General features: G+C 72.8%; 92 protein-coding genes and 7 pseudogenes (1 of these 99 only partly in view). 46 read left to right on the forward strand and 53 right to left on the reverse strand.

Annotated elements, in window-relative coordinates; all coding sequences use genetic code 11:
• Positions 1-277: 277 nt before the first annotated feature.
• Positions 278-1,030, forward strand: a complete 753-nt coding sequence (locus ACFY0P_RS07965; RefSeq protein ID WP_388908517.1) for a DUF1275 family protein — start codon at positions 278-280, stop codon at positions 1,028-1,030.
• A 36-nt stretch (positions 1,031-1,066) separates the two neighbouring features.
• Here ACFY0P_RS07965 and ACFY0P_RS07970 read toward each other — a convergent pair whose 3' ends face one another.
• The 10 genes from ACFY0P_RS07970 to ACFY0P_RS08015 all read right to left on the reverse strand — a co-directional run bounded on the left by ACFY0P_RS07970 (position 1,067) and on the right by ACFY0P_RS08015 (position 15,126).
• Positions 1,067-2,029 (reverse strand): protein-ADP-ribose hydrolase, encoded by a 963-nt coding sequence (locus tag ACFY0P_RS07970; protein WP_388908519.1) that lies wholly within the window; start codon positions 2,027-2,029, stop codon positions 1,067-1,069.
• A 13-nt stretch (positions 2,030-2,042) separates the two neighbouring features.
• Positions 2,043-3,080, reverse strand: coding sequence for an NAD-dependent protein deacetylase of SIR2 family (locus ACFY0P_RS07975; protein WP_388908521.1), 1,038 nt, complete (start codon positions 3,078-3,080; stop codon positions 2,043-2,045).
• A 133-nt stretch (positions 3,081-3,213) separates the two neighbouring features.
• Positions 3,214-4,674 carry an aldehyde dehydrogenase family protein gene (locus ACFY0P_RS07980; protein ID WP_388908523.1) on the reverse strand — a complete coding sequence of 487 codons (1,461 nt, stop codon included), beginning with the start codon at positions 4,672-4,674 and terminating at the stop codon, positions 3,214-3,216.
• A 47-nt stretch (positions 4,675-4,721) separates the two neighbouring features.
• Positions 4,722-6,248, reverse strand: a complete 1,527-nt coding sequence (locus tag ACFY0P_RS07985; RefSeq protein WP_388908525.1) for an APC family permease — start codon at positions 6,246-6,248, stop codon at positions 4,722-4,724.
• 215 nt (positions 6,249-6,463) lie between these two features.
• A complete protein-coding gene (locus ACFY0P_RS07990) occupies positions 6,464-7,477 on the reverse strand; it encodes an SDR family oxidoreductase (RefSeq protein ID WP_388908527.1) in 1,014 nt (337 codons plus the stop codon).
• Between the two features lie 57 nt (positions 7,478-7,534).
• Complete coding sequence (locus ACFY0P_RS07995; protein ID WP_388908529.1) at positions 7,535-8,644, reverse strand: enolase C-terminal domain-like protein; 1,110 nt, start codon at positions 8,642-8,644, stop codon at positions 7,535-7,537.
• Positions 8,641-10,437: a thiamine pyrophosphate-requiring protein gene (locus tag ACFY0P_RS08000; protein ID WP_388908531.1), complete on the reverse strand. Its 1,797-nt coding sequence runs from the start codon at positions 10,435-10,437 to the stop codon at positions 8,641-8,643. Before ACFY0P_RS08000 ends, ACFY0P_RS07995 begins: the two co-directional genes overlap by 4 nt.
• 40 nt (positions 10,438-10,477) lie before the next feature.
• Positions 10,478-13,540, reverse strand: coding sequence for an FAD-binding and (Fe-S)-binding domain-containing protein (locus ACFY0P_RS08005; RefSeq protein WP_388908533.1), 3,063 nt, complete (start codon positions 13,538-13,540; stop codon positions 10,478-10,480).
• Positions 13,537-14,100 (reverse strand): cysteine hydrolase family protein, encoded by a 564-nt coding sequence (locus ACFY0P_RS08010; protein WP_388908856.1) that lies wholly within the window; start codon positions 14,098-14,100, stop codon positions 13,537-13,539. Before ACFY0P_RS08010 ends, ACFY0P_RS08005 begins: the two co-directional genes overlap by 4 nt.
• A gap of 69 nt (positions 14,101-14,169) precedes the next feature.
• Entirely contained in the window at positions 14,170-15,126 is a 957-nt protein-coding gene (locus ACFY0P_RS08015; protein ID WP_388908535.1) for a TIGR03557 family F420-dependent LLM class oxidoreductase, read from the reverse strand.
• A 138-nt stretch (positions 15,127-15,264) separates the two neighbouring features.
• On the opposite strand from ACFY0P_RS08015, the gene ACFY0P_RS08020 reads away from it, so the two are divergent.
• The 6 genes and pseudogenes from ACFY0P_RS08020 (at position 15,265) to ACFY0P_RS08045 (ending at position 19,391) form a co-directional block, all read left to right on the forward strand.
• Complete coding sequence (locus ACFY0P_RS08020) at positions 15,265-15,906, forward strand: diguanylate cyclase (RefSeq protein WP_388908537.1); 642 nt, start codon at positions 15,265-15,267, stop codon at positions 15,904-15,906.
• An 80-nt stretch (positions 15,907-15,986) separates the two neighbouring features.
• Positions 15,987-16,643 (forward strand): hypothetical protein, encoded by a 657-nt coding sequence (locus ACFY0P_RS08025; RefSeq protein ID WP_388908538.1) that lies wholly within the window; start codon positions 15,987-15,989, stop codon positions 16,641-16,643.
• Positions 16,640-16,882, forward strand: a complete 243-nt coding sequence (locus ACFY0P_RS08030) for a BON domain-containing protein (protein WP_388908540.1) — start codon at positions 16,640-16,642, stop codon at positions 16,880-16,882. The genes ACFY0P_RS08025 and ACFY0P_RS08030 overlap by 4 nt, the downstream gene beginning before the upstream one ends.
• Positions 16,879-17,604, forward strand: a complete 726-nt coding sequence (locus ACFY0P_RS08035) for a metallophosphoesterase (protein ID WP_388908541.1) — start codon at positions 16,879-16,881, stop codon at positions 17,602-17,604. Before ACFY0P_RS08030 ends, ACFY0P_RS08035 begins: the two co-directional genes overlap by 4 nt.
• A gap of 36 nt (positions 17,605-17,640) precedes the next feature.
• Positions 17,641-17,748, forward strand: a pseudogene (locus ACFY0P_RS08040) (CBS domain-containing protein); the annotation flags it as partial.
• Between the two features lie 128 nt (positions 17,749-17,876).
• A complete protein-coding gene (locus tag ACFY0P_RS08045; protein ID WP_388908543.1) occupies positions 17,877-19,391 on the forward strand; it encodes a cytochrome bc complex cytochrome b subunit in 1,515 nt (504 codons plus the stop codon).
• Here the strand turns inward: ACFY0P_RS08045 and ACFY0P_RS08050 are convergent.
• On the reverse strand, positions 19,312-19,713 hold the full coding sequence (locus ACFY0P_RS08050) for a cytochrome c oxidase subunit 4 (RefSeq protein WP_388908545.1): 402 nt from the start codon (positions 19,711-19,713) through the stop codon (positions 19,312-19,314). The two genes, ACFY0P_RS08045 and ACFY0P_RS08050, sit on opposite strands and share 80 nt — an antisense overlap.
• Positions 19,710-21,383 (reverse strand): cytochrome c oxidase subunit I, encoded by a 1,674-nt coding sequence (ctaD, locus tag ACFY0P_RS08055; RefSeq protein ID WP_388908547.1) that lies wholly within the window; start codon positions 21,381-21,383, stop codon positions 19,710-19,712. The genes ACFY0P_RS08050 and ctaD overlap by 4 nt, the downstream gene beginning before the upstream one ends.
• A gap of 235 nt (positions 21,384-21,618) precedes the next feature.
• On the opposite strand from ctaD, the gene ACFY0P_RS08060 reads away from it, so the two are divergent.
• Complete coding sequence (locus tag ACFY0P_RS08060; RefSeq protein WP_388908549.1) at positions 21,619-21,984, forward strand: DUF6479 family protein; 366 nt, start codon at positions 21,619-21,621, stop codon at positions 21,982-21,984.
• 72 nt (positions 21,985-22,056) lie between these two features.
• On the opposite strand, the gene ACFY0P_RS08065 is transcribed toward ACFY0P_RS08060, so the two are convergent.
• Positions 22,057-22,533: an SRPBCC family protein gene (locus tag ACFY0P_RS08065; RefSeq protein ID WP_388908551.1), complete on the reverse strand. Its 477-nt coding sequence runs from the start codon at positions 22,531-22,533 to the stop codon at positions 22,057-22,059.
• A 172-nt stretch (positions 22,534-22,705) separates the two neighbouring features.
• On the opposite strand from ACFY0P_RS08065, the gene ACFY0P_RS08070 reads away from it, so the two are divergent.
• Complete coding sequence (locus ACFY0P_RS08070) at positions 22,706-23,347, forward strand: dienelactone hydrolase family protein (RefSeq protein ID WP_388908858.1); 642 nt, start codon at positions 22,706-22,708, stop codon at positions 23,345-23,347.
• A gap of 20 nt (positions 23,348-23,367) precedes the next feature.
• Here the strand turns inward: ACFY0P_RS08070 and ACFY0P_RS08075 are convergent, their stop codons facing one another.
• Positions 23,368-24,615, reverse strand: a complete 1,248-nt coding sequence (locus ACFY0P_RS08075) for an MFS transporter (protein WP_388908553.1) — start codon at positions 24,613-24,615, stop codon at positions 23,368-23,370.
• A gap of 269 nt (positions 24,616-24,884) precedes the next feature.
• On the opposite strand from ACFY0P_RS08075, the gene ACFY0P_RS08080 reads away from it, so the two are divergent.
• From ACFY0P_RS08080 to ACFY0P_RS08090, 3 genes are all read left to right on the forward strand, one after another.
• Positions 24,885-25,655, forward strand: a complete 771-nt coding sequence (locus tag ACFY0P_RS08080) for a dienelactone hydrolase family protein (protein ID WP_388908555.1) — start codon at positions 24,885-24,887, stop codon at positions 25,653-25,655.
• Between the two features lie 128 nt (positions 25,656-25,783).
• The gene (locus ACFY0P_RS08085; protein WP_388908556.1) at positions 25,784-27,346 is read left to right on the forward strand and encodes a glycoside hydrolase family 30 beta sandwich domain-containing protein; all 1,563 of its coding nucleotides are present in this window, start codon (positions 25,784-25,786) and stop codon (positions 27,344-27,346) included.
• A gap of 113 nt (positions 27,347-27,459) precedes the next feature.
• Positions 27,460-28,689 carry an alpha/beta hydrolase family protein gene (locus tag ACFY0P_RS08090; RefSeq protein WP_388908558.1) on the forward strand — a complete coding sequence of 410 codons (1,230 nt, stop codon included), beginning with the start codon at positions 27,460-27,462 and terminating at the stop codon, positions 28,687-28,689.
• A 51-nt stretch (positions 28,690-28,740) separates the two neighbouring features.
• Here the strand turns inward: ACFY0P_RS08090 and ACFY0P_RS08095 are convergent, their stop codons facing one another.
• Together ACFY0P_RS08095 and ACFY0P_RS08100 are read right to left on the reverse strand one after the other, a co-directional pair.
• Positions 28,741-30,237, reverse strand: a complete 1,497-nt coding sequence (locus tag ACFY0P_RS08095) for a tryptophan 7-halogenase (protein WP_388908560.1) — start codon at positions 30,235-30,237, stop codon at positions 28,741-28,743.
• 42 nt (positions 30,238-30,279) lie between these two features.
• On the reverse strand, positions 30,280-37,254 hold the full coding sequence (locus tag ACFY0P_RS08100; protein ID WP_388908562.1) for an SDR family NAD(P)-dependent oxidoreductase: 6,975 nt from the start codon (positions 37,252-37,254) through the stop codon (positions 30,280-30,282).
• A gap of 295 nt (positions 37,255-37,549) precedes the next feature.
• On the opposite strand from ACFY0P_RS08100, the gene ACFY0P_RS08105 reads away from it, so the two are divergent.
• Positions 37,550-38,701: a glutathione-independent formaldehyde dehydrogenase gene (locus ACFY0P_RS08105; RefSeq protein WP_388908564.1), complete on the forward strand. Its 1,152-nt coding sequence runs from the start codon at positions 37,550-37,552 to the stop codon at positions 38,699-38,701.
• A 30-nt stretch (positions 38,702-38,731) separates the two neighbouring features.
• On the opposite strand, the gene ACFY0P_RS08110 is transcribed toward ACFY0P_RS08105, so the two are convergent.
• From ACFY0P_RS08110 to ACFY0P_RS08120, 3 genes are all read right to left on the reverse strand, one after another.
• Positions 38,732-39,232, reverse strand: a complete 501-nt coding sequence (locus ACFY0P_RS08110; RefSeq protein ID WP_388908565.1) for an acyl-CoA thioesterase — start codon at positions 39,230-39,232, stop codon at positions 38,732-38,734.
• A 57-nt stretch (positions 39,233-39,289) separates the two neighbouring features.
• The gene (locus ACFY0P_RS08115; RefSeq protein ID WP_388908567.1) at positions 39,290-39,646 is read right to left on the reverse strand and encodes an ANTAR domain-containing protein; all 357 of its coding nucleotides are present in this window, start codon (positions 39,644-39,646) and stop codon (positions 39,290-39,292) included.
• An 83-nt stretch (positions 39,647-39,729) separates the two neighbouring features.
• On the reverse strand, positions 39,730-41,907 hold the full coding sequence (locus ACFY0P_RS08120) for an MMPL family transporter (protein WP_388908569.1): 2,178 nt from the start codon (positions 41,905-41,907) through the stop codon (positions 39,730-39,732).
• 299 nt (positions 41,908-42,206) lie between these two features.
• On the opposite strand from ACFY0P_RS08120, the gene ACFY0P_RS08125 reads away from it, so the two are divergent.
• Positions 42,207-43,604, forward strand: coding sequence for a 2-oxoadipate dioxygenase/decarboxylase family protein (locus tag ACFY0P_RS08125; protein ID WP_388908571.1), 1,398 nt, complete (start codon positions 42,207-42,209; stop codon positions 43,602-43,604).
• A gap of 42 nt (positions 43,605-43,646) precedes the next feature.
• On the opposite strand, the gene ACFY0P_RS08130 is transcribed toward ACFY0P_RS08125, so the two are convergent.
• On the reverse strand, positions 43,647-44,783 hold the full coding sequence (locus tag ACFY0P_RS08130) for a PP2C family protein-serine/threonine phosphatase (RefSeq protein WP_388908860.1): 1,137 nt from the start codon (positions 44,781-44,783) through the stop codon (positions 43,647-43,649).
• Positions 44,784-45,179: 396 nt separating this feature from the next.
• Between ACFY0P_RS08130 and ACFY0P_RS08135 the strand changes: the two genes are divergently transcribed.
• From ACFY0P_RS08135 to ACFY0P_RS08145, 3 genes and pseudogenes are all read left to right on the forward strand, one after another.
• Positions 45,180-45,848 carry a glycoside hydrolase family 11 protein gene (locus tag ACFY0P_RS08135; protein ID WP_388908573.1) on the forward strand — a complete coding sequence of 223 codons (669 nt, stop codon included), beginning with the start codon at positions 45,180-45,182 and terminating at the stop codon, positions 45,846-45,848.
• Positions 45,848-46,534: pseudogene (locus ACFY0P_RS08140) on the forward strand (polysaccharide deacetylase family protein); the annotation flags it as partial. The gene ACFY0P_RS08135 and the pseudogene ACFY0P_RS08140, both read left to right, overlap by 1 nt.
• A gap of 111 nt (positions 46,535-46,645) precedes the next feature.
• Positions 46,646-48,307 carry a hypothetical protein gene (locus tag ACFY0P_RS08145; RefSeq protein WP_388908575.1) on the forward strand — a complete coding sequence of 554 codons (1,662 nt, stop codon included), beginning with the start codon at positions 46,646-46,648 and terminating at the stop codon, positions 48,305-48,307.
• A gap of 105 nt (positions 48,308-48,412) precedes the next feature.
• Here ACFY0P_RS08145 and ACFY0P_RS08150 read toward each other — a convergent pair whose 3' ends face one another.
• Positions 48,413-50,497: a SpoIIE family protein phosphatase gene (locus ACFY0P_RS08150; protein ID WP_388908577.1), complete on the reverse strand. Its 2,085-nt coding sequence runs from the start codon at positions 50,495-50,497 to the stop codon at positions 48,413-48,415.
• Positions 50,498-50,714: 217 nt separating this feature from the next.
• Between ACFY0P_RS08150 and ACFY0P_RS08155 the strand changes: the two genes are divergently transcribed.
• The 3 genes from ACFY0P_RS08155 (at position 50,715) to ACFY0P_RS08165 (ending at position 56,619) form a co-directional block, all read left to right on the forward strand.
• Positions 50,715-53,183, forward strand: a complete 2,469-nt coding sequence (locus ACFY0P_RS08155; protein WP_388908579.1) for a SpoIIE family protein phosphatase — start codon at positions 50,715-50,717, stop codon at positions 53,181-53,183.
• A 252-nt stretch (positions 53,184-53,435) separates the two neighbouring features.
• Positions 53,436-54,953, forward strand: coding sequence for a hypothetical protein (locus ACFY0P_RS08160; RefSeq protein ID WP_388908862.1), 1,518 nt, complete (start codon positions 53,436-53,438; stop codon positions 54,951-54,953).
• Between the two features lie 43 nt (positions 54,954-54,996).
• Positions 54,997-56,619, forward strand: a complete 1,623-nt coding sequence (locus tag ACFY0P_RS08165; RefSeq protein WP_388908581.1) for a serine/threonine-protein kinase — start codon at positions 54,997-54,999, stop codon at positions 56,617-56,619.
• Positions 56,620-56,816: 197 nt separating this feature from the next.
• Here ACFY0P_RS08165 and ACFY0P_RS08170 read toward each other — a convergent pair whose 3' ends face one another.
• Entirely contained in the window at positions 56,817-57,761 is a 945-nt protein-coding gene (locus ACFY0P_RS08170) for a D-2-hydroxyacid dehydrogenase family protein (protein WP_388908583.1), read from the reverse strand.
• Positions 57,762-57,998: 237 nt separating this feature from the next.
• Positions 57,999-58,721: a hypothetical protein gene (locus ACFY0P_RS08175; RefSeq protein WP_388908585.1), complete on the reverse strand. Its 723-nt coding sequence runs from the start codon at positions 58,719-58,721 to the stop codon at positions 57,999-58,001.
• A gap of 1,117 nt (positions 58,722-59,838) precedes the next feature.
• Between ACFY0P_RS08175 and ACFY0P_RS08180 the strand changes: the two genes are divergently transcribed.
• Positions 59,839-61,083: a ThuA domain-containing protein gene (locus ACFY0P_RS08180; RefSeq protein WP_388908587.1), complete on the forward strand. Its 1,245-nt coding sequence runs from the start codon at positions 59,839-59,841 to the stop codon at positions 61,081-61,083.
• Positions 61,084-61,723: 640 nt separating this feature from the next.
• Here the strand turns inward: ACFY0P_RS08180 and ACFY0P_RS08185 are convergent.
• Complete coding sequence (locus ACFY0P_RS08185; protein ID WP_388908881.1) at positions 61,724-61,990, reverse strand: hypothetical protein; 267 nt, start codon at positions 61,988-61,990, stop codon at positions 61,724-61,726.
• Here ACFY0P_RS08185 and ACFY0P_RS08190 point away from each other — a divergent pair.
• Positions 61,896-62,297, forward strand: a complete 402-nt coding sequence (locus tag ACFY0P_RS08190) for an MFS transporter (protein ID WP_388908864.1) — start codon at positions 61,896-61,898, stop codon at positions 62,295-62,297. The genes ACFY0P_RS08185 and ACFY0P_RS08190 overlap by 95 nt on opposite strands.
• Here the strand turns inward: ACFY0P_RS08190 and gap are convergent.
• The 3 genes from gap to ACFY0P_RS08205 all read right to left on the reverse strand — a co-directional run bounded on the left by gap (position 62,218) and on the right by ACFY0P_RS08205 (position 64,710).
• Positions 62,218-63,213, reverse strand: coding sequence for a type I glyceraldehyde-3-phosphate dehydrogenase (gene gap, locus ACFY0P_RS08195; protein WP_388908589.1), 996 nt, complete (start codon positions 63,211-63,213; stop codon positions 62,218-62,220). The two genes, ACFY0P_RS08190 and gap, sit on opposite strands and share 80 nt — an antisense overlap.
• A 108-nt stretch (positions 63,214-63,321) precedes the next feature.
• Complete coding sequence (locus ACFY0P_RS08200; RefSeq protein ID WP_388908591.1) at positions 63,322-64,278, reverse strand: GlxA family transcriptional regulator; 957 nt, start codon at positions 64,276-64,278, stop codon at positions 63,322-63,324.
• Positions 64,279-64,344: 66 nt separating this feature from the next.
• Positions 64,345-64,710: a low affinity iron permease family protein gene (locus ACFY0P_RS08205; protein ID WP_388908593.1), complete on the reverse strand. Its 366-nt coding sequence runs from the start codon at positions 64,708-64,710 to the stop codon at positions 64,345-64,347.
• A 188-nt stretch (positions 64,711-64,898) separates the two neighbouring features.
• On the opposite strand from ACFY0P_RS08205, the gene ACFY0P_RS08210 reads away from it, so the two are divergent.
• Complete coding sequence (locus tag ACFY0P_RS08210) at positions 64,899-66,470, forward strand: FAD-dependent monooxygenase (protein ID WP_388908595.1); 1,572 nt, start codon at positions 64,899-64,901, stop codon at positions 66,468-66,470.
• Here the strand turns inward: ACFY0P_RS08210 and ACFY0P_RS08215 are convergent.
• Entirely contained in the window at positions 66,436-67,530 is a 1,095-nt protein-coding gene (locus ACFY0P_RS08215) for a LacI family DNA-binding transcriptional regulator (RefSeq protein WP_388908597.1), read from the reverse strand. The genes ACFY0P_RS08210 and ACFY0P_RS08215 overlap by 35 nt on opposite strands.
• Positions 67,531-67,787: 257 nt before the next feature.
• On the opposite strand from ACFY0P_RS08215, the gene ACFY0P_RS08220 reads away from it, so the two are divergent.
• Positions 67,788-68,846 carry a glycoside hydrolase family 5 protein gene (locus ACFY0P_RS08220; RefSeq protein WP_388908599.1) on the forward strand — a complete coding sequence of 353 codons (1,059 nt, stop codon included), beginning with the start codon at positions 67,788-67,790 and terminating at the stop codon, positions 68,844-68,846.
• Between the two features lie 178 nt (positions 68,847-69,024).
• Here the strand turns inward: ACFY0P_RS08220 and ACFY0P_RS08225 are convergent, their stop codons facing one another.
• From ACFY0P_RS08225 to paaI, 3 genes are read right to left on the reverse strand one after another with little or no spacing between them, the layout of a single operon-like run.
• Complete coding sequence (locus ACFY0P_RS08225; RefSeq protein ID WP_388908601.1) at positions 69,025-69,510, reverse strand: GNAT family N-acetyltransferase; 486 nt, start codon at positions 69,508-69,510, stop codon at positions 69,025-69,027.
• 42 nt (positions 69,511-69,552) lie between these two features.
• Entirely contained in the window at positions 69,553-70,899 is a 1,347-nt protein-coding gene (paaK, locus tag ACFY0P_RS08230; RefSeq protein WP_388908603.1) for a phenylacetate--CoA ligase PaaK, read from the reverse strand.
• Positions 70,896-71,327: a hydroxyphenylacetyl-CoA thioesterase PaaI gene (gene paaI / locus ACFY0P_RS08235; RefSeq protein ID WP_388908605.1), complete on the reverse strand. Its 432-nt coding sequence runs from the start codon at positions 71,325-71,327 to the stop codon at positions 70,896-70,898. Before paaI ends, paaK begins: the two co-directional genes overlap by 4 nt.
• Before the next feature lie 204 nt (positions 71,328-71,531).
• Here paaI and ACFY0P_RS08240 point away from each other — a divergent pair, with 204 nt between their 5' ends.
• The 7 genes and pseudogenes from ACFY0P_RS08240 (at position 71,532) to ACFY0P_RS08270 (ending at position 77,508) form a co-directional block, all read left to right on the forward strand.
• Positions 71,532-72,752, forward strand: coding sequence for a thiolase family protein (locus ACFY0P_RS08240; RefSeq protein ID WP_388908607.1), 1,221 nt, complete (start codon positions 71,532-71,534; stop codon positions 72,750-72,752).
• 226 nt (positions 72,753-72,978) lie between these two features.
• The gene (paaA, locus tag ACFY0P_RS08245) at positions 72,979-73,950 is read left to right on the forward strand and encodes a 1,2-phenylacetyl-CoA epoxidase subunit PaaA (RefSeq protein ID WP_388908609.1); all 972 of its coding nucleotides are present in this window, start codon (positions 72,979-72,981) and stop codon (positions 73,948-73,950) included.
• On the forward strand, positions 73,947-74,237 hold the full coding sequence (gene paaB / locus ACFY0P_RS08250) for a 1,2-phenylacetyl-CoA epoxidase subunit PaaB (RefSeq protein ID WP_388908611.1): 291 nt from the start codon (positions 73,947-73,949) through the stop codon (positions 74,235-74,237). Before paaA ends, paaB begins: the two co-directional genes overlap by 4 nt.
• A 9-nt stretch (positions 74,238-74,246) precedes the next feature.
• Positions 74,247-75,077 (forward strand): 1,2-phenylacetyl-CoA epoxidase subunit PaaC, encoded by an 831-nt coding sequence (gene paaC / locus ACFY0P_RS08255; protein ID WP_388908613.1) that lies wholly within the window; start codon positions 74,247-74,249, stop codon positions 75,075-75,077.
• On the forward strand, positions 75,071-75,586 hold the full coding sequence (gene paaD / locus ACFY0P_RS08260; RefSeq protein ID WP_388908615.1) for a 1,2-phenylacetyl-CoA epoxidase subunit PaaD: 516 nt from the start codon (positions 75,071-75,073) through the stop codon (positions 75,584-75,586). The genes paaC and paaD overlap by 7 nt, the downstream gene beginning before the upstream one ends.
• Complete coding sequence (gene paaE / locus ACFY0P_RS08265; RefSeq protein WP_388908617.1) at positions 75,586-76,698, forward strand: 1,2-phenylacetyl-CoA epoxidase subunit PaaE; 1,113 nt, start codon at positions 75,586-75,588, stop codon at positions 76,696-76,698. Before paaD ends, paaE begins: the two co-directional genes overlap by 1 nt.
• A gap of 115 nt (positions 76,699-76,813) precedes the next feature.
• Positions 76,814-77,508: pseudogene (locus ACFY0P_RS08270) on the forward strand (DinB family protein).
• Positions 77,509-77,752: 244 nt separating this feature from the next.
• Here the strand turns inward: ACFY0P_RS08270 and ACFY0P_RS08275 are convergent.
• The 3 genes from ACFY0P_RS08275 to ACFY0P_RS08285 form a co-directional block, all read right to left on the reverse strand.
• Positions 77,753-78,577 (reverse strand): DUF1684 domain-containing protein, encoded by an 825-nt coding sequence (locus ACFY0P_RS08275; RefSeq protein WP_388908619.1) that lies wholly within the window; start codon positions 78,575-78,577, stop codon positions 77,753-77,755.
• Between the two features lie 275 nt (positions 78,578-78,852).
• On the reverse strand, positions 78,853-79,305 hold the full coding sequence (locus tag ACFY0P_RS08280; protein ID WP_388908621.1) for a hypothetical protein: 453 nt from the start codon (positions 79,303-79,305) through the stop codon (positions 78,853-78,855).
• Between the two features lie 106 nt (positions 79,306-79,411).
• Entirely contained in the window at positions 79,412-80,854 is a 1,443-nt protein-coding gene (locus ACFY0P_RS08285; RefSeq protein WP_388908623.1) for a M1 family metallopeptidase, read from the reverse strand.
• A 169-nt stretch (positions 80,855-81,023) separates the two neighbouring features.
• Between ACFY0P_RS08285 and ACFY0P_RS08290 the strand changes: the two are divergent.
• Positions 81,024-81,152, forward strand: a pseudogene (locus ACFY0P_RS08290) (hypothetical protein); the annotation flags it as partial.
• A gap of 676 nt (positions 81,153-81,828) precedes the next feature.
• A complete protein-coding gene (locus ACFY0P_RS08295) occupies positions 81,829-82,455 on the forward strand; it encodes a hypothetical protein (RefSeq protein ID WP_388908625.1) in 627 nt (208 codons plus the stop codon).
• 386 nt (positions 82,456-82,841) lie between these two features.
• Here ACFY0P_RS08295 and ACFY0P_RS08300 read toward each other — a convergent pair whose 3' ends face one another.
• From ACFY0P_RS08300 to ACFY0P_RS08340, 9 genes and pseudogenes are all read right to left on the reverse strand, one after another.
• Positions 82,842-84,242: an NAD(P)-binding protein gene (locus ACFY0P_RS08300; protein ID WP_388908627.1), complete on the reverse strand. Its 1,401-nt coding sequence runs from the start codon at positions 84,240-84,242 to the stop codon at positions 82,842-82,844.
• A gap of 77 nt (positions 84,243-84,319) precedes the next feature.
• Positions 84,320-84,607, reverse strand: a pseudogene (gene porA, locus ACFY0P_RS08305) (pyruvate ferredoxin oxidoreductase); the annotation flags it as partial.
• A gap of 118 nt (positions 84,608-84,725) precedes the next feature.
• Positions 84,726-85,058, reverse strand: coding sequence for a hypothetical protein (locus tag ACFY0P_RS08310; protein ID WP_388908629.1), 333 nt, complete (start codon positions 85,056-85,058; stop codon positions 84,726-84,728).
• A gap of 217 nt (positions 85,059-85,275) precedes the next feature.
• Complete coding sequence (locus ACFY0P_RS08315; protein ID WP_388908631.1) at positions 85,276-86,166, reverse strand: universal stress protein; 891 nt, start codon at positions 86,164-86,166, stop codon at positions 85,276-85,278.
• 225 nt (positions 86,167-86,391) lie between these two features.
• Positions 86,392-86,949: a universal stress protein gene (locus ACFY0P_RS08320; RefSeq protein ID WP_388908633.1), complete on the reverse strand. Its 558-nt coding sequence runs from the start codon at positions 86,947-86,949 to the stop codon at positions 86,392-86,394.
• Positions 86,950-87,041: 92 nt separating this feature from the next.
• Positions 87,042-87,212: a hypothetical protein gene (locus ACFY0P_RS08325; protein ID WP_388908635.1), complete on the reverse strand. Its 171-nt coding sequence runs from the start codon at positions 87,210-87,212 to the stop codon at positions 87,042-87,044.
• Positions 87,209-87,370 carry a hypothetical protein gene (locus ACFY0P_RS08330; protein WP_388908637.1) on the reverse strand — a complete coding sequence of 54 codons (162 nt, stop codon included), beginning with the start codon at positions 87,368-87,370 and terminating at the stop codon, positions 87,209-87,211. Before ACFY0P_RS08330 ends, ACFY0P_RS08325 begins: the two co-directional genes overlap by 4 nt.
• Before the next feature lie 223 nt (positions 87,371-87,593).
• Positions 87,594-89,915: a heavy metal translocating P-type ATPase gene (locus ACFY0P_RS08335; RefSeq protein WP_388908639.1), complete on the reverse strand. Its 2,322-nt coding sequence runs from the start codon at positions 89,913-89,915 to the stop codon at positions 87,594-87,596.
• Positions 89,916-90,663: 748 nt separating this feature from the next.
• Positions 90,664-91,653, reverse strand: coding sequence for an Acg family FMN-binding oxidoreductase (locus ACFY0P_RS08340; protein ID WP_388908641.1), 990 nt, complete (start codon positions 91,651-91,653; stop codon positions 90,664-90,666).
• Between the two features lie 332 nt (positions 91,654-91,985).
• Here ACFY0P_RS08340 and ACFY0P_RS08345 point away from each other — a divergent pair, with 332 nt between their 5' ends.
• Together ACFY0P_RS08345 and ACFY0P_RS08350 are read left to right on the forward strand one after the other, a co-directional pair.
• Positions 91,986-92,717, forward strand: a complete 732-nt coding sequence (locus ACFY0P_RS08345) for a CBS domain-containing protein (RefSeq protein ID WP_388908643.1) — start codon at positions 91,986-91,988, stop codon at positions 92,715-92,717.
• Between the two features lie 440 nt (positions 92,718-93,157).
• Positions 93,158-94,183: a 6-phosphofructokinase gene (locus ACFY0P_RS08350; RefSeq protein ID WP_388908645.1), complete on the forward strand. Its 1,026-nt coding sequence runs from the start codon at positions 93,158-93,160 to the stop codon at positions 94,181-94,183.
• Between the two features lie 147 nt (positions 94,184-94,330).
• Here ACFY0P_RS08350 and ACFY0P_RS08355 read toward each other — a convergent pair whose 3' ends face one another.
• A complete protein-coding gene (locus ACFY0P_RS08355) occupies positions 94,331-95,221 on the reverse strand; it encodes a universal stress protein (protein ID WP_388908647.1) in 891 nt (296 codons plus the stop codon).
• Positions 95,222-95,491: 270 nt separating this feature from the next.
• Here ACFY0P_RS08355 and ACFY0P_RS08360 point away from each other — a divergent pair, with 270 nt between their 5' ends.
• The 4 genes from ACFY0P_RS08360 (at position 95,492) to ACFY0P_RS08375 (ending at position 99,089) form a co-directional block, all read left to right on the forward strand.
• Positions 95,492-96,544, forward strand: coding sequence for a class I fructose-bisphosphate aldolase (locus tag ACFY0P_RS08360; RefSeq protein WP_388908649.1), 1,053 nt, complete (start codon positions 95,492-95,494; stop codon positions 96,542-96,544).
• 662 nt (positions 96,545-97,206) lie between these two features.
• Positions 97,207-97,935 carry a CBS domain-containing protein gene (locus ACFY0P_RS08365; RefSeq protein WP_388908651.1) on the forward strand — a complete coding sequence of 243 codons (729 nt, stop codon included), beginning with the start codon at positions 97,207-97,209 and terminating at the stop codon, positions 97,933-97,935.
• Positions 97,932-98,561, forward strand: coding sequence for a hypothetical protein (locus ACFY0P_RS08370; RefSeq protein WP_388908653.1), 630 nt, complete (start codon positions 97,932-97,934; stop codon positions 98,559-98,561). Before ACFY0P_RS08365 ends, ACFY0P_RS08370 begins: the two co-directional genes overlap by 4 nt.
• Positions 98,562-98,666: 105 nt before the next feature.
• Positions 98,667-99,089 (forward strand): Hsp20/alpha crystallin family protein, encoded by a 423-nt coding sequence (locus ACFY0P_RS08375; protein ID WP_388908655.1) that lies wholly within the window; start codon positions 98,667-98,669, stop codon positions 99,087-99,089.
• A gap of 170 nt (positions 99,090-99,259) precedes the next feature.
• Here the strand turns inward: ACFY0P_RS08375 and ACFY0P_RS08380 are convergent, their stop codons facing one another.
• Positions 99,260-99,925: a CBS domain-containing protein gene (locus ACFY0P_RS08380; RefSeq protein WP_388908657.1), complete on the reverse strand. Its 666-nt coding sequence runs from the start codon at positions 99,923-99,925 to the stop codon at positions 99,260-99,262.
• Between the two features lie 505 nt (positions 99,926-100,430).
• On the opposite strand from ACFY0P_RS08380, the gene ACFY0P_RS08385 reads away from it, so the two are divergent.
• The 4 genes and pseudogenes from ACFY0P_RS08385 to ACFY0P_RS08400 all read left to right on the forward strand — a co-directional run.
• Positions 100,431-100,640, forward strand: a complete 210-nt coding sequence (locus tag ACFY0P_RS08385) for a hypothetical protein (protein WP_388908659.1) — start codon at positions 100,431-100,433, stop codon at positions 100,638-100,640.
• Positions 100,641-100,876: 236 nt separating this feature from the next.
• Positions 100,877-101,300: pseudogene (locus ACFY0P_RS08390) on the forward strand (universal stress protein); the annotation flags it as partial.
• Positions 101,301-101,353: 53 nt separating this feature from the next.
• Entirely contained in the window at positions 101,354-101,515 is a 162-nt protein-coding gene (locus ACFY0P_RS08395) for a hypothetical protein (RefSeq protein ID WP_388908661.1), read from the forward strand.
• A gap of 115 nt (positions 101,516-101,630) precedes the next feature.
• A pseudogene (locus ACFY0P_RS08400) lies at positions 101,631-101,705 on the forward strand (universal stress protein); the annotation flags it as partial.
• A gap of 39 nt (positions 101,706-101,744) precedes the next feature.
• On the opposite strand, the gene ACFY0P_RS08405 reads toward ACFY0P_RS08400, so the two are convergent.
• The 7 genes from ACFY0P_RS08405 to ACFY0P_RS08435 form a co-directional block, all read right to left on the reverse strand.
• Positions 101,745-102,401 carry a potassium channel family protein gene (locus ACFY0P_RS08405; protein WP_388908663.1) on the reverse strand — a complete coding sequence of 219 codons (657 nt, stop codon included), beginning with the start codon at positions 102,399-102,401 and terminating at the stop codon, positions 101,745-101,747.
• A complete protein-coding gene (locus tag ACFY0P_RS08410) occupies positions 102,398-103,057 on the reverse strand; it encodes a potassium channel family protein (RefSeq protein WP_388908665.1) in 660 nt (219 codons plus the stop codon). Before ACFY0P_RS08410 ends, ACFY0P_RS08405 begins: the two co-directional genes overlap by 4 nt.
• Positions 103,054-105,903, reverse strand: coding sequence for a cation-translocating P-type ATPase (locus ACFY0P_RS08415; protein WP_388908666.1), 2,850 nt, complete (start codon positions 105,901-105,903; stop codon positions 103,054-103,056). Before ACFY0P_RS08415 ends, ACFY0P_RS08410 begins: the two co-directional genes overlap by 4 nt.
• Positions 105,893-106,354, reverse strand: coding sequence for a CBS domain-containing protein (locus ACFY0P_RS08420; protein ID WP_388908668.1), 462 nt, complete (start codon positions 106,352-106,354; stop codon positions 105,893-105,895). Before ACFY0P_RS08420 ends, ACFY0P_RS08415 begins: the two co-directional genes overlap by 11 nt.
• A 58-nt stretch (positions 106,355-106,412) precedes the next feature.
• Positions 106,413-107,402: an Acg family FMN-binding oxidoreductase gene (locus tag ACFY0P_RS08425; RefSeq protein ID WP_388908670.1), complete on the reverse strand. Its 990-nt coding sequence runs from the start codon at positions 107,400-107,402 to the stop codon at positions 106,413-106,415.
• A 110-nt stretch (positions 107,403-107,512) separates the two neighbouring features.
• Complete coding sequence (locus tag ACFY0P_RS08430; RefSeq protein WP_388908672.1) at positions 107,513-108,394, reverse strand: universal stress protein; 882 nt, start codon at positions 108,392-108,394, stop codon at positions 107,513-107,515.
• Positions 108,378-109,028, reverse strand: a complete 651-nt coding sequence (locus ACFY0P_RS08435) for a DUF1918 domain-containing protein (protein WP_388908674.1) — start codon at positions 109,026-109,028, stop codon at positions 108,378-108,380. The genes ACFY0P_RS08430 and ACFY0P_RS08435 overlap by 17 nt, the downstream gene beginning before the upstream one ends.
• A gap of 373 nt (positions 109,029-109,401) precedes the next feature.
• On the opposite strand from ACFY0P_RS08435, the gene ACFY0P_RS08440 reads away from it, so the two are divergent.
• Both ACFY0P_RS08440 and ACFY0P_RS08445 read left to right on the forward strand, forming a co-directional pair.
• Positions 109,402-110,259: a CBS domain-containing protein gene (locus ACFY0P_RS08440; protein ID WP_388908676.1), complete on the forward strand. Its 858-nt coding sequence runs from the start codon at positions 109,402-109,404 to the stop codon at positions 110,257-110,259.
• Between the two features lie 112 nt (positions 110,260-110,371).
• On the forward strand, positions 110,372-112,159 hold the full coding sequence (locus tag ACFY0P_RS08445; RefSeq protein ID WP_388908678.1) for a GAF domain-containing sensor histidine kinase: 1,788 nt from the start codon (positions 110,372-110,374) through the stop codon (positions 112,157-112,159).
• 334 nt (positions 112,160-112,493) lie between these two features.
• On the opposite strand, the gene ACFY0P_RS08450 is transcribed toward ACFY0P_RS08445, so the two are convergent.
• Positions 112,494-113,390, reverse strand: a complete 897-nt coding sequence (locus tag ACFY0P_RS08450) for a pyridoxamine 5'-phosphate oxidase family protein (RefSeq protein ID WP_388908680.1) — start codon at positions 113,388-113,390, stop codon at positions 112,494-112,496.
• Positions 113,391-113,966: 576 nt separating this feature from the next.
• On the opposite strand from ACFY0P_RS08450, the gene ACFY0P_RS08455 reads away from it, so the two are divergent.
• A protein-coding gene (locus tag ACFY0P_RS08455) for a transcriptional regulator (RefSeq protein WP_388908682.1) crosses the window boundary here: on the forward strand, positions 113,967-114,557 show its 5' end (the start). It continues 714 nt past the right edge of the window; the window shows 591 of its 1,305 coding nt (coding positions 1-591); the start codon lies at positions 113,967-113,969; the stop codon falls past the right edge of the window.

Raw genomic sequence — 114,557 nt, forward strand, 5'->3', positions numbered from 1 at the left:
ATCGGGCCGAGGTGGCCGACCGGCATGGGGCCGAGGTGGCCGACCGGCACGGGGCCGAGCTGGCCGCCCGGCCCGGGACCGACGCAGCCGACCGGCACCGGACCGAGGTGGCCGACCGGCACGGGACCGACGTACCCGACCGGCCCGGAGTCGATCGATCTTCCTGAGCGATCGCTGCATCCGGATCCATATGTTGGACTGCACGACCGGACGGCCGGACGCTGGAGCTGACGCACCGCACCAGGCGCGCCCCCGTTCCCGACCCGAATGGACCACCATGTCGATCAAGGATGCGGTCCGGCCCGTAGTGCGTGACGCCCGGGCGACCGTGCTGCCCGACCCGGCCGACCGCCACGGCCCCCTGCCCCCGGTGATGCTCGCCCTCACCGTGGTCACCGGCCTCGTGGACTCCTTCAGCTACCTGGTGCTCGGCCATGTCTTCGTCGCCAACATGACCGGCAACGTCGTCTTCTCCGGCTTCGCGATCGCGGGCGCCGCCGGCTTCTCCCTGGTCGCCTCGCTCGCCGCGCTGGCCGCCTTCGCGGCGGGCGCCCTGCTGGGCGGCCGGATCGCCCACCGGTGCCGGGCGCACCGCGGCCGCGTCCTGCACCTGGCGCTCGTCCTGGAGACGGTCCTGGTCCTGGCGGCCTGCGCGGTCGCCCGGTACAACGCCCCGTTGGCCGCGGCGGGGGCCCGGTACCCGCTGATCGCACTGCTCGGCCTCGCCCTGGGCATCCAGAACGCGGTGGCCCGCGCCCTCGCCGTACCGGACCTGACCACCACCGTCCTGACCATGACCATCACCGGCATCGCCTCCGACAGCAGGGCCGCCGGCGGGCCCGGAGGCAGGACGGGCCGCCGTGCCCTGTCGATCCTGGCGATGTTCGCGGGAGCCCTCGCCGGAGCCTTCGCCGTCCGCTTCGGCGACCCGTTCCTGCCGCTGCTGCTCGCCACCCTGCTCCTCGCCGGCTGCACACTGACCGCGTTCACCCTGGCCCGCTCGGACGCGAGCTGGACCGACCCGCTGTGACCCCGGCCCGCCGGGTATCACCGGCCAGGCCCTTCCTCATCCCCCGAGGGCGCGCCGATAGGCCTGCTCGTCCCCGTCCCCGTACACCGTGAAGACCACCCGGTCGAAGCGGCCGGGATGGGCGGCGAGCCAGTCCGCGACCGTGCGCAGCGCGACGGGCGCGGCGTCCTCCTTGGGGTAGCCGAAGACGCCGGTGCTCACGGCGCAGAAGGCGACGGTCCGGATCTGCGCCACGGCCGCGGCCAGGTCCAGACAGGCCCGGTAGCAGGACGCCAGCGCGTCGGCGTCACCCGCTCGCGGACGGTCCTGCACGACCGGGCCGACCGTGTGCAGCACATAGCGGGCCGGCAGATGGTAGCCACGGGTGATCTTGGCCGTGCCGGTCGGTTCCGCCGCGCCCTGCAGGTTCATGACGGTGTGGCAGTCGTCGCGCAGCCGGGGCCCGGCCGCGTGGTGCAGGGCGTTGTCGATGCAGGGGTGCAGCGGCTGGAAGCAGCCGAGGAGCGCGCTGTTGGCGGCGTTGACGACGGCGTCGGCGGCCAGCGTGGTGAGGTCCCCGCGCCACAGCACCGTCTGCCGGGCCGCCGGGAAGCCGGAGCGCGGGAACTCCTCCTCGACGGTGGGAAGGCCGGCCACCGACGCGGTGTGCCGCAGCCGGCGTTCCGCGCCGAGCAGCGCGTCCAGCAGCTCCTGTGCCCCGTCGGGCAGCGGGCCCGGAGCCCGCACGGTCAGCACCGCGCGCAGCAGCCGCCGGGCCGTCACCGCGTCGGTGCGGGCGAGGTCGTCCGGGGAAACGGCTCGCAGTCCGAGGCGGGACAGGGCCGGATCGGCGGCGAGGAGCCGCAGGACCGACCGCACGTGGTCGTCCAGCCGGTCGGCCGGGGCGGGTACGGCCGCCGGGCGGAACGGCTCGTCGAGGGCGATCGCCGTCCGGTAGTCGGTCAGGGGCAGCGCCGCCGCCTCGACGAGCCCGTGGGAGCGGGCGCGGTACGGGGTCATGGAGGGCTCCGGCTCAGTCGGTGACGTGCGGGACCGGCTCGGGGACTCGAAGGCCGGCCAGCAGCCGGTCCGCCCCGAACGGCACGGACAGCGCCCGTTCGCCGAGGTCCGCGGGGACGTCCGGGTGATCCGGGTTGACCCGCACCAGGCGGGCGCCCGGGGTCCGGCGCACCAGGTTCTCCATCGGCCACCGGATCACCCCGGGGGTGTTGAAACCGGCGCCGATCTCCAGGACCAGCAGGGTGCTGTCCGGGGACGCGGCGTCCAGCCAGCGGACCAGCCGGTCGCCCGCCGGCAGGTAGGGGTCGTCCACGAACTCCGGACCGACCCGGACATTGGGGAAGACGGCGGCGCCGCAGCGCGGGCACCGCGGCAGGGCCGCACGGTCGGTCACCCGGCCGCTGTCCCGGTCGTAGGCGGCGCGGATCCGGTCCAGGAACGGCTTGCTGGGCCAGGTCTCGCGGGAGCAGGGGACCGTGCACTGCAGGCGGCCGTAGTCGCCCTGCGGGGTGAACACCCGCTCCGGGGTGAAGCCGTTGCGGGCGAAGAGCGCGTCGACGTTGGACGTCGTCACCCAGTGGTCGCGGTCGCCGACCAGCGCCCGCAGCTCCTGGTAGAGCGGGTTGGGGCCGGGGCCGAACCGGATGTCGTCGATGTGGACGGCCCAGTAGCCCCACATCATGTCCTCCGGCAGGGGGACGCCGAGCAGGTAGCGCGACCGCAGACCCAGCCGGTGCAACGCCGGCAGCAGCTCCTTGAGGCGTTCGCTGTCGCCGTAGTCGTAGCCGGCGGCCGCGCTCAGTCCGGCGCCGGCCGCCACCAGCACCCGGTCGGCCTCCGCGAGCCAGGTGCGGAAGGTTTCCCGGGCCTCCGTCACGGCGGCCTCCCGGGCCTGCGTCACGGCGGCCTCCCGGGCCTCCGTCACGGCGGCCTCCCGGGCCTGCGTCACGGCGGCCTCCCGGGCCTCCGTCACGGCGGCCTCCCGGGCCTCCGTCACGGCGGCCTCTCGGGCCTGCGTCACGGTGGCCCGGGCGCTGTCGATGGTGCTCACGATGCGGGTGTCCCTCCCGAGATCATGCCGCCGGGTACGGCGGCACGATCAACGTACGGGGGAGGGCCGGGCCCTGGCCCGGTACGCATCGGACTGCCGATGGTCAGAACACGACACCTCGCGGGCGCGGCACTCAGAAGGGGTAGTGCGCCTGCTGGGTCGCGAGGGTCACCCAGCGGGTGTTGGAGAACGACTCGATGCCCCACCGGCCGCCGAACCTGCCGTACCCGGAGGCCTTGACCCCGCCGAAGGGCGCATGCGGCTCGTCGGCCACGGACTGGTCGTTGATGTGGACGATGCCGGTACGGATCCGGCGTGCGACCGCCAGCCCGTGCGTCGCGTTCTCGGTGATGATGCCGCAGGTCAGACCGTTGTCCGTGTCGTTGGCGAGGGCGATCGCGGAAGCGTCGTCGGCGAACGTCTCGACGACGCCGAGCGGTCCGAAGGCCTCCGCGTAGTACAGCTCGGCATCCTTGGGGACGTCGGCGAGGACGGTCGCCGGATGCACCGCGCCCTCCGGCCGGCCGCCTCCGGTGAGCACGGTGGCGCCCTTGCCGACGGCGTCCGCCACCAGCCCGGCCACGCGCGCCGCGGCGGACGCGGTGACCAGCGGGCCCACCACCGTGTGCGGGTCGCCCGGATCACCGGACGGAAGCGCGGCGACCTTGACGCTGAGTTTCCGGGTGAACTCCTCGGCGAGGGACTCGTGGACGAGGATGCGGTCGCCGGACATGCAGATCTGCCCGGAGTTCATGAACATGCTGAAGGTGACGGCGTCCACCGCGTAGTCCACGTCGGCGTCCGCGAGGACGAGCACCGCGTTCTTGCCGCCCAGTTCCAGCACCGCCGGCTTGAGGTGCCGTGCCGCGTGGGTGCCGATGATCCGGCCGACGCCGGTGGAGCCGGTGAAGTTCACCGCCCGCACCCGCGGGTCGGCGATCAGCGCCTCCGCGATCTCGGCCGCGTCCTCGGGGGCGTTGGTGACCACGTTCAGCACACCGTCCGGCAGCCCGGCCTCGCGGAGCACGTCCGCGACGAGCAGCCCGCAGGCGATCGGTGCGTCCTCGCTGGGCTTGACGACGACCGTGTTGCCGGCGGCGAGCGGTGCCGCGACCGCCCGGACGCCGAGGATGACCGGGGCGTTCCACGGCGCGAACGCCGCCACCACCCCGAGCGGCTCCCGTACCGCGAGCCCCAGGGCGCCCTCCTCCTGGGCGCTCAGCACCTCGCCCCGCGGCGCGGTGATCGCGGCTGCGGCCTCCCGCAGGATGTTCGCGGCGAGACCCACGTTGAAGCCGGCCCACGGCCGGGTGCCGCCGACCTCCTGGGCCATGAGGTCGGCGACCTGCTCCGCGCGCGACTCCAGCAGGTCGGCGGCCCTCAGGAAGATCGCGCGGCGGGCGAACGGGGCGAGCCCGGCCCAGGCCTCGAAGGCCGCGTCGGCGGCGTCCACGGCCCGGGTCACGTCCTCGGGCCCGGCCGCGGCGACCGTGGCATAGACCTCGCCGGTGTAGGGGGCGATGTCCTCGGTGGTGCGGCCGGACAGGGCGGGGACGTCCTTGCCGCCGATCAGAAGTTCGCGAATGAGGGGCATGGGCGCAACCGTAGGCACCACATGTTTACGGTTCAAGCATTCGCGCTCTACTTCTCGGCGGCCGCCGCCCGGGTGGGCCGCCCCAGTGCCCAGAACAGGACACCCAGGAGCATGAACCCGACGAGTGGGACCAGCTCCGTCAGCAGGTACTTGCCGCGCTCGGCGTGGGTCCAGCCGTCCGGCGCGTAGTCGGCGCCGAACCAGTGGTCGCCGGCCCCGGGCGCGACCAGCTGCACGCTGGCGAAGAGGATGAGCAGGGTGAGGACCCCGCTGATGACCCAGGGGAAGGGAGCTCGGTACGGTCGGGGCGTGTCCGGGTACTTGCGGCGCAGGAACGGCAGCGCCGGGAAGATGCCCAGGTAGCTGACGAGGGTGGTCGACACGGCGAGGCCGAGGACCGCGCCGAAGAGCTTGGCGGCGCTGCCGTTGGTCAGCTGGTGGGCCAGGATCAGGACACCGGTGGAGACCAGGCCGCTGAGGATGTTCACCCGCACCGGGGTGCCGAACCGGCTGGAGATCACGCCCAGGAAGCGGGGCGCGGCGCCGTCGTAGCCGGAGACGGCCAGGGCGCGGTCCGAGCCCATGATCCAGGTGACGCCGGAGGACAGCACCGTGAGGATGAACATGATCGCGGACAGGTCGCCGAGCACGGTGCCGAACCCGCTGAGCGTGGGTGTGCCGTCGGCGGCGACGTGACCGCCGTACACCGTGAAGACCTGCCGGATCGCGTCGACGAAACCCCCGAGGCCGGTGATCGCCTTGACCGGGAGGACGAGCAGGATGCCGAGGATCGGCAGCGCGTAGAGGAGGACGGAGAGGACGGCGCTGCGGAAGATGCCGTAGGGGATGTCCTTCTGCGGGTCCGTCATCTCGTCGCCGGCCGTGTTGGGCAGCTCGAAGCCGACGTAGTTGAACATCAGGACCGGTACCAGGCCGACGAATCCCGCGTAGGTCGGCGAGAAATCGCCGGCGCCGAAGCCGTGCAGACCGTGCTTGATCCCGTACACCACGACCGTGACGGTGAACAGGCCGAGCAGCACGAACCGGCTCCAGGCGCCGATGGTCGGGATCCACTTGCCGACGTCGAAGGAGAGGATCGCGGCGAGCACGCCCACCCACACGAAGATGATGGTGAAGACGTAGAAGGCGGCGGTGCTCAGGTCCTTCCCGTCGTTGAAGAAGGTGGTGTACGCCGTGACGGCGGAGACGGCGAGGGTGCCGCCCAGCCACACCGGGTTGGTGATCCAGTACAGGAAGTTGTTGACGGCACCGGCCAGCCGCCCGAAGGCCCGGCTGGTCCAGATGTAGGGGCCGCCCTCGTCCGGGAAGGCCGCCCCGAGCTCGGCGATCAGCAGCGCGGACGGCACGAAGAACACCACGGCCAGCACGATCAGCCAGGTGAACGCCTCGGCACCGGACGAGGCCACGGCACCGATGGTGTCCACCCCGACGATGGTGCACAGGAGGAAGAACAGGATGTCGAAGCGGCCGAAGTGCTTGCGCAGCTTCTGTCGTTCCGCCTGGGCGGCGGCCGGCGCGTCGACCGGCTCGGGTGCAAGTGGGGCAGCGGTCACCGGGGCTCCAGCGTGCTTGGGAGGGGCGCGATTCGGCCATGGTCCACTGCGCCGCACAAGCACACAAGCGTTCGGACCCAAGTCGTGACCATCGCTTTCGGCACCCACAGCCACCGGAAATCTCCCGGAAATCTCCCGGAGACCGGGGAGACCGGGGAGACCGGGGAGACCGGGGAGACCGGGGAGACCGGGGAAACCTGGGAAACCGAGACCCGCTACGTGCTCCTGCTGCCCAGCAGCCGCCGTACCCCGCCGACCGCCGCGACGGTCAGGGCGGTGGTGGTCGCGGCCGTCACCGCCGGGTGCCGGGCCAGCGCGGCCTGCACGGAGTGCCCGTGCGACCGGTCGTCGAACTCGCCGTGGGCGCCGTGGTCGGTGCCGGGCACGGAGTCGGCCGGGGCGTACAGGTTGCCCCGGCCGGCAAGTGCGGGCGCGTCGGTCTGCTGGGAGCCGTAGCCGGTGCGGGCCAGGTAGCGGTCGAGGAGGGCCGGGGCGAGGCGGTTGGCCCAGACGGTGGCCGCGGTGGTGGCGCCGATGTAGCGCTGCTTGCGCGCCGGATGGTCGGCGGCGAACACGACACCGCGCGCGGCGACCTCCGGCTGGTAGATCGGCGGTACCGGCTGCGGATGCCGGGGGAGCCGGGAGCGGACCCAGGAGAACTGCGGGGTGTTCACCGCCGGCATCTGGGCGATCGTGATGTGCACGTTGCTGCCCTGGTGGAGCAGTTCGAGGCGGACCGACGAGGTGAAGCCGTTGATGGCGTGCTTGGCGGCACAGTAGGCCGACTGGAGCGGGATGGCCCGCTCCCCGAGCGCCGAGCCGACCTGCACGACGGTGCCCCGGTCACGCGGCAGCATCCGGGCGAGGGCGGCCCGGGTGCCGTTGACGAACCCGAGGTACGTCACCTCGGTGACCCGCCGGTACTCCTCCGGGGTGATGTCGGTGAAGGCCGCGAACACGCTGGTGAAGGCGCAGTTGATCCAGACGTCGATGGGCCCGAGGAGCCGTTCGACGGTGTCGGCGGCGGCCTCCACCTGGCCGGGATCCGCGGTGTCGGCCTGCTGGATCAGCGGATGGCCGCCGAGTTCCGCGACGTCCCTCGCCGCGGCTTCCAGTCCGGCCTCGCCGCGTGCGATCAGTGCGACGCGTGCCCCCCGCTCGGCGTAGAGACGCGCGACGGCGCGGCCGATGCCGGCGCTTGCTCCGGTGATGACGACGACTTGCGACATGGTCCCTTTCCTCGGATTTCTCGTGATCCTGGGGTTTCCCCGGTTTCTCATGGTTCGTCAGCCGACTCGGAAGGGGCGGGCCCGTTCGGCGTCGAGGCGCAGGCCGAGGCCGGGTGTACCGTCCCGGCCCACGGCCAGAGCCCCCTCACGGAGGTTCGGGCCGCCGTCGAAGAGCAGCCGCTCGATCCGGACGTGGTCGTGGAACCACTCCAGATGCCGCAGATTCGGCACCGAGGCCGCCGCGTGCGCATGGGCGTACGGGGCGCAGTGCCCTGAGATCTCCAGTCCGTGGCCCAGGGCCAGCGCCGCGACCCGCAGCCACACGGTGATCCCGCCGCACCGGGTGACATCCGCCTGGAGGCAGTCGACGGCTCCGGCGCCGAGCAGCTGCCGGAAGTAGGGGAGCGTGTAGCCGTACTCGCCCGCGGTCACGTCCGCCGCCACCCGGCCCCGGACCAGGGCGAGCGCCGCCAACTGGTCGGAGGAGACCGGCTCCTCGAACCACGTCACGCCCTGGCCGTCCAGCCCCGCCGCCACCCGCACCGCCTGCTTGGCGCCGTAGCCGCCGTTGGCGTCCACGTACAACTCGGCCGAGTCACCGATGCTTTCGCGAGCCCGGGCCACCCGCCGCAGGTCGCGCGTCTCGCGACTCCCCCAGGACTCCCCGATCTTGATCTTCACGCGGGGAATGCCCTCCTCGGCCACCCAGCCGCGCAACTGCCGGTCCTGGCGCCGCTCGTCGTAGGTCGTGAAGCCGCCGCTCCCGTACACGGGCACCTCGTCCCGGGCGGCGCCCAGCAGGTCCACGAGCGGGAGCCCGAGCAGCCGCGCCTTCGCGTCCCACAGGGCGATGTCCACGGCGGAGATCGCCTGGGCGGCGAGCCCGGGCAGACCGGCGTTGCGGACGGCGCGCTGCATGGCCTCGTTGGCGCGCGGCACGTCGAGGGCGGGCAGGCCGGTGACGACACCGGCCAGCAGGCCGTCGACGACCTGGGCCGCCGCGGCGGGCGCGTAGGTGTAGCCGAGCCCCGTGACCTCGCCGCAGCGGACGGTGGCCAGGACCAGCGTGGTGCTGTCCCAGGCCAGCGTGCCGTCGGCCTCGGGCGCGTCGGTGGGCACGGTGTAGACCGCGCTGTCCACACCGTCCACCGTCCACGCGTCGGTCACCGGTGGCCTCCGCCTCCGGGCAGGAACTCCTGCACCTTGGCCTTGAACCCCTGCCGGACCATCGCCACCCGGTCGCTGTCGCCCTTGAGGACGGAGGCCGCCGCGGCCTCGATCTGGTCGAGGGTGGCGTGCGGCGGTATCGGCGGTACGGCGGGGTCGGTCACGAAGTCGAGCACGCACGGCCGGTCGGCGGCGAGCGCGGCCTCCCAGGCGCCTTCCACCCCGCCCGGCTCGTCGATCCGCATGCCGGTCAGGCCGAGCGAACGCGCGAAGTCGGCGTACCCGACGTCCGGGAGGGACTGCGAGGGCAGGAACTGCGGGGCGCCCTCCATGGCGCGCATCTCCCAGGTCACCTGGTTCAGGTCCCGGTTGTTGAACACCGCGACGATCAGCCGCGGATCCTCCCAGTCCCGCCAGTACTTGGCGACGGTGATGAGCTCGGCCATGCCGTTCATCTGCATCGCCCCGTCGCCGACCAGGGCGATCGCGGGCCGGTTCCCGTGCGCGAACTTGGCGCCGATGGCGTACGGCACGCCGGGCCCCATCGTCGCCAGCGTCCCCGACAGCGAACCCCGCATCGCCCCGCGCAACTTGAGGTGCCGGGCGTACCAGTTGGCGGCGGAGCCCGAGTCGGAGGAGAGGATGACGTCGTCCGGGAGCAGCCCGTTGAGGGTGTGGGTGACGTACTCCGGGTTGATCGGATCGGCCTTGACGTCGGCCCGCCGCTGCATCACCTCCCACCAGTCCCTGACGTTGTTCTCGATCTTCGTCCGCCAGGACGGGTCCTCCATCTGGTCGAGGAGGGGCAGCAGCCGGCGCAGCGTCCGGGCCGCGTCGCCGACCAGGTTCACCTCGAAGGGGTAGCGCAGCCCGACCATGTGCGGATCGATGTCCACCTGCACCGCCCGGGCCTTGCCGAACGCCGGCAGGAACTGCGTGTACGGGAAGGACGAGCCGATCACGAGCAGCGAGTCGCAGTCCCGCATCATTTCGTAGGACGGCCGGGTGCCGAGCAGCCCGATCGCACCGGTGACGTAGGGCAGGTCGTCGTCGAGGGCGTCCTTGCCGAGCAGTGCCTTCGCGACCCCGGCGCCCAGCCGGTCGGCGACCTCCTTGACCTCCGCCCGCGCGCCCCGTGCCCCCTGGCCGATCAGGATCGCGGTCTTCCCGCCGGAGTTGAGCACGTCGGCGGCCCGCTGGAGATCGCCGTCGTCCGGGACCGGCGCGTAGTGCGGCATGCCGAGACTGGACGGCACCATCTTGAAGGCGTGCTCCGGCGGCGAGTAGTCCAGCTCCTGCACGTCGGCCGGGATGATCAGGGCGGTCACCGAGCGGCGCGCCACGGCGGTGCGCATCGCCCGGTCGAGCACGTTCGGGAGCTGCTCGGGGACGGTGACCATCTCGCAGAAGTCCGAGGCGACGTCCTTGTACAGGGTCAGCAGGTCCACCTCCTGCTGGTACGAGCCGCCCATGGCGCTGCGGTTGGTCTGCCCGACGATCGCCACCACCGGCACGTGGTCCAGCTTGGCGTCGTACAGGCCGTTGAGGAGGTGGATGGCACCGGGCCCGGAGGTGGCGGCGCAGACGCCGACCCGGCCGGAGAACTTGGCGTAGCCGACGGCCTCGAAGGCGGACATCTCCTCGTGACGGGACTGGATGAACCGGGGGTTGTTCTCCGCCCGCCCCCAGGCCGCGAGCAGACCGTTGATGCCGTCGCCCGGGTAGGCGAAGACATGATCCACGTCCCACTCGCGCAGCCGCTGGAGGATGTAGTCGGAGACCTTCGTCGACATGGTCGGAACCTTTCCTGAAGTCCTGATGGGTACCTGTGCTCTAGGGGCGGCGGAGCTGTCGCACGGCGCCCAGCGCGGCCGTCGCCGTGAGGGCCCCGGCGACGGCGGTGGCCGCCCAGCGGGCCGTGCCGGAGGGTTCGGCGGGGCGCCGGGCCAGCCGCTCGGGCCGGTCGCTCGGCAGGGGGCCGTCCAGCGCCAGGGCCAGTGCCTCCGCCAGGTGCAGGGCCCGGCGCCCGGTGCCGCCCTGCTCGATCTGGGTGCGGCAGCTGAAGCCGTCGGCCAGTACCAGGCTGTCCGGGGCGGCCGCGCGGACGGCGGGCAGCACCCCCAGCTCGCCCACCGCCATGGAGACGTCGTAGTGCCCGCGCTCGAAGCCGAAGTTGCCGGCCAGCCCGCAGCAGCCCTCGTCGAGGACGTCCGCGTCCAGCCGGGCACGGCGCATCAGCTCGCGGTCGGCGTCGAACTTCATGATCGCGTGCTGGTGGCAGTGGGTCTGCACGGTCGCCTGCCGGGCGAGGAACGGAGGCTGCCAGCCCGCGGGTGCGTGGTGGACGAGCTGCTCGGCGAAGGTGCGCGTCTGGTGCGCCAGCCGCTGCACGTCCTGGTCGCCGGGCAGCAGTTCGGGGGCGTCGGACCGGAAGACGGCGGTGCAGGACGGCTCGAGGCCGATGATGGGGGTGCCGGCGTCCAGATAAGGCCGCAGAGCGCGCAGGGAGCGCCGCAACACCCGTTTTGCGATGCCCAGTTGGCCTGTCGAGATCCACGTCAGGCCGCAGCACACGGGCGACTCGGGCACGGCGACCCGGAAGCCCGCGTCCTCCAGGACCCGCACGGCCGACACCGCGACCGCCGGGTGGAAGTGGTTGCTGAAGGTGTCCGGCCACAGGACCACCGTCGCCGGGTCCGCCGGGTCCGGCTGCCCGGTGCCGAGAGCGCGCCACCACCGGAGGAAGGACCGTTCGGCGAACACCGGGGGCCGCCGGGCCCCGTCCACCCCGGCGAGCGCCTTCCCCGCTCGGCCCAGGACCGGCGCCTGCAACGCGCTGTTCGCCAACCCGGGCGCGTGTTCGGCCAGTTGCGCCCAGAGCGGCAGCCACCCCATCGAGTAGTGGGCGGCCGGGCGCGGCCGGCCCGCGTAGTGATGGGCCATGAACTCGGCCTTGTACGTGGCCATGTCCACGCCCGTCGGGCAGTCCGACTTGCAGCCCTTGCAGGCCAGGCAGAGATCCAGGGCGTCGCGGACCTCGGTCGACCGCCAGCCGTCCTTGACCGCCGAGTCGGGATGCCCGTCGAGCATCTCGAACAGCAGCCGCGCCCGCCCGCGCGTCGAGTGCTCCTCCTCCCGGGTGGCCCGGTACGAGGGACACATCACGTCGCCGTGCAGGCCCCGGCAGTTGCCGATGCCCACGCAGCGCAGGACCGCCCGGGTGAAGGAGTGGCCGTCCTCCGGATAACCGAAGTGGGTCTCGGGCGTGGCCGGCCGCCACCCGGCCCCGAGGCGCAACTGCCCGTCCACCGGCTGCGGGTCGACGACCTTGCCCGGGTTCATCCGGTTGCCCGGATCGAACAGTGCCTTCAGCTCGCCGAAGGCACCGACCAGCCGCTCCCCGTACATCCGCGTCAGCAGCTCGCCCCGGGCCTGCCCGTCGCCGTGCTCACCCGACAGCGAACCGCCGTAGGCGGCCACCAGGTCGGCGGCCCGCTCCAGGAAGCGCCGGAAGTCCGCCACCCCGTCCGCCGTCTTCATCCCGAACGGGATCCGGGTGTGCACACAGCCCTGCCCGAAGTGCCCGTACAGGGAAGGGTGGTCGTAGTCGAACTCCTCGAACAGCCCTTTCAGGTCCCGGAGATAGTCGCCCAGCCGCTCGGGCGGCACCGCCGAGTCCTCCCAGCCCTCCCAGGTCTCCCGGTCGTCCGGCGGCCGTGCGGTCACCCCGAGCCCGGCCTCCCGCGCCCTGAGCATCTCCTGCTCGCGCTGCGGGTCGTCGGAGAAGGCGACCGAGGCGTCCTTCTCGGACCGGCCGACCGCCTTCAGCAGGGCGCGCGCCTGGTCGTCGACGTCCTCCTGGCTGTCCCCGGTGAACTGCACAAGGAGCCAGCTGTCCGCCTCCGGCAGGGTGCGCAGCGAGTCGAGATAGGCGTGCTCCTCGCGCATCAGCTGCGCCATCCGCCCGTCCAGCGCCTCCAGTTGGCCCGGGGAGCAGTGCTCCAGCAGGCGGGGCACGTCGTCGGCGGCCCGGCAGATGTCGTCGTACCCGAGCACCAGCAGCGACTGGTACGGCGGCACCGGGACGAGGTCGAGCTCGGCGTGCAGGACGGTGACGAGGGTGCCCTCGCTGCCCACCAGGGCCCTGGCCACGTCCAGGCCGTTCTCGGGGAGCAGCGAGTCGAGGTTGTAGCCGGAGACCCGGCGCGGGATCTTCGGGTAGCCGCGCCGGATGTCCGCCAGGTATTCGGTGACGATCCGGTCGAGCCCGTCGTACAGCTCGGCCCGCCGGCCGCCCTCGGCGGCGATCCGGGCCCGCTCCGCCTGCGAGGTGGGTCCCACCCACATCCGCAGGCCGTCGTACGTCAGCACTTCGAGCCGGCGCACGTTGTCGACCGTCTTCCCGTACGCCTGCGCGGACGCCCCGCACGAGTTGTTGCCGATCATGCCGCCCAGCGCGCAGTGGCTGTGCGTCGACGGCTTCGGGCCGAACTGGAGACGGTGGCCGGCCAGCCGCCGGTTGAGCTCGTCCAGGACGATGCCCGGCTCCACCACACAGGTGCGCGCCTCGGGGTCGACGGAGACCAGCGCGTCGCAGTGCTTGCTCCAGTCGATCACCACGGCCGCGTTCGTGGTCTGCCCGGCGAGGCTGGTGCCGCCACCGCGCGACAGCACCGGGACGTCGAAGCGCGCGCACAGCTCCACGGCCTGTGCACCGGCCTCGACGGTGCGCGGGACGACCACGCCGAGCGGGACCTGCCGGTAGTTGGAACCGTCCGTGGAGTAGGCGCCCCGGCTGCCCGGATCGAAGCGGACCTCGGCGTCGGTCCCGGCCCGCAGGGCCGCGACGAGGCCGCCCAGGCCGTCGAGGGACACTCCGGGGACACGTGTGCTCATCGCCGACCTCCGGGCTGGTCCGTGGCTTCGTCCGGTACGGGCCACCGGGTACCCAGGAAGTCGACTTCCCTCGCCCGGACAATCCGGGCGCCCATGTTGCGCTCCATCATCTCCAGCGCGGCGGCCTCCAGATGCGGGTGGATCGAGGCGACGGCGTCCGTCGGCACCGTCACGTCCAGGTGGCGGATGTGCGCGTCCAGGGCCGAGTACAGGACGCACTGCTCGGTGACCTGACCGGTCAGCACCACCGTGCCGACGCCCAGTTGCCACAGCAGATACGACAGCGGCGTGTCGTAGAAGATCGAGTGCCGGGCCTTGACGACGAACAGGGAGTCGTCGTCCGGACGGATCGGCTCGACCAGGTCGGCGTGCGGGCGGGACAGCGCGGTGTCGACCAGTTCGCCGTGGTGGGAGCGCCAGAGCCCGAAGTTGTCGTTCGCGTAGATCACCGGCACGTCCGCCTTGCGGGCCCGGCCGATCAGGTCCGCCAGCACCGGCACGGCACGCTCGGCCGCGGGCAGCAGCAGCTCCGCGTCCTCGTGGTCGTACGTGTTGATCATGTCGATCACGACGAGCGCGCTGCCGTCGGTCGCTCCGGGACCGGTCACGGCGTCCACCACCTCACGCGGTCAGTCCCGCAGCCGCGGCAGGACCTTGGTGCGGTAGAAGTCGAAGAAGCCCTGCTGGTCAGGGCCGATCTGGTTGACGTAGACGGTGTCGAACCCGGCGTCGACGAACGCGGACACGGCCTTGACGTGGTCGTCCGGATCGTCGCCGCACGGCACCGACCCGGCCACCTGATCCTCGGTGACCAGTTCCATGGCCTGCTCGAAGTGGCGCGGGGTCGGCAGGACCTGCGGGAGCTCGCCGGGCAGCTGCTCGTTGGCCCACAGCCGGTGCGCGGTGCGCACCGCCTCCTGCCGGTCGGTGCCCCAGCACACCTTCATCCCGCCGTACACCGGCTTGGTGCCGCCGCCCCCGCGCCGGAACCGCTCCACCACGGACTCCTCGGGCATCATCGTGATCAGCCCGTCCCCGATCCGCGCCGCGACCTCGGCGGCGTGCGGGCCGAACGCCGACACGTCGATGGGCACCGGCTCGTCCGGCACGGTGTACAGGCGGGCGTTCTCCACGGTGTAGTGCCTGCCGCGGTGGCTGACCTGCTTCCCGGTGAAGAGCCGGCGGATGATCTGGAGGGCCTCCTCCAGCATCTCCAGCCGCATCGGCGCTTCGGGCCAGACCGTGCCGAGGATGTGCTCGTTCAGCGCCTCACCGGTACCCACCCCCAGCCGGAACCGCCCGTCCAGCTGCACGGCGGCGGTCGCGGCCGCCTGGGCGATCACGGCGGGGTGGGTGCGGACCAGCGGGCAGGTCACGGCCGTCTCCACGGGCAGCGAGACCGCCTGGGAGAGGGCGCCGATCACCGACCACACGAACGGGCTCTGGCCCTGCCCGTCGTGCCAGGGGTGGTAGTGGTCCGAGATCCACAGCGATTCAAAACCGGCCTGCTCGGCCATCCGCGCCTGCTCGACCAGTGCCGCGGGGCTGTGCTCCTCGCACGAGAGGAAGTATCCGAAGCCCGCCATCGTCTCTCCTGATCCGCCTGGGTGACTGGGGTGACCTGCCGAGTACCCGGTGGCCGGTGGGTTGTGCACGGCGTGTTGCCCGGACCAGGAGGGGTACCGGGGAGGCGGGTCATCGACAGACCGACCACGGAGGTGTCCATGGCACTGCGCGTGCTGCCCCGGAAGGCCTGGCGGAACTGGCGGCGCTCCGCCGACCTGAGCATTCCGCTCCACTCGACCGACGCGGAGGCCGCCGCCAGGCGGTTCCTCCTGTACGGCGCCCTGCCGCTGTGGGTGCTGCCCGGCCTCGCCGACTGGTGGATGCACAAGCGGACCCGGATCGAGCACACCAGCGGCACCAAGGAGTCCGCGGTCCACGCCCTGATGATGACCGAGGCCGGAGTGCCGGTACTCATGGGCCTGCTCGCCCGGGTCAACCCCTTGGTGCTCTCGGTGATGGGCGGCGCCGCCCTCGCCCATGGCGCGACGGCCGTGTACGACGTCTCGCTGGCCGTCGGCGAACGCGAGGTCCGGCCGATCGAGCAGCACATCCACAGCTTCCTGGAGGTGCTGCCGCTCACCGCGCTGGCCTTCACCGCCTGCCTGCACGACGACCAGGTCCGCGCGACCCTGCGTGGCGGCCCGGGTGCGCGGGACTGGCGGCTGCTGCCCAAGGAGCACCCCCTGCCGGCCAGGTACCTGGCGGCACTCGCCGGGGCCGTCGTCTGCGGCGTCGTCGTGCCGTACGCCGAGGAGCTGTGGCGCTGCCTGCGCGCCGCGCCGGCCGGGCAGGCGGCGTAGAGCATGTCGCCCGTCCCGCCCGAGTCGCCCATGCCGCCCGAGCCGCCCACGCCGGCCGTGTCGTCCGAAGGGAGCCGTCGATGAGAAACGGACAGGACGCGGCGCGCGTCGCCCCCGACCTCCGGGTGGCCGACCCGGAGCCGGAGCCGGCCGCACCGGAACAGCTCCCGCCCGACCGCACCCAGGCCATTCTGGAGGCGGCCAAACAGGTCGGCGCCATCCTGAAGCGGGCCGGACACAAGTTCGCGCTGGCCGGAAGCGTCGCCGTCTACGCCCATGGCGGCAGCGGCAGACTCCGGCACGACGCCGACTTCTGCGTGCTGCCCGAGGACGCCGAGGCAGTGGCCGGGTCCCTGCGCGCGGCCGGTCTGACGGTGCGCGTCCCGCCGGAGGACTGGCTGGTGAAGACCTCCTGCTTCGACCAGGACGTCGACATCATCTTCGAACTGGCCCACCAGCCGGTCACCGTGGACCTGCTGGCCCGCGCCGAGGAACTCCCCGTCGAATCCGTGCACATGCCGGTCCTGTCGGCGACCGACCTGGTGGTGAACCTGAACACCGCCTTCTCCGAGCACCACTGCGACTTCGGGGCCGTCCTCCCGGTGGCCCGCACGCTGCGCGAGAAGGTCGACTGGGAGGAGGTGCGGCGCCGCTGCGGGGACGAGCCGATGCCCGCCGCCTTTCTCTTCCTCCTGGAGCGGCTGAACGTCATCGATCCCCCGCAGGAGCAGCGATGAACCTCGAATACCGGGTGGCCCATGTCGCCGAGCATCTCGCCGCCGGGCCGTGCGGCGAGCTGGGGGTGCGGGCCGAGATCCGGGGCGAGACGGTCCTGCTGACCGGGACGGTCCCGTCCGCCGGCTGCCGTGAGGCCGTCCGCCGCCTCGTCAACGACGAACTGGCGGGTGTACCGGTCCACTGTGACCTCGTCGTCGCCGAGACCGCCCCGCCGGACCATCCGGAGGTTCTGACATGATCCGGGTCGCGGCCGTCGGCGACATCCACATGGGCCCCGACAGCCAGGGCACCCTCCGCCCGGCCTTCGAGACCCTGCCGGGCTGCGCCGACGTCCTCCTGCTCGCCGGTGACCTCACCCGGCACGGCACCCCCGAGGAGGCGCAGGTGGTCGCCCGCGAGATCAAGGACCTGGGCGTCCCGGTCGTCGCCGTCCTCGGCAACCACGACCATCACGACGACCACCCCGACGAGGTCACGGCCATCCTGCGGGACGCCGGAGCACACGTCCTGGAGGGCGAGGCGACCCTCGTGACCCACCGGGGCCTGCGGATCGGCGTGGCCGGTACCAAGGGGTTCGGCGGCGGGTTCGTCGGCCGGTGCGCGGGCGAGTTCGGCGAACCCGTGATGAAGGAGTTCGTACGGTACGCACGCCACCGCGCCGACGGTCTGCGCGCGGCCCTCGAAGAGCTGCGCCGGCACGAGTGCGACGCACGGATCGCCCTGACCCACTTCGCCCCCGTCCCGGACACCCTGGCCGGCGAGCCCCCGGAGATCTACCCCTTCCTCGGCAGCTACCTGCTCGCCGAGGCCATCGACACCGTGGGCGCCGACCTCGCCGTCCACGGCCACGCGCACGCCGGCACCGAACACGGTATGACCGGCGGGGGAGTGCGCGTACGCAACGTGGCCCAGCCGGTCATCGGACGCGCCTTCCACGTCTACTCGCTACCGGCTCACTGAACCCGCGGCAGTCGGGGAGGGACTCGGTACGAGGGTCCCGTCGTCGACGGCGACCAGCCGGTGGGCATCGTCGCCATCGGCGACCTCGCGATCGAACGCGACGAGTCCGCTCTCGGCGACATCAGCGCGGCCCGGCCCGACACCTGGGACGAGAGCCGCGCGCTCTCAGCCGATCGGGTGCCGCGGCCCGGCCGCGCGAGTGTTTCACACCGGCTGGGTAATCGCCTCGCGCCTCCCGGGCAAGGGATGGCGTGAGGCGAGGAGGGCGTTTGGTGAATCCCGAGCACGGGGCGGCGGGGGAGCGGTTCGCGAACGCGGTCGACGCCCGGCTGCCCGTCCACGACGGGGCCGGTCAGCTGCTGCGCAAGTCCTTCCCCGACCACTGGTCGTTCCTGCTGGGCGAGATCGCCCTCTACAGCCTGATCGTCCTGGTGCTCACGGGTGTGTGGCTGACGTTCTTCTTCAAGCCCGAGATGCAGGACGTCGTCTACCAGGGGTCGTACGTCCCCCTTCTCGGGCAGCCCGTGTCCGGAGCCTTCGACTCCACCCTGCACATCAGCTTCGATGTCCGCGGCGGCCTGCTGATGCGGCAGGCACACCACTGGGCCGCGCTGGTCTTCGTCGCCGCGATCGGCGTGCACCTGCTGCGCATCTTCTTCACCGGCGCCTTCCGGCGGCCCCGGGAGATGAACTGGGCCATCGGCGTCACGCTCTTCGTGCTCGCCCTCGCCGAGGGATTCGCCGGCTACTCGCTGCCCGACGACCTCCTGTCCGGCACCGGACTGCGGATCGCCCAGGGCATCATGCTCTCCATCCCCGTGGTGGGGACGTACGTGAGCATGTTCGCGTTCGGCTCCGAGTTCCCCGGCCACGACATCGTCCCCCGGCTGTACAGCCTGCACATCCTGCTGCTGCCGGGCGCGCTGATCGCCCTGGTCACCGTCCACCTGATCCTGGTCTTCTACCTGAAGCACACCCAGTGGCGCGGACCCGGCCACAAGAACACCAACGTCGTCGGAAAGCCGCTCTACCCGCGGTTCACGGCCTCCTCCCTCGGCCTGTCCCTCGCCGTCTCCGGTCTGCTGGTCGTGCTGGCCGGGGTCGCCCAGATCAACCCGGTGTGGAAGTACGGTCCCTACCGCCCCGACCAGGTGTCGACCGGCTCCCAGCCGGACTGGTACGTCGGCTTCCTGGAAGGCTCGCTGCGTCTCGTGCCGCCCTGGGAGACGAACCTCGCCGGCCACACCCTCATGTGGAACGTCCTGCTGCCCGCCGTGGTCCTGCCCGCGCTGCTCTTCGCCGTGCTGTACGCCTACCCCTTCGTAGAGCAGCGGCTCACCGGGGAGTGGCGGCAGGAACAGCACCTGTGCGACCGCCCGCGCGAACGGCCCGTCCGCACCGGGCTCGGCGTCGCCGGGATCACCTTCTACGGCGTGCTGCTGCTGGCCGGCGGCAACGACATCGTGGCGCAGACCTTCCGGATCTCCGTGAACGCCCTGACCTGGATCTTCCGTATCTCCCTGATCGTGGCCCCGGTCCTCGCCCTCCTCCTCACCCGCGCGCTGTGCCGTGCCCTGCTGCACGCGGAACAGGAGCGGCTGACCGAGGGCGAGGAGACCGGCGAGGTACGGCAGACCCTGGCCGGCGGCTACGAGAGCGACCACCGCCCGGTGACCTCGTTCCGGCCGGGCGCCCCACGCCGGCCGCTCAGTCCTGATCGACCCCCCGGTTCACGTACTGGAACACCAGCCCGGCAACACCCCGAGCCAGAACACCGAAGCCGATGAGGAACAGCCACAGCCCGAACACCACCCCGGTCGCCGCGAGAGCGAACCCGAGCGCCGTGACGATGGGCCACGAGCTGTGCGGCGGGAAGAACTCCACCGGACCGGCCGCGTCCGCCACCTCCGCCTCCGTACGGTCCTGCGGGCGCGGGCCGTGCCGAACGTAGCTGACCGCGCAGAAGAACGACACCAGGGCGGCCATCCCGAACGCGACGATCAGCGCCGCCGTCCCGGTCGGGTCGGCCCGCGACCACACCCCGTAGAGCGCGGCGGCGGCACCGAAGAAGACGGCCACCCCGCCGAAGAGCAGTGCCTCGGCCTTCACCGCAGCCCCTCCTTCTCCGCCTGCCGCACGATCTCCGGATGGTGCAGGTCGAACGCCGGCGACTCCGACCGGACCCGGGGCAGCGCCACGAAGTTGTGCCGCGGCGGCGGGCAGCTCGTCGCCCACTCCAGGCCCCGCCCGAACCCCCACGGGTCGTCCTCCTCGACCTGCCGTCCTCTCTGGGCCGTACGCCAGACGTTGTAGAGGAACGGCAGCGTGGAGACGCCCAGCAGGAACGCGCCCGCCGACGAGAGGGTGTTGAGGAGGGTGAACCCGTCCGCCGGCAGATAGTTCGCGTACCGGCGGGGCATGCCCTCGGCACCGAGCCAGTGCTGCACCAGGAACGTCAGCTGGAAACCCGGGAAGAGCAGCCAGAAGTGCACCCTGCCGAGCCGCTCGTCGAGCATCTTCCCGGTGAACTTGGGCCACCAGAAGTAGAACCCGGCGAACATCGCGAAGACCACCGTCCCGAAGAGCACGTAGTGCAGATGCGCCACGACGAAGTAGGAGTCGGTGACGTGGAAGTCCAGCGGGGGAGACGCGACGAGCACCCCGCTCAGCCCGCCGAGCAGGAAGGTCACCAGGAAACCCATCGACCAGAGCATCGGCGTCTCGAAGGAGAGCGAGCCCCGGTGCATCGTGCCGATCCAGGCGAAGAACTTGATCCCGGTCGGGACGGCGATCAGGAACGACATGATCGAGAAGAACGGCAGCAGCACCGCCCCGGTCGCGAACATGTGGTGCGCCCAGACGACCGCGGACAGCATCGTGATGGAGGTGGTGGCCCCGATCATCGGCAGGTAGCCGAACAGCGGCTTGCGCGAGAAGACGGGGATGATCTCGGAGACGATGCCGAAGAACGGCAGCGCCACGATGTACACCTCGGGATGCCCGAAGAACCAGAACAGGTGCTGCCACAGCAGCGCCCCGCCGTTGTGCGCGTCGAAGACGTGCGAGCCGAACTTCCGGTCGGACTCCAGGGCGAGCAGCGCGGCCGTGAGCACCGGGAACGCGGGCAGTACCAGGATGGACGTGAACAGTACGTTCCAGGTGAACATCGGCATCCGGAACATGGTCATGCCCGGCGCGCGCAGGCACATGACGGTGGCGATGAAGTTCACCGCGGTCAGCGTCGTCGACACGCCCGAGACCACCAGCCCCATCGCCCACAGGTCACCGCCCGCGCCGGGGGAGAAGTAGGCGCTGTTCAGCGGCGCGTAGGCGAACCAGCCGAACGCCGCCGGCCCGCCGGGCACCAGAAACCCGGAGACCACGACCAGCCCACCGAACAGGTACATCCAGTACGACAGCGCGTTGAGGCGCGGGAACGCCAGGTCGGGCGCGCCGATCTGCAGCGGCATGATCGCGTTCGCGAACCCGGCGAACATCGGGGTCGCGAACAGCAGCATCATGATCGTGCCGTGGATGGTGACGAACTGGTTGTAGCTCTGGTCGCTGAGGAACTGCAGCCCGGGACGGGCCAGTTCGGCCCGCATGCCCAGCGCCAGGAGCCCGGCGAACAGGAAGAAGCAGAACGCCGTCACCATGTACAGCCGGCCGATCACCTTGTGGTCCGTTGTGGAGACCCAGCCCAGCAGCCGGCGCCCCAGCGGCGTGGGAGACGCGGCAGGCGCGGGCTCTTCGCCGACGCGTTGCGAGAGTTCGCTCATGGTCCTCCTCAGCCGTGCCGAGCGCGGGAAGCGCCTCGCGGGTGCCACGCCCGCCGTACGCGGAAACCGCCGGCTCCCGCGCGGGCCCCGGCCGCCGCCCGCGACGACGAAACCGGCATAGCGGGCGAGTGGGATGTCTCAGCTCCGGGCGACGCTACCGGTGACCCGCCGCGGTCCGGCTCCGCCACGCCTCGCTGCCGGGCATTCGATGCCGCGTGGCGGGTACCCGGCGCCGATGGACACAGCACTGGAGCAACTGGCCGCCGCCGGCTCGGTGGCGGGGATGGTCGTCATCGTCGTCTGCGGTGTGCTCGTCACGGCCGCGCTGATGGGCGCCGTACGCCTCGGTATCGGGGTGCGGCGGCGGGAGTCGGCACCGCCCCGGCGCGCGGAGCAGCCGAGGCTGCCCGACTCCGGGCCGGTGCGCGAGGAGCGGAGCATGCGCGAGCCGAACGAGGTGCCACGGGCGGACGACGGCGGCGAGCGTCTCACCCCGTACCAGCTCGGGAACGCGCCCAGCAGGCCCAGTGCCGACAAGGCCCGCCCGCGCTGGCAGCCCGGCTCCAGCGGATCCTTCGGCGGCGGGGGCGGCGGCGCGTAGTGACCGACGGGAAACCCCGGGCCCGCCGCGCGGGTCCGGGGTTTCCGGGGGTGCCGCCGCCCTCGGCCGGCGTCAGTGCAGGCCGCCGGGGTCGCCGGGCCGGATGCGACCGCGCCAGGCGCCGCTCTCGGCACCGCGCTGCTCGATGAAGTCCTTGAACCGGTGCAGGTCGCCCTTGACCCGCCGGTCGATCATGCCCAGTGCGTCCGCGCCCTTCTCGGCCAGCCCGGAGGGCTCGACGTCCATCGTGAGCTCGACCCTGGTGTGGGTCGGGTCCAGGGGCTCGAAGCGGACGGACCCGCGCTGCCGGGTGTCGCCTTCGATGGTCCGCCAGGTGATCCGGTCGTCCGGCAGCTGGTCGACGATCTCGGTGTCGAACTCGCGTCGCACCCCGCCGATGCTGGTGGTCCAGTGATTGTGCCGGTCATCGAGCTGCCGGACCTCCTCGACGCCCTCCATGAAGCTCGGGAAGTCCCCGAACTGGGTCCATTGGTTGTAGGCCGTGTGGATCGGGACGTCGACGTCCACGGTTTCCTTGACCGTGCTCATCTGTTCCTCCCTTGTCAGCGCGGGTATGAACCGTTTAGTCATGCTTGGTGCGTTTGGTTCGCATTCGCACGGCGGCCGGGTACCCGCTTCCGTCGGGGGAATCACCCGAGCGGGGTCCGGACCACGGGCCGGTCTGCAGACCCGCAGGTGAGGAGGGACCGTGAACGCGGTCATGGAGAGCGTACGGATACCCGCCGCGGGGGTGCGGCTCGACGCGGACGTGGCCGTCCCCGAGGCGGCCAAGGGGGTCGTGCTGTTCGCGCACGGCAGCGGCAGCAGCCGGCACAGTCCCCGCAACCGCTTCGTCGCCGGCGAACTGAACGCGGTCGGGATCGGCACCGTGCTCGCCGACCTGCTCACCCGCGAGGAGGAGAACACCGACGCGGTGGCGGGAGCCCTCCGCTTCGACATCGGTCTGCTCGCCACGCGCCTGACCGAGCTCGCCGACTGGCTCGGGGCGTACGAGCCCGCGGCGGGCCTGGGGTGCGGGCTGTTCGGCGCCAGCACGGGCGCCGCGGCCGCCCTCGTCGCCGCCGCCGCGCGTCCGGACGCGGTCCGCGCCGTCGTCAGCCGGGGCGGGCGGCCGGATCTGGCCGAGGGGGCGCTGACGTCCGTCCGCCGGCCGACCCTCCTGATCGTCGGCGAACGGGACCGGGAGGTCCTGCGGCTCAACCAGGCCGCGGCGCGGCAGATCCGGGGCGAGACCCGGCTCGAGGTCGTCCCCGGCGCGACGCACCTGTTCGAGGAGCCCGGCACCCTGGAGCGCGTCGCACGCCTGGCCTGCGGCTGGTTCGCCCGCCATCTGCCCGCCTGACACCGCTCGGGGCAAGGACATCAACCGCCTGGGCGCCTGACGGATCCCCGACCGGTCCGCTCCGCGGAAGACGCGGCCCGGCGCGCGGTGACGACCATGACGATCAGCGCCGCCAGGGTGATCGCGGCGCCGGTGTACAACGGCGCCGCGTAGCCGAGGCCCGCCGTGATGGCCAGGCCGCCGAGCCAGGCGCCGAGGGCGTTGCCGACGTTGGACGCGGACACGTTGGCGCTCGCGGCCAGTGCCGCGCCCCCGGCGGCATCGGTCACGCGGGTGATCATGCCGGGTACGGCGGCGAACCCGGTGACCCCCATGAGGAACACCAGCACCACCGACGCCGGGGCACTGTCGGCCAGCAGGCCGAACACGGCCAGGGTGACGGTCAGTCCGAGCAGTGCCAGAACCAGCGCGCGGTCCCGGTCCCGGTCGGCCGCCCGACCGCCGATCACGTTCCCGACGACCAGGCCGACGCCGTACACCATCAGCAGCCAGGCGACATCCGCCGAGGAGAACCCGCCGACCTCGGTGAAGGTGTACGCGAGGTAGCTGAACGCCCCGAACATCCCGCCGTAGCCGAGCGCGGTGGCGGTGAGGGTGAGCCACACCTGCGCGGACCGGAACGCGCGCAGTTGGTCCCGCAGACCGGCGCCCGGCGCGTCCCCGGGTACCGCGCCCGCCCCGGCAGGGACGAGGGCGACGATGCCGGCCAGCGCGAGCACGCCGATCGCGGTGACCGCCCAGAAGGCCGCCCGCCACCCCCAGCGCTCGCCGACCAACGCGCCGAACGGCACACCCAGCACGTTCGCGACGGTCAGCCCCGCGAACATGACCGCCACCGCGCGGGACTTCCGCTCCGGTGCGACCAGGCTGCGGGCCACGAGCGAGCCGACGCCGAAGAACGAGCCGTGGCAGAGGGCGGCGACGATGCGCCCGAGCAGGAGTACGCCGTAGGTGGGCGCGACCGCGGACAGCAGGTTGCCGACGACGAACAACCCCACCAGACCGGTCAGGACCCGCTTGCGCGGCAGCCGCGCCGTCGCCGCGGTGAGCACGATCGCGCCGACGGCGACACTCAGCGCGTACCCGGAGACCAGCCGGCCCGCGATCGCCTCCGACACCGAGAAGGCGGACGCCACCTGTGGCAGCAGCCCGGCGATCAGGAACTCGGTCAGCCCGATGCCGAACCCGCCCAGCGCCAGCGCGACAAGCCCGACCGGCCTCCGGCCCTGCACCGGCACGTGTCGGTCCTCGACCGCGGATTCACCCATGCACCGACCCTGGCCGCCGTCAACTGCTCCGTCCATGGACAAAGATCGGCGCCCCTTGGACGAACGGACGAACGGGGGTCGGGAAAATGCGGTGGACGTGCGCGGCCCAGGTGCGTAACGTCCGTGGCGCCGTGACGTCGGACGAGGAGGTGAGACCCATGAACGCTGTATCCGCTTGGGTGCTCCCTCGCTCCGTCACGGTCGGGCGATCGACGTAGGTGTCGCCGGGAGCGCCTCAACGACAAGGCCCTCCCGAAAGGCAACACCTTATGCATTCTGTGCAGTTCACCGCCGAGACGACGTCGAACGGCGTCCTCGAACGCGACTTCACCGTGAGCGGGATCCCCGGCGTGCTCTGGTCGCCCGCGTCCGTCTCCGGGCGCGCACCCCTGGTCCTGATGGGCCACGGGGGCGGCACCCACAAGAAGTGGCCTGCGATGCCGGGCCGCGCGCACCGGATCGTGCACGGCTGCGGGTTCCACGTCGCCTGCATCGACGCGCCCGGTCACGGCGACCGGCCACGCACGGCGTACGACGAGCAGGAGATCGCCGCGCTCTACCGGGCACGCGAGGCGGGCGAGCCGGAAGGCCCGATCGTCGTCCGCTACAACGCAGACCTCGCCGAGCGCGCCGTGCCTGAGTGGCAGGCGACCCTGGACGCCCTCCAGGCGCTTCCGGAGATCGGCGCCGACGGACCGGTCGGTTACTACGGCCTGAACATGGCCACCGCGATCGGGGTGCCGCTGACGGCGGCCGATCCGAGGATCACCGCCGCCGTCTTCGGCCTCCACTGGCCCGACGCCCTGGCCGCGTCGGCACGGCGGATCACCGTGCCGGTCCAGTTCCATCTGCAGTGGGACGACGAACACATCCCGCGCGAGGCCGGTCTCGCGCTGTTCGACGCCTTCGCCGCCGAGGAGAAGACCTTGCACGCCAACGCGGGCCGGCACAAGGAACACCCCAGGTTCGAGGCGGACAGCGCGGCCCGCTTCTTCGCCCGCCACCTCACCCGGTCCGTACCGGCACCGGCCCCGAGCTGACGGCCCGCCGGCGCCCGGCAGCCTGCCGGGCGCCGGCACCACCCCTCGCGAAACCCTTTCTTCACACCTTGACTTAACATCACGGATATTGCTTGGATCGCTAGTCGCCGTCCACTCGAGGAGTTGCTGTGAGACGTACGATCACCGCGGTCGCGGCCGTTGCTGTCATGACCCTGCCACTCATCGCCGCGGGTCCGTCCGGGCAGCCCGGGCGAGCCGGGACCGGCGGCACCGGGCACGGCCAGGTCGTGACCGGCACCTTCTCCACCGGCGCCGCGCGGACGTGGCAGCCCCTGCCGATCGTCAGGACCGGCTCGGACCCGGGCGGCGCCGTCGACGCCACCGTGGTCGCCGACCCGAGCGCCCTCCGGCAGAAGTACACCGGCATCGGCTTCTCCCTCGACGAGACCAGCGTCTCCAACCTGTGGAAGCTCACCCCCGCCGAACGCGCGAAAGCCGTCCGGCTCCTCGTCGACCCGAAGCACGGCGCGGGACTCGACCGGTTCCGGCTGACCATCGGCAGCCCCGACCTCATCGAGCACCTGCCGTTCTGGTCCGAGGACGACCTGCCCGCCGGCGTCACCGAGGACTTCGGCCTGAAGCACTTCTCCGTGCAGCGGGACATCGACCTGCACATCATCGACACCGTCAAGCTCATCCAGCACTACAACCCGCGCGCCACCTTCTTCGCGTCGGCGTGGAGCGCTCCGGCCTGGATGAAGACGAACGACCGCTTCCTCGGCGAGGTCGCCCTCAAGCCCGGCAGCAGCACGGACTACTACCAGGTCGGCAAGTTGCGGGACGACTGCATCGAGGTGTTCGCCCGGTACTACGTCAAGTTCGTCCAGGCGTACGCCAGGCACGGCATCCGCGTCGACGCCCTCACCCTGCTGAACGAGCCCGGCATGGACGTCGTCTACCCGGCCATGGACATCAGCGTCGCCCAGCAGCAGAAACTGGCCCTCGCCATCAAGCGCGAGATGCGCGCCGCCCACCTGGACACCCAGCTCTACGTGCACGACTTCAACTTCTGGGACTGGCGCGACCCCAACAGCACGGCGACCAAGAACTACCACCGCATCTTCCAGGACGCCCCCGACGGCTCCGTGACCGGCGCACAGGTCCGCAAGGCGGCCGACGCCATCGCCTTCCACCCCTACTGGGGCGACCCGACCGTCATGCGCGACGCCTACGAGGAGTTCGGCAAGCCCGTCCAGCTCACGGAGACCAGCGACCTCTCGCCCTCGACCGTCCTCGACGACTTCCGCCTGGACGCCGGTTCCTACATCCTGTGGGCCCAGACCACCGACCAGGACGGCGGCACCCTGCACTGGACGCCCGCCCGGGACAACAACATCGACTGGGCCCAGGTCGCCGCCACCACCAAGTGGACCGACCGGCTCGTCACCGTCGACACGGAGACGAAGGACTTCACGGTCCGCGACGAGCTGTACGGGCTCGGCCAGTTCGCGAAGTACCTCTCGCCCGGTGACGTCCGCCTGGAGTCCAGCGCCACCGAACAGGGCGTCAGCAACGTGGTCTACCACACCCGCGACGGCGGCTACGTCGCCGTCCTCGGCAACGGCAACGGCACCGACAGCAAGGTCCGGGTCACCGTCGGCGGCCAGAGCTTCGTCACGACCGTACCGGCGGGCTCCTACGCCACCTACCGGTGGCGAGGCCGGGCGTAGGGCTAACCCCCCGGGGTGACAACAGGCTTGCCGGATGGTGGCGGTCCGGCGCGTCGACAAAGCTGAGCGGAGCCGCTGAACACGCGCGGTCCGCGCAGTCAAGGAGGCCTGTCTTGCCCACCCGCCGTACCGCTCTGCTGTCGGCCGTCGCCGCCACCGCCCTGTCCGCCGTCTCACCGCGCACCGCGTCGGCCGCGCCGCACACGGCGGGGCCGGTGCGGCCGACCCTGCCCACGCCCGGCGGGCCGTATCCGGTGGGGACGGTCTCCCTGCGCCTCGTCGACACCGCGCGCGCCGATCCCTGGATCACCGCACAGCCGTACCGGGAGCTGATGATCAGCGTCCGCTACCCGGCGCGGGACGTCGGCGGCCACCCGAGGGCACCGCAGATGCTCCCCGGGGAGGCCGCCGGTTTCGTGGCCGTCAACAACCTTGTCGGGGTGCCCGCCGACAAGGTCGACTGGGCGGCCACCCGTACCCACGCGCACGCGGGCGCGCCGATCGAACGGGACCGCGGACCGTACCCGGTCGTCTGCTACTCACCCGGTACCGGCGACCCGCGCTCCCTCGGCACCACCCTCTGCGACGACCTCGCCTCCCGCGGCTACGTCGTGGTGATGCTCGACCACACCTACGACGCCACGGCCGTCCAGTTTCCCGGCGGCCGCGTCGAACGCACCGTGCTGCCCGCCGAGTACGACAAGGCCTACCCGGACAAGAAGCGCATCAGGGCCCTCCTGAAGAAGACGGTCGACGTACGGGTGGCCGACACCCGCTTCCTGCTCGACGAGCTGCCGCGTGCGCTGCCCCGCGCACTGCGTGGCACGCTGGACCTGGACCGCATCGGCATGTTCGGCCACTCGGCAGGAGGCTTCACCGCCCTCCAGACGATGCACGACGACCGGCGCATCGGGGCCGGCGCCGACCTGGACGGCGTCGTCGCCTACGTCCAGAACGACGGCGACCCCGGCCACCTTTCCACCGCCGCCGCCGAGGGCCTCGACCGCCCCTTCCTGCTGATCGGCAAGGACGGCAACGACCTGAGCACGGTCCCGTCCTGGAACTCCCTGTGGCGGCACAGCCGCGGCCCGCGCGAGGGCCTGACCCTGCGCGGCGCCGAACACGCCACGTTCACCGACGAGGAGGCGATGATCCCGCGGATCGCCCGTCGGCTGGGCCTGCCCCGGACGACGGTCGTGCAGAACATCGGCACCATCGCCCCGGCCCGCGCGATCTCCGTCGAACGGGCCTGTCTGGCCTCCTTCTTCGACCGCCGGCTGCGCGGTGGGAAGGCGGACGGTCGGTCGGCCCATGCCCCGGAGGCGCGTCCCTTCGCCCGGTGAGCGGCCGCCCGCTCGACGGCTGCCGTCCCGGTGCGGGGCGGTCCGTCGCTGTCACGCCGGAAGCCAGGACAGACCGTCCTCGGTGACCCCGAGCCGGCCGGGGCCGGACGGCGACGGGGCCGGGCCGTCCAGCGGGGCGCCGTACAGGGCCTGTTCCTGGAGGTCGTTGCCGGTGCGGAAGGTGTCGGTGACGACCCGGGTGGTCAGGAGGGGGTTCGTGAGATCGCCGGCAGCGGCCAACCGGCCGACCGCGCCCTCCAGTTCGGCCGCCGACGTGCTCCACCGGACGCCGGGCCCGCCCGCGGCGGGAACCCCGGTGTCACCCGACGCCACGCCCCCGGCCAGCTCGGCGAAGGCGGCGGCCTCGTCGACGTCCACCCGGGTGATCTTCTTCGCCGACCAGAAGTACGAGTCCTCGTCGCGCTCCATGTCGTAGAACGCGACGAGGAACTCGTAGAACACCCCGTACTCCCGGCGGTAGCGCGCCTCGAACTCGGCGAAGCCCCGCTCCTCGGGCACGGTGCCGTCCAGGGCCGCGTTGACCGCGCGGGCCGCCAGCAGGGCGCCGTAGGTGGCCAGATGGACGCCCGAGGAGAGCACCGGGTCCACGAAGCAGGCGGCGTCGCCGACCAGCGCCATGCCGGGGATCCACAGGGACGTCTTCCAGTAGGAGTAGTCCTTGCGCACCCGGACCCGGTCGTACGGCGGCTCCGTCGCGACCGGTACGTCCGTCAGCAGGCCGCCGACCTCGGGGCAGGCCTTGATCATGTCCTGCCACGCGGCACGCGGGTCGTCCTGGACGGCCGCGTAGTGCTCCGGCGAGATGACGGCACCGACGCTGGTCAGGTCGTCGCGCAGCGGGATGTACCAGAGCCAGCCGGCGTCGAACGCGGCGCAGAAGATGTTGCCGTCGTTCGGCGCCGGCAGCCGGCGGCCGCCCGCGTAGTAGCCGAACACGGCGAGGTTGCGGAAGAAGTCCGAGTACACCCGTGCTCCGCCCACCCGGCCGTGCAGCCGGCTGGTGTTGCCGGACGCGTCGATGACGAACCGGGCGTGCGCGGTGCGCGGGTTGCCGTCCCGGTCGGCGTACTCGACACCGCGCACCCGCTCGCCCTCGGTGAGCACCCGGCGTACCGGACTGCCCTCCCGTACCTCGGCGCCCACGCGTTCGGCGTTGCGCAGCAGGATCTCGTCGAACCGGGAGCGCTCCACCTGGAACGCGGTCGCGGTCGGCTCCGGCAGCCGCGGTGTCGTCGCGAAGGAGAACTGCCAGGGCTCCGGGTCCCGGCCCCAGCGCAGGGTCCCGCCGCGCTTGAGGGTGAACCCGGCCGCCGCGACCTCGTCGGCGACACCGAGGAGGCGGCACAGGCCGTGGACCGTGGCGGGGAGCAGAGACTCGCCGATCTGGTACCGGGGGAAGACCTCCCGCTCCAGCAGCAGCACCCGGTGCCCGCGCCGGGCCACGGCCGTGGCGGCGGTCGACCCGGCCGGCCCGCCGCCGACGACGATCAGGTCGTACTCCTCGGGCCTTTCGTCTCGCGACGTCATCAGAGAACTCCTCTTCCGGGCAATCCGAACGAGCCTGGGTGGTCACTTGGGCGGCCGGGCACGGCCGGCCGCGCCCGCGTCGGCCTCCGTTCCCGGCAGGGCGTCCGCGTCGAGCAGCACCCCGTGGACGTGTTCCGTCAGCTCGGGCAGCGTCGGGTACTCCAGAACGACGGTCGGTGACAGGCGGACCCGGATGAACGCGCTGAGCCGGTTGCGGACCTGTACCGCGGACAGGGAGTCGAAGCCCAGCTCGGCGAAGGAGCGTTCGACGGGAAGGGTGGACGGGTCCGTGAAACCCAGGACCGCCGCGATCTCGGCGCGGATCAACTCGGCCAGCAGGGGCGCGCGTTCGGGTGGTGCCACGGCGGCGAGCCGCTGCCGCCAGGAGCCGGGCGTCCGCGCGGCGCCGTCCGGGGGTGCCGCGTCGACCGCGCCCGGGCTGCGCGGCAACAGGTCGGCGAGCACGGATGACGCGCCCGGTTCCGCCGCGGCCCGCAGGTCCAGCGGCACCGGCACCAGGACCGGTTCCGGGCGGCGCAGCGCGGCATCGAGGAGGGCGATGCCCTCCCGCTCGTCGACGGGCAGCACACCGCCTTCCCGCAGCCGGTCCGGTGCCACCCGGCCGGCCATGCCCTCCGCACCCGCCGTGGTCCACGGTCCCCATGCCAGCGACTGCGCGGGCAGGCCGCGGGCCACCCGGTACCGGGCGAGCGCGTCGAGGAACCCGTTCGCGGCGGCGTAGTTCGACTGCCCCGGCCTGCCGAGTACGCCCGCGGCCGAGGAGTAGAGCACGAAGGCGGCCAGGCCGAGGTCCTTCGTGGCCTCGTGCAGATGCCAGGCACCGTCCGCCTTCGGCGCCAGCACGGCCGCGAGCCGCGCGGGCGTCATGGCGTCGGTCACGCCGTCGTCCACCACCCCGGCCAGATGGAAGACCGCGGTGAGCGGCGGTCGGCAGGCCGCGACCAGTGCCTCCACGGACGCCCGGTCGCTCACGTCGCAGGCCACCACGCGTACGTCGGCGGCCAGTTCGCCCGCCCAGTCCGGGACCTTCCCCACGCGGCCGGCCAGCAGCAGACGCCGGACCCCGCGTTCGGCGACCAGGTACCGGGCCAGACTCGCCCCGAGCGCCCCGGTGCCGCCGGTCACGAGCACGGTCCCCTCGGGATCCAGGCGGGCGGGCTCGGCGGCCGGCGGATCGGCGAGGGCCAGCCGGGGCGCCATGGCGACCCCGTCGCGCAGGGCGAGTTCCGGCTCGCCGGTGCGCAGCGCCGCCGCCAGGGCTGCCGTCGTCGTCGCGGTGCCCCGCCGGTCGACCAGCACGATCCGGCCGGGATGTTCCGACCCGGCGCTGCGGACGAGCCCGGCGACGGCGGCCTCGGCCGGGTCCGGGTCGTCTCCGGTGGCGTTCTCGGTGAGCACCAGCAGCCGGCCCGGCCGTGCGCCGGCGGTCCACTCGCGCACCCGCCCCAGCACGGCGTCGAGCAGCCCGCGCACGCGGTCGGGCACGGGCGCGTCCTGGGGCAGTTCGGCGGCCAGTCGTGCCACGTCGAGCAACGCGTACTCCGGGCTCGCGGTGCCGGCCGCGGGCACCGGCCGCCAAGCGAGACGGTAGGTCTCGGCCGACGGCCGGGCGGCGACCGGGATCGCCCGGGTGACCACGGACTCCACGGTCGCCAGCGGCAGTCCGGCCCCGTCGGTGAGGGTGACGCGGAACTCGTCCGGGCCGAGCCGTCGTACGACCGCGCGGGCCGCGGCGGCGCCGGCCGCGTACACCGTCACCCCGGAGCAGGCGACCGGCGCCCTCGGCTCTCCCGGCTCCTCGACCAGCAGCGCGGCGTGCAGTGCCGCGTCGAACAGGGCAGGGTGCAGGGCGTACGACTGCGCGGTCGCCGCTTCCTGGGGCGGCAGCGCCAGTTCGGCGAAGGTCTCGCCGTCCCGGCGCCACAGCGCGGTCACCGCGCGGAAGGCGGGCCCGTAGCCATGGCCGTGGCCGGCGAGGCGTGCGTAGTCGACGCCGACCCGCTCCGCGTCCACCGGTGGCCACGGGCCGGGCGTGTCCGCGGGTGGTGCCTCGGCGGGGGCGCAGGTCGCGGTGGCGTGTCGGGTCCACGGCCCCGGGGTGCCGGCCTGCCGGCCCCAGACGGTGACCGGCCGCCCGCCCGTCCCGTCCGGCGCCCCGGCCACCACCTGCACCTGTGCCCCTTGCCCCGGAGCGAGGACGAGCGGGGCGTGCAGGGCGAGTTCGGCCAGCCGGACCGGCCCGGCGGAGCCGTCGGCCCGGGCCGCCAGCTCGGCGAAGACGGTCGCGGGCACCACCACCCGGCCGCCGATCACATGGTCGGCCAGCCAGGGATGGCGGTCGAGGGACAGTACGGCGGTGTGCCGGGTCGCGGGCCCGTCGGCATCGGGCACGGGTTCGCCCAGCAGGGGATGGCCGGATCCGTGCGGCCGCCGGACGGTGTCCAGCCAGTAGCGCTGCCGCCGGAAGGGATGGGTGGGCAGCGGGCGCCGCCGGGCACCGGATTCCGCGTACACCGACCGCCAGTCCACCCCGACCCCGTGCACATGGAGCGCGGCCAGTGCCTCGACCGTCGTCCGGGCGTCCTCGCACGAAGCGAACACCGCACCCGCGTCCGGCCCGACGCACTCCTCGGCCGCCACGCCGAGCGCGGCGGCCGGCCCGGCCTCGACGAAGGCCGTGACGCCCTCCTCGGCGAGCAGACTCACCGCGTCGGCGAACCGGACCGTCTCACGCGCCTGCCGCACCCAGTGCCCGGGAGTGGCGAGCGCGTCCGTCTCCGCGCGCCCGGTGAGGGTGGACACGACCGGTACGGACGGGCGCCGGTAGGTCACCGCCTCGGCGACCGCACGGTACTCGGCCAGCACCGGGTCAAGGAGCGGCGAGTGAAAAGCATGGCTGACCCGCAGCCGGTGCTGCGGCCGTCCGACGGCGGCGGCCAGCGCCGTCACCGCGTCCTCGGGCCCGGAGAGCACCACCGACTCCGGCCCGTTGACCGCCGCGACCGCCACGGCCCGCCCGGGAACCCCGTCGAGCAGGGGCGCCACCTCGGCCAGCGGCGCGCGGACCGCGATCATCGCGCCGCCGGCGGGCAGGGCCGCCATCAGCCGGCCGCGCGCGGCGACCAGCCGTACCGCGTCGGCACGGGAGAAGACCCCCGCGACATGCGCGGCGGCCAGTTCGCCGACCGAGTGCCCGACCAGACGGTCCGGCCGTACGCCGAAGTCGGCGAGGAGGGCGTGCAGGGCCACCGCATAGGCGAACAGCGCGGGTTGCGCGTAGTCGGTACGGTCCAGCAGGTCAGGGTCGTCGATCGCCGCCGGCAGGGGGCGGTCCAGCCACGGCGTGAACTCCTCGCACAGAGCGGTGAACGCCGCGTCGAAGGCGGGGAAGGCCGCCCGCAGGTCGCGGCCCATCCCGGGGCGCTGGGCGCCCTGGCCGGGGAGGAGGAGGGCCACCTTGGGGTGCGGGCGCGCGGTGCCCCGCAGCACGGCCGGACCGTCGGCGCCGGCGGCCAGGGCGCGCACGCCGCTGAGCAGGCCTTCGGCGTCCGGGGCCAGGACGGCCGCCCGGTGGGTCAGCGGCGCCCGGGACGTGGCCAGCGAGAACGCGACGTCCAGGGCGTCCGCGTCCTCCCGTACGCCGGCCAGTTCGGCCGCCAGTCTCGCGGCATGCGCGCGCAGCCCCGCCTCGTCGTTCCCGCCGATCAGCCAGGGCATCAGCGGCAGCCGACGGGCCGGCGGCGTGGCCGGGTCCGTGCCGGCCGCCGTCCCACCCTGCGCACCGACCTCCGCCGGCTCTTCGATGATCACGTGGGCGTTGGTCCCGCCGATACCGAACGACGAGACCGCCGCCCGGCGCGGACGGTCGCGGCGCGGCCACGGGCGGGCCCGGTCGAGCAGCCGTACCGCACCGCCGGACCAGTCGACGTGCGGCGACGGCTGCTCCGCGTACAGCGAGGCGGGCAGTTCGGCGTGGCGCATCGCCTCGATCATCTTGATCAGGCCCGCCATCCCCGACGCCGCCTGGGTGTGCCCCAGGTTCGACTTGACCGAGCCCAGCCAGACCGGGTCGGCCGGGTCGCGGCGCTGCCCGTAGGTCGCGAGCAGGGCGCCCGCCTCGATGGGGTCGCCGAGTGCGGTGCCCGTGCCGTGCCCCTCGACCGCGTCGACGCCGGCCCCGTCCAGCCCCGCGTCGGCCAGCGCCCGCCGGATCAGGTCGCGCTGCGCCCCTCCGTCGGGGGCGGTCAGGCCGTTGGACGCGCCGTCCGAGTTGACGGCGGAACCGCGCAGCACCGCCAGCACCGGATGGCCGTTGCGGCGGGCGTCCGACAGCCGCTCCAGCAGCACCAGACCGACACCCTCGGCCCAGGCGGTGCCGTCCGCGCCCGCCGCGAACGACCGGCAGCGCCCGTCCGGTGACAGCCCGCGCAGCCGGCTGAACACGACGAACGGCTGCGGGTTCGACATCACCGTCACCCCGCCCGCCAGCGCCAGCGAACACTCCCCGGCCCGCAGCGACCGGGCCGCCAGGTCCAGCGCCACCAGCGAGGACGAACACGCCGTGTCCAGGGTCAGCGCAGGACCGCGCAGCCCCAGGGCGTAGGCGATCCGGCCGGACGCGACGCTCGGCGACGAGCCGATGCCGAGCTGGGCCTCCAGCTCGTGCGGCGCTCCTCCTCGGCCGTACCCGCCGGCGTGCATCAGGCCGACGAACACGCCGGTGTCGCTGCCGCGCAGCTCCGGCGCCGGGACACCGGCCCGTTCGAAGGTCTCCCAGGCGACCTCGAGCAGCAGCCGCTGCTGGGGATCGGTGGCCAGTGCCTCGCGGGGCGACATGCCGAAGAACAGCGGGTCGAAGTCCGCGACCCCGTCGAGGAACCCGCCGCGACGGGTGTACGTCGTCCCGGGCCGGTCGGGGTCGGGGTGGTGCAGGGAGGCGAGGTCCCAGCCCCGGTCGACGGGGAACTCGCCGGTGGCGTCGCGCCCTTCGGCCACCAGACGCCACAGGTCCGCGGGGGAGCTCACGCCGCCCGGGAAACGGCAGCCGGCCGCCACGATCGCCACGGCCTCGGCCTCCGGACCGCGCGGCGGCTCGATCCCGGCCGCCCGGTCCGGTGCGGGTCCGGCCGTGCCGTCCGGTGCGGGTCCGGCCGTGCCGTCCTGCGCGGGCTCGGCCGTGCCGTCCGGTGCGGGTCCGGCCGTCCCGTGCAGCAGCGCGTCCAGGTGGGCGGCGACCGCGGCCGGGTTCGGGTGGTCCCACACCAGCGTCGCCGGCAGTCGCAGCCCGGTGCGGGTGCCGAGCCGGTGCCACAGGGTCATGGCGTCCATCGACGTCAGGCCGAGATCGGCGAACGCGGTGCCCGGATCGGCGGTCGTCCCCCGGATCGCCGCCGTCTCCGTGCGCACCAGGTCGACCAGTGCGGCCCGCCGCTCACCGGGCGTCCGCCCGGCCAGTTCGGCGAGCCCCGGATCGGCCGGACGGTCGGCGAGGGCCCGGCGCAGCAGGGCCCGGCGCGGTTTGCCGCCGGAGGTGCGCGGCACCGCCGGGGTCAGCAGCACCTCCTCGGGCACCTTGTGCGCGGAGAGCACCGCGGCGCAGGCGCGCAGCAACGGCGCCGGATCGAGGCCCGGGCGGTCCGGCACCACGAACGCCACCGGAACCTCACCGAGCAGCGGATGGGCCCGCCCCACCACGGCCGCGTCCCGCACCCCGGGCAGAGCGCACAGCACCCGCTCCACCTCGGCCGGATCGACGTTCTCGCCGCCGCGCACGATACGGTCGCCCGCCCGGCCGGTGACGGTCAGGAAACCGTGCTCGTCGAGCCGGCCCAGGTCACCCGTGCGGTACCAGCCGTCGCGCAGGGCGGCGGCGGTCTCCTCGGGCCGGTCGTGGTAGCCGAGCATCACGCCGGGGCCGCGGACCCAGATCTCACCGTCCCCGACGGCACCCTCCGCCGCGACGATCCGTACCTCCATGCCGGGCAGCGGCAGCCCGCTGCTGCCGCGCACCCGCGGCCCGGCGGGCGACTCCACGGCGATCTTGCCGCAGGTCTCGGTACTGCCGTAGCCGTCCAGCAGCGGGGCACCGAACCGGGCCTCGGCCTCCTCCCGCAGCTCCGGGTCGCTGGGCGCGCCGGCCGTGACGCACAGCCGCAGCGAGGGCACGGCACCGAGCCCGGCGTCCAGCAACTGCCGGTAGGTGAGGGGCACCCCGGCCAGGACGGTCGGCGCGTACTCGTCGACCAGCCGGACCAGGGCCGCCGGTTCCCGGGCCGCGGTGATCCGGGCGCTCGCCCCGGCCATCGTGGTGCCGAGGACGCAGAGCGAGTGGGCGTACGTATGCGAGAGCGGCAACGGCCACAGGACGCGGTCCGCCGCCGACAGCCCGAGCCGGGGCAGATAGCAGGCGGCGGAGGACCACAGCGCGGACCGCTGGCTGGAGACCGCGGCCCTGCTGGTACCGGAGGTCCCGGACGTGTAGAGCAGCCAGGCAGGCTCGTCCAGACCCAGGTCGTCGGGGGGAGCGGACGACGGTCGTGCGGCCGAGGCCTCCCAGGCGGTCACCCCGGCGGGCGCCCCGGCGGGCACCGGTCCCTCGCCGGTGACGAGCAGCCGGACGGCCTGCCCGGCCGTCAGCCGCGTGATCCGTGGCAGGTTGCGCCGGTCGGTGACCAGCACGGCCGGAGCGCAGTCGGCCAGCACCTCGGCGAGCTCGGCGTCCGTGGCGCGGGAACTCAGCGGCACCCCCACCGCACCGGCCCGCACCGTGGCGAGCAGCCCCTCGACCAGCTCCACGCCGTCGCCCAGGCAGAACGCCACCCGGGCCGTGCGGCCCACTCCCAGCCCGGCCGCCAACCGGCCGGTCCTGCGCTCCAGCTCGGCCCAGCTCACCGCCCGCCGGTCATCGGCGAAGGCGATTTTCTCGCCGTGGCGCACGGAGTTCTCGACGAGCAACTCCGCAACGGGCCGCACGGCCCGTGCCAGCTCCACTCCCATCAGGCCCCCCTTGGTGCAACCACCTTGCCGCCCATCCCTGTTGGCGAGCCTACGGACGACCGCACCGCAGACGTCGTCGGCTCGCTGGGCCGGGCACTTTCCCCCTAGGAGGGCGCAGCCGGGGCAGGGGTTGCAGCGTCCGCGCGACCGGCGTTCTCTGGAAGTATCCGATGGTGAAACAAGAGCGCCCAGGGTTGCGGCACGGACCGGGGGCTCCGTCCCGGCCGTCTACCATGGTCAGGCCTCGGTCCGCGCGGTCCGCCGTAGCCCGGCGTTCGACGCGGAGGTGAGCCTGGTGAAAGCCGTCGTCTACGAGAAGCCCTTCAGTGTCACGGTCAGGGACGTCGACGATCCGCGGATACAGCACCCGAACGACGTGCTGGTACGGGTCACGTCGACGGCCATCTGCGGATCGGACCTGCACATGTACGAGGGGCGTACGGCCGCCGAGGCGGGCATCGTCTTCGGACACGAGAACCTCGGCATCGTCGAGGAGGTCGGCTCCGGCGTGACCTCGCTGTCCGAGGGCGACCGGGTGGTCATGCCCTTCAACGTCGCCTGCGGCTTCTGCAAGAACTGTCTGGCCGGCAAGACCGGCTTCTGCCTCACGGTGAATCCCGGCTTCGCCGGCGGCGCCTACGGCTATGTGGCCATGGGCCCCTACAAGGGCGGCCAGGCCGAGCTCCTGCGCGTACCGTTCGCCGACTTCAACTGCCTGAAGCTGCCGCCGGGCAACGAGTTCGAGACCGACTTCGTACTGCTCGCCGACATCTTCCCGACCGGCTATCACGGCTGTGAGCTGGCCCGGGTCTCCCCGGGCGAGAGCGTCGCCGTCTTCGGAGCCGGCCCGGTCGGGCTGATGGCCGCGTACTCCGCGCTGCTGCGGGGTGCGTCCAAGGTGTTCTCGGTCGACCGCGTGCCCGAGCGGCTCGCCAAGGCCGAGCAGATCGGAGCGATACCGATCGACTTCACCAAGGGCGACCCGGCCGAGCAGATCAAGGAACAGACCAGAGGCGAGGGCACGGACAAGGGCGTCGACGCCGTCGGCTACCAGGCCCAGGCGCACGACGCGAGCCACGAGGAACCCGCCGTCGTCCTGAACACCCTCGTCGAGACGGTACGGCCGACCGGCATGCTCGGCGTACCGGGCCTGTACGTCCCGTCCGACCCGGGCGGACCCGACGAGCACGCCAAGCACGGTCAGCTGCTGGTGTCCATCGGCCGGATGTTCGAGAAGGGGCAGCAGATGGGCACCGGTCAGTGCAACGTCAAGCAGTACAACCGCCAGTTGCGTGACCTGATCATCGCGGGGCGGGCCCAGCCCAGCTTCGTGGTCTCCCACGAACTGCCACTGGAGGAGGCGCCGGCCGCCTACGAGAAGTTCGACCAGCGGATCGAGGGCTACACCAAGGTCGTCCTGCACCCCGGGCACGCGCTCGCGGCGTAGCAACGGCGACGGCACAGCGCGGCGGGCCGGTCAGGGCAGCCGGGAGCCGTCCCCTCCTGAGGCGGCTTCCTCGGCGGAAGCCGGGGTGAGGGCGGCGATCCACTCGGCGGGCCAGGGAGCGCTCTCCCGGTCCGCCCGCTGCGGCACGTGGACGACCGTGTAGCGGCCGGACGCGGCGAGTTGCCGTGGACGGCCGTCGAGCTCCTCGCCCCACACCTCGAACCCGAACGTCATCGAGGAGGTGCCGACGCGCTCGACGGTCAGGACCGTCGTCACCTCCTGCTGGAACCAGAGCGGAGCGGTGAAGTCGACCTCGTAGCGCACCCTCGGCGCGGCACCGAAGTAGCCGACGACACCACGCTCGCGCATCAGCGCGGCCTCGGCCGCCTCGACGAAACGCACCACCGCCGCGTTGTGGTAGTGCCCGGAGGCGTCGGTGTCCGACCACTCGACCCGGCACCGGTGGACGGCACGGACCCCTTCAGGCTCGGCACCCGCTGGAGCCAGCTCCCGATGTGTCGTATTTTTCACGGTCGTCAATTGTAGTCAACATGTCGTGGGTCGGCGCAAGCCCCGCGTGCTGCGCGGTCAACGGGTCCGAACGGCGTCCCCGCAGGCCCGGTACCGGCCGATCGCCCGCCGCAGCACGGCCGGGTCGAAGTCCGGGACGGCCTCGGCCTGCGCATGGCTCAGGATGTGCTCGGCGACCGTGCGCAGCTTGGTGTTGGTGCGCTGGGAGACGTCACGCAGGACCCGCCAGGCCTCCTCCGGCGGGATCCGGCCGTAGGCCACGACGACGCCGATGGCCTGGTCGATGACCGCGTGCGAGGTGACGGCCTGCTGCAGCTGGGCGGTCTCGGCCACGAGCCGTTCGTGCTCGGCGGCCAGTTCGGTGGCCGAGAGCAAGCGCAACGGCTCCGTGCGGGAGATCGCGAAGAAGGCCATGAATCGCCTCGTCTGGGGTGGGAACCGGGGTCAGCCTTACAGCTTCCCCCGGACCCCAGCCGTACGCGACCGGAATCGCGCCTCTATCCGCGACGCCCCGCCGGAGCGTTCCGGTCCTCCCCGGTCGCCGGCGTGGCATCGCCGTCCGCCTGGCCCGGGATCGCCGCCGGTTCCGCCCGGTCGGCGTGACCCGGCCACCAGGCCGCGTGGCCGATCAGCGCCGTGAGGCTCGGGGTGAAGAACATCGCCATGACGAAGGCGGCCACCGCGATGCCGAAGGAGACCGCGAAACCCATCTCCGTGAGCAGCGCGTTGCCCGCCAGCATCATCGTGGCGAAGGTCGCCGCGAGGATGAAGCCGGCCGCGGCCACCGTCGGCCCGGCGTGCCGCAGCGCCATGCCGGCCGCCTCGCGCGGCTCCCGGCCCTCGCGGGCCTCCTCACGGAGCCGGGCGATCATGAGGATGTTGTAGTCCGTGCCGATGGCGACCACGAAGAGATACATGATCACCGGCAGCATGAACATCAGACCCGGCTTGTTCTGCGCCTCCTGGAAGATCCAGACCGTGGCGCCGAGCGTCGCGCCGAAGCCGAGCCCGACCGAGGCGATCAGGTACCAGGGAGCGACCACGCTGCGCAGCAGCAGCCCCAGGATCACCATGATCAGCAGGGCGGCGACGGGGAACACCGTCCGGTAGTCGTGGTTGACCGCGGAGTCGATGTCCTTGTAGATCGAGGACATACCGCCGACGAGCGCCTCGGTCCCCTCGGGAGCGGCGGCGTGCGCGACGTCACGCACCCGGCCCACGGCGTCTATGGCCTTGTCGGTGGACGCCTCGTACTTGAGGGTGACCGTGAAGTCCGCCGTGGTACCGGCCTTGTTGACCTGCGCCATCCGGGCGCTCGCGACACCGTCCACGGCCCCGAGCTTCCGCGCGTACGCGTCGAAGGAGGACGTGTCCAGCGGCTTGCCGTCGCTGCTGGAGAGGTAGACGTCGGTGGGCGCGGCGGCACCGGCGGAGTACGCGTTCTGCATCCGGTCCTGGACGACCATGGACTCCTTGGTCTTGGGCATTGAGCCCGAGGCCAGGTCGAACGTGGCGTGGAAGCCCAGCGTGCCCAGCGACAGCACGACCAGGACCAGTCCGGAGACCGCCGCGGTCAGCCCCGGGCGGCGCTGCACACCACGGCCCAGGGCCGCGAAACGGGCGTTCGCCGGCTCCTGCTGCCAGGACTTGGACGGCCAGAACACCTTCGGCCCGATGAGCGAGACCACGGCCGGGATCAGCGTCAGCCCCGCGATCAGGGTGACGGAGACCGCGATGGCCAGCGCCGGGCCCATCTGTTTCAGGAAGCCCAGCGTGGAGAGCACCAGCGCGAGGAAGGCGATGATGACCGCGCCGGCCGCCGAGGCGATCGCCTCACCGACCCGCCCGACCGCGTTGACCATGGCCTCCTTGGGTTCGTCACCCGCGCGCAGGCGTTCGCGGTACCGGAACATCAGGAACAGGAAGTAGTCCGTGCCCACGCCGAACAGCACGACGATCAGGATCGAGGACACGGAACTGTTGGCCTGCAGGCCGAACAGTTTGGTGGCGTACGCGATCAGCCCGTTGGCGATGGCGGACACCACGCCGATGACCACCAGGGGCAGGAAGGCCAGGATCGGCGCCCGGAAGATGATCAGCAGGGTCACCAGGATGATCACGAAGGTGCCGATGCCGATCAGCGCCTCGCCGCGTTTGGACGAGTCCTGCTGGTCGAGGGCCTGCGCGGCCGAACCGCCCAGCCTGACCTCCAGGTTCGTGCCCTTGGCCAGTTGCTTGACGTCGTCGCGCAACACCTTGGCCGCGTCCGCCTGCACGGGCTGACCGGCGTTCTTGCTGTCCATCTGCACCAGGATCAGGTCGTACCTGCCGTCCTTCGACGGCTGGCCGGGGACGACCTTCTGGACCTGGTCGATGTGCTTGCCGCCCAGTTCGGTGGCGAACCGGGCGACGTCCTTCTTGTCCTCGGCGGTGAGCTTGCCGCCGTCGGTGCGCTGGTACAGCGCGATCGCGGACGGGGTGAAGGCGCTGGGGAACGCCTTCGCCTGGAGATCGGCTGCTTTGATGGACTCGTAACTCTTGGGCAGGAAGCTGCTCTCGTCGCTGTTCGAGGGCAGGCTCGGGGCGGTGGCGACGATCGCCACCGCCGCGATCAGCCATGCCACGATCGTCCAGACTGGATGTCGGACGACGGCACTGCCAATTCGTCGGAACATGCGGAAGGTCCTCCTGGGTAGGAAGATCACCGCAGCCCGGGGAGCGGACCCTGGCATCGGCGACCCCGACCGGCACGCATCCGACGAGCCGGCCGCTTGGTTGTCTTGACGCCATATGTTAGGGATCAGCTGTGAAGATCGGTCCAATGGGTTTTTCGTGGCGCGTGTAACTGCGCCTTTCCGGACTGCGCCTTTCCCGGCGCCCGCAGGCGGCCCTGTCATCTGTACGGCGGCGGTCCGGTCCGCGACCATCGAAGAAGTGATCGCCGCACCGTCGCCCGTCACCGAAAGGCCGAACCATGCCGACGATCGGTCAATGGCAGCTGCGGGCCGCGTTCGCGGCGCGGCTGTCGCGGATGTACGGGCAGGAGGTGCCCGCCTACACGACGTTGGTGGACGTCTCCCGCGAGGTCAACGAGGACGTGCTGCGCGCCCGCGGGGCCGACGCCGAACGCCTCGGCTCCATCGGCAGGGTCACCGCCGAGCGGCACGGCGCCATCCGCGTCGGCACCCCCCGCGAACTGCAGCAGGTCGCCCGCGTCTTCGGCGCCCTCGGCATGCACCCGGTCGGCTTCTACGATTTGCGGGAGGCCGCGGCCAGCGCCGTCCCCGTCGTCTCCACCGCCTTCCGGCCGGTCGACGGCGAGGAACTCGCCCGCAACCCCTTCCGGGTGTTCACCTCCCTCCTCACCCCGGCCGACCCCCGCTTCTTCGACGCGGACCTGCGCGCCCGCCTGGAGTCCTTCCTCGCCGCCCGCGAACTCTTCCGGCCGGAGCTGCTCACGCTGGCCGACCGCGCCGCGGCCGACCGCGGGCTGCCGGCGGACGATGCCGAGCGCTTTCTCCGACTGGCCGTGCGGGCCTTCGAGTTGTCGACGGAACCGGTGGACCGTGCCTGGTACCGGACCCTGGAGCGGGTCTCCGCCGTGGCCGCCGACATCGGCGGCGTCCGCAGCACCCACGTCAACCACCTCACCCCGCGCGTCCTGGACATCGACGAGCTGTACCGCCGGATGACCGACCGCGGCATCGAGATGATCGACACCATCCAGGGGCCGCCGGCCTGGAAGGGCCCCGACGTCCTGCTCCGCCAGACCTCCTTCCGCGCCCTGGCCGAACCCCGCGCGATGCGCACCGAGGACGGCACCGTCGTCAGCGGCGCCCTGCGGGTGCGCTTCGGCGAGGTCGAGGCCCGCGGCATCGCCCTCACCCGGGCGGGGCGAGCGCTGTACGACGAACTCCTCGGCCTCGTCGACGAGCAGGCGGCCCAGCACCCCACGGCGGCGCGCGGCGACATCGCACGCGCCGTCTGGGAGCGGCACCTGCCCGGCAGCGAGGAGGAACTGGCGGCCCAGGGACTGGCGTACTTCACCTACCGGGTCGCCGACGACCGGCCGCTCGACGGCCGGACACCCCCCACCGGTGTCGCCGAACTGGTACGGCAGGGCTGGGTACGCGCCGAACCGATCGTCTACGAGGACTTCCTGCCCCGCTCCGCCGCCGGCATCTTCCAGTCCAACCTCAGCGGCGAGGGCACCCGCGACAACGACCTGCAGGGCACCGCCTACGATGCCGACCGGCTCTCCGGCGCCATCGGCCGGGAGGTCCTCGACCCCTTCGCCCTCTACGAGCAGCAGCAGAACCGCTCCCTGGCCCGAGCCGCCCGGGCCCTCGGCCTCACCGACTCCGTCCGCTGACCCCCCACTCCCTGGCGGACCAGGGTGACCGGCTGCCCTGCGTCACGGCAGCGGCTCGCCGAACTCCCCGGTCACCGTGTCGTCCTGGCCGCCGCCGGTCGCCTCGGCCGTTCCCTCGGGCAGCAGGAAGGCGGTGAGCGCGGCCGTGTCGTCCTGCAACTGGTCGTGGCTGTAGTCCAGCAGGTCCTGATGGAGCCGATCCAGCAGTTCCGGGGGCGGCATCGGCCCCCACGAACGCAGCCGCTGGAGCAGCGGGTAGAAGGAGCCGGCCGGATCCCGGGTCTCCGTGACCCCGTCCGTGTAGAGCAGCAACTGGTCGCCGGGGCCGAAGGGGTAGGTTTCGACGCGGTAGGGATCCCCGACGAGCATCCCGAGGTTCAGCGGCGGACCGGGCTGCCCCCGGTCCAGCTCGGTCACCTCGCCGGGGCGGATGAGCAGCGGCGGCGGATGGCCGCAGTTGAGGACGCGTACGATCCTCTCGTTCCCGGGGATCTCGGCGAAGACGGCGGTGACGAACCGTTCACCGAGTTCGGTGCCGCCCAGCCGGTCGGCCCGGCGGGTCATGCTGATGTCCACCCGCTCCACCAGCGCACGCAGGTCGGGTTCGTCGTGCGCGGCCTCCCGGAACGCGCCCAGCATCGCCGCCGCGGTCTCCACCGCGAGCAGCCCCTTGCCGCGCACGTCCCCGATGAGCAGCCGTACCCCGTACGCGGTGGGGACCGCCTCGAAGAGGTCGCCGCCGATGCGCGCCTCCGCGGCGGCGGACAGGTAGAAGCTCTCCAGCAGCAGGTCCCCGATCCGGTGCGGGACCGGTCTGAGCAGGACGCGTTGCGCGGTCTCGGCCACGAACCGGACGTCGGCCAGGGTGCGTTCCCGGCGGGTCCGGTGCGCCGCCAGAATCGTGCCCAGGGCGCCCACCAGGGCCGTACACGCGTAGGCGGCCACATAGTGCCGTTCCCAGAGGTAGCCGACGGTGCGTCCGGCACAGCATGCGGTTCCGGCCAGTAAGAGTTCGAGGGCGATGGCGAAGGCGGTGGCGACGGCGACGACGACGGGCGGGTGTGCGAAGGCGGTCACCAGGGGCAGGGCGATCAGGACGAAACTCACCGGCCACTCCACCGGGGTGACCGGTTCGATCAGCAGTACGGCGGCCACGTACAGGACCGGCAGCCAGCGCATCCACGCGGGGGGCGCGGGCAGTGGTGGGTTGGGACCGTCGTGCCTCACCCGGGACTCCTGGCATACGAATCTAGACAAGACACCCAGCCTCCCGGGCCGTCGCCCGGCGCGCCGGTGATTGCTCCACCCAGCGGCATGTTCCGGTGTGCGGAACAGAAGCATTCGAGCCACGCGTCGAAACATTCGGTAATCAGAGTGCCCGACAATGGATCTTATGATGCTCGTCCTTCGGTGCCTATGATCTCCGATTCGTCCGATGGCTGTGTGAGCTGGGAAAACAATTCATCGAGCCCTCCGAAGGTTTCGAAATAATTACCGAAACCGTTGACAGGTGGCATGGGCAGACCAAAACTCCCACCAGGCCACACCCGCACAGGCCCTACGAGGAGGCATCCCATGAACCCGCTCGACCACGCCCTGAGCCGCAGGAGCGCCGGCGCCCTGCTGCTGGGCGCCGCCGCCGGACTGGCCCTGCCCGGCACCGCCCGGGCCGCCACGGTCGTCACCACGAACCAGACCGGCACCAACAACGGCTACTACTACTCGTTCTGGACCGACGCGCAGGGCACGGTCTCCATGACCCTCGGCTCCGGCGGCAACTACAGCACCAGCTGGCGCAACACCGGCAACTTCGTCTGCGGCAAGGGCTGGAGCACCGGCGCCCGCCGGAACGTGACCTACTCGGGCAGCTTCAGCCCCTCCGGCAACGGCTACCTGTCCCTCTACGGCTGGACCTCGAACCCGCTCGTCGAGTACTACATCGTCGACAACTGGGGCACCTACCGGCCCACCGGAACGTACAAGGGCAGCGTCACCAGCGACGGCGGCACCTACGACATCTACCTGACGACGCGGTACAACGCCCCGTCCGTCGAGGGCACCAAGACCTTCAACCAGTACTGGAGCGTCCGGCAGTCCAAGCGGACCGGCGGCACCATCACCACCGGCAACCACTTCGACGCCTGGGCCAGGGCCGGCATGTCCCTCGGCAGCTTCAGCTACTACCAGATCCTCGCGACGGAGGGCTATCAGAGCAGCGGCAGCGCGAACATCACGGTGGCCTGATGAGTGCCACCGCGGACCGCTCCTTACGTCCCCTGGTCGCGACCGCCGCCGCGGTCGCGCTGGCCGCCGCGGGCTCCCTCGCCGTCGGCGCCGCCCCGGCCCACTCCGCCACCTGCGCCGGCTACGTCGGCCTCACCTTCGACGACGGGCCGTCCAGCGCCCACACCCCGGGCCTGCTCAGCGCCCTGAAGGCGAACGGGCTGCGGGCCACCATGTTCAACGAGGGCCAGTACGCGGCCGCCTATCCGGCCCAGGTCAAGGCCCAGGTCAGCGCAGGTATGTGGGTCGGCAACCACAGCTACACCCACCCGCACCTGACCCAGGAGACGCAGGCGCAGATCGACTCGGAGATCTCCCGCACCCAGACGGCCATCGCGGCCGCCGGCGGCGGGACACCGGTCCTGTTCCGGCCGCCGTACGGCGAGACCAACGCCACCGTGCGGGCGGTCGAGGCCAAGTACGGGCTCACCGAGATCATCTGGGACGTCGACTCGCAGGACTGGAACGGCGCGAGCACCGACGCGATCGTGCAGGCCGTCTCCCGGCTCACCGGCGGCCAGATCATCCTCATGCACGAGTGGCCGGCCAACACCCTGGCCGCGATCCCGCGCATCGCACAGACCCTCGCGGCCAAGGGGCTGTGCTCCGGGCGCATCTCCCCGCAGACCGGACGCGCGGTCGCGCCCTGAGACAGCGGTGACAAGGATGGCGCGGCGGCCCGTCAACCGCCGCGCCACTCTCACGACTTCGGATGAACGTGAATCGCCCGCCCGGCTCACGTGGATAGGTTCGCCACCGTGGACTACTACGACCTGGGCAGTCACGGCCGGCGCGTGACGACTTCGTCCGCCGCAGCACAGACCTGGTTCGACCGGGGCCTGAACTGGACCTACGCCTTCAACCACGAGGAGGCCGTCCGCTGTTTCGAGGCGGCCGGCGCGGCGGACCAGGACTGTGCCATGGCCGACTGGGGCGTCGCCTACGCCCTTGGCCCCAACTACAACAAACCCTGGGAGTTCTTCGACCGGGACGACCTGGCACGCACCGTGGAGCGGACGCACACCGCCGTGGAACGCGCCCACGCCAAGGCCGCGCACGCGACTCCCGTCGAACGCGCCCTGATCGAGGCCCTGCGCGCCCGGTACCCGCAGGCCGCGGCCCCGGACGCGGCGGCCTGCTCGGTGTGGAACACCGCCTACGCCGACAGCCTGCGCACCGCGTACGAACTGGCGCCCGACGACCTCGACGTGGCGACCCTCTACGCGGACGCCCTGATGAACCTCACCCCCTGGCAGCTCTGGGACATCCGCAGCGGCCGACCCGCCGACGGGGCCCGCACGGAGGAAGCCAAGGCGGTCCTGGAGCGGGCCCTCGGGACCGCGGCCGGCGCCGGCCACCCGGGGCTGCTGCACCTCTACATCCACCTGATGGAGATGTCGCCCACGCCCGAGGCCGCCCTGCCGGTCGCCGACCGGCTGCGCGACCTCGTGCCCGACGCCGGGCACCTCCAGCACATGCCCTCGCACCTGGAAGTGCTCTGCGGCGACTACCGGCGCGTCGTCTCGGACAACGCCGCGGCCGTCGCCGCCGACGAGAAGTACCACACCCGGGCCGGCGCGATGAACTTCTACACCCTCTACCGCTGCCACAACCTGCACTTCGGGATCTACGGCGCGATGTTCCTGGGCCGCCTCCAGGACGCGCTCGCCACGGCCGATCGGCTCGAAGCCGCCGTACCGGAAGAGCTGCTGCGGGTGCAGAGCCCGCCGATGGCCGACTGGCTGGAGGGCTTCCTGGCGATGCGGGTGCACGTGCTGATCCGCTTCGGCCGCTGGGACGACATCCTGCGCCTGCCGCTGCCCGCCGACCCCCTGCTGTACTGCGTGACCACCGCGATGCTGCACTACGCGCGCGGTGTCGCGCACGCGTCGACCGGCCGGACCCGCGAAGCCGAGGCCGACCGGGCCCGCTTCCGGGACGCGGCCGCCGCGGTCCCGGAGAGCCGCATGCTGTTCAACAACACCTGCGTCGACATCCTGGCGATCGCCTCGGCTATGCTCGAAGGCGAACTCGCCTACCGCAAGGGCGACTTCGGCACGGCCTTCGCCGAGCTGCGCCGGTCGATCGACCTGGACGACCACCTCCCGTACGACGAACCGTGGGGCTGGATGCAGCCCACCCGGCACGCCTACGGCGCCCTGCTCCTCGAACGCGGCCGGATCGCCGAGGCCGAGGCGGTCTACCGCGCCGACCTCGGCCTGGACGACACGCTGCCCCGGCCGTTGCAGCATCCGGGGAACGTGTGGGCGTTGCACGGCTTCCACGAGTGCCTCCGGCGGCTCGGCCGGGAGGGTGAGGCGCGGATCGTGGGCCAGCAGCTGAGGCTGGCGGCGGCTGTGGCGGACGTGCCGATCACGGCGTCGTGCTTCTGCCGGACAGAGTGCTGTGCCTCGGATTGAGCGGTGCGATGCGCCGTCGTGTGTCCGCGGCGCCGCGGGGGCTGGTCGCGCAGTTCCCCGCGCCCCTATGGGGCGCTGAATTCGGGACGCTGAATTCGGGACGCTTCACAGGGCTCGCGCCACCAGCAGTGCCACGTCGTCGTGGTCGTCGGGATGGCGGAGGCCGTGCAGGAGAAGGTCGCAGGTTTCTTCCAGGGGACGGTGGGGCTCGTCGAGGAAGCCGAGGAGGACGTCGAGGCGGTCGTCGATGGGGTGGCGGCGGGTCTCGACCAGGCCGTCGGTGTACAGGACCAGCAGGTCACCCGGGTCGAAGGTGACGGTCGTGGTCTCGAAGGGAATGCCGCCGACCCCGAGCGGGGCGGCCGTCGGCAGCTGCAGCAGGGCCGGCGGCCGGTCGGAGTGCACCAACGCGGGCGGCATGTGACCCGCGTTGGCGATCTCGCAGCTCCTGGTGCGCGGGTCGTACACCGCGTACAGACAGGTCACGATGTAGTGCTCCAGATCGCAGGTGATCCGGTCGAGGTGCCGGAGCACCGCGTCCGGCGGCAGCTCCAGGTCCGCGTAGGCGCAGGTGGCGGTGCGCAGCCGGCCCATGGTGGCGGCCGCGTCGATGCCGTTGCCCATCACGTCGCCGACGACCAGCGCGGTCCGGTCGCCCGACAGCGGGATCACGTCGTACCAGTCGCCGCCCACCTCGCTCGTCGCCTGGGCCGGTTCGTAGCGGGAGGCCAGTTCCAGGCCGGTGTGCTCGGGCGGGTGGTCGGGCAGGAGGCTGCGCTGGAGGGTGAGGGCGGTGTTGCGGACGCTCTGGAACCAGCGGGCATTGTCGATGGCCACGGCCGCCCGCCCGGCCAGTTCGGTGGCGAGGACGACGTCGTCCTCGTCGAAGGGGAGCGGATTGCGGGTCCGCTTGAGGTCGAGTGCGCCGAGCACCTCACCGTGCGCGATCAGCGGCACCGCGAGATACGAGTGCACGCCCGCCTCCTCCAGCAGGGCGCCGGCCTCCGGGTTGCGGGCGATGCGCGGCAGGTCGCGCTTGCCGACCCGCGGGACCAGCACCGGGCGGGCGGTGTGCACGCACAGCGTGACCAGCCGGTCGCCGTCGTAGGAGGCGAGGTCACCGGGCGTGTCGGCGGCCTGCAGGGCGATCGTGGGATGGGCGGCCTTGAGGGCGAGGGCGCGGAACAGCTCCGGGCCGTTGTCGGGGCGGCGCGAGCGGCGCAGGGCCAGCGCCGCGTCCAGGACGTCCACCGCGACCACGTCCGCCAGCACCGGGGTGGCGATCTCGGCCAGCTCGTGCGCCGTGCGTTCCACCTCCAGCGAGGTGCCCACCCGGGCCGAGGCGTCGGCGATCAGGGCGAGACGGCGCCGGGCCCGGTCGGCCTCGGCGGCCGCGCGGTGCCGTTCGGTCACGTCGACCACCGAGATCGCGGCGCCCAGGACCCGGCCACCGGGGTCCTCGAGCCGGTAGAACGACAGCGACCAGGCGTGCTCCTGCTCCGGATCGGCCGGCGGACGGCCCACGTGGTACTGGTCGAGCAGCGGCGTGCCCGTGGTGAGCACCTGGCGCAGCGCCGACTCCACGGTGTCGATGTCGGGCAGCGGCAGCGTCTCCCGCAGATGGCGGCCGATGTGCTCCTCGGCGGGGACGCCGTCGATCCGCTCCAGCGCCGGGTTCACCAGGAGATAGCGCAGATCGGGGTCGAGCAGGGCCAGGCCGATCGGGGACTGGCTGATCAGGCGCTCGCACAGCGCCAGGTCGGTCTCCAGCCGCTGGAGCAGCGTGTGGTCGGCGACGATCCCGAGGGCGTAGACGTCGCCGAGGTCGTCCAGCAGCCGCATGGTGCGGAACTCCATCAGCCGGCTGCCGCCGTCCTTGTGCCGGACCGGGAAGGCGCCGGCCCAGCTGTGCCCGGTCTCCAGCACGTCCATGAAGACCTTCACCGCGGCCTTCAGATGCTCCGGCTGAACGAGCAGCCGCGCCGCGTTCTTGCAGAGGGCCTCCTCGGACGTGTAGCCGAAGAGCTCCTCGGCCTGCGGGGTCCAGAACACGATCCGGCCCTGCGAGTCCAGCGCCACCGCGGCCACGCTCAGCACGTCCAGCAGACCGGTCGGACGCGGTAGGCCGGAGCCGTACTCCTCACCGCCGCTGCCGTCGGCGTCACCGGACCGCAGGGAACCCACAGCCATCCCTCAACCACCTCCACCGGCCGCCGGGCCGATGCCGATGCCGCTGCTACGGCCCTTCCATGCTGCCCCCGGCCCGCGGCTCGCCCCAACTCCAGGCCGAGTACCCGATCCGCGCCCGGCCTCACGCACCGTGTCCGGCCGTCCGTCCCGGCCTCGTCGGAGCCCTGCGCATCGGGTGGACAAGCAGGAACATCGGGGAACGTACAGGATGTAGTCAATGGATTCTCCGCGAGAAGATTGCGACGTGCCGACCACCCTGCGGCCGCACGACCTCCTGGACGCCTCCAGTGACGCTGCGGCGGTGCTGTCGGCCGAGGGCGACGTGATCGGCTGGACCCGTGGCGCCGAGACCCTCCTCGGCCGTCCGGCCGCCGCGGTGCTGGGCCGCCCCGCGGCGCGGCTGCTCGCCATGCGCGTCGACCCGGCCCGTGCCGCCGGTGTCGCCGAGCGCTGCCGCTCCGGTATGGGATGGAGCGGCCTCGTCGCGGTACGCCACCTCGACGGCCACAGTGTCGTCGTCGACCTGAGGGTCTCCGCGTCCTTCCGGATCGACGGCGCCGAGTGCTTCCTGGTCTCGGCGCGGGAGCAGCGCCCGCAGTGGACGGTGGGCCAGTCCGTCCTCGACGGGTTCCTCACCCGGTCACCCATCGGCATGGCCGTGATGGACCTGGACCTGCGGTACGTCTGGCTGAACGACACCCTGGAGCAGTTCGGCGGGGTCCCCCGCGAGCAGCGCCTGGGCCGGCGGCTGAGCGAACTGCTGCCCGGCCTGCAGGGAAGCACCCTCGAAGGCCTGATGCGCAAGGTGCTGGCGACCCGGGAGCCGGTCACCGACTACGAGTACCTCGGCTGGAGCTGGTCCGATCCGCACCGCCAGCGCGCCTACTCGACGTCGTTCTTCCCTCTCGTCGACCCCGACGACTCCGTGACCGGCGTCTGCTACCTGGTCTCCGACGTCACCGAACGCTGGAACACCCGGCAGCTCCTGTCGCTGGTCAACGAGGCCGGCACCCGTATCGGCACCACGCTCGACGTGCTGCGCACCGCCCAGGAACTCGCCGACTTCGCCGTCCCCCGCTTCGCCGACTTCGTCATCGTCGACCTTCTGGAACCGGTCCTCAGCACCGAGGGGCACGGCACCTGGCTGACCGACGCGGGTCCGGCGCCCGTCCGGCCGGTGATGCGGCGTGCCGCGCTGAGGAGCGTCCGCGAGGGCAGTCCGGAGGCCGTGGCGCGGATCGGCGACCCGGTCGACTTCCTGCCCCCGCCGCACGGCGTGGACCTGCTCGTCAGCGGCGAGCCGGTCCTCATCCCCGAACTCGACCCCGAGGACCATCTGTGGGTCACCCACCAGCCCGCGCGCACGGCCCGCATCCGGGAGTTCGGACTGCACACCCTGATCTCGGTCCCGATGCGGGCGCGCAACACCGTCCTGGGCCTCACCACGTTCGCCCGCTCGCTCAACCCGCTCTCCTTCGCACCCGACGACGTCCTGCTCGCCCAGGAACTGGTCGCGCGCGCCGCCGTCTGCGTCGACAACGCCCGCCGCTACACCAGGGAGCACACGGCGGCCGTCACCCTCCAACGCAGCCTGCTGCCCCAGGTCCTGACCGGCGGCACGGCCCTTGAGGTGGCCTCCTCCTACCTGCCGGCCGACGCGACGGACGGCGTCGGCGGCGACTGGTTCGACGTGATCCCGCTGTCCGGCGCCCGGGTCGGCCTCGTCGTCGGCGACGTGGTCGGCCACGGCCTCACCGCGGCGGCGAGCATGGGCCGGCTGCGCACCGCAGTGCAGACCCTCGCCGACATGGACATGCCCCCCGACGAACTCCTGGCCCACCTCGACGACCTCGTGCTGCGGCTGGGGGACGAGGAGAACGCGGGCGCGGTGGTGGAAGGCAGCGCGGACACGTTCCTCGGTGCGACCTGCCTGTACGCCGTCTACGACCCGGTGACCCGGCGGTGCGCGATGGCCCGGGCCGGACACCCGCCGCCGGTCGTCGTGTCACCCGACGGGCACGTCCACTTCCCCGAGATCCCCGCCGGACCGCCGCTCGGGCTCGGCGGCATGGCCTTCGAGGCCACCGAGATCGAACTCGCCGAGGGCAGCCTGTTCGGCCTCTACACCGACGGCCTCATCGAGGGCGCCGACCAGGACGTCGAACTGGGCATGGCCCGTCTGCGCGGCGCGCTGGCCAGCCCCGGCGCCGACCTGGACACGCTGTGCACGTCGGCCGTGCAGCAGCTGGTCCCCGTTCCCCAGCCCGACGACATCGCCCTGCTGCTGGCCCGCACCCATGCCCTGGGCGCCGGCCATGTCGTCTCCTGGGACGTGCCCGTCGACCCGGCCGCCGTCGCCGACGTCCGTGCCGAGGCGGTCCGCCAAGTGGCCGCATGGGGCTATGACGAACTGGCGACGACCACCGAACTCATCGTCAGCGAACTGGTCACCAACGCCATCCGCTACGCCGAACCGCCCATCCGGCTACGGCTGTTGCGCGACTCCAGGCTGACCTGCGAGGTCGCCGACGCCAGCAGCACCGCGCCCCGCCTGCGGCACGCCCGCAGCACCGACGAGGGCGGTCGCGGCCTCTTCCTGGTGGCCCAGCTCGCCCATCGCTGGGGCGCCCGCTACACCGGAGAGGGCAAGATCATCTGGGCCGAGCAGGAGATCCCCGGGGCGTGACCGGGACGCATCCGGACCGTCCCCGTACCCTGTCGAATTCGCACGTATGGCCGTACGCTGTCAATTCATAAGGATTCGGCAGCAATTGGGGGAGCCGCCATGTCCGGGGACGCGTACGGTCCGCACCAGGAACTGCCGCACCAGGAACCACCGAATCAGGGACCACCGCCCAACGGTTTCCCGAACCAGGGTTTCCCCGGCCAGGCCGCCCCGGGCCCGGGTCACCCGAATCCCGGCCCCTTCGTGCCGCCCATGCCGTCGGCTCCGCCGGCCGCCCCGCCGGACGCCCTGCGCGCCACCGCCGTCGCCCTGCTAAACCTGAGCGGCCTCGGCCTCGGCTATCTGCTCCTGCGAAGATGGATCCCGCTGGCCGCGTGCCTGGCGGCCACCGTCGTCCTGCTGCTCGTGGCCCTGCCCGCGGACGCCGACGGCGTGCCCGGAACCGCACTCGTCCTGTACGCCGTTCTCCTCCTGCTGGCCGCCGTCCACGGCTGGTTCGCCGGTCTGCGCACCCGCCTGGCCTGGCCCGGGCAGCGGCCCGTCGCGCTCGTCCTGGGCATCGTCCTGCTCGCCGTCCCGGTGGGCGGCGCGCTCTGGTACGACAGCGCGCACAAGGAAGCCGTCGAACGCGCCCTCCTCGACCGTCTCGACCGCGCCGACCGGCAGGTCACCGCGGCCTCCGGGGAGGACTTCGCCACCGCCAAGTCCGGCTACCGGGACGCCCTGGCCGTCTACCGCGACCTCGCCGTCCACCACTCCGGCTCCCGCGCCGCCGCCCAGGTCCCCGACCGCCTGCGGACCTACTACACGACGGTCGCGACGGCCTACAGCCACCGCGACTACTGCTCGGCCGTCGAACCGCTCCAATTCCTGCGGACGGTGCCCGACTCCATGCCCAAGGACCAGCTCGGCACGCTCGCCCACTGGCCCGACGACCGGCTGGCCACCTCGCTGTACGAGTGCGGGGCGCAGGGCCTCGCCGGCGGCGGGACCGACTGGGTCACCCGGTTCGGCGACCTGCTGAGCACCTTCCCCGACTCCGGTCAGGCCGCCAAGGTCGTACCCGCCGTGGACGCCGCGGAGAAGAAGGCGGCGAAGGCGGTCTCGGGGAACGATCCCTGCGGCGCCGTCAAGCAGTTGGGCACTCTGAACACGCAGATCGTCCAGCTGTCGAACGGGTCGAGCGCCCAGGCCGGCGGTCTGGGCAAGGTCGCCGGCCGGGCCGCCCGCAGCGGTGACGCGGGGGAGTACCAGTGCGGCGTCAAGCAGTACAAGGACGGTGACTACGAGCAGGCACAGCAGACCATGCAGCAGTTCGTCACCGACAACCCGCACGACAGGAACCGCGACCGCGCCCGCAAGATAGCCATCGGCGCCGAGGTCGCCCAGACCCTCCCGGCGGCCGGCAAGAAGCTGCCCACCACCGCCTCCGGCGGCGGCATCTCCGTGACCGTCAAGAACGACAGCCCCGACGACATCACCGTCCTGTACACGGGCCCGGTCACCGGCAGCTTCACCCTGAAGGCCTGCGGGAGTTGCAAGGCGTACTCGTTCGCCAGCTCGCTCATCAGCGGCTGGGAGCCGTGCAGCGACAGCGGCAAGAACTACCCGCAGCGCACGATCAGTCTCCCGCCCGGCACCACCTACTTCGTGCACAAGCCGAAGAACGACAGCACCGCCACCCCGGGCTCCGACACCGCCAAGCTGCGCTACGGCTACATCTACACGGAGTGCGCCTACACGACCCAGACGCTGGGGTCCAGTTACTGAGCAGAGTGAGAGGCTGTCGGACCGGCCAACTAAGCTCCCGCGCATGAACGACGAGGGCAGGGACGACCCCGCGAGACGGGTCGTCGACGGGCGGTTCGAGCTGGCGGCACGGCTCGGTGGCGGCGGCATGGGCACGGTGTGGCGGGCCACCGACCTGGTGCTGCGGCGCAGCGTGGCCGTGAAGGAGGTACGGCCGGCGGACCCCGGGCTCGCCGAGTGGGACCCGGAGGCCGCGCGGCTGCTGCGGGAACGGGTGCTGCGGGAGGCCCGCGCACTGGCCCGGGTCGACCACCCCAACGTGGTGACCATCCATCACATCGTCGACGGCGGCCCGGGGACCTACCCGTGGATCGTCATGGAACTCGTGACCGGCGGCTCGCTGGCCGACCGCCTCGCCGCCGGCCCCATGAACCCGGTCGAGGCCGCACGCATCGGCCGCGAGGTACTGGCCGCGCTCCGAGCCGCCCACGAGGCGGGCATCGAACACCGCGACGTGAAACCGGCCAACGTCCTGCTGCGCCCCGACGGCCGTCCCGTGCTCACGGACTTCGGCATCGCCGCCGTCCGTGAGGCCACCGCCCTCACCGCCACCGGGTCGGTCATCGGCACACCGGACTACATGGCGCCGGAACGCGTCTCCGGAAAGGACGGCGGGCCGGCCGCGGACCTGTGGTCGCTCGCGATGATGCTGTACGTCGCCGTCGAGGGCCACCATCCGCTGCGCCGCGGCACGACCCTCGCCACGCTCGCCGCGGTCCTCGCCGAGGACGTCCCGCCGCCGGTCCAGGCCGGACCCCTGACGGACGTCCTCACCCGCGTCCTCGTCCGCGACCCGGCGGCCCGCCCCGACGCCGCCGCACTGGACCGGATGCTGGCCCGCGCCGCCCGGCAGACCGAGTCCGCCACGTCCTTCCCCCTGCAACCTCCGGCCGCGCCACCGCAGAGCGCGTCGCCGCAGGATGCGCCACCGCAGAGCGCGTCGCAACAGGACACGGCGCCCACGTCCGCCGGGCCCGCCCCGCGCCGCCGCCGGACGCTGCTCCTCCTGCCCACGGCCGCCGTGGCCGTCGCCGGAGTGCTGGCGTGGACGCTGCTGCCGGGCACGGGCGACGACGCCTCCGGGTCCCCGGGCTCGGGCACCACGGCGCCCACGACCTCGACCTCGGCCGGGAGCACCGCCTCACCCACGGGCACGCGGCAGACCGCCACAACCGACCTGCTGACCCCGCAGGGCATCCGCACCGCCGTCGCGGCCTTCGAGAAGGAGACCGGCCGGGACCGCTTCGGCAAGCTCACGGTGTACCCGGACTACGTCATCGCCTACCTGATGGTGAAGGGCAGCGACTCCGCGTACGACAGCTACACCTACCGCCCCGGCCAGGGCGTGCAGAAGGACATCATCTCGGGCAGCCTGTCCGGCGACGGGACGCCGATCCGCCTCGACGGCTTCGACTGGGACAAGGTCCCCTCGCTGCTGGCCCAGGCCACGAAGCAGCTCAAGGTCCCCCACCCGACCAGCCGCTACCTGCTCGTCGTCCTGCCGGGCAACGCCTTCGGCGACCCCGCCGGGATGTCCGTCTACCTCAGCAACAAGTACGGCCAGACCGGCTACTTCCAGACGGACAGCAAGGGCAAGGTCGTCAAGGTGATGCCGTACGACGGCTGAGCGAGCTCAGCTGCCGGGAGCGGTCGTCGAACCCGACGGGGACCACTGCGCGGTGTCGATCGGCGACGAGCCGCTCGGTTTCGCGTCCAGCCGCTCCCTCCGGCGCCCGCGCCGGGCCTCCGGAGCTCCTTGTCCAGCGACGCCTCTTCGGAAGACCCCCGTCGGTTGTGCGGCCCCGGTGAAGGAGAGCGGACTGCTCACCCCGTGAGGGTCCGCACCGGCGTCCCGGCCTGCCAGGCCGCGATGTCCTCGACCGCGTCCCGGTAGAACACCTCGTACAGGTCCCGGCTGACATAGCCGATGTGGGGGGTCACCACGGCGTTCGGCAGGGAGCGCAGCGGGTGGCCGGACGGCAGGGGTTCGTGGTCGAAGACGTCCAGCGCCGCCGAGGCGACACTTCCCTCGGTGAGTGCCCTGATCAGCGCCGCCTCGTCCACCACGGGACCGCGTGAGGTGTTCACCAGGATCGCCGTCGGCTTCATGAGGCCCAGCTCGCGTGCCCCGACGAGACCCCGGGTGCGCTCGCTGAGCACGACGTGCACGCTCAGCACGTCGGAGCGCTCGAACAACTCGTCCCGTGCCACGTAGGTCACCCCCTTCGCCTGCGCGTCCGCGGGCGTCAGGTGCTGGCTCCAGGCGATGCACCGCATGCCGAAGACGCGCCCCACCTCCGTCACCGCCGTCCCCAGCCGGCCGAGGCCCAGCACCCCCAGCGTGGCACCCCGCAGACTCGTCCCCAGGCCCTCCTGCCAACCGCCCCGCCGCACCGAATCCACCTGCTGCGGGATCAGCCGCGCCGCGGACAGGATGAGCCCCCAGGTGAGTTCGGCCGTCGGGTACGAGAAGTACCCGGTCCCGCAGACCGTGATCCCCAGCCGGCGTGCGGCGTCCACGTCGATCGCGGCGTTCACCGGCCCGGTGGTCACCAGCAACCTCAGGCGCGGCAGCTTGCCCAGGGTCGACGCGGGGAAAGGAGTCCGCTCGCGCATGGCCACGACCACCTCGTAGTCGGCGAGCGCGGCCACGGCCTCACCTTCGCCGTCGAAGGCATCGGAAAAGACGTGCACGTCGGCGCGGAGCGAATCCCAGTCCGCCAGGCCCAGCGCCACGCCCTGATAGTCGTCCAGGATCGCGATCCTCATCCGCATTCCTCTCGCTCTCGGCCCCGATCTTCAGGGTGTCACCCGAGCGGCGCCGGAGGCATCACGTGCGGCACGTGGCCCGCGGGGCAGGCCGCGCCGAGCCGCGGAGCCGGCGCGTCAGCCGACGTCCCAGCAGCAGGTGCCGGGCACTGAGCGGACCGTCGAGCCGCGTCAGCGGCCCGCCGTCCCGCAGACCGCCGAGGTCCAGGGCGGCGGACGCCCACGGCCAGGTGCCGTTCAGACGTAGTGGAGGTCGCTCAGGTCGATGCTGACCATGACGTGGTCGTGGTCGGGCCGTCCGTCCGGCCGGCGCAGATACGCGCGCCGTCTGGTGGGGAACTTGATCCCGTCCGCTTCCCGGATGTCGTGGACGTACTGCGCGGCCGCGAAGCCTCCGGCGATGTCGACGTGGTAGTCATGGCGCCTGAGCAGGCGGTCGTCCCCGAAGTAGAAGTCCTGGACCGTGCTGTGGCTGGCGACGTCCTCGGGAAAGGTGACCCGCAGACAGCGCCATCGCTCGGTCGGCGACTCGTCCCAGGGTTCGGCCTCGGTCACGCGCATGCCGCGCATCACGGTGAAGAACGGCGTGGTCAGATACGTCCACAGGGCGTACCCGTTGAAGTAGGCGCGGTCCAGCGGATCCCAGGGGGTCTCCAGGGTGTGTCCGGTGAACGCCTCGCGGGGGTCGAGGCGTTCGGCCACGACCGTGCCGTCCGCGCGTTCGATCGCGATGCGGCCGGGGGTGAAGTCCGAACGCTGGTCGGCAGCCCCGAAGGGCCGCACCGAAGCGTGTTCCCTGTGCAGACTGACGGTCATCAGCCGCGGCTGGAGATCCTGGGGCAGGCCCTTGGCCGCGAAGAGCTCTCCGTCGCTGACGATCGTGGCGGTCACGGTCGTCAGCCGCTCCCACCGATCGGTGCCGCCGTGGGCCTCGAGAACCTCTGAGAGCAGGTCGGTCATGTCTCCTCCAGCGATGCCGAACCGCGAGCGGGACGGACGGGCGGGCCTCTCGCCTCCTCCGGTGGCCCGGGCCTGCGCCGCGGCCCCCAGGGGCAGGGGGTGAGCGGGCGCTCCGCCAGGGAGGCACCGTGAGAAGCCGTCACCACCACGGTCCGGCACCCGGTGCCCCACGGCATCCCGGGCAGCCCGGGGCCACGACCGTCCTGATCCCGTGCGCCACCGTGCCCTGCCGGATCCGGTCAAGGGACCCGAGGTGACCGCTGTGGTTGCATGTCGGTGTGTTGCCCAGCACGCCCTCGGGCTGCGCGAGCCTCATCGCCTGCTCGATCCCCGCCCGCACACGGACGCCCGGCCGGGAAGGCGGCCCGCGGGCCGCTGACGGGAACCAGCGAGGAAGCGCGGAACCCGCTCGGTGGACTCAGTCCGCGGACGAGGTGTCGTACGGCGGTGCCGTTCCCCTGGTCCGTGCCGGGTGTGCGCCCCGCAGCAGCCAGGGGCGTGCCCGCCGGTTCAGCCGTGGCTGGATCACCCAGGTGAGAAGGGCAGGCAGGGACAGGCGGCCGCCCGAGTGGTCATGAAACGCTTCCACTTGGGCGGGACGTCCCACCCCTGGAGGGTGAACCAGGGCGCCAGGTCGGCGCTGCGGCTCCGCCGCGGATCCGAGATGCGGTTGCCGCGCCGGAGCAGCTCGTTCCGCGCCTCCGACCGCTCCCAGGCGCCGAGGTGCTCGGCGGAGTCGAAGCGGTAGACGAGGTGGTGCAGCCCCTGGCTGCCGTGGAGCCGTACGGCACCGAGGTGGCCGGCGAAACCGGCGGCGGCCCGGTCGACGTCGTCGGCTCAGCGCGCGGACTCCTCCTCCTTGCTCGCGGCGACCACCCGGGTCACGACGAACGGTCACCGCCCGGTCGGTGCCTGTCGGGCCGGGGCGCATGGCGGCCTCCTTCCACCCTCGCGACTGTGACGCCGTCCGCCCGAGTACCCCAGGGCCCGGCACGGACACGGTGGCCACACGTTGCGCCCGCACTTGGTCTGCACCATTGACATGTACGCGCACCGGGCCTTCAATGCGGCTCACCCGCATATGTATCCGACGGTCACGTATGAGGAAGGCCCCCGCATGATCACCCCCCACCCGCACCTCGCCTGGCCCCGTACCCTGTTGAGACTGTTCGCCCTGGTCGCCGTCGTGCTCGGCATCCAGGCCGGTCCCGCCCACGACGCCCACGCCGCCACCACGGTCAACGTGATCGCCTTCTACGACGGCACGTACGACGCGGCACACATCAGCTTCGACCACGAGGCCAACAGCTGGTTCCCGCAGGCCGGCGCGCAGAACGGCTTCACCTACACCGCGACCACGGACTGGAGCCGGCTCAACGCCTCGAACCTGGCCGGCTACCAGGTCGTCATGTTCCTCGACGACTATCCCCACACCGCGTCCCAGCAGGCCGCCTTCCAGACCTACATGGCGAACGGCGGCGGGTTCATCGGCTTCCACGTCTCGGCGTACAACGACGACACCAGCGACTGGCCCTGGTACCACAACACCTTCCTCGGCACCGGCACCTTCAAGAGCAACTCCTGGGGACCCACCCAGGAGACCCTGCAGATCGACGACCCCTCGCACCCGGCGACCGCAAACCTCCCGTCCACCATCACGTCCTCGGTGAGCGAGTGGTACAGCTGGCAGAACGACCTGCGGCAGAACCCGGCCATCGACATCCTCGCCTCGATGGCCCCGTCCACCTTCCCGATCGGCACCGACCCCAACCAGACCTGGTACAGCGGCTATTACCCGATCGTCTGGTCCAACCGCAGCTACAAGATGGTCTACAACAACTTCGGCCACAACGCGATGGACTACTCGACCAACACCACGCTGTCGTCGACGTTCGCGAGCGCCCAGCAGAACCAGCTCCTGCTCCAGGAGATCAGGTGGGCGGCGGGCCAGTCCGGTCCGGTCACCCCGCCCACGAGCACCACGGGCCCGATCCACGGGTACGGCGGCAAGTGCGTGGACGTCGCGGGCGCCGCCACCGCCAACGGCACCGCCGTACAGCTCTACGACTGCAACGGCACCAGCGCCCAGAACTGGACGGTCGGCAGCGCCGGCACCCTCAGCGCCCTCGGCAAGTGCATGGACGTGACCGGCGCCGGTACCGCCGACGGCAGCAAGGTGCAGCTGTACGACTGCAACGCAACGGGCTCACAGGTCTGGCGGGCGGGTTCGAACGGCTCCCTGGTCAACCCGCAGTCGCGCAAGTGCCTCGACGCCACCGGCCCGAGCTCGGCCAACGGCACCCGGCTCCAGATCTGGTCCTGTTCGGGAGCCGCCAACCAGAACTGGACCCTCCCGTCCTGAACCCCAGGGGGCATGCCGTCGCACATCACACGGCATGCCCGCCCGGGCTCAGTTCGGAGCCTTCCCGACGAGTGCCTCGGCAGGGACCCGCTCCGCCTCCGGCAGCTCTGCGACCTTCGTGAGCACCTCGCTCACCGCGTCCGCCGCCCTGCCCGCGCGCATGCCGCGCCGGGCCGCCGCCTTCAGCTCCCGCGCGCTCCTTCATCGCGCCGCGCTCCTCGTCCGTGAACCCGTCGTACCTCCCGTCGGCAACGGCGGTACCGGTGGCGGACGTCTCCGTGCGCATCATGCCGGGGTTCCTCTCCGGCGGGACCTGATGAGTACTCCATGCCAGAGATCCGCCGCACCCGGGGGCTTCTCCAGAACTGACCGGTCAGGCGTCAGCGTCGTTCACCTTAGGTTGCAGGTCCAAGGGCATCTCCGCAGGCGGCACGTCGGTATACGGTCCGAAGCACTTGCCCCGGCAGAAGTGGCTCACGTCAACGGAGATTCCGGCCGAACCCGCCGCGCAGGCGCCGCGCGGACGGCAGCCGGGACCGACCTGACGCGGCTCCCGCTGTCGGCACGGCGGCAGAGCCGCGGTGCACCCGTCGATCGGGAGACGACAGGTCACCCAGCTCCGCCCCCGTACGTCGCCCTGTCACTCCACTGCTCCGAGGTGCCCTGTGGCCTTGCCTTCTCCTGCCTCGCCCCCGTCGTCCGAGCCGCCCGACACCGGCACCCGGCACATCACGGCCACCATCGTGCTGGCCTGCCTCGGGGTGTTCGTCTCGTACCTGCCGGTCGTCGGTGTCTCCGTCGCCCTGCCGGTCGTGCAACAGGCCCTCGACGCCTCCACCGAGGGCTTCCAGTGGATCACCGACGCCTTCATCCTGCCGACCGCGGCGCTCCTCCTGACCTGCGGCATGGTGGGTGACCTGTACGGCCGCAAGAAGACCTACCTCGCCGGTCTGGCGCTGTTCTGCCTCGGCTGCGTGGTCTGCCTGACCGCCGGCAGCGTCGTCCACGCGCCCCGCAGGCGGCACCGGAGGCGGCGGCGCACCCCGCCGGGGCCGCGAGCTGACGTCCTCACGTACAGCGGAGAGCGGCCGGCCACCGGACGGTGGCCGGCCGCTCTCCACCGGTCGACAGCCTTTAACGCGCGAGCAGTTCGAGCGTGTCGATCACCCGGTTCGAGAAGCCCCACTCGTTGTCGTACCAGGCGACCACCTTGACGTGGCGGCCGTCGACGCGGGTCAGGGCGGAGTCGAAGATCGACGAGGCTGGGTTGCCCGTGATGTCCGACGACACCAGCGGGTCCTCCGAGTACTCGAGGACGCCCGCGAGCGGCCCCTCGGCCGCCGCGCGGTACGCGGCCAGCACGTCGTCGCGCGTCACGTCACGGGAGACGGTCGTGTTGAGCTCGACGATAGATCCCACCGGCACCGGCACCCGGATCGAGTCGCCCGACAGCTTCCCGTCGAGGTTCGGCAGCACCAGACCGATCGCCTTGGCGGCGCCCGTCGTGGTCGGCACGATGTTGACACCGGCGGCCCGGGCGCGCCGCGGGTCGCGGTGCGGGCCGTCCTGCAGGTTCTGCTCCTGCGTGTAGGCGTGCACCGTGGTCATGAACCCGTGCTCGATACCGGCGAGTTCGTCGAGGACGGCGGCCAGCGGCGCGAGCGCGTTCGTCGTGCAGGAGGCGTTGGAGACGATCGTGTGCAGCTCCGCGTCGTACGCGTCGGTGTTCACGCCGTACGCCAGCGTGACGTCGGCACCGTCCGACGGCGCGCTGACCAGCACCTTCCGGGCGCCCGCGTCGAGGTGGGCGCGGGCGGCCTTCGCGGAGGTGAAGCGGCCCGTCGACTCCAGCACGATGTCCACGCCGAGTTCGGCCCACGGCAGCTGCGCCGGCTCGCGCTCGGCGAGGACCTTGATGCGGCGGCCGTCGACGACGAGGACGTCCCCGTCGACGCTCACCGGGCGCCCGAGGCGGCCGGCCGTCGAGTCGAAGGCGAGCAGCCGCGCGAGGGCGGCCGGCTCCGTGAGGTCGTTGACGGCGACGATCTCCAGGCTGCTGTCCCGCTCCAGCAGGGCGCGCAGCACGTTGCGTCCGATGCGGCCGAATCCGTTGACGGCGATACGAGTCATAAGTGGTGTCCCTTCGCTACGCCACCAGGTTCGCGGCCCGCCCGCGGCCGGGACAGAGGCGAGATCGCCATGGTTCGAAAGGATCCCGCCAGCATCACCCGGGCAGCGCTACTCGCCCTTGGTGAAGGTGCGCCGGTAGTCGCTCGGTGTCGTACCGAGGATCCGCTGGAAGTGCAGCCGCAGGTTCGCCCCGGTGCCGAGGCCCACGTCGTCGGCGATCTGCTCGACGCTCCGCTCCGACCGTTCGAGGAGCTCCCGGGCCAGGTCGATCCGGGCGCGCATCACCCACTGCATCGGCGTGTACCCGGTGTCCTCCACGAACCGCCGCGAGAAGGTCCGCGCCGACACCCCCGCGTGCCGGGCGAGCACGTCGAGGGTGAGCGGTTGTCCGAGCCGGTGCAGCGCCCACTCGCGGGTCGCGGCGAACCGCTCTCCCAGCGGCTCGGGCACGCTGCGCGGCACGTACTGCGCCTGGCCGCCGCTGCGGTACGGGGCCGCCACCAGCCGCCGGGCCGCGTGGTTGGAGGCGGCGACGCCCAGGTCGCCGCGGAGGATGTGCAGGCACAGGTCGATCCCCGAGGCCGCGCCGGCCGACGTCAGCACGCTGCCCTCGTCGACGAACAGTACGTTCTCGTCCACCTTGACCAGCGGATGCTTCTCGGCGAGGGCCCGCGTGTAGTGCCAGTGCGTGGTGGCGCGCCTGCCGTCGAGCAGGCCGGTCGCGGCGAGCGCGAAGGCCCCCGTCGAGATGGCGGCCAGCCGCGCGCCCCGCCGGTGCGCGCCGAGCAGTGCGTCGACGACGGCCGGCGGCGGGTCGTCCCGGTCCGGGAACCGGTACCCGGGCACGAACACGATCTCCGCCCACTCCAGCGCGTCCAGGCCGTCGGCGACGTGGTACGACAGCCCGTCGCCGCCGGTGACCAGACCGGGCGCCGCGCCGCACACCCGTACCTCGTACGGCATGCTCGCCCGGGTCGTGAACACCTGTGCCGGGATGCCGACGTCGAGGGGTTTGGCCCCCTCCAGCACAAGGACGGCGACGCGATGCAGACGGACGGCAGGCACATCGAACAGGGTACGAGGACCCGGCCCGCCCCCGATGCGGCCCGCCCACCGGCCGCGGGCGGGTCGTCAGAGCTCCTCCTCCATCCGGATCGCCTTGCGCAGTTCCTCGGCCGCCTCCTCCGGGCGGTCGCCCTCCCGCTGGCCGAGCAGCGCGGCGGCGATGCTGTCGAGCTTGCGCTGGATGGCGTGTTCCGCCCGGCGCTCGGAGTTCTTCAGCAGGGCGAGCAGCAGCAGGTTCACGGAGGTCATGACGTCCCCGACGAGCAGCTGCCAGGTGAGCGCGAGACCCGCGAGGTGCACGGCGACGAAGGCGGCGACCAGGGCCAGGCAGAAGCACATGAACGCCAGGGAGCTGGTGAGGTTCGAGGCCGCCTCGGCCAGCCGCTCGAACCAGCCCCGCCCGTTGCGGGAGCGCTCGGCCGGATGCGTCATGGACACAGGAGAACTCCCAGGCCCGCGCGGTGCCCGTCACCACGATCCCGGCCCGGGTACCCTGCGCCGCCCCCCTTCATCCGCGGCCGTGCCGGCGGGCCTCCGCCCCCTGCGCGGGCGGGAACTCGTTCGGGTGCATGACCGCGGTCGGTCACGGCGGCCGGGCGCCGGAACCGGATGATGGAGCCATGTCTGGAGCGGACGCACAGGTGCCGGTGCTGATCGTCGGCGGGGGGCCGGTCGGGCTCACCGCGCGGGCACTGCTGGATCGCTGGGGTGTGCCGTCCCTGCTGGTGGAGAAGCACCGGGAGCTGTCCCCGTTTCCCCGGTCCCGCCTGGTCAACGTGCGGTCCATGGAGATCTTCCGCCGGCTCGGGGTCGCCGAGCGGATCACGGCGGACGCGTTCGCACCCGAGTACGGCCGGGTGCGTTTCCGGGACACCCTCTGCGACCCCGACTTCGCCAGCGCCGCGATGGTCGGGGTCCGCGCATCGGTCCCCGAGAGCCCGGTCGTCGGCGTCGTCACCTCGCAGGACCGGCTGGAGCCCACGCTGCTCGCCGCCGCCGGGGGAGAGGTGCGGTTCGGGACCGAACTGGCCGACCTGGAAGAGGACACGGAGGGGGTCGTCGCCGTGCTCCTCGACGGCGAACGCGGCGTGCGGACCCGTGTCCGGGCCCGGTACGTGGTCGCCGCCGACGGCGCGAACTCCACCGTCCGCCAGCGGCTGGGCATCGCCACCACCGGCCCCGGAGCGCTCGGCGACTACACCACCGTCGTGTTCGACGCCGACCTGGCCCGCTGGTGCGCGCACCAGCCCGCGGGGGTCTACTTCACCGCGTTCGGCACCTTCACCCCGCTCTACCCGGACGGCGGCTGGGCCTGGTTCGGCGCCACGCCCGACGGCACCGCGCAGACCGACTGGTCCGGCCGTGTCTCGCACGCGCTCGGCCCCGCCGCCGGCGTACGGGCCGACGTGGTGCGGGTCCAGCACTGGTCGATGACCGCGTACGTCGCCGAGAGCTTCGGGCAGGGCCGGGTCCTGCTGGCCGGGGACGCCGCGCACGCGGTCCCGCCGATCGGCGGCCTCGGCATGAACGCCGGCGTCGCGGACGCGCACAACCTGTCCTGGAAACTGGCCGGCGTGCTCCAAGGCTGGGCCGACCCCGCCCTGTTGGACACGTACGAGACGGAGCGCCGGCCGGTGGCCTGTGAGACCCTCCGCCAGGCGGTCGCCAACACCCACCTCCTGCTCCAGGTGCAGGACCTGCGCAAGGAACAGCTGCGCAGCGGCTCGTCGACGCCGGTCGAACTGCCTTGGTCGGAACGGTACTTCGCACAGCTCGGCCTGGTGCTCGGCACGGCGTACGAGTCCGCCGCCGTCCTCGGCGACGGCGACGGTCGCCGCGAGGCCTCCGGCACCGAGTACGTGCCCACCGCGGAGCCGGGCCACCGCATGCCCCACCACTGGCTCACCCCCGACCGCTCCACGCTCGACGCGCTCGGCGAGTGGTTCACGCTGCTCACCCGGGACCCCGGCCACTGGCAGCGACACGCCGCCGGACCATGGCCGTTGCGTGTCGAGCCGCTGCCCGGCGACCACGCCGACCGGTACGGCCTGAGCCCGCAGGGCGGCGCGCTTCTCGTCCGCCCCGACGGCCACATCGCCGCCCGCTGGGACGAACCCCCGCCGGCCGGCTCGGCCCTGCGCGACGCCCTGACCGCCGTCACGACGTGCGCGGCGGGGCGGTGCTCTCCCTGACCACCAGGCGGGCCGGGACGAGGTCGGTGCCGGGGCGGGAGTCGTCGCCGGTGCGGAGCCGGCGCAGCACGCCCTCCACGCAGCGGCGGCCGACCTCGGCGAAGTCCTGGTGGACGGTGGTGAGGGGCGGGATGAAGAAGGCCGCGTCCGGGGTGTCGTCGAAGCCGACCACGCTGATCTCCGCCGGGACCGACCGGCCCTGTTCGTGGAAGGCCCGCAGCAGGCCCAGGGCCATCTGGTCGTTGGCCGCGAACACGGCGGTGCAGCCCGGCTCTTCGGCGAGCGCGAGCCCCGCCGCGTACCCAGACTCGGCCGACCAGTCGCCGCGCAGGGGCGCCGGAACCGGGCACCCCGCCTCCTGCAGTACCGCCCGCCAGGCCTGGGCACGGCGCTGGGCCGCGTACGAGGACTCGGGACCTGCCACGTGCCACACCGTGCGGTGGCCCAGGTCCAGCAGGTGCCGTACGGCTCCGCGCGCGCCGTCGGCCTGGTCGGTGTCGACCACGCTGTAGCGGTCCCCGGCGTCCGAGTCCACGACCACCACATGGACTCCGGGCGGGAGTTGGACGGTCGCGGTGTCGAGCAGGTGGATCTCCATGATGACGATGACGGCGTCCACCGCCAGCTCACCCATCCGCGTGAAGGCGCCCAGCACGTTGTCCTGCGTGGCCACGTCGATGGGGATGAGGGTGATCGCGTAGCCCTCGGCCGCGGCATGCGTGGCGATCGCCTCGACGGTGCGGCTGCTGCCCGTGGAGGACAGGCTGAACAGGATCACGCCGATGGTGTTGAACCGGCCGTAACGCAGGGCGCGGGCCGCGCTGTTGGGCCGGTAGCCGAGCTCCCGCATCGCGGTCAGCACCTGCTCCCGGGTGGAACTGACCACTCCAGGATGCCCGTTGGAGACCCGCGAGACCGTCTGCGAGGACACACCGGCGAGTTCGGCGACGTCCGCCATGGAGACGCGCTGCTTGCGGCGCCCGCCGGGCACCCCGGAACCGCCCCGCCGCGCACCGCCCGCGGCCGGCGCGACCGGCTGCTCCGGTTCGTTCAGGACCATCGCCCCATCCCTCAAATCTCCTTCATGCACGGGAAGTCGGGACCGGGAATCTTGACGGCCGCAGGAGCGGGTGCCACGATTCCGACGCTTTCGAGTTTACGTAAACATCGCCCCGTGACCAGCCCCGACGGAGATCCCGCCGGCAGGGGTCGCGGAGGAGATGTTCACGTGAACATGCCGCGTCGATGTTTACGTAAACACGCGGTCGGGCCCGCGGGCCCCTGCGTCGAGCCGCCGTCTTCCGAAAGGGCACGTTGATGCGCAAGACCCCCGCCAGAACCCGTGTCACCCCCCGCACCCGCGCCGCCCTCGCGGCGGTCGCCATCGCCGCGTTCGGCGCCACCACCCTCACCGGCAGCCCCGCCTCCGCCGCCGTGCCGGGGCACGGCACCAGCCAGTTCAAGGGCGTCAACTGGGCCGACCCGCGCGACAACTACGCCGACGACCCGGTGGTCCTCTCCGGCCTGTCGCTCTCCGACAGCTACGCCCAGACCTACGCCAAGGCGACCCGGGTGATCGCGGCCTTCCGCGCCAACCTCGGCGCCAACACCGTGCGGCTGCCCATCAACCCGTACACGGTGAACGGCTCGTACTGGAAGTCGTACCGCGGGGTGATCGACGCGGCCTCCGCGCAGGGCTTCAAGGTGATCGTCTCCTACTGGGAGGGCACCGGCGCCAACAAGGACGGCTTCATCGACGACGAGGCCACCTACTGGCCCATGTGGGACACCGTCGTGAAGGCCTACCGGCACGACCCGCACGTCTACTTCGAGCCCATGAACGAGCCGCACGGCTACACCGACGCCGAATGGGCCGACCTCGCCGCGAAGTGGCTGGCGACCTACCCGTCCGTCCCGCACGACCGTGTCTTCGTCAGCGGCGCCGGCTACAACGACCACGTCACCACCGTCTGCGCCGACCCGCGCCTGAAGGGCACCTACCTCTCCCTCCACCACTACGGCTTCTGGAAGAGCTACGCCACCTACGACCAGTGGGTGGCCGACCTGAAGGAGCGGCTCGGCGACTGCGCGAACCGCACGGTCGCCGACGAGTTCGGCGCCCCCATGACCACAGGCCTCGACTACGACAAGCCCGCTCCCGACGACAACTCCGTCAACTTCATCCAGGCCGACACGGACACCTTCCGCAAGCTCGGCATGGGCTCGGTGTACTGGCCCGGTCTGCGCACCGACGACACGTACTCGATCCAGAAGCTGATCGGCGACGCGTCCCGCCCCTGGCTGGCCACCACCAACCAGTCCGGCGCCGACCGCCTCGCCTGGGCCTGGGGGCGCGGCAGGCCGGTGAGCGGCTGACCGACGCCACGGCGGCCGTGGTGCCTGCGGGCACTGCGGCCGCCCTGAATCAGGCGTCTCGGCAGGGCCCCGAGGGGGCGCTGGGGGAGGATCTGGGCGACCAGCCACGACGGCGCCGCGATCGAACGACTGCGCGTCGCGGCAGGGCCGGCGGAGCGCTCAGGGTTCCCGTGCATGCCTACGGCTGCAGGCGGAGCACATACGTCAGCCCCGGCCCGCGCGAGAGCTGTGTCTCGCCGGTCACGGTGAATCCGGTCCGGGCGAGGACGGCCCGGGACGCCGTGTTGCCGAGGGCGGCGCCGGCCCGCAGGGTGGTCAGTCCGTAGGTGTCGACGGCACGTCGGCACACCTCCCGTACGCCCCAGGTGGCGAGCCCCCGCCCGGTGGCCCGCTCCGCGATCCGGTACCCCAGGTCGGCGCCGCCGTCGGCGACGTCCACCAGATTGACCCGCCCCAGTACCTCGCCCGCCGGATCGACCAGCACATGGAAGTAGCAGGTCCCGGCCTCCTGCTCGGCCAGCAGCGCCCGGTGCCGCTCGTCGAACCGGGCGAAGTACTCGTCGCCGCGGTCAGGGATGGACGCCGCGAAATAGGCGCGGTTCTCCAACTCGAAGGCGAGCAGTGCCGGGGCGTGGTCCGCGCGGAGCAACTGGAGTTCGGGCATGGGGAGGACGGTAGGCAAGCCGGCCGTTCGCCCGCCAGCGCATTACTCCTTGCGCAGGTCCTTCACCCGGCGGAGTTTGCCGAGCGAGCGCTCCAGCGTCTCCGGTTCGACGACCGCGACCTCCACGGTGACGCCGACTCCGTCCTTGATGCCCTGGGCGATGATCCTGGTGGCGGCCTCCCGGTCGGCGGGGCCGGCGTCGGGCCGTGCCTCCACCCGGACCGTCATGTGGTCCATGCGTCCGCGCCGGCTGATCTGGATCTGGAAGTGCGGAGCCACCCCCGGCGTCCGCAGCACGATCTCCTCCACCTGGCTGGGGAAGACGTTGACCCCCCGAAGGATGATCATGTCGTCGGACCGGCCGGTGATCTTCTCGATCCGGCGGAACCCGGGCCGCGCCGTGCCGGGCAGCAGCCGGGTCAGGTCCCGGGTGCGGTAGCGGATGACGGGCAGCGCCTCCTTCGTGAGCGAGGTGAAGACCAGTTCGCCGCCCTCGCCCTCCGCCAGCACCTCGTCGGTCAGCGGGTCCACGACCTCCGGGTAGAAGTGGTCCTCCCAGACGTGCAGCCCGTCCTTGGTCTCCACACACTCCTGTGCGACCCCTGGGCCGATGACCTCGGACAGCCCGTATATGTCGACCGCGTGGATGTCCAGGCGCTCCTCGATCTCGCGGCGCATCTCCTCCGTCCACGGCTCCGCGCCGAAGATGCCGACCTTCAGGGAGGTGGAGCGCGGGTCGACACCCTGGCGCTCGAACTCGTCGAGCAGGGTCAGCATGTACGAGGGCGTGACCATGATGATCTCGGGCCGGAAGTCCTGGATGATCTGCACCTGGCGCGCGGTCATGCCGCCGGAGGCGGGGATCACCGTGCAGCCGGCGCGTTCGGCGCCGTAGTGGGCGCCGAGGCCGCCGGTGAACAGGCCGTAGCCGTAGGAGACATGGACCTTGTGTCCCGGTCGGCCACCGGCCGCCCGGATGGAACGGGCGACGACGTCGGCCCACATGGACAGGTCGTTGTCGGTGTAGCCGACCACGGTGGGGCGGCCGGTGGTACCGCTGGAGGCGTGCACGCGCCGCACCTCGGACATCGGCACGGCGAACATGCCGAAGGGGTAGGTGTCCCGCAGGTCGGCCTTGGTCGTGAAGGGGAAGCGGGCGAGGTCCGCGAGGGTGTGGCAGTCGTCCGGGCCCACGCCGGCCGCGTCGAACTTCTTGCGGTACAGCTCCACGTGGTCGTAAGCGTGTCGCAGCGTCGTGCGCAGCCTGGTGAGCTGGAGCGCCTCGAGCTCCTCGCGGGACATCCGCTCGGCCTCGTCCAGCAGGGCCTCGGGAAGCGGCTCTCCCCGGCGGGTGCCCCTCGGTTCGGGCGCGCTCACTTCGCTGCTCATTGCGGCTCCTCGTGCTGCGTGCGGAGGGTGCGGCTGCGGCCGCGGAACTCCGCGATCACCTCGTCGCCGCGCACGACACTCACGTCGTAGACACCGCTGCGGCCGAACCGGACGCGCTCCCGCGCGGTGGCGACCAGCACGTCGCCCTCGTACGCGGGCGCGACGAAGTCGATGTCGGCGCCGGCGGCGACGGTCACCGGCCCGTGGCTGTTGCAGGCACAGGCGAAGGCCGTGTCGGCGAGCAGGAACACATGTCCGCCGTGGGCGATCCGGTGCCCGTTGACCTGCGAGGCGGTCACGGTCATCCGCAGCACGGCCGTCCCTTCGCCGTGCTCCAGCAACTCGATCCCCAGCCGCCGGGACGCCTCGTCCGCGGCGAACATCGTCTCGACGGGGCCAGGTGTCCTGCCGGGTACCCGGGTCGTCATCTCCACCACCTTGTGAACCGACCGAACATTCGGTTAGCGTGCGGCGTGGTCAAGTAATCCAGCAACACACCTGCATGTCAAGAGGCGGTCCGCAGGCCGCGGAAGCGCCCGCGCCACCCTGTCCGACACCCCCTTCGCCACCGGCCGCCGCGCCGTCCCGCGGCCGCGCCGAACCGTGCGCCCCGAAGCCGAGGAGACCGCCCGATGCCCGACGTCTACCTGATCGACGGAGCCCGCACCCCGCAGGGCCGCTACGGCGGCGCCCTGGCCGCCGTACGGCCCGACGACCTCGCCGCACTCGTCGTCGGCGAGGCCGTCCGGCGCTCCGGAGTACCCGGCGAAGCCGTGGACGAGGTCGTCCTGGGAGCCGCCAACCAGGCAGGCGAGGACAACCGGGACGTGGCCCGGATGGCGGTGCTGCTCGCCGGACTGCCGCACACCGTGCCCGGCTACACCGTCAACCGCCTGTGCGCCTCCGGTCTCACGGCCGTCGCCTCGGCCGCCCAGACCATCCGCGCCGGCGAGGCGGACCTCGTGGTCGCCGGGGGAGTGGAATCCATGACCCGGGCGCCCTGGGTGATGGAGAAGCCCGGCACGCCGTGGGCCAAGCCGGGACAGGTGCACGACACCGCCCTGGGCTGGCGGTTCACCAACCCGCGCTTCACCGCCGCCGACCGGGAAGTGCCCGCGGACGCCGGACCCGAGGCGGTCAGGGTCACGCTCTCCATGGGCGAGACCGCGGAAGAGGTCGCCGCCCTCGACGGCATCACCCGCGCCGACTCCGACGCCTTCGCCCTGCGCAGCCACCAGCGGGCCGTGGCCGCCCAGGAGGCGGGCCGCTTCGACCGCGAGATCGTGCCCGTACCGGTGCGCGACGGCGAGGTCACCCGGGACGAGGGCCCCCGCCCCTCCACCACCCTGGAGAAGCTGGGCTCCCTGCGCACCGTCTTCCGCGCGGACGGCATCGTCACGGCGGGCTCCTCCTCGCCGCTGTCCGACGGCGCGGCCGCCCTGGTGGTCGCGAGCGAAGAGGCGGTCGAGCGGTACGGCCTCACCCCGCGGGCCCGGATCGTCGCCTCGGCCTCGGCGGGTGTGCAGCCCAGCCTCATGGGTCTTGGCCCGGTCCCCGCCACCGAGAAGGTCCTGGCCCGCGCCGGTCGGCAGACCGGCGACCTGGACGCTGTGGAGCTCAACGAGGCCTTCGCCGCCCAGGCGCTGGCGGTGATCCGCCGCCTCAAGCTCGACGAGGACAAGGTCAACGCCGACGGCGGCGCCATCGCCCTCGGCCATCCGCTCGGCTGCTCCGGCGCCCGCATCCTGCTCACCCTGCTGGGCCGCCTCGAACGCGAGAACGGCCGCCGCGGCCTGGCCACGCTCTGCGTGGGAGTCGGTCAGGGCGTCGCACTCCTTGTGGAGCGGGTGTGAGCACTTTCCTGACGTACGACGCCCTCCTTGTCGAGGGGCGCGCCGACGGATCGTCGTCGGACCGGACCGGGCCTCCGCGCAGGGTGACCGTGGCGGGCCACGGCCCCTGTGCCGGGCGCGCGGCGGCCGTACCGCTCACCGTGCCGATCGGCGTAGCCCCTTGCCAGACCGGGGAGGGCGCGCCGTATGATGAACCGAACGAATGGTCGGTTGGGAGTTGGTGGAGATGACTGAAGCGGCCGGAAGGGACGCCGAGCACGATCTGGAGTCCCATTTCGAGGCGACGATCTCGCGGGACCAGCGGATCGAGCCGCGCGACTGGATGCCGGAGGGCTACCGGAGGACCCTGATCCGGCAGATCGCCCAGCACGCGCACTCGGAGATCATCGGCATGCAGCCGGAGGGCGAGTGGATCACCAGGGCGCCCTCGCTGCGCCGCAAGGCGATCCTGTTCGCCAAGGTCCAGGACGAGGCCGGCCACGGCCTGTACCTGTACTCGGCCGCCGAGACCCTGGGCATCGACCGCGCGGAGCTCACCGAGCGCCTCCTCGAAGGCCGCCAGAAGTACTCGTCGATCTTCAACTACCCGACGCTCAGCTACGCGGACGTCGGCGTCATCGGCTGGTTCGTCGACGGCGCGGCCATCTGCAACCAGGTGCCGCTGTGCCGCAGCTCGTACGGCCCCTACGCCCGCGCGATGGTGCGGATCTGCAAGGAGGAGTCCTTCCACCAGCGGCAGGGCTACGAACTGCTGATGACCATGATGCGCGGCACCGACGCCCAGCGGGAGATGGTGCAGGACGCCGTGGACCGCTGGTGGTGGCCCTCCCTGATGATGTTCGGCCCGCCCGACGACGACTCGCCCAACTCCGCCCAGTCCATGGCCTGGAAGATCAAGCGGCACAGCAACGACGAACTGCGCCGGCGCTTCGTCGACATGACCGTGCCGCAGGCGGCCAGGCTCGGCGTGACCCTGCCCGACCCCGAGCTGCGCTGGAACGAGGAGCGCGGCCACCACGACTTCGGCACCCCCGACTTCTCCGAGCTGAAGGAAGTCATCAGCGGCAACGGCCCGTGCAACGCGCAGCGCATGGAGCGCCGACGGACCGCCCACGAGGAAGGTGCCTGGGTGCGTGCGGCCGCCGGTGCCCACGCCGCCAAGCAGGCCGCCCGAGCCCGCGAGGAGGCGGTGGCATGAGCGACACCGAAAACTGGCCCCTGTACGAGATCTTCATCCGCGGCAAGCGCGGCCTCAACCACGTCCACGTCGGCTCGCTGCACGCCGCAGACGACCAGATGGCCCTCACCCACGCCCGCGACCTGTACACCCGCCGCAACGAGGGCGTCAGCATCTGGGCCGTGCGCTCCGAGCACATCGCCGCCTCCACCCGGGACGAGAAGGACCCCTTCTTCGACCCCAGCGCCGACAAGGTCTACCGTCACCCGACCTTCTACGACATCCCCGACGATGTCCCGCACATCTAGGAGCCGGTGATGAGCGACGACCACGTCTACCTGAGCCTGGCCGAAGGACACGACGACAGCGACGCGCGCTGGGCGTTCGGCACCGGCTTCGAGGACCCGCTGCACGGAGTCGACACCGCGGTACCCGAGGGCGTCGACGCCGCCGAACTGGCCGCGAACTGCCTGGCGCTCGGCGACGACGCCCTGGTCCTGGCCCAGCGGCTCGCCGAATGGGTCACCCGCGCCCCCGAGCTGGAGGAGGAGGTGGCACTGGCCAACATCGGGCTCGACCTGCTGGGCCAGGCCCGACTGCTGTACGCGCGCTGCGGCCAGACGGACGGCACCGGCCGCGCGGAGGACGCCTACGCCTACTTCCGGGACGCCGCAGACTTCCGCAACGTACGCCTCGCCGAACTCCCCAACGGCGACTTCGCCTTCTCCGTCCTGCGGCTCCTGGTGTTCGCTTGCTGGCGGCTCGCCCACTTCACCGAACTGGCCTCCGCGCCCGACCCGGTGCTCGCGGCGATCGCGGCCAAGGGCGTGAAGGAGCTCGCGTACCACCGGCAGTACGCCGCCGAGTGGGTCGTACGCCTCGGCGACGGCACGGAGGAGTCGCATGCGCGGATGCTGACGGCCCTGGAGGCGCAGGCCCCGTACTGGGAGGAGCTGTTCGCCGCCCACGACGTGCGTGACGCGGTGCTGGCCGACCTCCACCAGGTCCTCGACGCGGCCGGACTCCCCATGCCGAGCGTCCCGCCACTGTCCGGCCGGGGCCGCGAAGGCGAGCACACCGGTCATCTCGTCCCGCTCCTCGCCGAGTTGCAGAGCGTGGCCCGCGCCCACCCGGAGGCGACATGGTGACCGTTCTGACCGACGCCCGGCTGGCCCGGCACATCGCCGAACAGGTACCGGACCCGGAACTCCCCATGCTCACCCTCGCCGACCTCGGCGTGCTGCGGGACGTCACCGTCGAGCCGGACGGCACGGTGGTCGCCGACCTCACCCCGACCTACTCGGGCTGCCCCGCCATGGCCGAGATGCGGGCCGGGGTCGCCGCCCGGCTGCGGGACGCCGGTTTCGGCCGCGTGGAGATCCGCACGGTCCTCGACCCGCCCTGGACCAGTGACTGGATCACCCCCGAAGGGCGCCGCAAACTGGCCGAACACGGCATCGCACCGCCCAACGCCGCGCCCCGGCGCCCCGCCGGTCCCGTCCCGCTGGACCTGTCGCCGACCCGGCGCACGGTTCCGTGTCCCCGCTGCGGATCGGCCGCCACCGAGGAGACCTCCCGGTTCGCGGCCACCTCCTGCAAGGCGCTGTGGCGCTGCCTCAGCTGCCGGGAGCCGTTCGAGTACGTCAAGGAGATCTGATGGCAGAGCTGACGGCACCGACCGCCGGTGCGCCCGCGACGACCGCACGCCGGCGCCGCCCTGCCTTCCATGCCCTGCGCGTCGCCGCGGTCCAGCCCCTGTGCGAGGACGCCGTGGCGGTCACCTTCGACATCCCCACGGCCCTCGCGGCGGAGTTCGCCTTCGGCCCCGGTCAGTCCCTCACCCTGCGCCGCGAGGTCGACGGGCGCGACGAGCGGCGCTCCTACTCGATCTGCTCACCGGCCGGCACCGCGCCCCGCATCGGCGTCCGCGAGGTGCCCGGCGGACTCTTCTCCTCCTGGCTGGTCCACGACGTGCGGCCGGGCGACACCGTCGAGGTGATGGCCCCCACCGGAGCCTTCACCCCCGACCTCACGGTCCCCGGCCACCACGTGCTCATCGCGGCCGGCTCGGGCATCACCCCCATGATGTCCATCGCCGAGTCGGTCCTCGCCGCCGACGACCGCTCGACGGTGACCCTGTTCTACGGCAACCGCCGCACCGACACCGTGATGTTCGCCGACGAACTGGCCGACCTGAAGGACGAGTACCGCACCCGCTTCCACCTCGCCCACGTCCTCTCCCGCGAACCCCGGGAAGCCGAACTCCTCTCCGGCCGCCTCGACGGCGACCGCCTCGGCGCCCTCGTCGCGGGCCTGGTCGACATCGAGGGCACCGACCACTGGTGGCTGTGCGGCCCGCACGGCATGGTCCTCGACGCGCAGAAGCTGCTCGCCGAACTGGGCGTCCCCGCCGACCGGATCCACCAGGAACTCTTCTTCGCCGACGAGCCGATCGAGCCCGTCCGCCACGAGGAGGCGGTGGCGACCGGCCCGGCCAGCGAGGTCACCGTCACCCTGGACGGCCGCTCCACCACCGCACGCCTCCCGCGCGAGCGCACCATCCTCGACTCCGCCGCCCGCATCCGCCCGGACCTCCCCTTCGCCTGCAAGGGAGGCGTCTGCGGGACCTGCCGCGCCCGCATCACGGACGGCGAGGCCGACATGCGCCGCAACTACGCCCTGGAACCCGCCGAGGTGGCCGCCGGCTACGTCCTGACCTGCCAGTCCTACCCGGTCTCCGAGTCGTTGACCGTCGACTACGACAGCTGACCGCCCCCGGCGGGCCGCGCCGCCGGGGACACGGAAATCCGTCGCGTTGCACGGGAGGGCCGTCGACCTCCGCCTGGGCGCAGCCGGACGGCTGACCGCGCGAAGGGAGCCGGGCATGGGGACAGGACGACCGGGCCTGCTGCTGGACCAGTTCGACTGCGCCAGGGAGCGGGCCCAGGTGCGCCTGACGGGGCTCGGCGACGAGGAGTACCTGTGGGAGCCGGAACCCGGCTCGTGGTCGATCCGGCGGCGCGACGAGGCGACGACACCCAGGGCGTACGGCCCCGGTGACTGGGTCCTCGACAAAGGTGCGCCCGACATCCCGGCGACCGAGTACGCGGAGGTGGCCCGGCAGGTCGCCGCAGGCATGACCGCCGCGAAGATCGCCGACGACTGGAGCGTCGGCGTGCAGCGGGTCGAGGAGATCCTCGGCAGCGCCGCACCGCCGGAGCCCGACCGGACCCCGGTCACCACCATCGCCTGGCGGCTCGGGCACCTGCATTCGGGCTTCGCAGGCCGCTGGGAGTGGACCTTCGGCGGCCGGCGGCAGGACCCGGCGCAGCTGGTCGACTCACGCCCGTCGCGGTCCTGGCCCTCGACCGGTTCTGGGCGGCCCTGGACCGCTGACGGGCCGACGTCGCCACCGTGACCGACGAGCAGCTCGACACCGTCGGCTTCTCCCGGTACCCGTCCGGCTCCGACCCGGACCACCCGTTCGCGGACGTCCTGTGGGAGACGAACTTCGAACTCGTCCACCACATGGCCGAGGTCGCCCTGCTGCGGGACCTCTGGCAGGCCGGCCGGCGCTGAGCGGGGTCCGGCAGCACCCCGAAGGGGCGCGGGGAACTGCGCGACAAGCCACCACGGTGCAGCAGCCGACGGACGGCCTGCCGCGGCACGTCCCGGCGGACCGAGCGCTCAGTCCCGCGGGGGCCGGCCGCACCGGACCCGCCCGCGGCGGGCGCCGGCCGTCCTCCGGCACGCTTTCCTGGGAACGCTCGGCCATGCGCCATGGAGCCCTGTGGATCATGCGCGCACGGCCCTGCCGTCAGGGTCAGGACCCGCCGCGCTCGCGCGGGATCCTCTGCCCGGCCTCGACCGCCACCGGCAGCCGGTTCTCGGCCGGGGGCAGCGGGCAGGTGGCCAGGTCCGTGTAGGCGCACGGCAGGTTCGCGGCGCGGTTGAAGTCCAGGACCACCGTGCCGTCGGCGGCGGGCGGTCCGACGGTCAGGGACCGGTTGGCGGCGTATGTGGTGACCCCGGAGGTCGCGTCGGTGAACAGCACCATCAGCCCGCCCGGACCGTGTCCGGGGAACGCGGTCAGGGACAGCTGCCGTCCCGCCAGCTCGAACTCGATCCGGCCCGGGGCGTCGTAGACGTGCTCGAGTCCCTCCACCGCGGCGCCCACGGTGGTCGGCCGCGGCTCGTCGAAGGGGACGTACCGGCCCGTCACGGCCCAGCGCGGGTCGGGGACGTAGGCGGGCGTTCCGGTGAAGGCGGTGCGCAGCGGGGCGTCCGGGTGCCGGGGCCGCACGATGTCGTTCCCGCCGCGCTTGGCGACCTCGATGACCGCGTCGCCCCACACCGCTTCGACACTGCTGCGCTCGGGAAGCACGCCGAAGCGGTGCTCGCCCCGCACCGGCGTCCCGTCGACGACCAGCTCCTCACCGTCGTCCAGGGCGACGACGACCCCGTCGGGGCCGGTGCGCCAGGCGCCGGGGGCGTCGGGGAAGCGCTGCGGGCGGTCGTCGAGCCAGTGCAGCCCGGTGATGGCCAGGAACCCGTGCGGAGCGGAGATCCGGGCTTCCTGGGCGCGGTGCCAGTCCTGCCAGCTCTCGGTGAAGACCTGGAGATCCGTGGTGGTGGCCTCAGTCGTCATGCGTCCTCTTTCGTCGGGCGGGGCTCTGCAACAGCCGTGCCTGTCAGAACGGGGGCGGACGAACCGGCATTCCGGTCCGCGTGTGACAGCTTCTTGTCAGTCATGTGTCACAGGAGCCCGGGTCCCGGAGCCGGACGCCGGGCTCCGGCCCGAAGCTTCAGGACGCGGGGTCCAGGAGCGGTCGCAGGTTCACGGACGCGGACCATCCGGCGTCATGGACAGCGCTGGCCCGCCTGGGGCGGGGCCGCGTCGTTCAGGTGATGTGTCCTGGTTGATCACATGATGCCGAGGGTGATCAGTGGACGGTTGGCGCCGCGGGTGTGGTGGCGGAGTCCAGCGGCGATGTTCCTCTGGTTGGCGAGTCGGAGAGCGCCGATGGCCAGGTTGCGCAGGGATGCCGTGGCACGTGGAGCGGTGCCGGTGCGTACGCGGGAGGCGTCCTTGGCGTACGTGGTGTCCCTGGCGTGGTGGATCTTGTTCTCGATGCCCCGGTGGCCGCGGACGCGGCGGGCGATCTCGGTTGCGTCGGCCTGCTCCGCGGTCAGGTCGGTCACCGCGTAGATGCGTTCCAGGGTGACCTTGCCGGTGGTGACGATCCGTCGGCGGCGCACGATCTGGACGGCCTGCACCGCGTGTGGGAACGCGATCCCGGCGACGGCGGCGGCCTTGATCCGGCGGATCTCGTCGCGGCCGTGCGCGGTGGCCCGCGTCTTGTGAAGCCCCTTCAACCCGGATGCACCGCCGGAACGACGCCGCCCTGCCCGCGTACGCCGTCGGTCACCGTCATCGTGGCGCCGACGGGGTACGCCCGTCACCCGCGAGCGGAGTGCGACTTCAGCGGATGCGGTGCTCCCGCCAGAAGGGGCCGAGGTCCCTGTGCGTCATCGACTGTGCGGCCTTCTTGAAGTCGACGGTGGTGGAGACGCCGTACCAGTGGTCGTGGGCGTACTTCTTGATGAGGCGCGCCATGGTGCCGGCCCCGAGGACGTGCTCCAGGTCGGCCAGGACGCAGGGGCCGATCCCGTACACGACCTGGAAGTACTCGCCACGGTGTGTAGACCAGTAGGCCATCGAGTTGGTGAGCGCGGCGGTGGCGCTCGGCCAGGAGTCGTCCGGCGAGCACTCGAACCCGTTCCAGCGGTAGTAGCGCGCGTTGGCGTACTGAGCGAAACTCTCGTCCAGCCAGGGTGAGTTGTACTCGTCGTTGCCCACGACGCCGTACCACCACTGGTGGGCGATCTCATGGACGGTGGCGCCGCCCTCCTCCTCGGTGCCGAGGATGACCAGGCCGGGGTACTCCATGCCGCCGGCGAACCCGGGGGTCATCACGAGGTCTATCTCGCCGTACGGATAGCGGCCGAACTCCCTGCCGAACCGGTCGATGGCGGCGACGCCGTCCTTGCGGTTGAGGCGGACACCGGCGGCGGGCGTGTTCGGCGACCAGTACGACTTCACGCGCACGCCGTCGGGCGAGGTCTGGGTCGCGGTGCGGAACGGGCCCGCCGCCCATGCGAAGTCCCGCACCCGCTTGGCGACGCTGTGGGTGACCGTACGCCCGGTACCGCCGGGTCGGGTCCATGTGCTGCCGGTCGCCGGGACCTTGAGGGCGGACGGGTGGTCGAGGCGCACCCGGAAGTCGCTCGCCAGGGTGTAGAAGCTCTCGCCGTACGACACATACGGATCGAGGTGCCACCCCCTCGCGTCGTGCACGGCGAGGACCGGCAGCGCGTTGCCCAGGAAGCGGAACGCGCCTTCGCGGCCGAAGCGGTTGTTGCGTGCGGGCACGGTGAGGGCCACGTCGAAGGAGACGGCCGTCCGTTCACCGCGTGCGAGCGGCCTCGGCAGAGCGATGCGCAGCGCCGTGCACTTCACGCCGGGGCGGCCCGGAGTGCCGCCGCGCACGTGGGAGACGCGGACGGGGGACGGTCTTCCGGATGTCCCGCAGCCGTCCTCGCCATTGCCCCACAGGCGTATGTACACCTCACGCAGGGGCCGGCTGGAGGCGTTGCGGAAGGACACCGTCTGCCGGCCCGCCCAGTGGGAGCCGTCGGCGTCGGCGCGCAGCTTCACGTCGTAGCTGGGGCGGTCGGGCGTCGCGGGTTCGGCCGCTCTCACCGCGGCGCCGGGCGCCGGGCCGGACGGCGTGCCGGCCTCGGCCACGGTGGAGCCTGCTGTCGCGAGCAGCGCGAGCAGGGCGACCAGCAGACGGCGACCGGTTCTTGAGGGGCCCGTGGGCGACGAAGGCAACGAAGGCAACGAAGGCATGGCAGACGACATGCCAGCGGATCTTGTCACAGGGTTCCCCACGGCCGACACAGGCCCGCGCGAAGAGGGGAGGTCGGCTCCGCTTGGGCGGCGAAAATGCCAGGGTACGCAGGGGATGTTCGCTGTACGTTGGCGCACGGTAAGGATCCCGGTTCAACCCATTCGCAGTTCATCCCCTTCCATGAGGCCTGGCCACGCGTTCCTGACCATCACCACCACCGGCACCCCCGAACGCCCCGCGACCGACCTCGGCTACCTGCTGCACAAGCATCCCGACAACGCGCAGACGTTCTCCACCTCCTACGGCACTCTGTCGACAGTCATATTAGGACAGGGCGTCCTGGTAGCTCGGGAGTGCGATCGATTCCGGGCAGTTCCCGGAGGCTACGGCGGCGCGGCCGATCATCCGGACCGGGCGCGCAGGCATCCGTCGGATATGACGGGCGCGGAGTGGGCGGCCGTCCGGCCGTTGCCGGCCGCCCCCCGCGGCGGGGACGGCGGGAAGCAGGTCCGCAAGTGCCGCATCAGGCTTCGTCACCCTCGGCCTGCTTTTGGCCGTCTGGGTGAGCGACGCCGGCGTCTCCGGAACGCCGGTGGATTCACCTGCTTTCGAACATCGCCAAAGCTCATCCCGACGTCCCCAAGGCCTGGGCGGACACCGGTTACCGAACCAAGGCCGTCGACCACGGTGCCCACCTCGGCACTGACGTCGGAGCCGTGCGCCGCCAGCCCGCCGAGAAGGGCTTCAAGGCCATGTCGGCACCTCGGCCCTGTCGCGCACACCCTGCCGCACCGCTCCCACTGCCCGGTGCTGCTTGTCCCCGTCAGCGGCTGACGGGGCCTCAACATCCCTCGCGGAGCGGGACGTTCGGCCCTGTGAGGCGGGCGGGGCGGCCCCCTGCGGAGCGGGCACGGCAGCGGGACATTGAAGGCGCAACGAGAGTCGTCAGATCCCCGCGCACCACCCCTTGGAAGGGATGACCATCATGGCAGTCCACCACGACCACCCCCGTCGGCACCTGGGGTTCCACCTCCCGTCCCTGCGCAGGGCCGGGACGGTGTCCGAGTCCGGCGAGGCGACGACCGCGGCGGCGACGGCGACCAGCGCGTACGCGCTCGCCGGGCTCCGCCTGGTGACCGGGTTCGTCTTCCTGTGGGCGTTCCTGGACAAGACGTTCGGCTTCGGCTATGCCACTCCGTCCGGCAAGGGCTGGATCGACGGCGGTTCGCCCACCAAGGGCTTCCTGAGCGGTGTCGCCGCCGGCCCGATGGAGTCGACGTTCCACGACTGGGCCGGACAGGGCTGGGCGGACTGGCTGTTCATGCTCGGCCTGCTCGGCATCGGTCTCGCGCTGATCGCGGGCATCGGCCTTCGCGTCGCCGCTCTCGCCGGCACCCTGATGATGGCGTTCATGTGGATCGCCGAATGGCCGCCGGCCAAGCATCTCTCGGACGGCTCGGCGAGCATGTCCACCAACCCGTTCGCCGACTACCACCTCATCTACGCCGTCGTCCTCATCGCCCTCGCGGCCGCGGGCGCCGGCACGGTCTGGGGCCTGGGCAAGGTCTGGGCGCGGCTGCCCTTCGTCAGCCGCAACCGCTGGCTGCTCTGACCCTCCGGAACACACACAAACACGGCAGGCCCAGGAAGGGGCCTGCCGTGTTGTGGCCGACGGCCGAACACCGCGTCAGCCGTTGCGGAGGACGAGCAGGCAGAGATGATCCGAGGGCGACGGCGCGGCCGCTGCGTCGCTCGCCGTCTGCCGACGACGGGCCGGCCCCGGTCCTCGCGTCCGTGTCGTGTCACGTGCTGCCGGTCGGGCCTGCCGCGCCGGTGCGGGGAACGATGTCCGACGCGCGGAGCGCCGTGTCCGGGGCGTACCAGGGCACCGTGGAGATGCCGACGGCAGCAGGAGCAGCCGTCCGCCCGCGGAGATCCCGCCCTGGCCGCTCCCATGACGTCCTGAGCCGCAGCGGCCCGTGTCGTGCCTCTGCGCGCTCACTCCTCGGGCACCATGTCGATCGCCACGCACGGGCACTCGGCCGCGCACAGCCCGCACCCTTTGCGGTAGTCGACGTCGATCGCGAACCCCTTGCCGGGACCCAGCTTGGTGATCGCGTTGTCGGGAAAGACGCCGTAGCAGTTGTCGCACTCGAGGCAGTTGCCGCACGACATGCAGCGCCGGGCCTCGAAGAGCGCGGTCGACTCGTCGAGCCCCTGCACCACCTCGTCGAACGTCGAGACGCGGCGGGCCAGTTCGAGCAGGGGCCGCACCGTGGCGGGTGCGTCCGAGTAGTACGAGGTGTTGAGGCGCGCGCCATCGGCCGGCGGGTGCTCGGGCCCGGGTTCGTACGACGTCCCGCGCAGATACGCGTCGATGTGCCGTGCCGCCCTCTTGCCGTGCCCCACGGCAACCGTGACGGTGTGGTTGGCCGGCGCCATGTCACCCCCGGCGGAGATTTCTTGATGCCCCGTCATCAGCCCGTCCGCGACCTCGACCGTCCCGTGGTCGACGTGCAGGTCCGGTGCCTCCGCGAGCAGCGACAGGTCGGAGTCCTGGCCGAGCGCGAGCACCACCGTGTCCGCCTCCAGTTCCTCGAACTCCCCGGTGGGTTGCGGGAATCCGGTCTCGTCCAGCTCCATCCGCTCGACGGTGATCCGGCCGTCGTCGGCGTGCGCGATGGTGGACAGCCACTTCGTCCGCACGCCCTCCTCCAGCGCCTCGGCGACCTCGGCGTCGTGCGCGGGCATCCGGTCCCGGGTGCGCCGGTGGACCACCACCGCGTCGGTCGCGCCGAGCCGGCGGGCGGTGCGGGCCGCGTTCAGGGCGGTGTTCCCGCCCCCGTACACCGCGACCCTGCGGCCGAGGAGCGGCGGACCCTCGCCTTCCATGCCGCTCAGCAGCGCGACCGCGTCCAGGAGGCGCGCGCTGTCGCCCGCCGGGATGTAGGTACGGCGGCCGATGCCCGCGCCCGCGGCCAGGAACACGGCGTCGAAGCCGCCGTCCCGCTGCGCGGCGAGGACGTCGTCGACGCGGGTGCCGGTCTCCAGTGTGACTCCGAGCGTGAGGATCCGGTCGATCTCCGCGTCCAGAACCTCCCGGGGCAGGCGGTTGTGCGGGATGCCGTAGCGCATCATGCCGCCCGGCCTGGCCTGAGCCTCGCGGATCGTCACTTCGTGGCCCAGCCGTCGCAGATGGTAGGCGGCCGACGGTCCGGCGGGGCCGGAGCCGACCACGAGGACCTTCTTGCCGGAGGTCACCGGGGGTGCCTCGATCGTCCAGCCGCGCCGGATCGCCTCGTCGCCGAGGAAGCGCTCGACGGCGTTGATGCCGACGGCGTTGTCCACCTGGACGCGGTTGCAGGCGGTCTCGCACGGGTGGTGGCAGACCCGGCCCATCGCGGCGGGCAGCGGGTTATGTTGATGGGCGCACCGATCGCCGGGTTGGCGACCGTCATCACGATCGGCAGGCCGAGCCCGGAAGCGTTGTACAGGGCCTCCACCATGTACAGCAGCCCCTGGCCGGCGGTAGCCGTGTAGGCGCGGGCGCCGGCCGCCGATGCGCCGATGCACAGGGACATCGCCGCGAACTCCGACTCGACGTTGACGTACTCGCAGGGCCGCAGCGCACCCGCCTTCACCAGGCGGCTGAGCTCCTCCACGATGTGGGTCTGCGGCGAGATGGGGTAGGCGGCGATCACCTCGGGACGACAGCACGCCACGGTCTCGGCGACCGCCCGTGACCCCTCAGTCTGCTTCGGCATGGGCCGGCTCCTCCCGGACGATCCTGACGTGGTCGTACGCCTCCCGGGCCGCGTCCGCGTTGACCTCCTCGACTGGGCCGGGGACGGTCCTGGACGGCGGCGGCCAGGGAGTCGATCGTCACGCAGCCGGTGAGGGCCGCGAGGCCGCCGAGCAGGACGGCCCCGGGCACCGGACGGCCGACATGACGCAGCGCGAGCGCGGTGGCGGGGACGGCGACGACGAGCCCCGTGAGCGTGCCCAGGCCCAGGTCGTCCGCACCGCGGGGGGAGTTGACCAGGACCGGGTCCCCCCCACTCTCGGCTCCGCTCGAGCGGGGGACCCCCATGGCCGCAGTCCCTCGAAGACGTTCACCTGGTGCGGCAGCGTCGCGTCCTGGACCACCAGCGCGTCGGGCCGGGTGACCGGCTCGCGGACGCGGATCGGACGGTCGTCGATCCGGCAGAACGCCATCACCGGCGCCCCCGTCCGTTCCGAGCCGAAGCTCGGGAACGCCTGCGCCTACCGGCCCTCCACGAACGCGGCCACCGACAGCAGCTCCGCGGCCGTGACGGCCCCAGGCCGCCACGGCCGTGAATACGAACCTGGAACACAGCACTCTCCGAAGACGTGGGCCGGGCCGCGGCGTCGGAGCGGACCCGTGCCCTGCGACGCCCCGGCCCGGGGGAACTCACTCGTGCGGCACGATCGCGACCGGGCAGCGCACGTGGTGCATGACGGCGTGCGCCACGGGCCCGGTGTGCGGGCCCAGCCGGGCCGGACGGATCCGGCGGCCGACGGCCAGGAGACCGGCGTCCTGCACGGCGCACAGCAGCCGCTGCGCCGGATGCCCCTCCTCCGCCTGCTCGACGACCTCCACGGTGGGGAACTTCTCCCGCCACGGGGCGAGTGCCGAGGCAAGGGCCTGCCGGGCCGCGGCCTCCTCCGCCTCGTGCGCCCCGGACTCCGCGGCGGCCCGCACCAGTGGCAGCCGCCAGGCGTACACCGCCCGCAGGGGCGCGCCGCGCAGGGTCGCGCTCTCGAACGCGAACGCGAGCACCTGCTCGGCGGGCCGCATCGCGTCGACGCCTACGACCACGGCACGGCAAGGGGTGTCGGCCGACGGGCGCCCCTCCGCGTCCGGGGTGTGCTCGTCCTCGGCGGTCTGATCGGCACGGACGAGCACGACGGGCCGTTCCACACGGGTCACCGTCTGCAGCGCCACCGATCCGGCCAGGAACCCGCCGAACCCGCTGAACGCCCGGCTGCCGAGCACCAGCAACTCCCCGGTGTCGCCCGCGATGACGAGCGACTCGGCGGCGGGCAGGGGAACCTGCTCCGCGCTGAGGTACAGCTGCGGATACCGCTCGTTGATCTGGTCCATGGCGTCGCGCATGATCCGCCGGGCCCAGTGGCGCGGTACCGAGAGCTCCGGCAGTTCCGACTCTCCGGCGGCCGGTACCTCGGCCGCATGCACCAGGCGCAGCGGCAGGCCGCGACGCAGGGCCTCGCGAGCCGCCCAGTCGGCGGCGGTGAGGCTCTCCCGAGATCCGTCCAGTCCTACGACCACAGGGCGAAGCACGATCCTCACCTCTCTTGGATCCGCGCCCGCGTCCGGGTGGTGCGGGCTCCCTGCCACCAGCGTCTCCGCGGGACGCCGGCCGGGACAGGGGCTGCCCGGCCCCGGGAGCGGGCCGAACGTCCCGCACCGCCCCGGGGCGAACCAGGTGGCTCTCCCCTCGCCCCGGCAGTCGTCCGGCGTGCGGACGAGAAGCGGACGGTATGGACGAACTCGACGCGGTCCGGCTCAACCGGCGCGCACGGGCCGCCGTGCGCGCGCCGACCCCCCGGCCCCCTGCCGCCCAGGCTCCGGTACGGCCGCCGACGACACGGCCGGGTCCGGCGTGACAGGCACCATGACGACGGGAACCGTGGCACAGCGCACACAGGCACGGCCGACCGCGCCGAGTGCGGGCAGTTCCTGCTGGGGGTGCGCCCTGCTCCCCAGTGCGAGCAGCGGCGCTCCGCTCGCCCGCGCCGGCAGCACCCGCGAGGGCGGTCCCTCCACCACGACGGCCCGTATCGACCGGCCGGCCCGCGGGCCGAAGACCTCCCGCACCGCCGCGGCGAGCACCCTGGCGGCCTCGGCACGCTGCTCGGTGGCGGTCGGCCGGACCGGTGCGGGGGCGTACGGGGCGAACCGGGCGCCGGCCGGTTCCCAGGCGTGTACGGCCACCACGTCCGCGTGCACCGAACGGGCCTGTTCGGCCGCCCACCGCAGTGCGGCCAAGGATGGCTCGGAGCCGTCGACACCCACCACGATGATGTTGCCGGGCTCTTCTTCCATGGCGGCCTGCCTCGACATGCCGTACTCCCACAGTGCCCGCGATCCGTTGCGCGCTGCCTGGGCCGAGGGGATCCCGTCCGGTGCCGAACGGGCCCTTGGCAAGGGGCGGTTCAGCCATGCGCTCCGGGCCCGAAAGTGAGCACCGCGGAGATCGCACCGGTGCCCGGCAGCAGACCGGGCGTCAGCCCCCTGTTGAACCACGGGGCTTTCGGCACCAGCCCCACGACCGCACCGGTGAACGCCGGGACCGCCCAGCCGACGTCGCGTGTCGCGGCGGTCACACCCTCGACCTCGAACAGCAGAGCCACGGCGGAGGCCGGACCGCCATGAGACCGACAACGCCGACCGCCATCAGGACGAAGCCGACGACGAACGAGCTGTGGCCGAACACCAGGGCCGGGTCCGGCACGGCCGCGCCGATCAGGATGAGTGGAACCATGCCGCCCTCCTCGGAACGCCCGGTCCGGATGCCGGGTCTGGTCGACGTCGGAACGGGACGGGAGGGCTCACCGCAGGCTCCCGCACGTACGTCGGCCGGCCCAGAGGCTCGATGGGCAGATGAACCGGCCGATCGGCCCAGTCATGTGCGCCATCCCCGCGGCGCCGCCGTCAGCCGGTGTCGCAGTGCCCCGGCGGCGCCCCTGGGTGATCACGTCATCGCCTCATGGCGCGAGTGAGAAGTAGTTCTCCTCTTCCTGGGTGAAGTGCAGGCGCAGCACGGTGTGCAGCCCGTACAGACTGGCCCGCAGGTCGTCGAGTTGCTCCGGGGCCAGGGGCCCGGCCGTACCGGCGAGTGCGAGGTGGGTGGCGATGCGGCGGGCGAGGCGTTCGATCTCGGCATGGGCGCGGCTCATCGTGGCGGTGGCCTCCGGGCCGCCCAGGGCGGGGGCGAGCGCCGGGTAGAGCTCGTGCTCCTCCGCGTACTCGTGCGGCAGCAGCCGTTCGGTGAGCAGCCGGTGGACCTCCGCCACCGCCGCGAGGGAGTCCGGTCCGGCGCCGGCGGCGAGGCGGTCGGCGGCGGACCGTACGGCCTCCAGCACGTCCCGCAGGTCGTCGTGCTCGGCCGCGAAGCGGTGGATGAGGGCCTCCGTGGAGGGCCGGAGAACGGGTCGCGCGGCCCGGTCGTCGCCCAGCGCCCGCAGGGCGTTGAGAATCACCACGACGTCGATCCCCTCCTGGACGAGCGCGCCGAGGGCCGGCGGGAGCAGACCGACGGCGGCCGCGGCCATCGCGACCAGCGACAGCGCCATCCCGCCGAGCGCGCTCTGCACCGCGATACGCCGCGACCGTACGGCGACGGCGACCGCGTCGGCCAGGCGGTCCACCCGGTCGGTGGTCAGCACGATGCCGGCGGCCTCCGAGGACGCCGTGGCGCCGCGGGCCCCCATGGCCACGCCGATGTCGGCCGCCGCGAGGGCCGGGGCGTCGTTCACGCCGTCGCCCACCATCACGGTGACCGCCCGGGCGCGTTCCGCGCGGACCACGGCGACCTTGTCGGCCGGGGTGAGCCCGGCGCGCACCTCGTCGAGGCCGAGCACGGCACCGACCTCCAGGGCGGGTTCGGGCCGGTCGCCGGTGAGCATCACGAGCCGTTCCACGCCCACCGTGCGCAGCCGGCGCAGGGTGCGCGGTGCGTCGGGTCGCACCGGGTCGTGCAGCAGTACGGCACCGACGGGACGGCCGTCGACGCTCAGCCAGGCGACGGCCGCGCCGTCGAGCAGGGCCCGGTTGTCCACCGCACTGACCCAGTCCGGTCTCTCGGCAGGGGACTCGGCAGGGGAGTCGAGACGGCCGACCGCCATCCGCCGGTCGGCGAGCGTGCCGACCGCGCCCCGGCCGGGTTCCTCGGACACGTCCGCCGGCACGGACAGCCGCAACCCCCGCTCACGGGCCGCATCCACCACCGCCTGGGCCAGCACGTGCGGTGAGTACTGGTCGACCGAGGCGGCCAGCCGCAGCACCTGGCTGGATTGCCAGCCGGGCGCGGCGATCACGTCCAGGACCTTGGGCCGGCCCTCGGTGAGGGTGCCGGTCTTGTCCAGGAGCAGGGTCCGGGCCCGGCCCAGTGCCTCCAGTGCCCCGCCGTCCCGGACCACCACACCGAGCCGCGAGGTCCGCGACAGACCGGAGACGACGGCCACCGGAGCCGCCAGCAGCAGCGGGCAGGGCGTGGCGACCACGAGGACCGCCACCGCGCGCACCGCGGAACCGGAGACCAGCCAGGCCAGTCCCGCGGCCACCAGGGACAGCGGCAGGAACCAGCCCGCGTACCGGTCCGCCAGCCGGACGACCGGCGCGGACTCGGCACCGGCCTGCCGGGCCAGCCGTACGATCCCGGCATACGTGCTGTCCCGCTCGGTCGCCGTGGCGCGCACCTCGAACGCACCGCCGGCGTTCACGACACCGCTGCGTACCGGCTCGCCGGCCGGGCGTCGCACGGTCAACGGCTCACCGGTGAGCACCGACTCGTCCAGCACCGCCGTGTCGCCGGCGACACGGCCGTCGACCGGGACGACCTCGCCGGGGCCGACCACCAGCAGGTCACCGGGCACGACGTCGGCCGACGGCACGGTACGCACCTCGGCGCCGGTGCGGCGCCGTGCGGTACGGGGCGCGTGTTCCAGCAGGGCGCGCAGGTCCCGGGAGGCGCGCCGCTGTGCCACCGACTCCAGGGTGCGGCCGGTGGCGAGCATCAGCGCGATCAGCGCCCCGGCCAGGTACTCGCCGACGGCCAGTGTGCCGCCGAGGGCCACCACTGCGATCAGGTCCACCCCCGTCTGCCCGCGGCGCAGGGCCTCCAGCACCCAGGTGGCGGCGGGGACGACGGCGGCGACCGTGCCGAGACCCCAGCAGAGGTCGGCGAGGTCACGGGCGCCGAGCAGCCAGGCGACGGCGCCTGCCGTGAGTGCGGCGGTCGTGACCGCCAGCAGAGCCGGTTCGGTTCCCGGGAGCCGGATCGGCCTGTTTCTCAGTGCGTGGTTCATGGGCGGTCCTCGCTGGGGCGACCACAGGCCGTCAGCCGTGTGGGACGACGGTGACCGGGGGCGCGGCCCGCGCGGCGCGGGCCGCGCGGGCGGAGGGCGGTTCGAACGGACCGGAACCCGTGGAATCCGTCGAAGTCGGCGAACGCGGAACCGGTCATGACGTCCACCTCCGGTGTCGGCGCGACGGCCGGGGCAGGGGCGCCGCGCGTTGACTCCGATCCCAGCCTCCGCGTCCGCACAGGCGGCGGGGGAGGGCCGGTCGGTGCGCTGCTGGGACCGTACGGCCCAGTGCGGGCGGGGCCGGTCAGACAGACGCTGACATTCGTTCGGCGTGGCGCGGCCGCCCGGCCGCAGACCGCTGCCGTTCCCGGCGGCCAGGGCAGGACCCGCCGGCAACAGGACAGGACCCGCTGACAAGGGGAGGGGGAGGGCTGCCACGAACGGTCCGGTCGTGGCGGATGGTGGCGGAAGCGGACGGCTCGCCGTCGAGCCGGTTCGCGGTGGAGATCGTGGCGAGGGAGGTCGGCGACCGGCACGCGGGGGGACTCCGGCCGGCACACGCCCCGCCTCGCCCGTGGGGGACGCCTTCTCCGAGGCCGCGTTATGGGATGCGGACGGCGGAGGGCTGCGCGACCGGGTGAAGGGCATGCTCGCCGAGGCCGGGCGACGCGCCCGCCGGACCGCCCCGCAACCTCCTGCCGCGTGGCACGGCTACGGGCCGGCCGACCGGGCCACGGCCGTCCCGGCCTCAGCCCTCCGGGTCGTGTCCCTCCAGCGTCTGAGACGTCTGTCGCCGTGGTGACGCGGGTCCGTCGGGCCCGTAGCCCAGGCGGATCAGCATCTGGGCGTGCACCCGTCCGTCGTCCGGGACCCGGGTGAGCTGTGCGCGCAGGTCGGGCCACTCCAGCGCCTGGTGCAGCAGCGACGTGCGGACGCCGTGCGCGGTGGCCAGCAGCAGGACGCGTTCCAGGGCCTGCCCCGCCCGCAGCCAGTCGGTGCGCCGGTCGTGCGCGGTGGAGAGGACGGCGAGGACCGGGCGCGCCTCGAAGGAGCGGGCGGACAGCACGGCGGGACGGCGGTGGGCGCCGAAGTCCCGCATGGGGAGGCGCTCCCGGTGGTCCTGCGGCCCGATCGCCTCAGGGGGTATACCGAGGCCCGAGCCGTCCGGCTCCTGGACCCAGCGTCGGCTCTCCAGCGCCCGCGCGGCATCCATCCGGTTGCGGTGCTCGGCCTCCCAGGTCAGACGCAGCAAACGGTCGCTCTCGTCGGGGTCCGGCAGGCTGAGCAGAGCCCCCTCCGCGTGCGCGGTCTCGGCCAGTTCGGCGTACAGCGCGGCGGGCAGTGGCCGGCCGGCGAGCGGCAGCCGGCTGCTGTGGCGGCGCCACACGGCGTCGGAGAGCCGTGGGTGGACCGGGAACCGTACCGGGCTGCCGATGCGTACGGTGGCCAGCAGGTCCGGCTCGCCGGGCCGGGGCAGCAGCCGGGTGACCGGCTCCCACCCGCGGTGCGCCACCGCGACCCGCAGGTTGAGCAGCGCGCAGCCGACGGACACGTGCAGGGCCCGCCCGGTCGGGTCGGCGCGGTGCAGGGTGCGGCCGACGGCAGCGCGGATCTCCAGCGTGTCCGGGTCCGGGGCGAGCCGGAACCACCATGGCTGGGTGTTGTGGATCGAGGGCGCGGCCCCGGCCGCCGAGAGCAGCTTCTCCAGGGTCGTGCGCTCGAGGAGCACGGTCGGCATGAGGTCTCCTCCCCGCCCGGCGCCGGGTCGGCGTCGGACCTTCGGACGACCTGTCCAGCGTGGGCTTCCGGGAGCCCGGCGGGGAGGGGCCGAAAGGCCCGGGTGCCCTCCCGCACGGCCCGGCGTCCCGCCGGGCGGGATACGGCGGAGCAGCCCGCTAATCAACCCACCCCGTCCGCGGACATGTTGGGCCCGTCGGCTGCCCGCCCGCTGTGTACTCGGGGCCGACCGGCCCGAGTTGCCGCCGGACAGCCCATAGGAGCGCGGCCCGTTCCTCAGGACGCTTGAAGTGCGATGAATTCACCAGGAGTCGAGTCGGAGGAGGCGCGATCATGAAGCACCGGAAGGTCGGCTCCGTGATGACCACGGAGGTCGTCCGTGCCGAGCGTGGCACCCCGTTCAAGGAGGTGGCCCGCCTGCTCGGCGAGCGCCACATCAGCGGAGTACCGGTGGTCGACGGGGGTGACAGGGTCGTCGGGGTCGTCTCCGAAACGGATCTGATGTTCCGTCAGGCCGAGACCCCGGACCCCTGGCTGCCCGCGAAGCGCCACCGGCTCGCGAGCCTGACGCCGGGAGGCCGGCGGCGGGCCGCCAAGGCCAGGGCCCTTGCCGCGAACCGGCTGATGAGCGTGCCGCCGGTCACTGTCCACGCCGACGAGACCGTCGTCGCGGCGGCCCGGATCATGGCGGAGCATCATGTGGAGCGGCTGCCGGTCGTCGACGAGGAGGACCGGCTCGTCGGCATCGTCACCCGCGGCGACCTGCTGAAGGTCTTTCTGCGCCCGGACTCGGAGATCCGCGAGGAGGTGACCGAGGAGGTGCTGGTGCGCGGGCTGTGGGTGCCCAGGGGCGGTGTCCACGTCTCCGTGACCGAGGGTGTGGTGACGCTCTCCGGGCAGCTGGAACGCAGGAGCGACATGGAGATCGCCGTCTCCATGACCGGCCGGGTGGACGGCGTCGTCGCCGTCGTCGACAAGCTCACCTACCGCCTGGACGACTCCCGGCTGCGGCCCGAGGAGCAGCCTTTCCACGGCGTGACCGACGACTGGCTGCGCCGGCTGTGACGGCGGTACGGCATCAGCGCGGCCGTATCGCGCTGTCCTGACCGTACGTGTGCGGCGCAGGGACACCCGGACCGGGCGCGGGGCCGGACGGCCCATGCCAACGGGGGAGCCGGGCCGGGAAGGCTGGTGACGGAGGATTCCCGAAAGGCGGTGTCGACCATGACCACGGCATACCGGACCCCGTACCCCAACCCCGGCCACGCGGCTCTGCACCTGGCCCGGGCCGCCTCCCTGGCGCCCTCGCCGCACAACGTCCGGCCTGGTTCTTCGCGGAGGTGGGGCACGACCGCGGTTTCGAGGTCCACGCCGACACGGGAAGGCGGCTGGGATGTCTCCCGGCATCCGGCCCCGGAGCGAGTCGCCGTCGAGAGCGCCGTCGCCCAGAATGGATCTCACGATCGACAGAGAACCTCACCCACGCAACAGAGGGGGAGGGAACCATGAAGGTAGGAGTGCTGACCGGTGGCGGTGACTGTCCCGGTCTCAACGCCGTGATCCGCAGCGTCGTCCGCAAGGGCGTCCAGGAGTACGGTTTCGAGTTCGCCGGCCTGCGGGACGGCTGGCTCGGCGCGCTGCGGGGAGACGTGGTGCCGCTGGGCATCCCCGAGGTGCGGGGGATCCTCCCGCGCGGCGGAACCATCCTCGGGTCGTCCCGCACGAACCCGTTCAAGCACGAGGACGGCGTGCGCCGCATCCAGGACACCCTGGCCGCGCACGGCATCGACGCCCTCGTCGCGATCGGTGGCGAGGACACGCTGGGCGCCGCCGCCGAGCTGAGCCGCCAGGGGATCTCGATCGTCGGTGTGCCGAAGACCATCGACAACGACGTGCCCGGCACCGACTACACGTTCGGCTTCGACACGGCCGTGGGCATCGCGACCGAGGCCATCGACCGTCTGCACACCACCGCCGAGTCGCACATGCGCACCCTGGTGGTGGAGGTGATGGGGCGGCACTCCGGTTGGATCGCCCTGCACGCCGGGGTCGCGGGCGGTGCCAACGTGATCCTGATCCCCGAACGGCCGTTCGACATCGATCAGGTCTGTGCGTGGGTGAAGAGCCGCTTCGAGTTCCACTACGCGCCGATCGTCGTCACCGCCGAGGGGGCCGTGCCCAAGGAGGGGCAGATGGTCCTCAAGGACCGGTCACTGGACGAGTACGGCCATGTGCGGCTGTCAGGGATCGGCGACTGGCTGGCCCGGGAGATCTCGGAGCGCACCGGCACGGACGCCCGCACGACGGTGCTCGGCCACGTCCAGCGCGGTGGCACGCCGAGCGCCTTCGACCGGTGGCTGGCCACCCGCTTCGGACTGCACGCGGTCGACGCGGTCAAGGACGGCGCCTTCGGGACGATGGTCGCCCTGAGCGGCACCCGGATCGTCCGGGTCCCGATCCCCGGCGCCGAGGCGACGACGAAGATGGTCGATCCATCGCTGTACGACGAGTTCGGGGTGTTCTTCGGCTGACGTCCGAGGAGTTCCGCGACCGGTCCGAGCGCCGGTGCGAGGTGTCCTGCGAGCGCCCCGGCAACGGCCGCAGCCCGGCCGCCGACCGGCATTTCACGGTTGATGCCGGCGGGCGTCGGTGTTCCTCGACCAGTCCCCCGCGCGGTGTCAGCCGTCGTGCGGTACGACCGTCACCGGGCAGTCGGCGTGGTGCACCACGGCGTGCGTGACCGGTCCCAGCCGGCCCTCGCCCCCGCCTCGGCCGGCACCGCGGCCCACGACCAGCAGGTCGGCTCCGCGGGAGGTGTTCAGAAGCGCCTCCGCGGGATGGAGGAGGACGACGTCAGGGCGGACCGCGACCTCCGGGTACTTCTCCTGCCGGGTGCGCAGGGCGTCGGACAACCGCAGGACCTCCTGGTCCTCCCAGGTGGCGCGGTCCTCCTCGGTCACGAACAGCGTCCGGGGCGACACGGCCTCGGCGGGAAAAGCCCATGCCTGCACCACCCGGAGCACCGCTCCGCGGGTCCGGGCCGCCCCGAACGCGAAGTCCGCCACCTCGTCGACCGGTCGATGCGCGTCGAAACCCACCACCACTTGAGGGACGGCGCTCGCCGACCGCGTGCCGTTCCCGAAACCGCCGGGCCGCCGTCCGGGCACCACCACGACGGGGCAGTCGGCCGCGGCCGCCACCCGAAGGGCCACCGATCCGACCGCAAGGCCGTTGAAGCCCCCGGAGCCCCGTGCCCCGACCACGAGCAGCCCGGCATCGCGCGCCGCCGACAGCAGAGCTTCGGCCGGGGCTTCGGCGCTCTGCGCGCCGCGCACCCGCAGATCCGGGTGGCGGGTGCCCAGGTCGGCGATCACGCCCTGAACGATGCGTTCGCCCACCCGGCGCAGCGTCTCCCCGGCCTGGACGGGAACCACATCGCCGGGAAGCGGCGGAGCGGCGTGCACGATGCGCAGGGGAACACCCCGCAGCACCGCCTCCCGCGCCGCCCACTCGGCCGCGGCGAGGCTGTGCTCGGATCCGTCGACACCGGCCAGTACGGGGTGACTCATCGTGTCCTCCTTCGCGCGCCGGGCCCGTCGACGTGCTCCTCCACCGTTCCACGGCGGGGCCCTCGAAAGTCCTGGCAGACGAGACGTTCGCCCGCCCGTGGGCCGTTCGGCCTCGACGAAGGACCCGGCCGGCTCTGCCGGGCGGGCCGCCCGCGCGGATGATGGACAGGGAACCCGCGACGCGGCCGCACGGACTGTGGCACGTCCTGCAGCCCCGCATGTGTGCGGCCGCCTCCCTCGCCGTTTCGCCGGACAGGAGAGGTGGAGACCGTGACCGACATCCAAGAACTGCTGGGCGACGAGGCCAAGGACCTGCTGACCCACTCCGCCCAGGGGATCCCGGGGGAGGACCTGGTTCTGCCCGGCCCCGACTTCGTCGACCGGGTCGTGTCCGGGACCGACCGCTCGCCCCGGGTGCTGCGCAACCTGCAGTCACTCTTCGGCCACGGCCGGCTGGCCGGCACCGGATACGTGTCGATCCTGCCGGTCGACCAGGGAATCGAGCACTCCGCGGCATCGGCGTTCGCCCCGAACCCCCGCTACCTCGACCCCGCGAACATCGTCGAACTCGCCCTCGACGGCGGCTGCAACGCGGTGGCCAGCACCCTCGGTGTGCTCGGCGCCGTGTCGCGGCGCTACGCGCATCGGATCCCCTTCATCGTCAAGCTCAACCACAACGAGCTCCTGACCTACCCCAACCACTACGACCAGATCATGTTCGGCGACGTCCAGCAGTGCTTCGACCTGGGCGCGGCAGGCGTCGGCGCCACGGTCTACTTCGGCTCAGAACAGTCCGACCGCCAATTGCGGGAGGCCAGCGAGGTCTTCGCCCGGGCCCATGAGCTGGGCATGTTCACGGTGCTGTGGTGCTACCTGCGCAACTCGGCGTTCACGAAGGACGGCGTGGACTACGCGGTCTCCGCCGACCTCACCGGCCAGGCCAACCACCTCGGCGTGACGATCGAGGCCGACATCGTCAAACAGAAGCAGGCGGAGAACAACGGCGGCTACCGTGCGCTGGGCTTCGGCAAGACGCACCCGCTGCTGTACGACCAGCTCACCACCGACCACCCGATCGACCTCACACGCTGGCAGGTCGCCAACTGCTACATGGGCCGCGTCGGCCTGATCAACAGCGGCGGCGCCTCGGTCGGCCAGGGCGACCTGGCCCAGGCGGTACGGACCGCGGTGATCAACAAACGGGCCGGTGGCACCGGTCTCATCACCGGCCGGAAAGCCTTCCAGCGCCCCACCGCCGAGGGCGTCGAACTCCTGCACGCCGTCCAGGACGTCTACCTCGACGAGAGTGTCACCGTCGCCTGACGGGGGCGTGGCCGGAGACCGGGCGCCGGTGCCCAGGACTCGGCGTCCTGGGGGCCGGGCACGACCCCTCGGCACCAAGGGACCCCAGGGCGCCTCAGACCGGCGCCACCCCGCCTGTGCCGGCCGGGGCCGTATGGGAGTCGGCCCCCGCGTGCCGCAGGCGCCGCTCGCCCCCCTCCGGGCAGGGCGACCGACGAGTGAAGACGTCCTGCCCGACGACTGCGGCCCACCGACCCGGCCGGGCCGTCACGGCGCCGGAAGAGCGGGACGAACGGCCCGAATTCCCGTACGCCGGCGGCGGAGCGCCACGCGTGTTGCGTATCGACCGGTCCGAGGGACCACGGTGCCCCGGGCCGCGGACCGTCGGCGGGCGAGCAGGGACATCCGGCCCCCTGCCTGCGCGGACGCCGCGCGAATTGACTGACGGTCACCCCGATACGAGCCGGCCGCCGGCACGCCGGCGGGCCGTACGGCCGCACCCGCAGCCCCGGCAGCCGGCGTGTCGCCCTTCGGCCGGGCACGCCATGGGAGCCCGGGGACGCCCTTCCTCGTCCTGAGGAAGTCCGGACCGTTGCCCGGGGCCGCTCGGCCCATGCCCCGGCGCGGTCGGGTGGCCGAGGCTGGAGGTGTCGTAGTACGGCATCCGGCTCCTGGAGGCCGCCATGACCGGCACCCCGTCCGTGGTGGACGACGTGATGACCCGTGAAGTCGTCGCCATGCGCCGCGACGCGGCGTTCAAGGACATCGTCACGGCCATGCGGCGATGGCGGGTCGGCGCCGTGCCCGTGCTCGACGACGAGGGGCATGTCATGGGTGTCGTGTCGGAGGCGGACCTGCTGCGCGAGGAGGAACTCCGGGACGGCGCCCCCGGCGGGTACACCGGGCTGCTGCGCGCGGACGATCTCACGACGGTGTCCGCGCTGCCCGCCGGGGAGCTGATGAACATCCCGGCCGTCACCGTCCGGGCCGGAGCCACGATCCCGGAGGCGGCGCGCATGATGGCGCGGCACGGGGTCAAGCGGCTGCCGGTCGTGGACGCCCAGGGCGTGCTCGTCGGCATCGTGAGCCGCGCCGACCTGCTCAAGGTGTTCCTGCGGCACGACGAGACCATTGCCGAGGAGATCAGGCGCGACGTACTCCCGCATCTCTTCGCCCACGAGGCCGAACCGGTCCGGGTGCGGGTCCGCGACGGCGTCGTGACCCTTACCGGCCGCGTCACCGACACCGCGCTGGTGCCGGTCGCCGCCGGGTGGGTGCGCGGTGTCGAAGGCGTGGTCGACGTGGACTGCGCGTTGACCGGACCCCACCGCCGTCCCGCCCTCGACCCGAACCTTCCGGACGCTGGGGCGTCTGCGCGGACCCGCGTTGCGGAGGGAGGTGCCGAATCATGAACCGCAACAGTTCCCGGAAGCCGACAAGCGTCCACAGCCGCCGGAAGCGGGGCAGGCCGTGGTTCTGGCGGTGGCGGCGCAATCCGCTGCGGCGGCGCAGCGACGTCGTGGAGGCCTGGATCGTGTTCGCTCTCTGGGCCCTCGCCCTCCTCGGCGGGGTGCTCTCAGGCTGGGCAGTGGCCCAAGCCGTCGGCCAGACGTTCGCCGACCGGCGGGCCGACACCCGCTCGGTGTCCGCCGTGCTGACCGAGAACGCGGCGGACGGCTCGCCCGTCACGGCCGGTTACGACGTCGGCAGGATGTGGGTCACGGTTCGGTGGGCGGCCGCCGACGGCACCGTGCACACCGGCCGGGCGAAGGCCGCCCCCACGGCCACCGCCGGCAGTCACGTCCAGGTCTGGGTGAACCGCGGCGAGCAGTCGGTCAGCGCACCGCCGAGCAAGGCGGAGTCGATTTTCGAGGCGGTCGCGTCCGGTGCCCTCGTCGGCCAGCTGACCGTGACCGCGGTCTACGGCGGCGGCTGGCTGGTCCGCCGGCGGCTGCTCCGGCACCGTCTCGCCGAGTGGGACGACGAATGGCGGCGGGTCGGCCCCCAGTGGCGCAACTTCAGCGGCGGCAAGGGCTGACCCCCGGACAAGGGCCGACCGGAACCCGGACCGGGACGGTCGGCCCCGTGCCGTCCCAACTCCCTTGCAGAACGCTGGAGATGAGCAAGAGAGAGGAGGCACAGCATGAGCGGCATACTCGAGCGCTGGTCCGGCTGGCCGGTGCTGCCCGACCTGTTCGGCTGGGCGGAGGCCGGCTTCCCGGGTGCGCACGGCGCTCCGGTCCTGCACGGCATCCGGGTCGAGGAGCACTTCAAGGACGGCACCTATGTGCTGCGGGCCGAACTCCCGGGCGTGGACCCCGCCCAGGACGTCGAGATCACTGTCGCCGAGGGTGTTCTGACCCTGCGGGCGGAGCGCTCGGCGGAGACCGAGGAGAAGCACCGTACCGAATTCCGCTACGGCACGTTCGCCCGCTCTGTCCGGCTCCCGTCGGGAGCCAAGGGGGACGAGGCGACCGCGGTGTACGAGGACGGTGTCCTGACCATCACGGTCCCGGTCCCGGAGACGAAGGCGGGGACCAGGACCATCCCTGTGCGGACGGGCTGAATCAGGGGTGCTGCCCGAACCGCATGAGGTGTGCGCGGCCGAGGGTCATCGGCCGCGCTCACCGCCGTCCTCCCGGGTTCCCGGACGTCACTGCCCCGCTTCCGGCGGCTGTGGACGCCTGCCGGCTTCCGAGACCCTCCGGTTCGCTGAACCGGGTATCCGGCGGCGCGTCAGCCGGCGCCGCTCCGGACGGGGACGGGGGCCAGGTGGCAGCGCACGTCGACCACACCCTCCACGGCGCGTGCCAGACGCTCGGCGACCGGCACCAGACCCGTGCCGTCGATCCATCCGGTGAGGGTGACCACCCCCTCGGTGACCTCGACCTGGATGTGGTCGGCGAAGAGGGGGAAGAGCCGCTCGACGACCTCCCGGCGTACCTCCTCGGTGAGTTCCTCGTCCTCGCGGAGGAACACCTTGAGCAGGTCCGCGCGGCTCGCGATGCCTTCGAGCATGCCGACGCCGTCGACGACGGGCAGCCGCTTGACCCTGCGCCGGGCCATGATGCGGGCGGCCTCGGCCAGGGTGGCGTCGGCGTGCACGGTCACGGCGGGCGCGCTCATCAGCTCCCCGGCGGTCAGCCCGCCGGCCTTGGCCAGGTCGGCCAGCCGTTCCCGCTGCACGAACCGGTCCGGATCGCGGTCCCGGAACTCCTCCTTGGGCAGCAGATCGGCCTCGGACACGACGCCGATCACCCTGCCCTCGCCCGCCAGCACGGGGAGGGCGCTGATTTTCCACTGGTCCATCAGCGCGACGACGTCCTTGAACGGGGCGTCACGGCCGACGGCCACGGCGGTGCGGGTCATCACATCGCTCACGGTGTGCGGGCTGCCGTGCATGGTTGCCTCCTCGGGATCTCCCCCGTTCCAGCGTGTGCCTGGCACGGACGGGGGACCAAGGGCCGTCCAGGCCCTCCGGAAGAGACTCTTCGGCCCATGGCGGCCCGTACCCGTGCGCCGGCGGCACCCCGGCAGGACACCGATGCGGGCCACGGACGCCGACGCATCGCACTTCTCGTCCCACGCCGACGGGCTCGGATCATCGACCGGCCGCGCGGGGCTCCGGCCCCTCGGACGACGGGCCTCGCGCATGGTGAGCCGGAGTCGGCGGCCGAGATCCGCGGCCGGATCGACCGGACCCAGGCCGGACCGCCGTGGGCGCCCCGCTTTGGGGGCGGAGGGGGACCGGCAGTCCCGGACGGCGGCGGGAGGGAGGTGGGCCGGATGGCCCCCGGGGCCGGGTCGGTCCGCGCCGTCGTCCGGACCGCTCGGCTCAAGCGCCCCCGGTGCCGGATGAGTTGGCTGGGAGGGAGGGGAACGACCCCGACGAGGGAGGGCGAGAACAGTGGGCACGAGCCTCACGACGGAGTTCTGGGAGCGCTTCTCGGTCCTGCTGGTGGTGGCGCTGGCCATGACGGCGATCCTCACCGCGGTCTTCACGACGCTGTTCGACGCGCTCACCGCACGGCTGCGCGACCGGCGGCCGCACCGCACCACGCCACGGATCCCGCACCCGCGCTTGTCGGACGATCGGCCGACCCCCGCGCACCACTGAACCGCAACCGAAGGGCTTGGTGCCGCCCGCAGGAAGCGGCCGGCACCAAACCCTTCAACGCCGCGGCGGCGATGGTCACAGCTTGCGCAGCCGGTCCTCCGCCACACCGCGCGGCGCCCGCTCGGTCGGCCGCGGCCACCTGTCGTCGAACCGACAGGTGAGGATGGACGGATGTTCGGCCCGGTGCCCGGTCATCAGGTCGGGCGGCCCCGGTGACCGTGGCGCGCGGGTGGTCGGTGACGGCGGGCGTCGACATGGCCGCCGCCTGCGACGAGGTCATCGAGTTCGCCTTCGAGGCGGCCCGGATCCGGCACGCCCGGCTGCGCGCCGTGCACGCCTGGCACCCGCCCGGCCCGCTCGGCCTCGGCGCCGGAGAGATCGGCCTGGTGGACGACCCCCGGCAGGCCGAGGAGTGGCTGGGCTTCCTCAAGGCCGTGCTGCGGGTGTGGCGCGACAAGTACCTGATGTGGAGGTGCTGGAGACGGTGGCCGAGGACAGGGCAGGGCCTCGACGGTGTTGGTCCGGGCCGCCACCGGGGCGAGCCTGCTCGTCGTCGGGCACCGGCTCACCGAGCGGCCGGTGGGCCCGCGCACCGGCCCGGTCACCCATGCGGCGATCCATCATGTCGGCTGCCCGGTAGCCGTCGTTCCCCACACGTGAGGCGGCCGGGCAAGTACGGCGTCCTGCCCATCGACAGCAGCACTCTGGCGCGCATGACCGTCGAACGACCCCAGATCACCCCGGCACGGACCTCGTACACCTTCCGTCCCGGTGCCCAGGCGCCGCCGTCGGCCGTGGTCCCGCGAGTCCTCAACCGCCCGCACAGCATCACCGCCGAAGTGGAGATCCCGCCGGAGGCTCGGAGGGCGTCCTGATCAGCCAGGGCACCGGCGCCGGCGGCTGGGCCCTCTACCCCCCGCCCCCTGCTGCCGACGACCAACGCCTAACTCGAAGCCCAGTTGGTACCGGCCCTCGGACACCAGGTTCGACGTGGAAACCGGGTTCGCCCGCGCCCTGCTCGGCTCCGTCAGCCGGCAGGTCTCCCAGCACGCCACCTGCCCGGTCGTGATCGTGCGTGCCGCACAGCGGGGACGCGGGAACCGGTCACTGGAAGGCCGCGTGGATTTCCTGCTCGGTGGCCTCGTGCGAGACGAGCAGCAGTTCGTCACCCGCCCGGAGCCGTACCTCCGGACCGGGGACGGTCGGCCGCCCCTCGCGCACCACGGTCGCTACGACGGTGCCGGCCGGCAGGGCGATCTCGCCCAGGGTGCGTCCCGCGGCCCGGGACTCCGAGGTGATCGCGGTCTCGATCACCTCGACGCCCGCCTTGCTCAGCCGCAGCAGTGCCACGGTGTCCGCGGCGCCGGTGGCCTCCTCGATGAGCGAGACCAGCGGGGTGGCGGAGGGCACCGCCACGTCCACACCCCACCGGCGGTCGAACAGCCAGGCGTTCTCCGCGTCGTTGACCCGTGCGGCCACCCGTGCCACGCCGAACCGCTGCTTGGCGAGCAGGCTGATGACGAGGTTGTCCTCGTCGCGGCCGGTGGCGGCGATGAGGACGTCGGCGGTGCGGGTCCCCGCGTCGGCCAGGAGACCGGGCTCGGAGGCGTCCCCCGCCAGCAGCCGCACCTGGGGCATGCCGTCGAGTTCCGCCAGCCGGTCGTCGTCGCGTTCGACGAGGGTGACGTCGTTGCGTGCGGCGGAGAGCACCTGGGCGATCTGGGTGCCGAGGCGGCCGGCGCCGGCGATCAGGACCTTCATGTTCCCAGCTCCTTGTCGAGGAAGCCGCGCAGCCTGCCGAGCGCGGTCGCGGCGACGGCGAAGGTGACCAGGTCACCGGGTTCGGCCGCGAGGCCGTGGGCGGGCAGCAGTGAGCGGCCGACCCGGGTGATCTCCACGACCCGGATCTCACCGTCGACGTCGAAGGCGGTGAGCGGACGCCCTGCGAGGTAGTCCGGGATCTCCGAGCGGACCAACAGCGTCTCGCCGTTGCCGAAAGCGACTTCCGGGGTGAGGTGGCGGTGCAGCAGCATCTGGTGGATGCGGCTGACGGCCCAGCGGACGCTGGAGACCGCCGGGATGCCCAGGTCCCGGTAGATGTCGGCGCGACGCGGGTCGTGGATGCGGGCGAGGACGACCGGGACCCGGTAGGTCTCCTTGGCCGTCCGCGCACTGACGATGTTGGTGTTGTCGGTGGAGGTGACCGCGACGAAGGCGTCGGCACCGTCGATCCCGGCCGCCTCCAGCACAGGGCGGGCGAAGCCGTTGCCGACGTGGAAGGAGCCGGGGAAGCCGGCCGGCAGCAGCCGGTCCGCGGTGGGCCGCCGGTCCACCACCCGCACGTCGTGGTTCTCGCCGGCGAGCTGCGTGGCGAGGGTGGCCCCCACGCGGCCGCAGCCCACGATGACGACTCTCATCGGCTTCCTCCCTTCGTGGTCGCCGCGCGGCGCCGCAGCAGCCACTTCCGGCATTCCTCGGCGGCCAGTAGCAGGACACCGAAGGCGGTCAGGACCGCCCAGTCGGCGGCGGTCAGCGGGGCCGTGTGGAAGATCGCCTGGAGCGGCGGCGCGTAGCTGACCGCGGCCATCAGCGCGATGCCGAAGCCGCCCGCGGCCAGCAGCCAGGGATTGGTCAGCAGCCCGGCGCGGAAGACACTCTGCCGGTCGGTGCGCACCGCGAGGGCGTTGAAGAACTGGCTGACGACGATGCCGGCCTGCACCATGGTGATCGCCTCCCGGTACACGGGGGTCTCCTTGGTGAAGTCCGCGTAGGGGATGCCGGAGGCGTGGATGTGCCAGAAGAACACCGCGCACACGCCGAGCGCCTGGATGCCGCCCAGGAAGAGGATGCGCCCCATGACGGCCGCCGAGAACAGCCGTTCCTGGCGGGGCCGAGGCGGGCTGTCCATCACGTCGGGCTCCGCCGGCTCGGCGCCGAGCGCCAGCGCGGGCAGCACGTCCGAGCCCAGGTCGATGGCGAGGACCTGTACGGCGGTGATCGGCACCAGCGGGAAGCCGGCGAAGGTGGCCGCGAGGATCGGCACGAGTTCGGCGATGTTGTGGCTGAACAGGTAGATCAGGAACTTGCGGATGTTCCGGTAGACCGAACGGCCCAGCCCCACCGCGGTCGTGATCGACGCGAAGGAGTCGTCCAGCAGCACCATCACCGCCGCCTCCCGGGCGACGTCGGTGCCGGAGGCGCCCATGGCCACCCCGATGTCCGCGTGCTTGAGCGCGGGCGCGTCGTTCGCGCCGTCCCCGGTGACGGCGACCACCTCGCCCCGCCGCTGGAACGCCGTGACCACCCGCATCTTGTGTTCGGGACTGACCCGGCACAGCAGGAGCTCGGCCGAGGAGGCCAGCAGCGTGTCCAGGCCGCCGTCGTCCAGCGCGTCCAGCTGCGTGCCGGTGACCACGGTCGGATCGGGCCCGCGCACGATCCCGACGCGGCGCGCGACGGCCTCCGCGGTGAGCGGATGGTCACCGGTGACCATGACGATCCGGATCCCGGCTCGCCGGCACGCGTCCACCGCGTTCCGCACCTCCGGTCGCGGCGGGTCGTACATCCCGGCCAGCCCCAGCAGCGTCAGCTCCGACTCCACGTCACCGATCGGCGGACGCTGCCCGGCAACCGGCCGCGCGGCGACTGCCAGCACCCGCAGCCCCTGTCCGGCCATGCCGTCCGCGGCGGCGGCAACCTCGGTGCGGGCGGCGTCGGTGAGCGGAACAGGCACGCCGTCCCGGTCGACGGCCGTGCAGCGGGCCAGCAGTTCGAGCGGCGCGCCTTTGACGTAGGCGACGTACGTGCCGTCCGTATCGCGGTGCACGGTGCTCATCAGCTTGCGCACCGAGTCGAAGGGGTACTCCGCCACCCTGGGCGTACGGGACTCCTCCGCCGCCGGATCCAGGCCCGCCTTCCGGGCGGCCACCACCAGGGCGCCCTCGGTGGTGTCGCCCAGCACCCGCCACCCGTCCCGCCCGGCCGGCGGCACCAGCCGCGCGTTGCCGCACAGCGCCGCCGCCCGCAGCAACTCGCGCACCGGTGCCGCGTCGGCGACCTGGCCGTCGGGTGCGTACCCGACGCCGTTCACGGCATGCGGTACCCCGTTCGCCCACAGCCGTACGACCGTCATCTCGGCCTGCGTGAGCGTGCCCGTCTTGTCGGTGCACACCACGCTGGTCGACCCCAGCGCCTCCACCGCCAGCAACTGCTTCACGAGCGCATGCCGGCGGGCCATCCGGCGCACCCCGATCGCCAGGGACACCGACAGCGTCGCAGGCAGACCCTCCGGCACCAGCGCGACCATCACACCGAGCGCGAAGACGAAGGTGTCCACGAACGGCTGCCCGCTGGGCACGCGCAGCGCGAACACCAAGGCACCTGTCGCCAGCGCGACACCGGCCACCCGCCGGGCCATGGCGGCGACCTGGCGCTGCAGCGGGGTCTGCTGCCGCGGTGCCGCCGCGGTGAGCCGGAAGATCCGCCCGAACTCGGTGCCGGTCCCGGTGGCGAACACGACGGCCTCGGCGGTCCCCGCCACCAGGTCGGTGCCCATGAACACGCAGTTGCGCGCCTCGAGCACAGCGCCCGCAGGCACCGGGTCGGCGATCCGCGCGACGGCCTCGCTCTCGCCGGTGAGGGCCGCGTTGTTGACGGCTACCTCCTGCGCCTGGACCAGCCGACAGTCGGCGGGCACCGCGTCCCCGGCCTCCAGCACCACCACGTCGCCCGGCACCAGATCCCGCGCGGGCAGCTCCCCGGGCTCGCCGTCCCGCAGTACCCGGCAGGTGTGCGGCACCATCGCCTGCAGGGACTCCGCGGTGCGCTCGGCGGAGTACTCCTGCGCGAAGCCGATGCCGGCGTTCAGCAGCACCACGCCGAGGATCGCCACGGCCAGTTGGAGCGTGGCCGCGTCCCGGGGCTGCCCGAGCAGGTAGGCGAGGAAGGTGATCGCCGAGGCGACCAGCAGCACGACCGCGAAGAGGTCGGTGAACTGCGCGAGCAGCCGCCGCCCCACCTGGCCGCGGGCCGCGCCGGGCAGCTCGTTGGCGCCGTACCGGGCCTGCCGCGAGGCGGCCTCGGCCGAGGTGAGACCGCGTGGGCTGCTGTCCAGGGCGGCGAAGACGTCCGTGGCCGGGAGGAAGGGGACGGAGGAAGCGGGTTGCGGGACCGGGGGCCGCCCGATCGTCGGTTTCCAGGGATCCGCCGGGGAGGCGTCGTACTCGCGTACCGCCGGTGTTCCGGGAGCCGGATCAGAGGGCATGCGGCGCTCCGCCCGCCGAGTCGCGCCCGGACGGTTCCTGCAGCACGGTCCGGGCGACCGGACCCAGCAGGTCGGCCAGTCGGCGGAAGACGTCGAGGAACAGGTCGTCGATCGCCAGCACGCCCACCACCCGGCCCAGCTCCAGGACCGGTAGCCGGCGCACTCCGGTGCGGCGGAACGCCCCGTAGGCCGCCTGGAGGTCGTCGGCCGCGTCTACGGTGACCACCCGGCCGGACATGACCGCGCGGACTTCCGCATCCCGGTCCAGGCCGGCGGCCAGGCCGCGCAGGACGATGTCGCGGTCGGTGACGATGCCCACCAGCATCCCCTCGCCGTCGACGACGAGTACCGATCCGACGGAGGCCCCGGCCATCCGCCGGGCCGCCTCCGCCAGCCGCACGTCCGGCGTGACCGTCACCGGCGGGGCGGTCATCGCCTCGGAGACCTTCATACGACAACTCCTCATCGTGGGGAGGGAACGAAGCGGGGCACGGTGTACGTACCGCCTCTCAGAGGACGTCGAGCACCTCGCTCACCGGGCGCCGGGGGCTGGGGTGGCCCTGGGGGCCGTAGCCGAGCCGGATCACCATCTGCACATGGGCCATGCCGGAACTCGGGTCGCGGGTCACCCACCGCAGCTCAGGCCACTCCAGGGGCTGGGACGTCATGGAGGTCACCAGTCCGCCGGCCGTGGCCACGAGCAGGACCCGCTCCAGTGCCTGCCCCGCGTGCAGCCAGTCCGCGGGACCGTCGTGGCCGGTACCCAGCAGTGCGATGTGCGGGTTCCTCTCGAACACCGCCCAGCCGCGTCCGGGCACCCGCCGTCCGGCGGCGAAGTCGCGCACCGGGGTCGCCGGACCGTACCGGCCGGGGCCGAACGCCTCGGCGGGTATCCCGTCCGACGCCGCGTGGCGGCCTGCCGGCCCGGTCCGGGTCCAGTGGGCGGTCTCGGCGCGCAGGCCGGGGTCGAGTGCCTCGCGGCCCTCGGCGTCCTGCACCAGCTCCAGCAGTTCCTGCACATGCCAGACGCCGGGGAAGACCAGCTGCGCGCCCTCGGCGCCCGCGGCCTCGCACATCCGGTCCTGCAGGTCGGCCGGTATCGGCCGCTCGCTGTAGGGATGGCGGCTGGAGTGACGACGGGGGATCGCCGGGTGCAGGGCGACGAGGGCCTGATCGGGCGGTTCGGTGCCGTTCAGGGCCAGTTCGGCGAGCAGCGTCGGGTCCGCCGGGTCCGGCAGCAGCCGTACGACCGGGGCGAGTCCGGCCGCGGCGGCGGCCACGCGCAGGTTGAACAGGGCGGCGCCGCAGCCCATGTGCAGACCGCGGCCGTCAGGGTCGCTGCGCGGCAGCGCGCGCGACACATCGGCATACAGGCGCACGACGCCCTCGGCGGCGAGGTGGCGGAAGCTCCAGGGCTGCGCGTTGTGCAGCGACGGCGCGGCCGTGGCATCGGCCACGAGCGTGGCGAGCGTGTTCGCGTCCACGTGTTGAGCGGTCACGGTGACTCCCTTCGCCGGGCCCCGCTTCCAGCGTGGACGATCACCACCGTGGCGGGGCATGGGCCGCATGGACCCTGCGAGGGACCGAGTGGACCCAGGGCAGCGGCCGCTCAGGCGGCTGCCGACGGAACGACGAGGACGGGGCAGCGGGCATGGTGCAGCACGCCCTGGCTGACCGAGCCCAGCAGCATGCCGGCGAAGCCGCCGTGCCCACGGGTGCCGACCACCAGGCCCAGCGCGTGGGCCGAGGCATCGGTGAGCACCTGCACCGGATGGCCGGCCACCAGTTCGTGCCGCAGATCCACCTGCGGCCGGCCCGCCCGGCGCCCCGCCACGATCTCGGAGAGCAGACGACGCGCCTCCTGCTGCGGTTCGTACTCGTCGAAGATCCGCAGCGGCCCCGCCTCCCACACGTACAGGGCCCGCAGTTCGGCGCCGCGCAGGGCCGCCTCCTCGAAGGCCAGGTCGACGGCGTCGGCACAGTGCTCGCTGCCGTCGACACCGACGACGAAGTACGCCGGTTCCTGGGTGACGTGCTCCGGTTCCGGTACGACGACCACGGGACAGCGCGCGTGAGCCATGACCGGTACGGCGACCGAGGCGGAGCCGAACACCTCCTGGGCCCGGCTCAGGTGGCGCGAGCCGAGGACGACGGCCGTGGCCTCGCGGCTCTGCTCGCGCAGCACCCACACCGGATCGCCCTCGGCGAGGAGGGTGTCGGTCTCGACGTCCGGGTGCCGGGCCGTGACGAAGGCCGTGGCCTCGCCGAGCAGTTGCCTCCCCGCCTTGTGCAGTGCCGTGTTCCACTCCTCCCAGGACGGCGGGACCTCGCGCCCCCGGTAACCGCGTGTGGGCACGCCCTCGGCGTGGACCACGCGCAGCGGCAGCCGGCGGCGGGCGGCCTCGTCGGCCGCCCAGGCCAGCGCGGTGCGCAGGCCCGGCTCCGGTGCGATCCCCACCACGACCGGTCGGCGGTCACCTCTCCTGGTCATGGCCGCCTCCGGCCGCCAGATGCCGGACGTGGGCGTCGGGGCCGGGGAAGTAGAGGGTCACCCGGCCGTCGTCGGCCCAGCGAACATCGTACGGCGGGCTGCCGTCCGGGTGGTGCAGCCCGACCACCTCGCCGTCCCGGGCCACGACCCCGTCCGTGGTGCCCTGTACGACGATCTCGTCGCCGACGCGGGCGTGCATCGAACCGCCGGTCGCCTCGGGGCGGACACCCGGACCCGTCTTCCTGATCGCTTCCGGAGCGGTCATCGTCCTCGCCTCCTTCGCGATGGCGCGGCGGGTCGCCGCCGTCGCTTCCATGGGAACGCCGGTACGGCCGGGGTGCCAGTGCCCGTTGGTCCCGGTACCGGACCGGTCGGCCCACCGGGACAGGCCATGTGGCGCCGGGGCGGCGTGTGCGGTGGCGGGGGACCGGGACGTTGCCTCGGCGGGCGCCCGTTCGTCACCGAGGAGGACCCCGCGCACCGGCCAGGCGTCGCCGTCGGCCAGCCGGTCCCGCCACACCCGGACCGGCTCCTCCGCGGCCCGCCGTGCCGCACGCTCCCGCTCCAGCAACAGCCGGAGCTTGCGTTCGAACAGGCCCGCGCCGCGCGGGGCGGTGGCGATACTGCAGCGCATCCGCATCCGCATCCGCAGCCGGCCAGGGCGGCCCGTCAGAGCCTGTGCCCGCTCACCGCTCCTCCTCCTCCTGTTTTCTCCTCCCACGATGGGCGGTGGGCGTCCAGCAACTCGGACGGGAGCATGCCGAGCTGACTGTCCAGCAGGGTCAGCAGCCGGCCGCTCCCAGGCGCGGTCCGGCGACTCGGAAGGCACGCCGACGGCGGACGCACCCGGTGTGCCCCACCGGGCGGAATCGCTCTCCCCGTTCCCGAGCCGCCCGGCATCGGGTAGGGCCGTCAAGCCGCCGCACCAGGGCCGTTCGGCTCTTGGCGCGCGCGGAGGGAACGGAAAACTGGGACCGAAGGCAACTCGACGGATTCCGGAGGCCACCGTGAACACGCACGAGAACTTCGCCACGGGGACCGACGCCCGCAGGTCTGTGCCCTCCCGCCCCGGGAGCCCCGGTGAGCAGGCGCGGCAGGACATGCTCGTCCGCTACCTGGGCGCCGTCGCCAGGGCCGGGCAGGCCGGCACCGAGCCCCCGGCGACCGCTGTCTCCGCGGCGCGACCGGCCACGTCCTCCGCGCCCCGGGCCGCTCCGCCGGAGGCCACGCCGCCGCTGGTGCGGGACCTGATGGACGTGCCTGCCGCGTCCGTCCACGACGACCTGCCGTACCGCGACATCGCCCGGCTCCTCGCCCGCGAGCGGACCGGCGCGGTTCCGGTCGTGGACGCCGAGGACCACGTGGTCGGTGTCGTCTCGGAGTCCGATCTGCTGGCGAAGGTCGCCTTCGACGTGTCCGGTCACCGGCCCGGGCCCGTCGGCAGGCTGCGTGAGCGGCGGGTGTACGGCAAGGTGCACGGTGAGACGGCCGCCGATCTCATGACGAGCCCCGCGATCACCGTGCTGCCGGGTGCGACGGTCGCCGAGGCCGCCTGGCTCGCCGCCCTGTCCCGGCTGAAGCGGATACCGGTCACCGACCACGAGGGCCGCCTGGTCGGCGTCGTCCGCCGGGACGCGCTGCTGCAGGTGCTCATCAGGGACGACGCGGGCATCCGGGCGGAGGTCGAGAGCCGTGTCGCGGCCCTCTGCGCGCCCGGTGAGCGGGACGCCGTGGCCGTGACCGTGCGCGACGGCAGCGTGGAGCTGACGGGCCGGGCGCCGACCGCGACGGCGGAGCGGCTGGTGGCCGAGATCGAGGCGATCACCGACGTCATCGAGGTGAAGAACCTCCTGGACGCCGACTGACCGGGACCATCAGCGACCGGACCGGCGTAGCCCGTGACCAACCACCCTCCGGCCCGGGGACCCGGGTGCCGGCGGCCGGAGTTTCCGCCCCGTGCCGTGCGGTCTACGGTGGATGCGAAGCGATTCGACGTCTCCTCGCCGACACACGCACGGGCCGAGGAGGAGCGTGGTGACAAGCGAGGGTTCCCGCATACAACTGCCGCAGCTCAGGCTCGACGAGCTGTTGGAGGAGCTGCAGGCACGGCTCGACGCGGCCCGCCACACCCGTGACCGGGTGCACAGCCTGCTGGAAGCGGTGCTCGCCGTCGGCAGCGAGCTGGACCTGGAACACGTCCTGCGCACCATCGTGGACGCGGCCGCCGCACTCGTGGACGCCGAACACGCCGCCCTCGGTGTCATCGGACCGGACGGCAGGGCCCTTTCGGCGTTCCACACCGTCGAAGTGACCGAGGCGCAGATCGCCGCGATCGGTCCTCGCCCGGAGGGCCACGGCAAACTCGGCGAGCTGCTCCGTGAGCCCGAGCCGCTGCGGCCGACGAGACCCGGCGGCCACCCGGCCGCCCATGGTCGCCCGCCACACCACCCGTCGGCGAAGAGCTTCCTGGGCGTCCCGATCCGCGTCCGCGACCAGGTCCTCGGCAACCTGTACCTCACCGAGAAGCGCGGCGGAGCCGCGTTCGGCGAGGAGGACGAGGCGATCGTGTCCACCCTGGCCGTGGCCGCCGGCATGGCCATCGACAACGCCCGGCTGTACGCGGACTCCCGGCTGCGCGAACGCTGGCTGCGGGCGAACGCCGACATCAGCCACAGCCTGATGTCCGGGAGCCCGCGCGCCGAGACGCTCGCCCTGATCGCCGAACGGGCCCGGGAGATCACCGGCTCGGCACTGGCCGCGGTCGCTGTCCCGATGGCGGAGACCAAGGCGCTCACCGTGGAGATCGCCGTCGGACTCGACGCGGAGGACCACCGGGGGCTCGTGCTGCCCCTGCACGAGAGCCTGATGGGACTGGCGTACACCGCCGCCGCCCCGGTCGCCAGCGACGACGTCGCCCACGACTCGCGCATCTCCCCGGAACCCCTGCGCTTCGAGGGCCTCGGCCCAGCGGTCGCCGTCCCCGTCGGTACGCCCGAGGGCGGCACCCGGGGCGTGGTCCTGCTGGCCCGCGAGGCCGGCCGGACCGCGTTCACGCAGAAGGAGACCGGGTTGCTGCAGGCGTTCTCCACGCAGGCGGCCCTCGCGATGGAACTGGCCGGGCACCGGGAGGACGCCGAGCGGATCGCACTGCTCCGGGATCGCGACCGGATCGCCCGCGACCTGCACGACCTGGCCATCCAGCGCCTGTTCGCCACCGGGATGACGTTGCAGGGCACGGGACGCCTCATCGGGCACCCGGAGGCCGCCGAACGGGTACGGCGGGCCGTGGACGACCTCGACGAGACCATCAAGATCATCAGGTCGGCCATCTTCGGTCTGCGGACCCAAGAGGGCGCCACCGCCGGCGGGCTGCGGGCGCGGGTGGTCGACCTGGTGGGCGAGGCCGTCCCCGAGCTGGGCTTCACCCCGGTCCTGCGGATCGAGGGGCTGCTGGACACCGACGTACCTCGAAAGATCGCTGACGACATCCTGGACGTGCTCGCCGAGTCCCTCGCCGGAATCGCCCGGCACGCTCGCGCGAGCCGCGCGCAGGTGGTGCTCACGACAGACGGCCGCGAAGCGGTCCTGACGGTCTCGGACAACGGCGCGAGCATCCCGGGCGCAGGCCGTGGCGACGGCCTGGCCACCATCGCCGGGCGGGCGCAACGGCTGGGCGGCCACTTGAACGTGTCCCATCCCGACGGTGGCGGTACCGAGCTGACCTGGCGGGTCCCGCTGTCCGCGGAGCAGACACCCGGACACTGACCGGGAGGCCTCAGCTCGCTCCGCCCGGCCCCGGGAAGGGCTACTCGGCCCAAGCCCCGGACGGCTTCGCCGGCGCAGGCTGAAGACGTCCGACACGGCATCCGAGCACCGGGAGATCTTCCTGTGCGACGACGCGGACATCGCGGTGCGGCGGGAGGCGGTCGGCCACCTCTTCCCCGCGCGCCGACGCGGGCCGGACATGCGGCGTCCGTGCCAGGCGCCCCCCGCTTCCGGTCAGCCGTGCTCGGCGCTCGGCGGGTGACGCTGCGCTCACGGTGGGCGTCGAGTCCCGGTTCACCGGCGGGGAGGCAGAGCGAACGGCGGGCGACGGCCGCTACTGATCGGCCGGTGTGATCCGCCGGCCGGTGAGCCTGGTCGGCCGGATCGACACCCACATCTCCCGCTCACCGCCCGCCCACGGCGTGGTGTGCGCCTGCCGGGTGAGCCTGCGCACCGCCTCGGGCTCGGTCACCACGGTCGCGGGCCCGACGGCGAGCACGCTCCAGCCCTGGCTCAGCGCCTCGTCGACGTGGTCGACCTCGAAGGCGACCTCCGTCTCCGCGGCCGTCGCGGCCACGGACCGCGGCGCCGTCCGGAAGACGATGGCGTCGTCCACGACTTCGTAGTTCACCGGGACCACCGCCGGACGGCCGTCCGGCGCCGTGACGGCGAGGCGTCCCACGCCGTGCGTGGACAGCAGCGCGCGGCACTCCTGCGGGCCGAGTTCCCGCAGCCGCGGGTGCAGCAGCGCGCGGCCCTGACCGGGCGGCACATCCAGACCTCCGCCGCGCAGCGCGGCGGAAGTGGTGCCCAGCGCGTCGGCCAGCCTGGCGAGGGCCGACGGCGTCGGGTCACCCGGCTGTTCCTCCAGGTACGCCAGGTAGGCGGGGGACATCCGGGCCCGGCGGGCCGTTTCCTCCCGGCTCAGCCCGAGCCTCCGGCGTTCGACGGCCACACGACGGCCGATGTCCCCCGGACCGGCCGCGCCGACGGGCGGCCCGGTCACGGACGGGGGCTCCACCCCGGCCGTACCCACCGGAGGGGAGTCATGGTGCCGGACGTGCGCGTCCGGGCCGGGGAACACGAGCGTCACTTCGTCCGTGTCCGTCCAGCGCACGTCGTAGGGCGGTGTGCCGTCCTCGTGGTGGAGCCCGACGATCTCACCGTCGCGTCGGGTGGCGCCGGTCGCCGGACTCTCCACGACGAGTCGGTCGCCGAGGTGAGCTCGCATGATCGCTGCCCCTCTCTCTCCGCGCATTCCGTGCTCCCTCCAACCTGCCACGTGGAACCGGCCGCCGCACGAGGCGGGCGGACCGGGCATCGACGTGCCGGTCGGAGGACGATTTCCGGGCTGCATGGGCCGGCCGGCGCTCTGGAGGCGGTCGTCCGAGGGCGCAGGACGGTGAAGCCCGGCACGGCCCCGCCCGTGACGACCGCGGCTCCGGCGGGCCGGTCCGAGGCCCACGCCGCTGACGAGCGCCGAGCGGGCCACCGACGCGAGTGTCCGTCCGGCGGTACCGCCCCCTCGGTCGGCCGGCTGCAGCGCCCCGCCCGGGGAGCCGAGCATGCTCCCGGACACCTCGTCAGGTGGCCGATACGGAGCCGGGGACGGGCCCTTGCCGTCGGCAGCCGCCGCTCCGGCGCGTGGCGCCCGCAGGAAGGGCCGGGCGGAACCGTGTGACGCGTGGGTCCGCGCCCAGGGGGCGATAGCCCTTTTACAGGTGCCGTTCGGCCTCTGTGGCCGGCTCCCGGCAGGGAGCAGCCTTGGAGCCGACCCGTCGAGCAGGAACGTGCAGGGGGTGGAGCGATGGACGCTTCCGGTGCCGGCGCCGTCTCCGTGCTGCGCGCCGCCCACGAGCGGTTCGTGACCTCGGCCGGCCGGGAGCCGGAAGTGCGCGGCCTCGTGGCCGACTCCTGGCGGCGCTGTGCGGCGAGCGGCATACGACCCGACGGCGGCGACCCGCCCCCACTGCGCCGGGGCTCCGCCGAGTTGAACGCCTGCCGTCTGACTCATCCGCTCGCCGCCGTACTGCCCCTCTTCCGCGATCTGCTGGGTGCCGACGCGGCCGACGACGGGCATGTGTTCGCGGTCGGTGACGCCGACGGCACCCTGCTCTGGGTCGAGGGGGACCCGGAGGCCATGGGACGTGCCGAGCGGATGCGGTTCATCGCGGGAGCCAGTTGGGCGGAGCGCACGGCAGGCACCAACGCCCCTGGAACCGCACTGGAGTTGGGGCGCCCCGTGCAGATCGTCACCGGCGAGCACTACAGCGCGGCCGTGCACGACTGGTCCTGTGCCGCCGCCCCGGTGCGCGATCCCGCCACCGGACGGGTGGTCGGCGTGGTCGACCTGTCCGGCGGCGCCACCATCGCCACACCCCCGGCCCTGGCCGCCGTA

This window comes from Streptomyces sp. NPDC001714 (assembly GCF_042892755.1).
In the GTDB taxonomy this organism is placed as follows: Bacteria; Actinomycetota; Actinomycetes; order Streptomycetales; family Streptomycetaceae; genus Streptomyces.

Excerpts from the sequence above, each read along its gene's own strand:
- ACFY0P_RS07965 (WP_388908517.1), top strand. The coding sequence starts at position 278 with ATGTCGATCAAGGATGCGGTCCGGCCCGTAGTGCGTGACGCCCGGGCG.
- ACFY0P_RS07970 (WP_388908519.1), bottom strand. The coding sequence starts at position 2,029 with ATGACCCCGTACCGCGCCCGCTCCCACGGGCTCGTCGAGGCGGCGGCG.
- ACFY0P_RS07980 (WP_388908523.1), bottom strand. The coding sequence starts at position 4,674 with ATGCCCCTCATTCGCGAACTTCTGATCGGCGGCAAGGACGTCCCCGCC.
- ACFY0P_RS07990 (WP_388908527.1), bottom strand. The coding sequence starts at position 7,477 with ATGTCGCAAGTCGTCGTCATCACCGGAGCAAGCGCCGGCATCGGCCGC.
- ACFY0P_RS08000 (WP_388908531.1), bottom strand. The coding sequence starts at position 10,437 with ATGTCGACGAAGGTCTCCGACTACATCCTCCAGCGGCTGCGCGAGTGG.
- ACFY0P_RS08005 (WP_388908533.1), bottom strand. The coding sequence starts at position 13,540 with ATGAGCACACGTGTCCCCGGAGTGTCCCTCGACGGCCTGGGCGGCCTC.
- ACFY0P_RS08010 (WP_388908856.1), bottom strand. The coding sequence starts at position 14,100 with ATGATCAACACGTACGACCACGAGGACGCGGAGCTGCTGCTGCCCGCG.
- ACFY0P_RS08015 (WP_388908535.1), bottom strand. The coding sequence starts at position 15,126 with ATGGCGGGCTTCGGATACTTCCTCTCGTGCGAGGAGCACAGCCCCGCG.
- ACFY0P_RS08020 (WP_388908537.1), top strand. The coding sequence starts at position 15,265 with ATGGCACTGCGCGTGCTGCCCCGGAAGGCCTGGCGGAACTGGCGGCGC.
- ACFY0P_RS08025 (WP_388908538.1), top strand. The coding sequence starts at position 15,987 with ATGAGAAACGGACAGGACGCGGCGCGCGTCGCCCCCGACCTCCGGGTG.
- ACFY0P_RS08030 (WP_388908540.1), top strand. The coding sequence starts at position 16,640 with ATGAACCTCGAATACCGGGTGGCCCATGTCGCCGAGCATCTCGCCGCC.
- ACFY0P_RS08035 (WP_388908541.1), top strand. The coding sequence starts at position 16,879 with ATGATCCGGGTCGCGGCCGTCGGCGACATCCACATGGGCCCCGACAGC.
- ctaD (WP_388908547.1), bottom strand. The coding sequence starts at position 21,383 with ATGAGCGAACTCTCGCAACGCGTCGGCGAAGAGCCCGCGCCTGCCGCG.
- ACFY0P_RS08060 (WP_388908549.1), top strand. The coding sequence starts at position 21,619 with ATGGACACAGCACTGGAGCAACTGGCCGCCGCCGGCTCGGTGGCGGGG.
- ACFY0P_RS08065 (WP_388908551.1), bottom strand. The coding sequence starts at position 22,533 with ATGAGCACGGTCAAGGAAACCGTGGACGTCGACGTCCCGATCCACACG.
- ACFY0P_RS08070 (WP_388908858.1), top strand. The coding sequence starts at position 22,706 with ATGGAGAGCGTACGGATACCCGCCGCGGGGGTGCGGCTCGACGCGGAC.
- ACFY0P_RS08075 (WP_388908553.1), bottom strand. The coding sequence starts at position 24,615 with ATGGGTGAATCCGCGGTCGAGGACCGACACGTGCCGGTGCAGGGCCGG.
- ACFY0P_RS08080 (WP_388908555.1), top strand. The coding sequence starts at position 24,885 with ATGCATTCTGTGCAGTTCACCGCCGAGACGACGTCGAACGGCGTCCTC.
- ACFY0P_RS08095 (WP_388908560.1), bottom strand. The coding sequence starts at position 30,237 with ATGACGTCGCGAGACGAAAGGCCCGAGGAGTACGACCTGATCGTCGTC.
- ACFY0P_RS08100 (WP_388908562.1), bottom strand. The coding sequence starts at position 37,254 with ATGGGAGTGGAGCTGGCACGGGCCGTGCGGCCCGTTGCGGAGTTGCTC.
- ACFY0P_RS08115 (WP_388908567.1), bottom strand. The coding sequence starts at position 39,646 with ATGGCCTTCTTCGCGATCTCCCGCACGGAGCCGTTGCGCTTGCTCTCG.
- ACFY0P_RS08120 (WP_388908569.1), bottom strand. The coding sequence starts at position 41,907 with ATGTTCCGACGAATTGGCAGTGCCGTCGTCCGACATCCAGTCTGGACG.
- ACFY0P_RS08125 (WP_388908571.1), top strand. The coding sequence starts at position 42,207 with ATGCCGACGATCGGTCAATGGCAGCTGCGGGCCGCGTTCGCGGCGCGG.
- ACFY0P_RS08130 (WP_388908860.1), bottom strand. The coding sequence starts at position 44,783 with ATGCGCTGGCTGCCGGTCCTGTACGTGGCCGCCGTACTGCTGATCGAA.
- ACFY0P_RS08135 (WP_388908573.1), top strand. The coding sequence starts at position 45,180 with ATGAACCCGCTCGACCACGCCCTGAGCCGCAGGAGCGCCGGCGCCCTG.
- ACFY0P_RS08150 (WP_388908577.1), bottom strand. The coding sequence starts at position 50,497 with ATGGCTGTGGGTTCCCTGCGGTCCGGTGACGCCGACGGCAGCGGCGGT.
- ACFY0P_RS08155 (WP_388908579.1), top strand. The coding sequence starts at position 50,715 with ATGGATTCTCCGCGAGAAGATTGCGACGTGCCGACCACCCTGCGGCCG.
- ACFY0P_RS08160 (WP_388908862.1), top strand. The coding sequence starts at position 53,436 with ATGCCGTCGGCTCCGCCGGCCGCCCCGCCGGACGCCCTGCGCGCCACC.
- ACFY0P_RS08165 (WP_388908581.1), top strand. The coding sequence starts at position 54,997 with ATGAACGACGAGGGCAGGGACGACCCCGCGAGACGGGTCGTCGACGGG.
- ACFY0P_RS08170 (WP_388908583.1), bottom strand. The coding sequence starts at position 57,761 with ATGAGGATCGCGATCCTGGACGACTATCAGGGCGTGGCGCTGGGCCTG.
- ACFY0P_RS08175 (WP_388908585.1), bottom strand. The coding sequence starts at position 58,721 with ATGACCGACCTGCTCTCAGAGGTTCTCGAGGCCCACGGCGGCACCGAT.
- ACFY0P_RS08180 (WP_388908587.1), top strand. The coding sequence starts at position 59,839 with ATGATCACCCCCCACCCGCACCTCGCCTGGCCCCGTACCCTGTTGAGA.
- ACFY0P_RS08185 (WP_388908881.1), bottom strand. The coding sequence starts at position 61,990 with ATGCCGCAGGTCAGGAGGAGCGCCGCGGTCGGCAGGATGAAGGCGTCG.
- gap (WP_388908589.1), bottom strand. The coding sequence starts at position 63,213 with ATGACTCGTATCGCCGTCAACGGATTCGGCCGCATCGGACGCAACGTG.
- ACFY0P_RS08205 (WP_388908593.1), bottom strand. The coding sequence starts at position 64,710 with ATGACGCATCCGGCCGAGCGCTCCCGCAACGGGCGGGGCTGGTTCGAG.
- ACFY0P_RS08210 (WP_388908595.1), top strand. The coding sequence starts at position 64,899 with ATGTCTGGAGCGGACGCACAGGTGCCGGTGCTGATCGTCGGCGGGGGG.
- ACFY0P_RS08215 (WP_388908597.1), bottom strand. The coding sequence starts at position 67,530 with ATGGTCCTGAACGAACCGGAGCAGCCGGTCGCGCCGGCCGCGGGCGGT.
- ACFY0P_RS08220 (WP_388908599.1), top strand. The coding sequence starts at position 67,788 with ATGCGCAAGACCCCCGCCAGAACCCGTGTCACCCCCCGCACCCGCGCC.
- ACFY0P_RS08225 (WP_388908601.1), bottom strand. The coding sequence starts at position 69,510 with ATGCCCGAACTCCAGTTGCTCCGCGCGGACCACGCCCCGGCACTGCTC.
- paaK (WP_388908603.1), bottom strand. The coding sequence starts at position 70,899 with ATGAGCAGCGAAGTGAGCGCGCCCGAACCGAGGGGCACCCGCCGGGGA.
- paaI (WP_388908605.1), bottom strand. The coding sequence starts at position 71,327 with ATGACGACCCGGGTACCCGGCAGGACACCTGGCCCCGTCGAGACGATG.
- ACFY0P_RS08240 (WP_388908607.1), top strand. The coding sequence starts at position 71,532 with ATGCCCGACGTCTACCTGATCGACGGAGCCCGCACCCCGCAGGGCCGC.
- paaA (WP_388908609.1), top strand. The coding sequence starts at position 72,979 with ATGACTGAAGCGGCCGGAAGGGACGCCGAGCACGATCTGGAGTCCCAT.
- paaB (WP_388908611.1), top strand. The coding sequence starts at position 73,947 with ATGAGCGACACCGAAAACTGGCCCCTGTACGAGATCTTCATCCGCGGC.
- paaC (WP_388908613.1), top strand. The coding sequence starts at position 74,247 with ATGAGCGACGACCACGTCTACCTGAGCCTGGCCGAAGGACACGACGAC.
- paaD (WP_388908615.1), top strand. The coding sequence starts at position 75,071 with ATGGTGACCGTTCTGACCGACGCCCGGCTGGCCCGGCACATCGCCGAA.
- paaE (WP_388908617.1), top strand. The coding sequence starts at position 75,586 with ATGGCAGAGCTGACGGCACCGACCGCCGGTGCGCCCGCGACGACCGCA.
- ACFY0P_RS08275 (WP_388908619.1), bottom strand. The coding sequence starts at position 78,577 with ATGACGACTGAGGCCACCACCACGGATCTCCAGGTCTTCACCGAGAGC.
- ACFY0P_RS08285 (WP_388908623.1), bottom strand. The coding sequence starts at position 80,854 with ATGTCGTCTGCCATGCCTTCGTTGCCTTCGTTGCCTTCGTCGCCCACG.
- ACFY0P_RS08295 (WP_388908625.1), top strand. The coding sequence starts at position 81,829 with ATGGCAGTCCACCACGACCACCCCCGTCGGCACCTGGGGTTCCACCTC.
- ACFY0P_RS08300 (WP_388908627.1), bottom strand. The coding sequence starts at position 84,242 with ATGGGCCGGGTCTGCCACCACCCGTGCGAGACCGCCTGCAACCGCGTC.
- ACFY0P_RS08310 (WP_388908629.1), bottom strand. The coding sequence starts at position 85,058 with ATGGCGTTCTGCCGGATCGACGACCGTCCGATCCGCGTCCGCGAGCCG.
- ACFY0P_RS08320 (WP_388908633.1), bottom strand. The coding sequence starts at position 86,949 with ATGTCGAGGCAGGCCGCCATGGAAGAAGAGCCCGGCAACATCATCGTG.
- ACFY0P_RS08330 (WP_388908637.1), bottom strand. The coding sequence starts at position 87,370 with ATGGTTCCACTCATCCTGATCGGCGCGGCCGTGCCGGACCCGGCCCTG.
- ACFY0P_RS08335 (WP_388908639.1), bottom strand. The coding sequence starts at position 89,915 with ATGAACCACGCACTGAGAAACAGGCCGATCCGGCTCCCGGGAACCGAA.
- ACFY0P_RS08340 (WP_388908641.1), bottom strand. The coding sequence starts at position 91,653 with ATGCCGACCGTGCTCCTCGAGCGCACGACCCTGGAGAAGCTGCTCTCG.
- ACFY0P_RS08345 (WP_388908643.1), top strand. The coding sequence starts at position 91,986 with ATGAAGCACCGGAAGGTCGGCTCCGTGATGACCACGGAGGTCGTCCGT.
- ACFY0P_RS08350 (WP_388908645.1), top strand. The coding sequence starts at position 93,158 with ATGAAGGTAGGAGTGCTGACCGGTGGCGGTGACTGTCCCGGTCTCAAC.
- ACFY0P_RS08355 (WP_388908647.1), bottom strand. The coding sequence starts at position 95,221 with ATGAGTCACCCCGTACTGGCCGGTGTCGACGGATCCGAGCACAGCCTC.
- ACFY0P_RS08365 (WP_388908651.1), top strand. The coding sequence starts at position 97,207 with ATGACCGGCACCCCGTCCGTGGTGGACGACGTGATGACCCGTGAAGTC.
- ACFY0P_RS08370 (WP_388908653.1), top strand. The coding sequence starts at position 97,932 with ATGAACCGCAACAGTTCCCGGAAGCCGACAAGCGTCCACAGCCGCCGG.
- ACFY0P_RS08375 (WP_388908655.1), top strand. The coding sequence starts at position 98,667 with ATGAGCGGCATACTCGAGCGCTGGTCCGGCTGGCCGGTGCTGCCCGAC.
- ACFY0P_RS08380 (WP_388908657.1), bottom strand. The coding sequence starts at position 99,925 with ATGCACGGCAGCCCGCACACCGTGAGCGATGTGATGACCCGCACCGCC.
- ACFY0P_RS08395 (WP_388908661.1), top strand. The coding sequence starts at position 101,354 with ATGACCGTCGAACGACCCCAGATCACCCCGGCACGGACCTCGTACACC.
- ACFY0P_RS08405 (WP_388908663.1), bottom strand. The coding sequence starts at position 102,401 with ATGAAGGTCCTGATCGCCGGCGCCGGCCGCCTCGGCACCCAGATCGCC.
- ACFY0P_RS08410 (WP_388908665.1), bottom strand. The coding sequence starts at position 103,057 with ATGAGAGTCGTCATCGTGGGCTGCGGCCGCGTGGGGGCCACCCTCGCC.
- ACFY0P_RS08415 (WP_388908666.1), bottom strand. The coding sequence starts at position 105,903 with ATGCCCTCTGATCCGGCTCCCGGAACACCGGCGGTACGCGAGTACGAC.
- ACFY0P_RS08420 (WP_388908668.1), bottom strand. The coding sequence starts at position 106,354 with ATGAAGGTCTCCGAGGCGATGACCGCCCCGCCGGTGACGGTCACGCCG.
- ACFY0P_RS08430 (WP_388908672.1), bottom strand. The coding sequence starts at position 108,394 with ATGACCAGGAGAGGTGACCGCCGACCGGTCGTGGTGGGGATCGCACCG.
- ACFY0P_RS08435 (WP_388908674.1), bottom strand. The coding sequence starts at position 109,028 with ATGCGCTGCAGTATCGCCACCGCCCCGCGCGGCGCGGGCCTGTTCGAA.
- ACFY0P_RS08445 (WP_388908678.1), top strand. The coding sequence starts at position 110,372 with ATGCGAAGCGATTCGACGTCTCCTCGCCGACACACGCACGGGCCGAGG.
- ACFY0P_RS08450 (WP_388908680.1), bottom strand. The coding sequence starts at position 113,390 with ATGCGAGCTCACCTCGGCGACCGACTCGTCGTGGAGAGTCCGGCGACC.